The sequence below is a fragment of the Arenibacter sp. S6351L genome (assembly GCF_023016025.1).
GTDB classification, from domain to species: Bacteria; Bacteroidota; Bacteroidia; order Flavobacteriales; family Flavobacteriaceae; genus Arenibacter; species Arenibacter algicola_B.
This window is the reverse complement of sequence record NZ_JALKBB010000009.1, coordinates 1-115,343: the sequence shown is the minus strand read 5'-3', so window position 1 is coordinate 115,343 and position 115,343 is coordinate 1. Positions and strand designations below refer to the sequence as shown.

At 38.9% G+C, this 115,343-nt stretch carries 105 protein-coding genes and 1 other RNA gene (1 of these 106 running past the window's edge); 49 read left to right on the top strand and 57 right to left on the bottom strand.

The window, feature by feature from the left end; genetic code table 11:
* The 5 genes from MWU82_RS09815 to nusB form a co-directional block, all read right to left on the bottom strand.
* On the bottom strand, positions 1–219 hold the 5' portion of the coding sequence (locus tag MWU82_RS09815; RefSeq protein ID WP_215947514.1) for an FAD-dependent oxidoreductase. Its footprint begins 1,569 nt before the window's first position; the window shows 219 of its 1,788 coding nt (coding positions 1–219); the start codon lies at positions 217–219; its stop codon lies off the left edge, out of view.
* Between the two features lie 317 nt (positions 220–536).
* On the bottom strand, positions 537–1,856 hold the full coding sequence (locus MWU82_RS09810; protein WP_247096237.1) for a Gfo/Idh/MocA family oxidoreductase: 1,320 nt from the start codon (positions 1,854–1,856) through the stop codon (positions 537–539).
* A 96-nt stretch (positions 1,857–1,952) separates the two neighbouring features.
* Positions 1,953–2,240, bottom strand: a complete 288-nt coding sequence (yajC, locus tag MWU82_RS09805) for a preprotein translocase subunit YajC (RefSeq protein WP_215947516.1) — start codon at positions 2,238–2,240, stop codon at positions 1,953–1,955.
* A 12-nt stretch (positions 2,241–2,252) separates the two neighbouring features.
* Positions 2,253–2,726, bottom strand: coding sequence for a DUF1573 domain-containing protein (locus MWU82_RS09800; protein ID WP_215947517.1), 474 nt, complete (start codon positions 2,724–2,726; stop codon positions 2,253–2,255).
* A gap of 132 nt (positions 2,727–2,858) precedes the next feature.
* Positions 2,859–3,806 carry a transcription antitermination factor NusB gene (gene nusB / locus MWU82_RS09795; RefSeq protein ID WP_215947518.1) on the bottom strand — a complete coding sequence of 316 codons (948 nt, stop codon included), beginning with the start codon at positions 3,804–3,806 and terminating at the stop codon, positions 2,859–2,861.
* Between the two features lie 180 nt (positions 3,807–3,986).
* On the opposite strand from nusB, the gene MWU82_RS09790 reads away from it, so the two are divergent.
* Together MWU82_RS09790 and MWU82_RS09785 are read left to right on the top strand one after the other, a co-directional pair.
* The gene (locus tag MWU82_RS09790; RefSeq protein WP_215947519.1) at positions 3,987–5,741 is read left to right on the top strand and encodes an ABC transporter ATP-binding protein; all 1,755 of its coding nucleotides are present in this window, start codon (positions 3,987–3,989) and stop codon (positions 5,739–5,741) included.
* Between the two features lie 80 nt (positions 5,742–5,821).
* The gene (locus MWU82_RS09785; protein ID WP_215947520.1) at positions 5,822–6,193 is read left to right on the top strand and encodes a PUR family DNA/RNA-binding protein; all 372 of its coding nucleotides are present in this window, start codon (positions 5,822–5,824) and stop codon (positions 6,191–6,193) included.
* 67 nt (positions 6,194–6,260) lie between these two features.
* Here MWU82_RS09785 and MWU82_RS09780 read toward each other — a convergent pair whose 3' ends face one another.
* The 3 genes from MWU82_RS09780 to MWU82_RS09770 are packed head-to-tail and all read right to left on the bottom strand — an operon-like array spanning position 6,261 to position 8,573.
* Positions 6,261–7,313 (bottom strand): lysophospholipid acyltransferase family protein, encoded by a 1,053-nt coding sequence (locus tag MWU82_RS09780; RefSeq protein WP_247096236.1) that lies wholly within the window; start codon positions 7,311–7,313, stop codon positions 6,261–6,263.
* Positions 7,310–8,254, bottom strand: coding sequence for a bile acid:sodium symporter family protein (locus tag MWU82_RS09775; protein ID WP_247096235.1), 945 nt, complete (start codon positions 8,252–8,254; stop codon positions 7,310–7,312). The genes MWU82_RS09780 and MWU82_RS09775 overlap by 4 nt, the downstream gene beginning before the upstream one ends.
* A complete protein-coding gene (locus MWU82_RS09770) occupies positions 8,235–8,573 on the bottom strand; it encodes a tRNA-binding protein (RefSeq protein WP_215947523.1) in 339 nt (112 codons plus the stop codon). Before MWU82_RS09770 ends, MWU82_RS09775 begins: the two co-directional genes overlap by 20 nt.
* Positions 8,574–8,956: 383 nt before the next feature.
* On the opposite strand from MWU82_RS09770, the gene MWU82_RS09765 reads away from it, so the two are divergent.
* A complete protein-coding gene (locus tag MWU82_RS09765) occupies positions 8,957–9,514 on the top strand; it encodes a thioredoxin family protein (RefSeq protein ID WP_247096234.1) in 558 nt (185 codons plus the stop codon).
* A 75-nt stretch (positions 9,515–9,589) separates the two neighbouring features.
* Here the strand turns inward: MWU82_RS09765 and MWU82_RS09760 are convergent, their stop codons facing one another.
* The gene (locus tag MWU82_RS09760) at positions 9,590–10,141 is read right to left on the bottom strand and encodes a YfiT family bacillithiol transferase (protein WP_215947526.1); all 552 of its coding nucleotides are present in this window, start codon (positions 10,139–10,141) and stop codon (positions 9,590–9,592) included.
* A gap of 275 nt (positions 10,142–10,416) precedes the next feature.
* Between MWU82_RS09760 and MWU82_RS09755 the strand changes: the two genes are divergently transcribed.
* Positions 10,417–11,055, top strand: coding sequence for a peroxiredoxin (locus tag MWU82_RS09755; RefSeq protein ID WP_215947527.1), 639 nt, complete (start codon positions 10,417–10,419; stop codon positions 11,053–11,055).
* A gap of 351 nt (positions 11,056–11,406) precedes the next feature.
* The gene (locus MWU82_RS09750) at positions 11,407–11,598 is read left to right on the top strand and encodes a cold-shock protein (protein WP_026812084.1); all 192 of its coding nucleotides are present in this window, start codon (positions 11,407–11,409) and stop codon (positions 11,596–11,598) included.
* A gap of 464 nt (positions 11,599–12,062) precedes the next feature.
* Here MWU82_RS09750 and MWU82_RS09745 read toward each other — a convergent pair whose 3' ends face one another.
* From MWU82_RS09745 to MWU82_RS09735, 3 genes are all read right to left on the bottom strand, one after another.
* A complete protein-coding gene (locus MWU82_RS09745) occupies positions 12,063–12,995 on the bottom strand; it encodes a peptidylprolyl isomerase (protein WP_215948585.1) in 933 nt (310 codons plus the stop codon).
* Between the two features lie 154 nt (positions 12,996–13,149).
* On the bottom strand, positions 13,150–14,523 hold the full coding sequence (locus MWU82_RS09740) for a M20/M25/M40 family metallo-hydrolase (RefSeq protein ID WP_247096233.1): 1,374 nt from the start codon (positions 14,521–14,523) through the stop codon (positions 13,150–13,152).
* A complete protein-coding gene (locus tag MWU82_RS09735) occupies positions 14,520–15,398 on the bottom strand; it encodes a PPK2 family polyphosphate kinase (RefSeq protein WP_247096232.1) in 879 nt (292 codons plus the stop codon). Before MWU82_RS09735 ends, MWU82_RS09740 begins: the two co-directional genes overlap by 4 nt.
* A gap of 416 nt (positions 15,399–15,814) precedes the next feature.
* Between MWU82_RS09735 and MWU82_RS09730 the strand changes: the two genes are divergently transcribed.
* Entirely contained in the window at positions 15,815–16,504 is a 690-nt protein-coding gene (locus tag MWU82_RS09730) for a hypothetical protein (RefSeq protein ID WP_247096231.1), read from the top strand.
* A 109-nt stretch (positions 16,505–16,613) separates the two neighbouring features.
* On the opposite strand, the gene MWU82_RS09725 is transcribed toward MWU82_RS09730, so the two are convergent.
* The 10 genes from MWU82_RS09725 to MWU82_RS09680 all read right to left on the bottom strand — a co-directional run bounded on the left by MWU82_RS09725 (position 16,614) and on the right by MWU82_RS09680 (position 26,788).
* Positions 16,614–17,777 carry a sigma-54 dependent transcriptional regulator gene (locus MWU82_RS09725; protein ID WP_215948589.1) on the bottom strand — a complete coding sequence of 388 codons (1,164 nt, stop codon included), beginning with the start codon at positions 17,775–17,777 and terminating at the stop codon, positions 16,614–16,616.
* 11 nt (positions 17,778–17,788) lie between these two features.
* Positions 17,789–18,667 (bottom strand): DUF6268 family outer membrane beta-barrel protein, encoded by an 879-nt coding sequence (locus MWU82_RS09720; protein WP_247096230.1) that lies wholly within the window; start codon positions 18,665–18,667, stop codon positions 17,789–17,791.
* Positions 18,657–19,553, bottom strand: a complete 897-nt coding sequence (locus MWU82_RS09715; RefSeq protein ID WP_215948591.1) for a mechanosensitive ion channel domain-containing protein — start codon at positions 19,551–19,553, stop codon at positions 18,657–18,659. The genes MWU82_RS09720 and MWU82_RS09715 overlap by 11 nt, the downstream gene beginning before the upstream one ends.
* Position 19,554: 1 nt before the next feature.
* Positions 19,555–20,892, bottom strand: coding sequence for an ABC transporter permease (locus MWU82_RS09710; protein WP_247096229.1), 1,338 nt, complete (start codon positions 20,890–20,892; stop codon positions 19,555–19,557).
* 5 nt (positions 20,893–20,897) lie between these two features.
* Positions 20,898–21,821 (bottom strand): ATP-binding cassette domain-containing protein, encoded by a 924-nt coding sequence (locus MWU82_RS09705; protein WP_215948593.1) that lies wholly within the window; start codon positions 21,819–21,821, stop codon positions 20,898–20,900.
* An 850-nt stretch (positions 21,822–22,671) separates the two neighbouring features.
* The gene (gene dnaJ, locus MWU82_RS09700; protein ID WP_215948594.1) at positions 22,672–23,796 is read right to left on the bottom strand and encodes a molecular chaperone DnaJ; all 1,125 of its coding nucleotides are present in this window, start codon (positions 23,794–23,796) and stop codon (positions 22,672–22,674) included.
* 9 nt (positions 23,797–23,805) lie between these two features.
* On the bottom strand, positions 23,806–24,378 hold the full coding sequence (locus MWU82_RS09695; RefSeq protein WP_247096228.1) for a nucleotide exchange factor GrpE: 573 nt from the start codon (positions 24,376–24,378) through the stop codon (positions 23,806–23,808).
* A gap of 146 nt (positions 24,379–24,524) precedes the next feature.
* Entirely contained in the window at positions 24,525–25,487 is a 963-nt protein-coding gene (locus tag MWU82_RS09690) for a TIGR01777 family oxidoreductase (RefSeq protein ID WP_247096227.1), read from the bottom strand.
* 130 nt (positions 25,488–25,617) lie between these two features.
* Positions 25,618–26,283, bottom strand: a complete 666-nt coding sequence (mnmD, locus tag MWU82_RS09685) for a tRNA (5-methylaminomethyl-2-thiouridine)(34)-methyltransferase MnmD (RefSeq protein ID WP_247096226.1) — start codon at positions 26,281–26,283, stop codon at positions 25,618–25,620.
* 1 nt (position 26,284) lies between these two features.
* Positions 26,285–26,788 carry a DUF4920 domain-containing protein gene (locus MWU82_RS09680; RefSeq protein WP_247096225.1) on the bottom strand — a complete coding sequence of 168 codons (504 nt, stop codon included), beginning with the start codon at positions 26,786–26,788 and terminating at the stop codon, positions 26,285–26,287.
* Between the two features lie 105 nt (positions 26,789–26,893).
* Here MWU82_RS09680 and MWU82_RS09675 point away from each other — a divergent pair, with 105 nt between their 5' ends.
* A complete protein-coding gene (locus MWU82_RS09675) occupies positions 26,894–27,967 on the top strand; it encodes a branched-chain amino acid aminotransferase (protein WP_247096224.1) in 1,074 nt (357 codons plus the stop codon).
* 93 nt (positions 27,968–28,060) lie between these two features.
* Here the strand turns inward: MWU82_RS09675 and MWU82_RS09670 are convergent, their stop codons facing one another.
* Complete coding sequence (locus tag MWU82_RS09670; protein ID WP_215948599.1) at positions 28,061–28,450, bottom strand: nucleoside triphosphate pyrophosphohydrolase family protein; 390 nt, start codon at positions 28,448–28,450, stop codon at positions 28,061–28,063.
* 667 nt (positions 28,451–29,117) lie between these two features.
* Between MWU82_RS09670 and crcB the strand changes: the two genes are divergently transcribed.
* The 4 genes from crcB (at position 29,118) to MWU82_RS09645 (ending at position 32,594) form a co-directional block, all read left to right on the top strand.
* Complete coding sequence (crcB, locus tag MWU82_RS09660) at positions 29,118–29,486, top strand: fluoride efflux transporter CrcB (RefSeq protein ID WP_247096222.1); 369 nt, start codon at positions 29,118–29,120, stop codon at positions 29,484–29,486.
* Positions 29,487–29,783: 297 nt separating this feature from the next.
* Positions 29,784–30,122 carry a P-II family nitrogen regulator gene (locus MWU82_RS09655; protein WP_111625191.1) on the top strand — a complete coding sequence of 113 codons (339 nt, stop codon included), beginning with the start codon at positions 29,784–29,786 and terminating at the stop codon, positions 30,120–30,122.
* A 36-nt stretch (positions 30,123–30,158) separates the two neighbouring features.
* On the top strand, positions 30,159–31,409 hold the full coding sequence (gene amt / locus MWU82_RS09650) for an ammonium transporter (RefSeq protein ID WP_247096221.1): 1,251 nt from the start codon (positions 30,159–30,161) through the stop codon (positions 31,407–31,409).
* A 117-nt stretch (positions 31,410–31,526) separates the two neighbouring features.
* A complete protein-coding gene (locus tag MWU82_RS09645; RefSeq protein ID WP_215948602.1) occupies positions 31,527–32,594 on the top strand; it encodes an outer membrane beta-barrel protein in 1,068 nt (355 codons plus the stop codon).
* Between the two features lie 51 nt (positions 32,595–32,645).
* On the opposite strand, the gene MWU82_RS09640 is transcribed toward MWU82_RS09645, so the two are convergent.
* The 3 genes from MWU82_RS09640 to MWU82_RS09630 all read right to left on the bottom strand — a co-directional run bounded on the left by MWU82_RS09640 (position 32,646) and on the right by MWU82_RS09630 (position 35,618).
* On the bottom strand, positions 32,646–33,287 hold the full coding sequence (locus tag MWU82_RS09640; protein ID WP_215948603.1) for a DUF1684 domain-containing protein: 642 nt from the start codon (positions 33,285–33,287) through the stop codon (positions 32,646–32,648).
* Between the two features lie 257 nt (positions 33,288–33,544).
* Positions 33,545–34,957, bottom strand: coding sequence for an alpha/beta hydrolase (locus MWU82_RS09635; protein WP_247096220.1), 1,413 nt, complete (start codon positions 34,955–34,957; stop codon positions 33,545–33,547).
* 208 nt (positions 34,958–35,165) lie between these two features.
* Positions 35,166–35,618, bottom strand: coding sequence for an Lrp/AsnC family transcriptional regulator (locus MWU82_RS09630; protein WP_111625259.1), 453 nt, complete (start codon positions 35,616–35,618; stop codon positions 35,166–35,168).
* A gap of 118 nt (positions 35,619–35,736) precedes the next feature.
* On the opposite strand from MWU82_RS09630, the gene MWU82_RS09625 reads away from it, so the two are divergent.
* Positions 35,737–36,129, top strand: a complete 393-nt coding sequence (locus tag MWU82_RS09625) for a hypothetical protein (RefSeq protein ID WP_031444683.1) — start codon at positions 35,737–35,739, stop codon at positions 36,127–36,129.
* Between the two features lie 95 nt (positions 36,130–36,224).
* Here MWU82_RS09625 and MWU82_RS09620 read toward each other — a convergent pair whose 3' ends face one another.
* Entirely contained in the window at positions 36,225–39,683 is a 3,459-nt protein-coding gene (locus MWU82_RS09620; RefSeq protein ID WP_247096219.1) for a methylmalonyl-CoA mutase family protein, read from the bottom strand.
* Between the two features lie 254 nt (positions 39,684–39,937).
* Between MWU82_RS09620 and purU the strand changes: the two genes are divergently transcribed.
* Entirely contained in the window at positions 39,938–40,789 is an 852-nt protein-coding gene (purU, locus tag MWU82_RS09615) for a formyltetrahydrofolate deformylase (RefSeq protein ID WP_215948606.1), read from the top strand.
* A 56-nt stretch (positions 40,790–40,845) separates the two neighbouring features.
* Positions 40,846–41,547 carry a DUF4197 domain-containing protein gene (locus tag MWU82_RS09610; RefSeq protein WP_215948607.1) on the top strand — a complete coding sequence of 234 codons (702 nt, stop codon included), beginning with the start codon at positions 40,846–40,848 and terminating at the stop codon, positions 41,545–41,547.
* Positions 41,548–41,821: 274 nt separating this feature from the next.
* Here MWU82_RS09610 and MWU82_RS09605 read toward each other — a convergent pair whose 3' ends face one another.
* The 3 genes from MWU82_RS09605 to prfA form a co-directional block, all read right to left on the bottom strand.
* Positions 41,822–42,601: an alpha/beta hydrolase gene (locus MWU82_RS09605; RefSeq protein ID WP_215948608.1), complete on the bottom strand. Its 780-nt coding sequence runs from the start codon at positions 42,599–42,601 to the stop codon at positions 41,822–41,824.
* Positions 42,602–42,991: 390 nt separating this feature from the next.
* Positions 42,992–43,810, bottom strand: coding sequence for an orotidine-5'-phosphate decarboxylase (pyrF, locus tag MWU82_RS09600; protein WP_247096218.1), 819 nt, complete (start codon positions 43,808–43,810; stop codon positions 42,992–42,994).
* Between the two features lie 5 nt (positions 43,811–43,815).
* Entirely contained in the window at positions 43,816–44,892 is a 1,077-nt protein-coding gene (gene prfA / locus MWU82_RS09595; protein ID WP_215948610.1) for a peptide chain release factor 1, read from the bottom strand.
* 387 nt (positions 44,893–45,279) lie between these two features.
* Between prfA and MWU82_RS09590 the strand changes: the two genes are divergently transcribed.
* Positions 45,280–45,927: an ATP-binding cassette domain-containing protein gene (locus tag MWU82_RS09590; RefSeq protein WP_215948611.1), complete on the top strand. Its 648-nt coding sequence runs from the start codon at positions 45,280–45,282 to the stop codon at positions 45,925–45,927.
* 3 nt (positions 45,928–45,930) lie between these two features.
* Here MWU82_RS09590 and MWU82_RS09585 read toward each other — a convergent pair whose 3' ends face one another.
* The 4 genes from MWU82_RS09585 to MWU82_RS09570 all read right to left on the bottom strand — a co-directional run bounded on the left by MWU82_RS09585 (position 45,931) and on the right by MWU82_RS09570 (position 51,119).
* Complete coding sequence (locus MWU82_RS09585; RefSeq protein WP_247096217.1) at positions 45,931–46,884, bottom strand: FAD:protein FMN transferase; 954 nt, start codon at positions 46,882–46,884, stop codon at positions 45,931–45,933.
* 287 nt (positions 46,885–47,171) lie between these two features.
* Positions 47,172–47,615, bottom strand: coding sequence for a Rieske (2Fe-2S) protein (locus MWU82_RS09580; protein ID WP_215948612.1), 444 nt, complete (start codon positions 47,613–47,615; stop codon positions 47,172–47,174).
* A gap of 49 nt (positions 47,616–47,664) precedes the next feature.
* Complete coding sequence (locus MWU82_RS09575) at positions 47,665–48,843, bottom strand: AIR synthase related protein (RefSeq protein WP_215948613.1); 1,179 nt, start codon at positions 48,841–48,843, stop codon at positions 47,665–47,667.
* Between the two features lie 89 nt (positions 48,844–48,932).
* Positions 48,933–51,119: a glutamine synthetase III gene (locus MWU82_RS09570; RefSeq protein ID WP_215948614.1), complete on the bottom strand. Its 2,187-nt coding sequence runs from the start codon at positions 51,117–51,119 to the stop codon at positions 48,933–48,935.
* 197 nt (positions 51,120–51,316) lie between these two features.
* Between MWU82_RS09570 and MWU82_RS09565 the strand changes: the two genes are divergently transcribed.
* Positions 51,317–52,330: a glutamine synthetase beta-grasp domain-containing protein gene (locus MWU82_RS09565; RefSeq protein WP_215948615.1), complete on the top strand. Its 1,014-nt coding sequence runs from the start codon at positions 51,317–51,319 to the stop codon at positions 52,328–52,330.
* Positions 52,331–52,405: 75 nt separating this feature from the next.
* Here the strand turns inward: MWU82_RS09565 and MWU82_RS09560 are convergent, their stop codons facing one another.
* Entirely contained in the window at positions 52,406–54,025 is a 1,620-nt protein-coding gene (locus tag MWU82_RS09560; protein WP_247096216.1) for a carboxypeptidase-like regulatory domain-containing protein, read from the bottom strand.
* Between the two features lie 22 nt (positions 54,026–54,047).
* Positions 54,048–54,986, bottom strand: coding sequence for a calcium/sodium antiporter (locus MWU82_RS09555; protein WP_215948617.1), 939 nt, complete (start codon positions 54,984–54,986; stop codon positions 54,048–54,050).
* 417 nt (positions 54,987–55,403) lie between these two features.
* On the opposite strand from MWU82_RS09555, the gene MWU82_RS09550 reads away from it, so the two are divergent.
* Genes MWU82_RS09550 through MWU82_RS09540 form a run of 3 tightly spaced genes read left to right on the top strand, consistent with a single transcriptional unit; the run spans position 55,404 to position 58,080 of the window.
* Positions 55,404–56,420 carry a bifunctional oligoribonuclease/PAP phosphatase NrnA gene (locus MWU82_RS09550; protein WP_247096215.1) on the top strand — a complete coding sequence of 339 codons (1,017 nt, stop codon included), beginning with the start codon at positions 55,404–55,406 and terminating at the stop codon, positions 56,418–56,420.
* The gene (gene gldI, locus MWU82_RS09545; RefSeq protein ID WP_247096214.1) at positions 56,417–56,962 is read left to right on the top strand and encodes a gliding motility-associated peptidyl-prolyl isomerase GldI; all 546 of its coding nucleotides are present in this window, start codon (positions 56,417–56,419) and stop codon (positions 56,960–56,962) included. The genes MWU82_RS09550 and gldI overlap by 4 nt, the downstream gene beginning before the upstream one ends.
* A gap of 11 nt (positions 56,963–56,973) precedes the next feature.
* Positions 56,974–58,080: a peptidylprolyl isomerase gene (locus MWU82_RS09540; RefSeq protein ID WP_215948620.1), complete on the top strand. Its 1,107-nt coding sequence runs from the start codon at positions 56,974–56,976 to the stop codon at positions 58,078–58,080.
* 157 nt (positions 58,081–58,237) lie between these two features.
* Here the strand turns inward: MWU82_RS09540 and MWU82_RS09535 are convergent, their stop codons facing one another.
* Entirely contained in the window at positions 58,238–58,699 is a 462-nt protein-coding gene (locus tag MWU82_RS09535; protein WP_215948621.1) for a CBS domain-containing protein, read from the bottom strand.
* A 162-nt stretch (positions 58,700–58,861) separates the two neighbouring features.
* Complete coding sequence (locus MWU82_RS09530; protein ID WP_247096213.1) at positions 58,862–60,322, bottom strand: aminoacyl-histidine dipeptidase; 1,461 nt, start codon at positions 60,320–60,322, stop codon at positions 58,862–58,864.
* 72 nt (positions 60,323–60,394) lie between these two features.
* Here MWU82_RS09530 and MWU82_RS09525 point away from each other — a divergent pair, with 72 nt between their 5' ends.
* The 3 genes from MWU82_RS09525 (at position 60,395) to MWU82_RS09515 (ending at position 65,901) form a co-directional block, all read left to right on the top strand.
* Positions 60,395–61,462 carry a DUF3810 domain-containing protein gene (locus MWU82_RS09525; RefSeq protein ID WP_247096212.1) on the top strand — a complete coding sequence of 356 codons (1,068 nt, stop codon included), beginning with the start codon at positions 60,395–60,397 and terminating at the stop codon, positions 61,460–61,462.
* Positions 61,463–61,640: 178 nt separating this feature from the next.
* A complete protein-coding gene (locus MWU82_RS09520) occupies positions 61,641–64,589 on the top strand; it encodes an amidohydrolase family protein (RefSeq protein ID WP_247096211.1) in 2,949 nt (982 codons plus the stop codon).
* Positions 64,590–64,602: 13 nt separating this feature from the next.
* The gene (locus MWU82_RS09515) at positions 64,603–65,901 is read left to right on the top strand and encodes an amidohydrolase family protein (RefSeq protein WP_247096210.1); all 1,299 of its coding nucleotides are present in this window, start codon (positions 64,603–64,605) and stop codon (positions 65,899–65,901) included.
* A gap of 74 nt (positions 65,902–65,975) precedes the next feature.
* On the opposite strand, the gene MWU82_RS09510 is transcribed toward MWU82_RS09515, so the two are convergent.
* Positions 65,976–66,779, bottom strand: coding sequence for a DUF6503 family protein (locus MWU82_RS09510; RefSeq protein ID WP_247096209.1), 804 nt, complete (start codon positions 66,777–66,779; stop codon positions 65,976–65,978).
* A 72-nt stretch (positions 66,780–66,851) separates the two neighbouring features.
* Here MWU82_RS09510 and MWU82_RS09505 point away from each other — a divergent pair, with 72 nt between their 5' ends.
* The 13 genes from MWU82_RS09505 (at position 66,852) to MWU82_RS09445 (ending at position 83,769) form a co-directional block, all read left to right on the top strand.
* Positions 66,852–67,661: an RNA methyltransferase gene (locus MWU82_RS09505; RefSeq protein ID WP_111625218.1), complete on the top strand. Its 810-nt coding sequence runs from the start codon at positions 66,852–66,854 to the stop codon at positions 67,659–67,661.
* Positions 67,662–67,724: 63 nt separating this feature from the next.
* The gene (locus tag MWU82_RS09500) at positions 67,725–68,957 is read left to right on the top strand and encodes a M48 family metallopeptidase (protein WP_247096208.1); all 1,233 of its coding nucleotides are present in this window, start codon (positions 67,725–67,727) and stop codon (positions 68,955–68,957) included.
* A 44-nt stretch (positions 68,958–69,001) separates the two neighbouring features.
* On the top strand, positions 69,002–71,206 hold the full coding sequence (locus MWU82_RS09495; protein WP_215948663.1) for a RelA/SpoT family protein: 2,205 nt from the start codon (positions 69,002–69,004) through the stop codon (positions 71,204–71,206).
* A 41-nt stretch (positions 71,207–71,247) separates the two neighbouring features.
* Positions 71,248–71,703, top strand: a complete 456-nt coding sequence (locus MWU82_RS09490) for a transcriptional repressor (RefSeq protein WP_215948628.1) — start codon at positions 71,248–71,250, stop codon at positions 71,701–71,703.
* 16 nt (positions 71,704–71,719) lie between these two features.
* A complete protein-coding gene (locus tag MWU82_RS09485) occupies positions 71,720–72,991 on the top strand; it encodes an adenylosuccinate synthase (protein ID WP_215948629.1) in 1,272 nt (423 codons plus the stop codon).
* A 112-nt stretch (positions 72,992–73,103) separates the two neighbouring features.
* Complete coding sequence (locus MWU82_RS09480; protein ID WP_348646981.1) at positions 73,104–75,119, top strand: OstA-like protein; 2,016 nt, start codon at positions 73,104–73,106, stop codon at positions 75,117–75,119.
* Between the two features lie 5 nt (positions 75,120–75,124).
* Positions 75,125–76,306 (top strand): aspartate aminotransferase family protein, encoded by a 1,182-nt coding sequence (locus MWU82_RS09475; protein ID WP_247096207.1) that lies wholly within the window; start codon positions 75,125–75,127, stop codon positions 76,304–76,306.
* Between the two features lie 95 nt (positions 76,307–76,401).
* The gene (locus tag MWU82_RS09470) at positions 76,402–77,802 is read left to right on the top strand and encodes a tetratricopeptide repeat protein (protein WP_247096206.1); all 1,401 of its coding nucleotides are present in this window, start codon (positions 76,402–76,404) and stop codon (positions 77,800–77,802) included.
* Positions 77,803–77,830: 28 nt separating this feature from the next.
* A complete protein-coding gene (locus tag MWU82_RS09465) occupies positions 77,831–78,748 on the top strand; it encodes a DUF368 domain-containing protein (RefSeq protein ID WP_247096205.1) in 918 nt (305 codons plus the stop codon).
* Between the two features lie 14 nt (positions 78,749–78,762).
* Positions 78,763–79,776 (top strand): DUF368 domain-containing protein, encoded by a 1,014-nt coding sequence (locus MWU82_RS09460; protein WP_247096204.1) that lies wholly within the window; start codon positions 78,763–78,765, stop codon positions 79,774–79,776.
* Entirely contained in the window at positions 79,754–80,506 is a 753-nt protein-coding gene (locus MWU82_RS09455) for a shikimate dehydrogenase (RefSeq protein ID WP_247096203.1), read from the top strand. Before MWU82_RS09460 ends, MWU82_RS09455 begins: the two co-directional genes overlap by 23 nt.
* Positions 80,507–80,658: 152 nt before the next feature.
* Positions 80,659–82,857: a DUF349 domain-containing protein gene (locus tag MWU82_RS09450; RefSeq protein ID WP_247096202.1), complete on the top strand. Its 2,199-nt coding sequence runs from the start codon at positions 80,659–80,661 to the stop codon at positions 82,855–82,857.
* 57 nt (positions 82,858–82,914) lie between these two features.
* Complete coding sequence (locus MWU82_RS09445; protein ID WP_247096201.1) at positions 82,915–83,769, top strand: hypothetical protein; 855 nt, start codon at positions 82,915–82,917, stop codon at positions 83,767–83,769.
* Positions 83,770–83,899: 130 nt separating this feature from the next.
* Here MWU82_RS09445 and rny read toward each other — a convergent pair whose 3' ends face one another.
* From rny to MWU82_RS09425, 4 genes are all read right to left on the bottom strand, one after another.
* Positions 83,900–85,465 carry a ribonuclease Y gene (gene rny, locus MWU82_RS09440; RefSeq protein WP_215948636.1) on the bottom strand — a complete coding sequence of 522 codons (1,566 nt, stop codon included), beginning with the start codon at positions 85,463–85,465 and terminating at the stop codon, positions 83,900–83,902.
* Between the two features lie 54 nt (positions 85,466–85,519).
* Positions 85,520–85,629: non-coding RNA, 6S RNA (gene ssrS / locus MWU82_RS09435), on the bottom strand.
* A 54-nt stretch (positions 85,630–85,683) separates the two neighbouring features.
* Positions 85,684–85,980 carry a cell division protein ZapA gene (locus MWU82_RS09430; protein ID WP_031444722.1) on the bottom strand — a complete coding sequence of 99 codons (297 nt, stop codon included), beginning with the start codon at positions 85,978–85,980 and terminating at the stop codon, positions 85,684–85,686.
* A gap of 14 nt (positions 85,981–85,994) precedes the next feature.
* Positions 85,995–86,285 (bottom strand): hypothetical protein, encoded by a 291-nt coding sequence (locus MWU82_RS09425; RefSeq protein ID WP_031444723.1) that lies wholly within the window; start codon positions 86,283–86,285, stop codon positions 85,995–85,997.
* 195 nt (positions 86,286–86,480) lie between these two features.
* Between MWU82_RS09425 and MWU82_RS09420 the strand changes: the two genes are divergently transcribed.
* The 3 genes from MWU82_RS09420 to MWU82_RS09410 all read left to right on the top strand — a co-directional run bounded on the left by MWU82_RS09420 (position 86,481) and on the right by MWU82_RS09410 (position 91,411).
* A complete protein-coding gene (locus tag MWU82_RS09420) occupies positions 86,481–88,169 on the top strand; it encodes a M23 family metallopeptidase (protein ID WP_215948637.1) in 1,689 nt (562 codons plus the stop codon).
* Positions 88,123–90,642, top strand: a complete 2,520-nt coding sequence (locus MWU82_RS09415; protein WP_247096200.1) for a carboxypeptidase-like regulatory domain-containing protein — start codon at positions 88,123–88,125, stop codon at positions 90,640–90,642. The genes MWU82_RS09420 and MWU82_RS09415 overlap by 47 nt, the downstream gene beginning before the upstream one ends.
* Positions 90,643–90,757: 115 nt before the next feature.
* On the top strand, positions 90,758–91,411 hold the full coding sequence (locus tag MWU82_RS09410) for a hypothetical protein (protein ID WP_215948639.1): 654 nt from the start codon (positions 90,758–90,760) through the stop codon (positions 91,409–91,411).
* On the opposite strand, the gene MWU82_RS09405 is transcribed toward MWU82_RS09410, so the two are convergent.
* Positions 91,408–92,556 (bottom strand): cysteine desulfurase family protein, encoded by a 1,149-nt coding sequence (locus MWU82_RS09405; RefSeq protein ID WP_247096199.1) that lies wholly within the window; start codon positions 92,554–92,556, stop codon positions 91,408–91,410. The two genes, MWU82_RS09410 and MWU82_RS09405, sit on opposite strands and share 4 nt — an antisense overlap.
* A 134-nt stretch (positions 92,557–92,690) precedes the next feature.
* Here MWU82_RS09405 and MWU82_RS09400 point away from each other — a divergent pair, with 134 nt between their 5' ends.
* Positions 92,691–93,200 carry a hypothetical protein gene (locus MWU82_RS09400; protein WP_215948641.1) on the top strand — a complete coding sequence of 170 codons (510 nt, stop codon included), beginning with the start codon at positions 92,691–92,693 and terminating at the stop codon, positions 93,198–93,200.
* On the opposite strand, the gene MWU82_RS09395 is transcribed toward MWU82_RS09400, so the two are convergent.
* Complete coding sequence (locus MWU82_RS09395; RefSeq protein ID WP_247096198.1) at positions 93,201–93,749, bottom strand: Smr/MutS family protein; 549 nt, start codon at positions 93,747–93,749, stop codon at positions 93,201–93,203.
* Positions 93,749–93,946 (bottom strand): hypothetical protein, encoded by a 198-nt coding sequence (locus MWU82_RS09390; RefSeq protein WP_215948643.1) that lies wholly within the window; start codon positions 93,944–93,946, stop codon positions 93,749–93,751. Before MWU82_RS09390 ends, MWU82_RS09395 begins: the two co-directional genes overlap by 1 nt.
* A gap of 59 nt (positions 93,947–94,005) precedes the next feature.
* Here MWU82_RS09390 and MWU82_RS09385 point away from each other — a divergent pair, with 59 nt between their 5' ends.
* Genes MWU82_RS09385 through MWU82_RS09370 form a run of 4 tightly spaced genes read left to right on the top strand, consistent with a single transcriptional unit; the run spans position 94,006 to position 95,381 of the window.
* Positions 94,006–94,308 (top strand): DUF2752 domain-containing protein, encoded by a 303-nt coding sequence (locus tag MWU82_RS09385; RefSeq protein WP_247096197.1) that lies wholly within the window; start codon positions 94,006–94,008, stop codon positions 94,306–94,308.
* 9 nt (positions 94,309–94,317) lie between these two features.
* Positions 94,318–94,656 (top strand): CCC motif membrane protein, encoded by a 339-nt coding sequence (locus tag MWU82_RS09380; protein ID WP_215948644.1) that lies wholly within the window; start codon positions 94,318–94,320, stop codon positions 94,654–94,656.
* A gap of 37 nt (positions 94,657–94,693) precedes the next feature.
* Entirely contained in the window at positions 94,694–94,978 is a 285-nt protein-coding gene (locus MWU82_RS09375; RefSeq protein WP_215948645.1) for a CD225/dispanin family protein, read from the top strand.
* A complete protein-coding gene (locus MWU82_RS09370) occupies positions 94,968–95,381 on the top strand; it encodes a DUF2752 domain-containing protein (RefSeq protein WP_215948646.1) in 414 nt (137 codons plus the stop codon). Before MWU82_RS09375 ends, MWU82_RS09370 begins: the two co-directional genes overlap by 11 nt.
* Before the next feature lie 53 nt (positions 95,382–95,434).
* Here MWU82_RS09370 and rocD read toward each other — a convergent pair whose 3' ends face one another.
* From rocD to MWU82_RS09345, 5 genes are all read right to left on the bottom strand, one after another.
* A complete protein-coding gene (gene rocD, locus MWU82_RS09365) occupies positions 95,435–96,715 on the bottom strand; it encodes an ornithine--oxo-acid transaminase (protein WP_247096286.1) in 1,281 nt (426 codons plus the stop codon).
* Positions 96,716–96,859: 144 nt separating this feature from the next.
* Positions 96,860–97,765, bottom strand: a complete 906-nt coding sequence (locus tag MWU82_RS09360) for an endonuclease/exonuclease/phosphatase family protein (RefSeq protein ID WP_247096196.1) — start codon at positions 97,763–97,765, stop codon at positions 96,860–96,862.
* Positions 97,762–98,835 (bottom strand): glycoside hydrolase family protein, encoded by a 1,074-nt coding sequence (locus MWU82_RS09355; RefSeq protein WP_247096195.1) that lies wholly within the window; start codon positions 98,833–98,835, stop codon positions 97,762–97,764. The genes MWU82_RS09360 and MWU82_RS09355 overlap by 4 nt, the downstream gene beginning before the upstream one ends.
* Before the next feature lie 90 nt (positions 98,836–98,925).
* Positions 98,926–100,164: a glycoside hydrolase family protein gene (locus MWU82_RS09350; RefSeq protein WP_247096194.1), complete on the bottom strand. Its 1,239-nt coding sequence runs from the start codon at positions 100,162–100,164 to the stop codon at positions 98,926–98,928.
* 63 nt (positions 100,165–100,227) lie between these two features.
* Entirely contained in the window at positions 100,228–101,694 is a 1,467-nt protein-coding gene (locus MWU82_RS09345; RefSeq protein ID WP_247096193.1) for a sulfatase, read from the bottom strand.
* Between the two features lie 226 nt (positions 101,695–101,920).
* On the opposite strand from MWU82_RS09345, the gene rlmD reads away from it, so the two are divergent.
* Genes rlmD through MWU82_RS09330 form a run of 3 tightly spaced genes read left to right on the top strand, consistent with a single transcriptional unit; the run spans position 101,921 to position 104,680 of the window.
* The gene (gene rlmD, locus MWU82_RS09340; protein WP_247096192.1) at positions 101,921–103,336 is read left to right on the top strand and encodes a 23S rRNA (uracil(1939)-C(5))-methyltransferase RlmD; all 1,416 of its coding nucleotides are present in this window, start codon (positions 101,921–101,923) and stop codon (positions 103,334–103,336) included.
* 11 nt (positions 103,337–103,347) lie between these two features.
* Positions 103,348–103,878 (top strand): DUF6452 family protein, encoded by a 531-nt coding sequence (locus MWU82_RS09335; RefSeq protein WP_247096191.1) that lies wholly within the window; start codon positions 103,348–103,350, stop codon positions 103,876–103,878.
* Positions 103,859–104,680: a DUF6048 family protein gene (locus MWU82_RS09330; RefSeq protein WP_247096190.1), complete on the top strand. Its 822-nt coding sequence runs from the start codon at positions 103,859–103,861 to the stop codon at positions 104,678–104,680. The genes MWU82_RS09335 and MWU82_RS09330 overlap by 20 nt, the downstream gene beginning before the upstream one ends.
* Here the strand turns inward: MWU82_RS09330 and MWU82_RS09325 are convergent.
* Together MWU82_RS09325 and MWU82_RS09320 are read right to left on the bottom strand one after the other, a co-directional pair.
* Positions 104,658–104,888, bottom strand: coding sequence for a hypothetical protein (locus MWU82_RS09325; RefSeq protein ID WP_247096189.1), 231 nt, complete (start codon positions 104,886–104,888; stop codon positions 104,658–104,660). The genes MWU82_RS09330 and MWU82_RS09325 overlap by 23 nt on opposite strands.
* A 32-nt stretch (positions 104,889–104,920) precedes the next feature.
* Complete coding sequence (locus MWU82_RS09320) at positions 104,921–106,084, bottom strand: THUMP domain-containing protein (RefSeq protein WP_247096188.1); 1,164 nt, start codon at positions 106,082–106,084, stop codon at positions 104,921–104,923.
* Between the two features lie 90 nt (positions 106,085–106,174).
* On the opposite strand from MWU82_RS09320, the gene MWU82_RS09315 reads away from it, so the two are divergent.
* Both MWU82_RS09315 and MWU82_RS09310 read left to right on the top strand, forming a co-directional pair.
* Positions 106,175–106,846 (top strand): ZIP family metal transporter, encoded by a 672-nt coding sequence (locus MWU82_RS09315; protein ID WP_215948656.1) that lies wholly within the window; start codon positions 106,175–106,177, stop codon positions 106,844–106,846.
* A complete protein-coding gene (locus MWU82_RS09310; protein WP_215948657.1) occupies positions 106,847–107,275 on the top strand; it encodes a DUF4268 domain-containing protein in 429 nt (142 codons plus the stop codon). It abuts the gene before it with no gap.
* Here MWU82_RS09310 and MWU82_RS09305 read toward each other — a convergent pair.
* The 4 genes from MWU82_RS09305 to MWU82_RS09290 all read right to left on the bottom strand — a co-directional run bounded on the left by MWU82_RS09305 (position 107,272) and on the right by MWU82_RS09290 (position 114,605).
* Positions 107,272–107,889 (bottom strand): hemolysin III family protein, encoded by a 618-nt coding sequence (locus MWU82_RS09305; protein ID WP_247096187.1) that lies wholly within the window; start codon positions 107,887–107,889, stop codon positions 107,272–107,274. The two genes, MWU82_RS09310 and MWU82_RS09305, sit on opposite strands and share 4 nt — an antisense overlap.
* A 170-nt stretch (positions 107,890–108,059) precedes the next feature.
* The gene (locus MWU82_RS09300; RefSeq protein ID WP_247096186.1) at positions 108,060–110,537 is read right to left on the bottom strand and encodes a TonB-dependent receptor plug domain-containing protein; all 2,478 of its coding nucleotides are present in this window, start codon (positions 110,535–110,537) and stop codon (positions 108,060–108,062) included.
* A gap of 200 nt (positions 110,538–110,737) precedes the next feature.
* On the bottom strand, positions 110,738–112,696 hold the full coding sequence (locus tag MWU82_RS09295; protein WP_247096185.1) for a plastocyanin/azurin family copper-binding protein: 1,959 nt from the start codon (positions 112,694–112,696) through the stop codon (positions 110,738–110,740).
* A 16-nt stretch (positions 112,697–112,712) separates the two neighbouring features.
* Positions 112,713–114,605, bottom strand: coding sequence for a DUF1080 domain-containing protein (locus MWU82_RS09290; RefSeq protein WP_215948660.1), 1,893 nt, complete (start codon positions 114,603–114,605; stop codon positions 112,713–112,715).
* A gap of 428 nt (positions 114,606–115,033) precedes the next feature.
* Between MWU82_RS09290 and MWU82_RS09285 the strand changes: the two genes are divergently transcribed.
* The gene (locus MWU82_RS09285) at positions 115,034–115,300 is read left to right on the top strand and encodes a hypothetical protein (protein WP_247096184.1); all 267 of its coding nucleotides are present in this window, start codon (positions 115,034–115,036) and stop codon (positions 115,298–115,300) included.
* Positions 115,301–115,343: the final 43 nt, after the last annotated feature.

The window sequence follows — 115,343 nt, the reverse complement described above, 5'->3', positions numbered from 1 at the left end:
ATATTCTCCATTCTTTTTAAAATTTACCTGGGTTTGCGCATTTTCCACAGGTACACCCATGCCATGGGCCAGGAGATAGGAAGAACCCATTTGTTCAATGAATTGAGGATCAACGACCCACCCCCCTTTTTCGTCAAAACTTTCCGCTTCCAGTAACAAATCTTGGGATATCATAAAATTTATACCGAAGAAGCACAAAATCAGAACTAAATATTTCATAAAAATTTATTTTAATTGTTTTAAAAACACTTGTTTGTCATGGAGACAATAGGATCTCAAATTCAGTCTCTATTTCCTGGGTAAATTAGACAAAATTTTACTTATACTCCAATTGCGAAGTTACCTTACAATCTTTATCGGCAACAATCCTGATGCATAAAGACTATAAAGTATCGCGGAAATTGTAGAAAACAAAAGAGAAGAAATTGTTTCAATTCACTTATTTTACGGCATAACGTTCAAAATAAAGGCAGTTGGCAAGGCAAAACCCGATCAACATGTCCACAACCCAAAGTATCTAAATCTAGATGATTTTATTATCCCTTGGGCAACACCCAGCCGTTATGGTAATGGGCATTTATCAAAGCATTTGAACTGTCATCTGAAAATTGGCCTTCATAATTGTCCCAGTAAATTCTGTTACCGGTTTTAAAGGCAATATTACCCATGTGGCATACCAAGGCCGCATCATACCCAACTTTTAATGGGGCTTTTAATTGGGAAGCATCACGGGATTTTACCGCCTCAATAAAATTTACGGTGTGTTTGTCCAGACCGTTGCCTTTGTTTTGTTGTAACGTTATGCTTTGCATCTTATCTTTTTCGGCAATTACCTCCCAACCATTACGGTCCAAAACAAGGGTGCCATTATTACCAATAAACGAGATTCCGTGATTGCGTCCGTAATTACCATTATCTATCCCTGTAGCATGTTCCCATAAGATGGAAAAACCATCATACTCATAAACGGTCTGCAATGTATCCGGAGTTTCTGAAGCATCATTGGGATAGGCAAACTTACCTCCCAAAGCCATCACCGATTTTGGAGTGTTGGCCTTCATTCCATATAGTGCATAGTCCATGAGGTGCACTCCCCAATCTGTCATTAATCCTCCTGCATAATCCCAGTACCATCTAAAATTAAAATGGAACCTATTGGCATTAAAAGGTTTCTTGGGTGCTGGCCCCAACCACATATCATAATCCACTCCAGCAGGAGTAGCGGTATCCAGCAAAACAGGAATAGACCCCATCCAACCTTGGTAGGCCCAAGCTTTTGCCAAGCGAATTTCTCCTAATTTTCCGGAATGGACAAAGTCTATGGCATCCACGAAATGGGGCTGACTCCTTTGCCATTGCCCTATTTGCACCATTCGATCACTTGCCTGTACAGAACTTAACATAAGGTTACATTCCTCTATGGAATTGGCCAAAGGTTTTTCGCAATACACATCTTTCCCTGCCTTTACAGCATCTGAAAGTTGTAGGCAATGCCAATGATCCGGAGTGCCAATAATTACCACATCAACATCCTTATCCTCCAATAATTTTCTATAGTCCTTGTATAACTTTGGTTTTTTTATTCCTGCCTTTTCCAAATCGGCCGTTCTCTTTTTCAGTACACTATCATCCACATCACAAAGGGCTACAACCTCAATTTCGCTCATTTTAAGCATGGAACTCAAATCGCTAAATCCCATGCCATTGCAACCGATCAACCCCACCCCGATTTTGTCGTTTGGACTAATATTCCTTCTAATGGAAGCCAATAGGTCCATTGGAATTAAAAATGCAGCCCCTGTACCCATGGCCAAAAGGGAGCTCTTTTTTATGAATTTTCTTCTATTCTGTATCATGGTAATATGGAATTTATAAACCCTTAATGTACAAAATATTATAACAAAAAAGCACCAACTTTTGGTTGGTGCTTTTTAAATCATTCAGGAAAAAAATTACTTCTTTTCGGGCGCGTTTACTTTTTTGCTCATCTCCATTGATATGGCAGTACGATCAAATTTTATTTTTCCCGCCATGGTTTCTATAACACAAGAAAAATCACTGTCATTTAAATCGACTACTTTTCCGTGCATACCACTCTTGGTAACAACTTTATCTCCCTTTTTTAATTCTTCGGTAAATTTCTTCTCTTGTTTTTGACGTTTTCTCTGTGGTGCGATCATAAAAAAATACACCACTACAAACATTAATATTAGCGGAAGATATGGATATTGTTCTAACATAATTTTATCTACTTATTTAACAGGACCTACAGGACCTGCTCCTTTTGGAGTTACAAATGCCTTTATTCTAAGTGTTTCAGTTCCTTTACTGGTATTGGCCGTAACAGTTATAGTTTTGGTAACCTGGTTTTGACCGGAACCGTTAAACTTTACCAACATTTCACCTTTTTCACCTGGAGCTATAGGAGTATTTTTTGGAAATTCCGGTATAGTACAGCCACAGCTACTTTTTGCATCGGTAATAATCAATGGAGCATCACCAGTATTTGTAAATGTAAAAATAGTTTCTTGTGGTGCGTTTTGATCGATTGAACCAAAATCGTGCTCTACTTTATCGAACTCCATCACAGGAAGACTTTTGGCAGCTGCATCCCTTTCGGCAGCAACTTCTACATTGGAAGCTTCAATTTTACTGGAGGCCTTTTCCTTACAGGAAGAAAGGACAAGAACAGAAATAATACTTAAGGTTAAGAATATTCTTTTCATCTGTTTAAATTTAATTATTTATTAAGAGGTAAGATGCAAATCGCCATTAACTATCTTGGTTATTTCCAAGAATTACTAAGGCTCATTTCATCCCTATTAATTTTTATTTGCGCAAAATTAAGGAATATTTGTTTATAACAAACCCCTACCAACTTTTTTTAGTTTCCCTTCCTCCTTATATTCCCTCACCAGCTTATCCAGAATTCCATTGATGAATATGCTACTTTTAGGTGTGGAATACTCCTTTGCAATTTCTAAAAACTCGTTTATGGTAACCCGTTCCGGTATCGATGGAAAATTGAGTAGTTCGCAAATTGCCATTTTCAAAAGTATGGCATCAATATCCGCAATTCGATCTTTGTCCCAATTAGGGGTTTTACCTTCGATCTCCTGTTCCAATTTGGAATTGTTAAGCAATGTTTTTGTCAAAAGCCTATTGGCATATACCATATCGTCCTCATCCTTAAAAAGAGGTGGTAAAAAATATGAAGGAACAGTACTTTCCTTTACTTTTTTAAACTGCTTTAGGAGAAAGGTATTTACAATGGGGATATCATCTACCCATGTTAATTTATCATCTTCAAAATAATCGTAAATCTTTTCGTTGGGCGCAATTATATCCCTGAACAAATCGATGATCAGCCTTTTGTCCTCCTCATAAGTACTATCGGGATTGGACATATATTTGGCATATATATCACTTTCCATAACCTCATTGTAAATTATCCTGATGTACTCTTCGTTCAAATACCAGTTGTTCAATTTTCTTTTAGACAATTCATCCTTTAATGTCTTGTTCTCGGCAATTTGAAGCAAAAGCTTATTCCTTAGGAATTTTTCCTTATTGGGATAGGAATCCGCGCTGTTTTTCAGATATTTTTTTGAGGAAAGGCTTAACTGATTCTCCGCCCTTTCATGTAACTCTATAAAAAGACTCAGCATTAACAGGTAAAGAGTGTACATGTTCTCTATGCTTACTTTCAAAAATTTCTCTTGTTTTTCAAGGGAATCATCCTTCGATTGTGTCAATGCATAAATACATTGCATAACTTTAACCCTAATGTGCCTTCTTGTAAGCATTTTTAAAGAACTTTAGTAAAATATATAAAACTATTCGGGTACAAAAATAGGATTATATTTTTTAATCCGAACTACCTTTTTGGGTATTATCTTATGTGTTTTATAACATTTGGTTTAGATCCAAAAAACTATCTTTGCCGAATTGTAATCCAAATTCCTGCAATTTCTGTTTCATATATAATGAAAGAACTTCAACATCTAAATAAATATTTTAGGAAGTACCGATTTAAACTCCTTATTGGTATTATAATTACCATGATAGCCCGTGTTTTCCAATTGGTCATGCCCTCTTATGTGAAAAAATCCATTGAAGTTGTTGAAGGTTTTATAGGTAATGATATTCTGAAGGCAGATGCCAAGGAAATGCTTATGGAATACATCCTAATTATTGTGGGCGCGGCATTGCTGTCAGGTTTTTTTACATTTCTGATGAGGCAGACCATTATTAATGTTTCTAGGTACATTGAGTACGATTTAAAGAATGAAGTATTTGACCACTATCAACTATTGAGTCTCAATTTTTACAAAAAAAATAGAACAGGGGATTTAATGAACAGGATCAGCGAAGATGTAAACCAGGTAAGATTGTATGGCGGACCGGCCATTATGTACGGCATACAAACACTAACTCTTTTTGTTTGTCTGGTTCCGCTGATGTTTATAAAGGCACCCGTTCTTGCCTTATATGCATTGTTGCCCTTACCTATTCTTTCTGTATTGATCTACCAGATCAGTAAAGTAATTCATAAACGCAGTACAATTGTACAGGAGTTTTTGTCAACCCTTTCCACTTTTACCCAGGAATCCTTTTCAGGAATTTCGGTTATTAAAGCGTATGCCTTGGAACCCAAGGTAAATGCCGAATTAAAAAATTTGGCACTGGACGGACAAAACAAAAGTATGGATCTGGCCAAGGTCAATGCCTGGTTCTTCCCACTGATGATCCTATTGATCGGGATCAGTAATATTTTCGTGATCTATATCGGCGGCAAACAATATATAGATGGGGAAATAGCGTCGATTGGAATCATCGCCGAGTTTATTCTGTATGTAAACATGCTCACCTGGCCGGTAGCCGTTGTAGGTTGGGTTACCTCTATAGTACAACGGGCGGAAGCCTCGCAAAAGCGGATTAATCAATTTTTGCAGGAAGAACCCAACATTGTAAGTACAGTTAAGGAGGAAACCCCTATAAAAGGGAAAATTGAGTTTAAGAATGTAACCTTTACCTACGAGGACACCAACATTACGGCCCTAAACAACATATCATTTACCATAAACAAAGGCGAGACAGTTGCCATATTGGGAAAAACGGGATCCGGGAAATCTACCATATTGGATCTGATTGCCCGTTTGTACGATATTGACTCCGGACAAATTCTGATAGATGATATTCCAATTAAGGAATTAAATCTACAAAGCCTGAGACAATCCATAGGGGCAGTACCCCAGGATGCTTTCCTTTTCTCCGACACCATAAAGAACAATATTAAGTTTGGTAAAGAAAATTCAACTGATGAGGAAATTATTGCCGTGGCCAAGAAAGCGGTAGTACATGAGAATATCATGGGCTTTAACAAACAGTACGAGACTATCTTGGGAGAAAGGGGCATCACTTTAAGTGGAGGACAAAAACAACGTGTTTCAATTGCTCGCGCCCTACTTAAGGACCCTCAGATCTACCTCTTTGATGATTGCCTTTCCGCAGTGGATACCGAAACGGAAGAAGAGATTTTGAACCAACTGAAAAAAGAATCCAAAAACAAGACTACTCTCATTGTAAGCCATAGGGTTTCATCAGCTAAAAACGCAGACAAAATTATAGTTTTGGAGGACGGAAAATTAATGCAGGAAGGTACACATGAAGAATTAAATTCCGTTGAAGGATACTACAAAGAGCTTTATATGCACCAACTTTCTGAGAAAGAAAAATAGAAAAATGTTGTTATATTAGGTTTTTTTTTCCACTTTTGACAGATATATACCTATGAAAAATTAACTATACACTAGACGAAATGAGCGATAAAGATTTAATGGACCAAGAAGAAATTTATTCTAAAGTTTTAAGAGCAGGAAGAAGAACTTATTTTTTCGATGTTAGAAGCACAAAGGCAGGAGATTACTACTTAACTGTTACTGAAAGCAAAAAGTTCACCCATGATGATGGTTCTTTTCATTATAAAAAACACAAGATTTATTTGTACAAAGAAGACTTTACCGCCTTTAAGGAGAATTTGGATGAGATGATGAATTACATTATCGATGAAAAAGGTTCAGAGGTTATTTCCGAACGTCACCAAAAAGATTTCAAGAAGGAAGATTCTGAAGAAAATGGATCTATCAGTTCTACGGATAGTTTTACAGATGTAAGCTTTGACGATATATAATCGACTTATTTTTTTTAAAAACATCACGGTCCCTGTAAATAGGGGCCGTTTTTATTTTTACCCTGTTTCAGCCTTCCCTCCACAATTTAACCAGGACGACGTTTAATGTTAAATGGGCAATGCAGATAGTTAAGGTAGCTGGCCAATTGAGGAACGTTAGCACACCCAATATCATTAGAAGATAAAAGAAGGGATAAAACAATAAAGCAAACATAAATCGGGTTGTACTCAAAAATTCCGGTTCGCTTACCTTTGGTTTAATGAACTTTGACCATAAAATGATCATAGGAAAATTCAAAATAAAAAATACCCCTCTAAAAATGTACTTCTTTAGCTCAACTTTTTCTTTTCCAATTGCTTTATGCTCTGGTGAAGCTCCTTTTTCCAAAATTAGATTTACCTTCACAGGATCCAAATAATCCACCTTGGCGTTATCCAATTTACGCACTGTATCCTCATAACCTGCTTCCTCTTCAATATGGGTGGTAAGCTTTCTTATGTGATGATACACTTCCGACTTCAGTCTGCTTGCCGATCCTGATAAATCCTCTTTGTCAAAATATTCCTGGACCCTTATCTCTTTACCATAATGTAGTGCAGCCTTATCCGGAAACTTTGCGGCATTGGCATAATTTACTCCAATGGGAACAATACCTATATCCAATGACGGATTGTTTTCCAAAGCCAGAAATAAAATACGGGTAAATCCTTTACTCAATGGTCGGACCCGACGTTTTAAAGAATGGTTCCCCTCTGGAAAAACAAGTATGGCCTCGCCCCCTTGCAGCAGTTCGGAGCAACGTTTAAAAATGGCGTTATTTCCCGCCAAGGAATCCTTACCGTCCCTAATCCTATACACGGGAATCATCTGTAAAAACTCGAAAAACACTTTCAACAACACCGTCTTAAATACATCGGACCTAGTTAAAAAATAAGGCTTCCGACTGCAATGGGTTGCTATCAATAAGGCATCAAGCAAAGCATTTTGATGATTTGCCAAAAACATAATGGGTTTACCCGAAGGCACATTGTGCAACCCTTCAATTTTTATTTTGGAAAAATAGAAAGTCAATGCCAAACGCATCCAAACCCAAATAACAAGATATCCTATTCTTCTCAAACAAGTTCTTCTTTATCAATTGGAAAATACCCCCAAAACGTAGCTATCGCCAAACCAGATATCAAGTGCCATATACCCCAAAAAGCAGCCAGAAGAGCCATCCCCCCCATTCCGTCAAAAAAAGTAAATATCAACAAGAGTCCCAGGCCTGAATTCTGAATCCCGGTTTCTATGCCAATTGTTCTTTTATCCATTTGGGAAAGCCCTAAAAATTTAGCCACCGAATAGCCCGTAGCAAAAGCCAAGAGGTTATGCATAACTACTATCCAGAATACATAGAGCACATATTCCATAAAAATATCCCTATTGTCATATAATGCAATAAAAATAAGGGTTACAAAAAACACCAGGGAAAGTACCTTTAAAACTTTGGCTATTTTGAACGCAAATTTTGGCCTGATATGGTTTATCCACATGCCCAAAATTAGTGGCAACCCCAAGAGTAACGCCACCAGTTTGATCATAGCAAAAGGGTCAATGGCAACATCTTTAAGGATTGAAGCGGTAGGGCCATATAATGCCCCCCATAATTGAAGGTTCAAAGGGGTCATCACCACTGCCAATAAGGTAGCTACAGCTGTTAAGCTAACGGACAAAGCCGTATTTCCCCTGGCCAAGTGTGTAATAAAATTAGAAATATTACCCCCGGGACAAGCGGCGACCATAAACATACCCAGTGCAATACTGGGCAAGGGCTCCACTAGCAAAACCAGAACAAAGGTTACCGCCGGCAATAAAATAAACTGGCTCAAAACACCTAAAAAAAGAGCTTTTGGATTTCTTGCCAAACGCCTAAAGTCATCTATGGATATATCCAGTGCTATACCGAACATCACCAAGGCCAAAGCCACGTTAAGCACCCAAAGTGATTGTTCGTTAAAGTCTATATGTATCTTATCGAGGGGGGTAGTTACCAAAAAGTTATGAAATTTTAAGTCCATTGTCAACTTCGGCTTCCGGACGTAACAATATTACATCGGATCCATCAACAGCCCCTAATATAAGACATTCGCTCATAAAATTTGCAATTTGCTTTTTAGGAAAATTAACCACGGCAATTATCTGCTTCCCCAAAAGTTCATCTTTAGAGTACCTTTGCGTAATTTGGGCCGATGTTTTCCTAACCCCTATCTTCTTACCAAAATCTACATGTATCTGGTAGGCTGGCTTCCTAGCCTCAGGAAAATCTTTAATTTCAATAATAGTGCCCACTCTCATATCTATTTTGGAAAAATCGGGCCAAGTAATAGTTTCGTTCATCTAACAATTCTGACTTTATCAATTATATCACTGGAAAATTTAAGGCGTAGGTTCTTTTGGCGCCGGTCAAAAGTATGAACCACATAATGTACCCTAACATAATTCGGATCGCTCATTCCTTCATGTCCGTCATAGGGAATCACATTAAAATCATCTGCCCCATAAAACATCCCTAATTTTTATTTTCTATCCCATATTACCTTTAGGCCATACATGTAAGCTGCTTTTTTATGATCGGTTTTGCCCTCCTTCAATATTTCCAACGCACTTATCCTTTTCTACAATTCATGTTTTAACACAAAATAACTAATGCTTGATCTACATAAAAGTATCTACCATTTCCATTAACTTTGTATAAGACCTATTTTCAAAACATTAAAGTCATGGCCAATACACCCAGTAACATGCTACCTTTGGGCACAGAAGCTCCCAACTTTAAACTGCTCGATACCACTTCGGACAAACAAGTAAGCCTACAAGACCTGAAAGGGGCCAAGGGTACCGTAATTATGTTCATCTGCAATCACTGCCCTTTTGTTAAGCATTTAAACGCCGAAATCGCCAAAACCACAGTGGAATATCAACCTAAAGATATTTCATTTATAGCAATTTCCAGCAACGACGTGGAAAACTATCCTCAAGATGCACCGCATTTAATGAAATTGATCAGTATAGAACAGAAGTATACTTTTCCCTATCTGTATGATGAGAGCCAAGAGGTGGCCAAAGCGTATGATGCGGCATGCACTCCTGATTTCTATTTATTCGATGCCAATTTAAAGCTAGTGTACCGAGGACAGTTTGACAACTCCCGACCAGGAAATGGCATTCCCGTTACCGGCGAGGACCTAAAAACAGCCATGGATACCCTTCTTGCCGGAAAGAAAATAAATGAAAAACAAAAACCGAGTATGGGCTGCAATATTAAGTGGAAAAAATAATAGGATTGAACTACATTTTTGCTTTAATCTATTAGGTAAGCCTATTGCTGTACTAAGGAATTCCTTAGCGAAGAACTATGGACAATTCCAACCCTTACGATCAAGAATACCTTCTATGTGTGCCAAATGATGATTGCCATGCCAAGCGTATTTTCCTATATTTTCCAAAAGGCTTACGGCCACATTACCATCGGGATGAATGAATACCCTTTCCAAATCTTCCTTGGACAAACCTTTTAAGAGATATACCAATTTTGCATGTAGTGCCTTAAGATAATTTAAGGAAAGGACTACTGGTGCACTATTGGCATCAAATAGCTTACTCCATTCCTTCTCATCATAGGCTTTAATAACAGGTCTATCCTCGGTCAAAGCCCATTTGAATCTGATATAACTATTGTGATGGCTATCTGCAATATGATGCACCACCTGCCTAATGGTCCAACCACCAGGACGATAAGGTGTATTTAATTGTTGATCGCTTAGATGAACTACCAAGTCCTCCAAACGGGTAGGCAATGCCTCCAATTCGGAGATCCAATCGGACATTGTCACATCACTTACCATCTTCGGAAATACGAAATGGCCAATGGGATATTTCAATTCTTCTAAGGTTCTTTCTTCCATAGTATAAAATTAAAGAAGTATAATGAATATTAATAGCAAACCCAATAAATAATACTGCTCTATTTTAAGATTTTACCCTACTATTATTTGATTCGGGAGAATGGTTAACCATTGGATTACTTGGCCTAATGAAAATGAATTCAGTTTAAATAAATTCCAAAAATCACATGTTTTTTTTTAAATTTTAATAGATTTTTAACCTTTTAAAAAAGTTGGTTCCAATATAATCTACTAATTTTATAGGATAATAAAATTATAACTAAAGCATATAAAATATGGCAACAATACGATTGGGCGACATAGCCCCTGATTTTACAGCAGATAGTTCAATGGGAATGATCAATTTATATGATTATTTAGGTGATGGATGGGGAATTTTATTTTCACATCCGGCGGATTTTACCCCTGTATGTACAACCGAGTTGGGAACAGCTGCAAAATTTAAAAGTGAGTTCGACAAACGAAATGTAAAAATGTTGGCACTTAGCGTTGATGGGGTAGCATCTCATGGTGAATGGATCAAGGATATTAATGAGACCCAGCATACCACGGTTAATTTCCCCATTATTGCCGACGAGGACAAAAAGGTCTCTACCCTTTACGACATGATACATCCTAATGCGAACGACAGTTTAACCGTGCGTTCGGTTTACATCATAGCTCCAGACAAAACGGTAAAACTAATAATTACCTATCCTGCCTCTACAGGACGTAATTTTCATGAATTGCTTAGGGTAATAGATTCATTACAATTAACGGCTTACCACAAAGTAGCCACTCCTGCAAACTGGGAAAATGGGGATAGGGTTGTAGTAAGTCCAGCCATAAATACAGAAGATGCCAAAAAAATATTCACCAAAGGCGTTGAAGAAATTAAGCCGTATTTAAGGATGACCCCACAGCCGAACCTTTAAATAATTTATTTCATAATTATCGGTAGTAACAAATCATGGAGTCTTCCCTAATACGGAAGACTTTTTGTTTTAGTAGTAAATACATCCTAATCTCACTAAAAATAAATTACAGGGTACGCCAAGGATTAATTATCTCCTATGCCTTTTAAAAGAATAGGCAGAACAAAAAAATAATAGTGAATAGAAAAAAATTAGACCAAGACCATTAACGCACAGTTGATTAGCCACTTGTTTACTTTTTCAATAATGCATCAGGACCCTCTGAAAAAAAAATATAACTATCAAAAAATCATGTAGTTAAATAATAAAACCTTATCTTGGCAGCTAATTTAATTTTTTTAATTTTTTATAATGAATAAAGGAACAGTAAAATTCTTCAATGACTCCAAAGGTTTCGGATTTATCACTGAAGAAGGCTCAAGCGAAGATCACTTTGTACACATTTCTGGTTTAATCGACGAAATTCGCGAAGGTGATGTTGTAGAATTTGAATTACAACAAGGTAAAAAAGGATTGAACGCAGTAAATGTAAAAGTGATTTAATAATTACGGTACAATTTTTTTTAGAAAATAGAGCCCATCCTAACGGATGGGTTTTTTATTGGACTTTGGTGAAAATAAAAATATCCCTCCTTTATAACTACATCTTTAAAATCCAAGTTTGCCAGAATTTTCACAACAAAAAGTAATATTTATATTTTTTACGCAACCTTTCCACTATTTTATCATCTTCCCTATAAACACTTAATATACACCATTATAAATAACTTTGGTATGACCACTTTTTTCACCATTCTTCTGTCCTTGTTGGTAATAAACATAGCGCTTTTAGTATTAAGCCTAAATAGAACCAAAAGGTAGAAAGCAATTTCGATTTTAACTCTTCTGGCTTAGCTTCATAGTATGCACAATGGGGTTGAATACATTTGTCGGCTCTAAATTTTCCGAAGCCATAGTAAAAAAAAGGCCCTAATTTCTTAGGGCCTTTTTTTATAGGAATGGGGATCTTATCCTATCCCCATTAATTCAACGTCAAATATAAGGGTGGCATTTGGTGGAATAACCCCTCCAGCGCCTGCACTTCCATAGGCCAAATTAGAAGGAATTACAAACCTGGCCTTGTCCCCAACCTTCAATAGGCCGATGCCTTCATCCCATCCTGGAATTACCTGGCCTACACCTAATTGAAAACTAATAGGTTCCTTCCTTTTATAGGAAGAATCAAAAACTTGACCGTTCAACAAAGATCCTTCATAATGCACGGAAACATTTTTTCCACTGACAGATTTGGCTCCCTTTCCCTCTTGAACAATTTTATATCTAAGTCCGCTTTCAGTTTCGTTAAAGCCTGCGGCTACCTTATCCAATTCAGCAGCTAGTTTTTTCTTTTCCTCGGCAAGTCTTTTTTCCCTTGAACCCTCAAAAGTCCTAAAAGCTTCTACCGCATTCCATTTATCAGCTTCTTCACCTATTCTTTCTATGGTTAAACTTTCTATTTTATCACCTTGTTTAATAGCATCCACAACATCCTGACCTTCTACTACGCGCCCAAAAACGGTATGCTTGTTATCTAACCAAGGAGTAGCTACATGCGTAATAAAAAATTGGGTTCCATTTGTTCCTGGACCGGCATTGGCCATGGATAGTACACCTGGTCCGTCATGAGTAAGGTCTGGATGAAATTCATCATCAAATTTATAACCTCCGTCACCCGTCCCAGTTCCCAGTGGACAGCCACCTTGAATCATGAAATCCGGAATAACCCTATGGAATTTTAATCCATCGTAATAAGGCTTACCTTGAGCTTTGATACTATTTTCTAGATTACCTTCCGCCAAGGCTACAAAGTTACCCACAGTCCCAGGGGTTTTATCATGGGTAAGCTTTACCAGTATTTCTCCTTTCGAAGTATTGAATTTTGCGTAAATTCCGTCTTGCATATCGCTGTTTTTTAATTAGTCCGCAAAGGTAAGGATAAGTTTTCTGTTTATAAAAAGCTCTGTAGATTAGAAAACATTAATCTAGCCTCTTACAAGCATTATACACAATAAACTTCCTTCCGCCAGGTCCTATGCCTATCGTAAGAGGCAGTAACTATTTAATGCCATATTGATCAAAGAGGTAGATTAAACTGGCCATAGAGGCAGCTCCAAGTTCCAATTCCCTTTTATTTACATGGGCAAAGGTATCGTTTGCAGAATGGTGATGATCAAAATACCGCTGACTGTCAGGTCTTAATCCCGCTAAAACAATATTATCATTTTTTAACGGTCCAATATCCGCTCCACTCCCGCCTTTTACAAACAGATGTACCAAATAGGGTTCAAACAAACTTTTCCAACCCTCGACCTGCTTAAAATTGGCCTGATTGCAATCAAAAGAAAATCCACGAGGCGTAAAACCACCGGAATCACTTTCGAGGGCAAAAATATGTTTCTCATTATTTTTGGACGCCTGCTCCGCATAGGTGGTACCGCCACGAAGCCCGTTTTCCTCGTTCATAAAGAGCACCACACGTATGGTGCGTTTAGGTCTATATCCTGTAGCCTTTAACAACCTCAGTACTTCCATGCTCTGCACACATCCGGCACCATCATCATGTGAACCATCACCCAAATCCCAGGAATCCAAATGTCCTCCCACTACCAAAATTTCATTTGGATAGGTACTCCCTTTTATTTCCCCAATTACATTATAGGAATCTACATCTGGCAATATTTTACAATTTTGTCTAAAGAAAAAATTTATGCCCGGATTAAGTTTCAAGGTAGCACTTAGCAGTTCTGCCCCATTGGTACTTATGGCCGCAGCAGGAATCCTGCTTTCCATTGGTGTGTCTCCATAACTCATGGCACCTGTATGGGGAAAATCGTCCAATCTAAGGTTCAACGATCTTACAATAACCCCTACAGCCCCGTATTTGACCGCTTCTGCCGCACCTGAATATCGTTGGTCCCCGCAGCCCTTGTAGGACATAAAGGTGTTAATATTGGTTGGGTCCATGGCTTTATTAAAAAATACGATCTTACCTTGAATTTTCTCTTTCCCCAATACTTTTAAGCCTTCGATCCCCTGCACCTCTACAACCCCGGCCTTTATACCGCCAAAGGGGGTTGCTACAGATCCACCCAAAGCGCAAATAGGAACATTGTTGGTCAATCCGGGATCGCTCTCTATATAAGCAAATTCCGGTGTTCCCCTCACCCATTTTGGGACTTTAACGGGCTGAAGCCAAACGCGGTCCAACCCCATGGTATCCAGAACTTTTTTTGTGTAATCCACGGCCTTCTGTGCCTGTAAAGAACCTGAAAGCCTTCCTCCAATCTGATTGGATAAATAATTTAACCAAGCATAGCCCTTTCCATTGGTAAGGGCCGTATTATATATTTCATCAATTTGTTTTTGATCATTGTCCTGCGCTTCAATCTGAGTTGTAATTAGTAAAAATACCAGCAATAAATACCTCATTCGTTTTCCAGTTGTTTTTTATATTGTTCTAAATTAGCTTTTATTTTATCATCCAGTTCCGGTTCCCTTATATCTTTGTATTTTTTTAACTCTTCATATAAAATAGAAGCAACTATTAAGCGGGCAGCCTTTTTGTTGTCCGAAGGAATAACAAACCAAGGGGCATGCGGTTTTGAAGTATTGTTAAGTGCATCTTCATAGCATTTTTGGTACTGATCCCATATAAGTCTTTCCTTTAAATCCCCAGGGGAGAACTTCCAATTTTTCTTCCTTAATTCCAACCTGCGTAATAAGCGTTGTCGCTGCTCTTCTTTGGACAAATGCAGAAAAAATTTAAATATAATAGTTCCATTTTCTGCAATATGGCGTTCAAAATTATTTATTTGCTCAAAGCGTTTGTCCCAAAAACTTTGATCTATGTCATCTACACTATGGATCCCAGGAATATGTTCGTTCATAATGTATTCCGGATGCACCCTGGTTACCAAAACATTCTCGTAATGTGTGCGGTTAAAAACCCCAAATTTTCCCTTGGCAGGCAGGGCAATATAATGCCGCCAAATATAGTCGTGCTTTAATTCCAATTCTGTTGGCACCTTAAAACTGTGGACTACCACTCCCCTGGCATTAAAATCTTTGAATACTTCCCTGATCAAGCTATCTTTCCCTGCAGTATCGGTACCCTGTAAACAAATTAAAACGCTGTATTTACCATGGGCATACATGGTATCCTGAAACTCCCCCAGCTCTATCCTAACGCTTTCCAGCGCTTTCCTTAATTTTTTGTCCGAGGACTCCAAATCTTCCCTTGTATTTAAATCTGCTAATTTAATTTCGCTATCAACCCTATAAGTCGCTGCTTCTATGTTCTTCATGAATTAGTTTTAGTGCTCCATTATTGAGCAATTAAAAACAAAAAATATATGAAATTTTTCATATTACCTAAAAGATAAGGCTAGAATCCCTTAAGTAATAGGAATTATTGGAGATTTCTAAAATATTAACTCTTATCGTAAGCCATATGCCATATATAGGGCATTAAATCTATTTCTGACAATAGGGAATTGCCTTTACTTTTCCAAAGTAAAATAAGAGACCTTGTGGGACTTTATCGATCATTTATTAGGAAATCCGTAGAAAAAAATAACCGTATATCCATAGAAAGCTTCAATTGGTCTAAAAAAGTAGTCCATATCTGTACTTCATCGAAAAAATCATGAAAAAATAAAGTCGTAAGATTACCTTTACAAGGTTATATTTCCCAGTATAACGATAAACTAAAACCTACTTTATGAGACTTTCCGTTATAACTGTTTGTTCTTTGGCGCTGTTTATTTTTTCATCCTTTAAGAGTAACAAAGCCTGTGAATATGCCGGTTCCAATATCGGTTACATCCAATCACAAACTGAAAAGGCAATAGCCAACGAAGACATTAACATGTCCAAATATTTTGCCTATAAAGCGTTGAACGCCATAGTGAAATCCAAGTCCCAATTAGAAGATTGCGGCTGCGAGCATGCCATGGAGCTTATACACGAAAGTTCTGTTAACTTAACCAACGCTACCAGGGCTACCTCTCTACCAAGTGTCAAAATATTACTAAAAAAGGCTTTGGATAATGCTTTGGGAAGTATGGAAGCCTTGGACGAACACGACTCCCATGATAGCAGGTACAATAATGATGTTCTGGCCATGAACACCAAGACTTCCATAGCCGAAAAAGAATCACATAAACCTCTGGATAAAAATACCCTTGAAATCAAAGTGGATATTGCTTTGGAAAAGTTCAAGGAATCTTTGGACAAGGTGGTAGAGTCTGTGGACTGCAAGGAAGCCACGGCATTTGCACAAAACGTGTACAATATTTGTGAACAGCAACTTATGAAACCTAATCTTTCCGAAGGCAAAAAATATTACAACTTAAAAACCAAGGAAATTGCTGCCAATGCCCTTAAAAAGTTGAGTGGTTGCAATAACTAGGAATTAGGCTGAAAAATAGATAAATAAGGCGGGATTAATTCTTAAACGGCAATTATCACCTTTAGCGATAGATACTCATTTAGCCCTTCACCATTACAACCAATGTTGTTTATTTACTGGCAAAAGATTTTACATCTTCCTCGTTTACCTCATTGCCCCCAAGTATTATAAGGCGCTCTACAACATTTCTCAACTCCCTAATATTCCCTGTCCAATCATACCCCTTTAATAGGGAAATGGCTTTTGCCGAAAATGTTTTTGGCGCACTTCCATGCTCGGAGGCTATTTTTTCGGAGAAATGCTTTATAAGTAAAGGAATATCATCCCTTCTATCGTTTAAGGCAGGAACCTTAATAAGAATTACGGCCAGCCTATGGTATAGATCTTCACGGAACCTTCCGTTTTCTATTTCCTTTTTTAGGTCCTTATTGGTTGCGGCCACTACTCTGACATCTACTTTGATATCTTTATCCGACCCAACCCTGCTTATTTTATTCTCCTGAAGTGCCCTGAGTACCTTTGCTTGGGCAGAGAGGCTCATATCCCCTATTTCGTCCAAAAATATGGTTCCACCATTGGCGGCCTCAAACTTACCGGCCCGGTCCTTTACAGCTGACGTAAAAGCTCCCTTAACGTGCCCAAAAAGTTCGCTCTCTATCAATTCGGAAGGGATTGCCGCACAGTTGACCTCTATTAAAGGATTGGCATTTCGTTCGCTTTTTTCATGGATCCAATGGGCCACAAGTTCCTTACCGGTACCATTGGAACCCGTAATTAGGACTCTAGCATCGGTTGGGGCCACCTTCTCTATCATTTCCTTAATTACGGAGATTTCTTTGCTTTCTCCGATCATTTCATAGTTTTTACTAACTTTTTTCTTTAAGATCTTGTTCTCCACCACCAAATCCTTTCTATCCAAGGCATTGCGCACGGTAGTCAACAACCTGTTTAGATCTGGCGGTTTCGAAATATAATCGAAGGCACCGAGCCTCATGGTATTCACTGCCGTATCCAAGTCTCCGTGCCCGGAAATCATAATAAAGGGGATTTCGGGCTTTATTTTTCTAGCTGCTTCCAAAACTTCGACCCCATCCATTTTGGGCATTTTTATATCGCACAGTACAAGATCAAAATCATCTTTTTTTATTGTTTCCAACCCCATCAACCCATCTTCGGCCTCCTCTACTTTATAGTTTTCATTTTCCTCCGAAAGGATTTTTACCAAAACCCTTCTAATGGCCGATTCATCCTCTATAACTAGTATTCTAGACATAATTAAGTATTTTAAATTCCAATTCTAAAACCTGTTCTAAAATAGAAACTAGGCTGGTCGTTCAATGTAAAAATATCATTTCGGTCTTCATCCCTCAGCACACCTGCCTGAAACAAGGTATGGCCGGCATAGCCATAAAAGAAAATATTTTTGGCCACCGCATATTGGTATCCCAATGTAAACAAAGCAACCGAGGTGGAAATGGAAGAGGCAACACCAGAATCCGAGCTAATCACCGTATTCTGTAAATTTACGTAATATCCATCCAAAATAAACTCCGTTTGCAGCATATGATTATCGTTAAAAAAGTACTTCATACCACTTTTTGGAGCCCCCACCACATATGCCCAATTGGGATGAAACCTCTTTTCAAAATAGACCAAGGGCAAAGGCACTCTAATGGCTACCGTTGAGTTATAGGCTATTCCCAATACCAAGCGTGTTGGTTTCTCAATTTTTGGTCTATCCCGAAGCGCCCCTATGGTCATGTTCACGGAGACATCCCCTTGACCAATATCGTTGGTCAAAGTTGACGATAAACGAGGTGTTAAGACCCCAACAAAGCGCCAGTCCGTATTGTATTGCAATATGTAGGCCATATTTAAATCGGCCACGTGAAATGTTTCTGTGATTACATCGTCATAAGGTGTTCTACGATTTAGATCGTATTCAATGCGGTTGTATTCGCCCCCGACAATAATATTGTCGTTCTTCCCCACTTTAATTGGCACGTTGGCCACCAATTTAATTCTGGACAACTTTGCTTCAGCCGTATTTCTGGGCATTAGCATATACTCCAACCTAAAAACATCCGGTGTTTGGGCGTGACAAAAATTAATCGACAATAAGAATCCCAATATGAATTCCCTACCCTTTATTCTAATTCCCATTCCCAACATCCTTTTTTTCGACTTGCATTGTTTGAATTGGACGGGATTGAAACATATGCACATCCCTTTGAGGAAAAGGAATACTTATATTATGTTCCCTAAATTTAGCATCAATCATATACCGCATAGCACTTTTAATTTTTGGATCTCCATAACTGTCATTAATGAAAAAATTGATGGAAAACAATAATGCAGAATCCCCAAAGTCTTCAAAAAGAACAAATGGCTTGGGATTTTTTAAGACCCCTTTCTGTTCACTAGCGATATTTTCCAAAATTTTAGTCACCAAAACAACATCGCTTCCATAGGCCACTCCAACCTTAACGTTCTCCCTAGTACTTTTATGATTTTGAGTATAATTATAAATGCTATCCGTTAAAAATTGATGGTTGGGAATTATAATTACCTTGTCATCCCTTGTAAGTGCCCTCGTAGTCCTTAATCGTATTTCAAACACCTGTCCTACTTTTTGATTTACCTCCACAATATCCCCAACGCGCAAGGACTGATCCGTTATAATCAGAATACCGGAGATGATGTCCTGGAACAAATATTGAAGGGCAAATCCCAAACCAACAAACAGTGCCGCCGACGCGGTCAACAAGACGGTGAGATTAACCCCGGAGGTATGCAGAATAACCAACACCACAAATATGTAGAACAAGTATCTTAAAAATCCAAAAACACTGATAAACTTATTCTTGTCCTCTTCAGGCAACTTTGCAGTGACCAGTTTGTGAACCAGTTTTAGGAAAAAGTTTACTACAATTATTGAAATAATTATGGTTAAAAAGGTAGCTGCCGTTATATCCACCTTATCCCCATTCCAAATTTTATAGCTTAGGAATTCATTCAAGCCATTAAAAAAATTCTTTAGTTCTTCCATACTAATATTTCAGCCATTTAAGCAAATCCCTATAAGAAGGCTTTTTTCCGTACATCAATATCCCTACCCTATATATTTTGGCCGCCAGCCATACAATACCGATAAAAGTGATAATTAATAGTAGAATAGAAACCACAACCTCCCAAATTGGCACCCCTCCTTCACCGATACCGCCCGGTAGACGCATGAGCATTACAATAGGTGATGTTAAAGGAAATAATGAGAATCCTACAGCAATAGGGCCATGAGGGTTATTAAAGACAGAAAAGAAACCTACATAAATGGCCAACATTAATGGCAATATAATTGGAAAAATAAACTGTTGTGTATCTGTCTCGTTGTCTACCGCAGCCCCTATTGCCGCATATATTGAGCTATATATTAGGTAGCCGAGGACAAAATAGATCACAAAAAAACAAATAAGCATTATCCAAGGTATCCTAAAAAGTTCGTTCGCATATAATTGCATGGCAGAATCTGATGCTGCCACATAGGCAGCCCCCCCTATTAAACCAGGTGCATTACTTGCCCCGGAATTAAGGGCGGATGGATCAATGTCGAAAACAAGAATCAATACACCGAACATTACAAAAGCCGAAATAATCCAGATAGCAAATTGGGTTACTCCGGCCAAGGAGGTCCCAATAATTTTTCCCAGCATAAGCTGAAAGGGTTTCACTGAAGAGATAATAACTTCTATTATCCTAGTTGTTTTTTCCTCTATCACACTGCGCATAACAAATCCACCATAAATAATGATGAACATCATGATCAGGTACCCAAATGCCCCACCTATAAACGCCTTGATTTCGGTTATTCCCTTCAGGTTCTGTTCCCCGGTAAAGGTAGCAGTCTTGATTTCAAAATTATTGCCCACACTCTCGAAATCGGATACCGACACCCCTAGTTCCTGTAATCGCTGCAAACGTAAACGGTCTTCGAAAACATCTTCCAAATTATCCAATAAAGAAGAACCCGGAGCATCCTTGCTGTAAAAGAAAGACCTGCTTGCCACTTGTTCCAAGTCCTGTTCATTGGGAATGTAAAGCAAGCCATAAAATCCCATTTTCTGAATAGAGTCCTTCGCCGCCTCCAAGCCAATATCCTTAAACTTTACATACGAAGTGCTTTCCGTTCCCTGAAAATCTGTGGAAAAATAATTGCTTTCATTTAATATGCCAATAGTCCTTATTTCGTTATCATTGATCTTGGTCAGATACACAATAAGAACTACCATTCCCACCATGAGGATCGGACTCAAAAAAGTCATGACCACAAATGATTTATTTCGAACTTTTGCTAAATATTCGCGTTTTATGATGAGCGATAACTTACCCATAAACATTATTTGGATTGAACGGTTCTTATAAATATGTCGTTTGCTGATGGAATTGTCTCCATAAAATTGTTGACATTTGCCTTGCCCGATAAATGGGATAGAAAGGGACCTGTATCATCAGAGGGCAATTGCACCGTAAAATTTAGTTGCAATCCATCGTCTACATATTCCGAAGATAGAATTTCAAATTTATCCTTTAGATCCTCCAAGAGTCCGTTGGCGCTTTGTATACCTAGTCCTACCTTATAAATATTATTCCTATATGCTTTTTTTATATCACTAAGTTTGCCATCCAATATTTTCTCGGACTTGTGTACCAAGGCAATATACTCGCATAATTCCTCCACAGATTCCATTCGGTGCGTAGAAAAAATTATGGTGGTGCCTTTATCCCTTAATTGAAGGATTTCATCTTTAATAAGATTGGCATTTATAGGATCAAAACCGCTAAAGGGCTCATCAAAGATCAGAAGTTTTGGCTCGTGTAAAACTGTAACAATGAATTGGATCTTTTGAGCCATGCCCTTGGAGAGTTCCTGTATTTTCTTATTCCACCAATCCCCGATCTCCAGTCTATCGAACCAATATTTTAACCTGTTTTTGGCATCGGCCTTGGACAGTCCTTTTAACTGGGCAAGATATAGGGCCTGCTCCCCCACTTTCATACTTTTATAAAGTCCCCTTTCCTCGGGCAAATATCCAATCATAGAAATATGTTGGGCCTGCAAAGGCTTGCCATCAAAGAAAATTGCCCCATGATCCGGATAAATTATTTGATTAATTATCCGTATCAATGTGGTTTTCCCAGCTCCATTGGGTCCCAGCAGACCGTAGATACTATTTTTGGGAATTTCCAATGAAACTTTGTTGAGAGCTATATGGCTCCCAAACTGCTTGGAAACCTCATTAGCGACCAATATATTATTCATGTATGCAATTTCCCCAAAGATATATAATTGCTATTTAAGAGATAGGCCGGAAATTTATAAATTATACTTTTTCACATTATTTAACTATGACAATATTATGAACCGCGGACTACGTAAAATTTCGAAATAAGAAATGCCAAAATACCCTATGCTACAAATAAAAAATCTTGATAGAAATGGGGTTTCAGCAAAAATACTTACCAAGTTCAACGCTGAGATTCCGCCAAGGGGCGGGATTAGTTCAACCAACCATGTTTACTGCGCTCCTTCGGAGTTTGCGGACATTCCAACTAAGAGATCCCGCCAAAAGGCGGGATTAGTTCAACCAACCGTGTTCACTGCACCCCTTCGGGGCTTACGGACATTCCTACTAAGAGATCCCGCCAAAAGGCGGGATTAGTTCAACCAACCGTGTTTACTGCGCTCCTTCGGAGCTTACGGACATCCCTACTAAGAGATCCCGCCAAAAGGCGGGATTAGTTCAACCAACCGTGTTTATTGCACCCCTTCGGGGCTTACGGACATTCCTACTAAGAGATCCCGCCAAAAGGCGGGATTAGTTCAACCATCCAACTTTAATTCGCTTCCCTGAAGCTCTTAAAGTCGGGGTTTCACTAACAAAACCCACCCGGCATAACGTTAAGATCCCGCCAAAGGGCGGGATTAGTTCAACCAACCGTGTTTATTGCACCCCTTCGGGGCTTATAAAAACGGGGTTTCACTAAAAAAACAAAACCCACCCTTAACGAATCAAGGATGGGAAAAAAAATTGCTATGAAAAAGAAAATAATACTGGTTTCCCAATATTATCTCAAATATACGTTTTTTATTTAAAACCGTAATCGCTCTTCTAGGAGAACATATCCTTGACCTTTTCGAAGAAAGATTTATCCGATTTCTCGGGTCTAGGCTCAAAATTTTCGTTGTTCTGCATACGCTCGAAAAAATCCTTTTGCTCCTTATTTAATTCTTTTGGTGTCCAAACATTTACGTGCACCAATAAATCTCCACTGCCATAGCCGTTTAAACTGGTAATACCTTTTCCTCTTAACCTTAAGATTTTACCGGACTGAATCCCAGCTTCCAATTTAATCCTTACCTTACCTCCTACGGCATCAATCTCTTTAGAGGTACCTAAAACTGCTTCAGAAATACTAATATAAAGGTCGTAATGAAGATTATCCCCTTCGCGCTTTAGCGTATCGTGCTCTTCTGTCTCAATGGCCACCAATAAATCCCCGGGAACTCCATTTCCTGGAGCATCGTTTCCTTTGTTGGGTACTTTTAACTGCATACCATCCTCTACCCCAGCAGGAATATTGATACTCACGGTTTCCTCAGAAACCTTTAGTCCATTGGCATCCGCATCACTAGGCTTCTTATCAATAATTTGTCCACTTCCCCCACAGGCACTACAGGTAGCTGCGGTCTGCATTCTTCCGAGAATTGTATTGGTTATTTTGGTTACCTGTCCACGACCTCCACAGGTCCCGCAGGTTTGATAGGTTACCCCTTCTGCCTGAACTTTTCTCCTTACTTTTATTTTCTTTTCAACCCCATTCGCTATTTCCTCGAGGGTCAACTTAACCCTGATTCTTAAATTGCTTCCCTTTACACGTCTTTGGCCACCACCGCCACCAAATCCGGAAAAGCCACTAAAGCCTCCACCGCCAAAGGCACCGCCGAAAATATCACCGAACTGGCTAAAAATATCATCCATATTCATGCCACCGCCGCCAAATCCGCCGCCGCCCTCAAAGGCTGCATGACCATACTGGTCATAACGTGCTTTCTTATTAGGGTCGCTTAATACTTCATAGGCTTCGGCCGCTTTCTTAAACATTTCCTCTGCCTTGGCATCACCAGGATTCTTGTCAGGATGGTACTCGATTGCCTTTTTCCGGTAAGCTTTCTTTACTTCAGCCGCTGTAGCATTTTTCCCAATGCCCAAGATGTCATAATAATCCTCCTTCATAAAATATTTTTAATTTCCAACAACCACTTTTGGATGGCGTATAATTTTATCACCCAGTTTAAAACCTTTTTCTACTACATCTACTACCTTTCCTTTCAACTTTTTACTAGGAGCTGGAATTTGGGTGATAGCATCGTGAATTTCCGCATCAAAAGCGTCACCTTGCTTGACTTCAATTTCTTGCAGACCTTTATTTTTTAAGGTTTCCTTGAATTTATTGCTTATTAATTCTACGCCCTTGAACATTTCCTGATCCTCCGATTTGGAAATTTCCTTTAATGCACGGTCAAAATCATCAATAACTGGCAGTAATGACACAATAACTTCTTGGCCTGCCGTTTTAAACAAATCCATTCTTTCCTTGGATGTACGTCTTTTATAATTCTCAAATTCTGCAAAAAGACGCAAAAACTTGTCCTTCTCCTTATTCAGATCTTCCTGCAATTGCTCTTCCTGGCTAAGTTCTTCTCTTTGATCAAAGTCCCCGCCCCCGGTAGATGAACCGTCTTGTTCCGATTCTTGATTCTCTATATTGTTCAGAACATCATCTTCCATCTCTTCTGTTTTATTTTCGTTGCTCATTTAAAATACATTTATATACTTCCGAATTTCAAATGGCAAAAGTACTGCCAATTCTTTAAAAATGTCATAATGTCATTAAACTTTATAAAAAAACATCCGCCAATGGCGGATGTTCAGAACTCAAAAAACTATTATGATTATTATGCCTATGAAATAAACTCATTCCGGTAGAGCGCATCCATAGCCCTATACTCTCCTTTGTCCAAATAAATATTTTCCAATGCCCTGCAAATATTGGGATATATAAAATCAAAACCCGAATCTTCAATTTTTTTACTACTTACACGCTGACTGGCAAATAACAAATAGGACATTTCACCTAAAACCAAACGCATCAGTGTTCTTGGAATATTGGGCAGAAACAAAGGTCTTTGCAAAACTCTTGCAATTTCCTTGGTAAGCTTAACATTGGTCACCGGATTTGGGGCCACCGCATTATAAATTCCCGTTAGGTCATTTGAAATTACATGTAGAAATAACCGGCCTAGATCTTGAAGATGAATCCAAGATTGCCATTGATTGCCCGAACCCATGGCAGCCCCCATATAATATTTTACGGGCTTGGCCATTTCCGGCAATGCTCCTCCTTTATCGGACATTACCAATCCTATCCTAATCTTGGCAGTTTGGATATTCAATTTTTCAAAGGCATCTACCTCTTTCTCCCAAATAGATACCACCTCGCCCAAGAAACTATCATCTATATCTTCTACATCTTCCCTATAATATTGGGAAAGGGAATTGGGGTAAATCCCTATTGCTGAAGCAGACACTATTGTTTTAATACTATGCGCTCCTACTTTGGATATAGCCCCCAACAAAGTTCTCAGGGATTTTACCCTACTGTTAAGTATCTTTTTTTTATTGCTTCGTGTCCATCTCTTAGATATGCTGGACCCTGCGAGATTGATTATTGTAGTTACCCCATTGAAGCAATTTGCATCTATTTCATCTTTTTCCGGATTCCAGTAAAAGCCATTAAAATCCGTCTGGGAAACGATTTTATCCTTATTGGTGGTCAAGTAATTTACCGAGATATTGTTTTGTTTGCACAAATTCACAATTTCACTCCCCACCAAACCTGTTGCACCTGTTATCAAAACCTTCATACCCTTGCTTTCTTTCTATCAACTTTGATATAAATATATGGGTTTTTAGGATTTAAATGATTGAATTTAGTTTAGGTTTAACAGTCCAAGTCCTTGAGATGTGAAGTAATCCATAATAATAGTACAACAATTAAGAAACCTTTAAGGCTCTCAGCATTTCCCTTTTCCCTGGAGGCCCTGGTAAACGTTCCACAACAAACCCTACAGCCTGCATAGCTCTCCTAACACTTCCTTTGGCCGAATAGGTAACCAACACCCCATCTTTTTTCAATGCCTTGAACATAATGGCAAAAACTTCCTCGGTCCAAAGTTCTGGTTGCACCCTGGCACCAAAGGCATCGAAATAAATCAGATCAAACAGATTAACGTCTGAAATTTCCTTAAAATCGATCTGCTGTTTTATCAGTGAAAAATTGGCCGATATTGGATGTGATTGCTCCCAAGAAGTTTGGTGCATATTAAAAAAATGCTGTTCAAAATCCTTTGCATCCAGTGCCCCACTATAGTTTAACTGCTCCAGTTCTTCAGGGAGTACTGGATAAGCCTCTACACCTTTATAAGCTATATCCAAACCTAGCTTTTCAGATTCCACCAATGTTATAAGTGCATTCAAGCCCGTTCCGAAGCCTATTTCCAAAATAGACAATTGTTGGTCACGGAACAAGGACAAACCGTGCTTTATAAAAACATGATAAGCTTCCTGTACAGCACCGTGAATTGAATGGTACTGTTCGTTCCAATCTTCGATCTGAATGGTTTTGGAACCATCTGCGGTAGTTATGATTTTCCTTTTCAAATTATTCTTTTATCAGTACTCCATCTGCCTCAAAAGCATATTTTTTCTCAACCTTTATTATAGCGGCAATTTCCTCTTCAGATTTTCCCCCATCACGGGCAAAATGTCTTTGGTCCGTTATACTCATTTCTTCAACAAAGGCCAAACCATTTACAATAACCTCTTTTCCCACTAATTCCTGTGGTACAAAGAAACCATAGTCCTTAAATTTAACCATGCTTACTTCGCCATTCCCCAATTGCAATTTCATCCAACATCCTTTTGCCTTACAAACCTCCGTTACCAGAGCGAAAAACTTGGATGCAAGCCTATCTGCTTTGGACATTTTTTCATAATTCCCAAGCATTTCCCCACTACTTAAGGCGTCGGAATCGTCAAATTGAGTTCCAAAATATTCATAACTCTCGTCAATTAAGGATGTCTTGGTCGGCACCAACGTCTTATTTTGCGCCACACTAGCCGAAAACACCATAAAAATCACAATCAAAATGTTAAATTGCCTCAAAATATTCAGAATTTAAATCACTTTACAAAACTGGGTATTTTTAGACGAAAAAAGAAGTACTACTAATGATATTTGCTTAATTTTATTGCTTTAAATTAAATCTCTATGCAAACTGTTTCAAATTCAATAATAGTTGAGAAAGTTAAAGACTCGAAAATTGATAAAGTAGATTTTGATAATTTATCGTTTGGGAAGTATTTTACAGATCACATGATGGTCTGCGATTATAAGAATGGCGCTTGGGAAACACCAAAAATAGTTCCCTATCAACCCATTACGCTTGACCCATCCGCTAAAATTTTTCATTACGGACAATCTGTTTTTGAAGGAATGAAGGCCTATAAGGACAAAGATCAAAATGTCTGGCTCTTTCGTCCTTTGGAAAACCAAAAACGGATCAACATATCGTCCAAAAGACTTGCCATGCCGGAATTCCCTGAAAATTACTTTATGGACGGTTTAACGGCACTTTTGAAATTGGATCATAAATGGATTCCAACCGCCGAAGGAAGCTCCTTATATATTAGACCTTTTGTATTTGCGTCTGGATGCGGATTCCATGCTTCCCCCTCGGACGAATACAAATTTATTATTGCCTGTTCCCCATCGGCCTCCTATTTTGCTGGGAAGGTAAAAGTTTTGATAGAGGAGAAATATTCAAGATCAGCCAATGGTGGTGTGGGTTTTGCCAAGACCGGCGGTAATTACGCCGGACAGTTTTACCCTACACAGTTGGCAGTTGAAAAGGGTTATAACCAAGTAATTTGGACCGATGACAACAGCCACGAATATATTGAGGAGGCTGGTGCCATGAATATTTTTGTTCGAATAAATGATACTTTAATTACCAGTCCTACGAGCGATAGAATATTGGACGGTATAACCAGAAAGAGCATTATAGAGATTGCCAAAGACGAAAACATAGCGGTAGAGGTTAGAAAAATTACAGTAAAAGAGGTTGTTGAAGCTTCAAAAAACGGTAGTCTTAAAGAAATGTTCGGAGCAGGTACCGCTGCGGTAATCTCCCCTATCGCCACTTTTGGTTACCAAGAAAAGGATTATGACCTTCCGGAAATAAAAGATAGTTACGCCTCCATTTTAAAGAAGCGTATTACAGACATACAATATAACAAGGCGGAAGATAAATTTGGCTGGAGATATCAAGTGGATATCAAGTAATATTAAATTTACACCTATAGAAAGCCCTTCTTCTGTAATAAATAGATGAAGGGCTTTTTTTTGATTCAATTGTACATCCCAAAATTCGATGCCCTATTTTTTATCCAAAATGTCTACCAAGTTGGGCTTAAAATAATTGGGCCCTTTAAGCACTTTTCCATCCTCCCTATAAATAGGTTTGCCATCTTCTCCCAATTTACTCATATTGCTCCGTTGTATTTCCTCGAAAACTTCCTCAATTTTATATTGCATACCATGTTCCAGTATAGTTCCACACAATATATATAGCATATCGCCAAGGGCGTCCGCCACCTCAACTACATCGTTGTTGGTTGCAGCCTCCAAATATTCCTTATTTTCCTCGTCCATCAAATTAAACCGAAGTAAATTCTTATCCTTGCCCAAATCTGCCCTGATCTCTTTGGAAACACCCAACCCAAACGAATTATGAAACAATTCTACCGCACTAAGTTTACTTTTCATTATTGTAATTATTTAAGTTAGATTTGCGTAAAAATATAAATATGTTCAGTACCGGACAATTAATTTTTGCAGGTCTTTTCTTTGTCGCTTTTGTAGTAATTACTGCGATATCCTATCAAAAAGACAAAAAATTACATGAAAAAAATTACAAAGGCGTTAAATGGGTAGGACTTTTCTTCACATTATTCATAGTAATATTATTCCTTATTAAATATTTCCTTAAAAATTAACATTTATTTTTGCTTCCCCATAAAAAGAACACCCTCATATAACAAATTGGACTTTTAGAACGTTTAATGTACGAAATGACGTAATTTTGCGTTAAGTAACTAAATCACTTAGTTGTATGGTAACTTTTTTCAGTATTTTATTAGTTCTTATTGGCATAAACGCATTACTTTTTTTAGTTAGTTTTAACAGTAGCCCCAAAAAGAAAGAAAAGTCCGTCAAAAGTATTTCAGAATCTACTACAGTAATCTTCCCCCTAGATTTAATTAACTCGAAATATAAGAAGGCAGTTTAATTCTTGTCTAAAAGAAAATTAATGCATCTTTGCCTAAATACTATTTTATGGTAGTATTTACAATTACGCTATGCCCATTATTGAGACCTTTATATATATGATATATTTTATTTACCTTGACCAAGGAATAAAAGCAATATGTAAATGAAGCAGTTTCTACTCGTCTTTCTTGGAGGGGGCCTAGGTAGCGGCTTACGGTTTTTAATAAGCAAAACATTCAACAATACTTTTCATAATTTTTTTCTCGGCACTTTTATAGCCAATATATTAGGTTGCCTGCTTATTGGTTTTATCTTAGGACTTTCTATTAAAAACAATTTCCTTTCAGCCAATCAGACCTTATTATTAACTACAGGCTTCTGTGGTGGCTTCACTACTTTTTCAACTTTTGCCCTGGAACAACACTCCTTTCTAAAAACCGGGGACCTCATCAACTTTGCTGCTTATACTCTTGCCAGTCTTGTAATTGGAATCCTTGCCGTAGCTATCGGATTCTGGTTTTCCAAGTTATAAACTCCCATCAAAATCTTTTAACACATTTATTGACCTTTCTATTTATTTTGGTGGAATTGATCATTTTCCTGCATTATCAATAGTAAAATACCCAAAAAGACGCGATTTTTTCAGTTTTTGACCAAAACAAGTGTTAAAAGTTTTAACAAATCAACATAATAATCTTTATGAATCATTATACCCTTAAAATAAATGGGGCATTTTTATATAAAATGTAATTCTAACGCATATACCCCCTAAAAAATAGGGGGGTATGTATTTAATATATATTTTTGTCTCATAAATAATAAATCAATTATGAAAAAAATCGAGGCAATTATTAGGAAGTCAAAATTTGATGACGTAAAAAAAGCGTTACATCAAATTGGAGTAAACTTTTTTAGTTACTGGGACGTAACGGGAGTTGGAAATGAAAAAGAAGGTCATGTCTATAGAGGCATTTCCTATAGTACATCCGACATTCAACGCAGGTATCTTTCCATTGTAATATCGGACGATTTCTTGGAGACTACCGTAAACACTATTCTGGAAACAGCGTATTCCGGCAACGTAGGTGACGGTAAAATTTTCGTTTCCGAAGTTTTGGAAGCCTATCGCATCAGAACAAAAGAAAGCGGAAAAGCAGGAATCAACTAAAAAAATTAAGAACCAACAAACAACAACAACAACAACATGGACGTAGGATTATTTACAGCAAATAACGTTTGGATGATGATATGTACGGCTCTCGTATTCTTCATGCATTTAGGATTTTCACTTTTGGAAATCGGACTAACCAGACAAAAAAACACAATCAACATTTTATTTAAGAACGTATTCATCATTTGTACAGGGTTGCTCCTATATTATATAGGAGGATTTAACCTTATGTATCCTGGTGATTTCAACGGCTACCTTGGTTTTGCAGGATTCGGCCTTGAAGCCCCAATATTACCAGATGGTAGTTTGGACCTTACCTATAGTGAAGGATATACCTATTGGACAGACTTTCTTTTCCAAGCGATGTTTGCCGCAACAGCTGCTACCATTGTTTCTGGAGCAGTAGCAGAACGTATTAAACTAGGTGGATTCATGATATTCACCATAGTATATGTAGGTCTGGTATATCCAATTGTAGGATCTTGGCAATGGGGTGGCGGATTCCTTTCCACACTAGGTGGTGAAGATGGAGGTTTCCATGATTTCGCAGGATCTACCTTGGTACATTCCGTTGGAGGATGGGCAGCTTTAATTGCCATATATATATTAGGACCAAGAATTGGTAAATTTAACGAAGATGGCACACCAAATGCAATTCCAGGACACAACATTCCTTTGGCAGCAGCAGGGGTACTTATTCTTTGGTTAGGCTGGTTCGGCTTTAATGGAGGATCGGTATTATCTGCAGATCCAGCTGGGACTTCAATAGTATTGGTTACAACTTGTTTGGCTGCAGCTGCAGGTGGTATAGGATCTTTTATTTTATCTACAGTTCTTTACAAAAACTATGACCTTACCATGATGTTGAACGGTATCTTGGGCGGTTTGGTAGGAATTACAGCCGGAGCTGACTTAATGTCTCCTTTCGAGTCCATCCTTATAGGTCTAATTGCAGGTGCAGTTATTGTATTGGGTGTTGCCTTGGTGGACAAATTAAAACTGGACGATCCAGTTGGAGCAGTTGCAGTGCACCTTATCTGTGGTATCTGGGGTACTTTGGCAGTAGGAATCTTTGGAGTTAAAGCTGGTGTAACACAATTTTTATATCAGTTAACAGGAGTAGCTGCAGCTGGTGTTTTCTGCTGTGTTACTGCATTTATAATTCTTTTCGCAATCAAGAAAACTTCTGGTATCAGAGTTTCCAAAGAAGAAGAATTGGAAGGCTTGGATTTACATGAGCACGGAATGGATGCTTATGCCGACTTCAGAATGAACCAACACTAATAAACAAAACAAAAGGTAACGGAGCGTTTTGCAGAACGCTCCGTTAATAACCTTTTTTCATCACAATACTCAATAATTAGCTAACATCCTTAGACAAAGGATACAAACAATTGAATTATGAAAACGATTATTTATACAAAATACGTAAAAAATTTACTATTACTAGCATTTGCCCTTGCCTCAACAGTAACTTTCGCCCAAGAAGACGAAGAGGAAGCCAAGAAATTTAGCCTAAGCGGAAGTGTTGATGCCTACTACAGAACTAACTTAAATGGTGACAACGGTTTTGACGATACTTCTGGCCTACCTAATGCCGCTCCTGGATCTTCATTTGCCAACTTACCTGGTTTTGCTTTAGGAATGGCCAATGTGATTGCCGCTTACGAAGGAGAAGATGTTGGGTTTGTAGCCGACCTTGTTTTTGGACCTAGAGGAACAGATGCTATTTTTGCTTCTCCTTTATATTCAGCTACCGGAAACATTGTAAACCAATTGTATGTATACTGGAATTTAAGCGAATCGGTTAAATTGACATTCGGTAACTTTAACACCTTCTTAGGTTACGAAGTAATATCCCCTGTTGCCAATTTTAACTACAGTACATCCTACTTGTTTTCTTACGGTCCTTTCTCCCACACTGGGTTGAAAGCAGACTTTGCCCTATCTGATGATTTTAGCTTAATGTTGGCGATCATGAACCCAACCGATCAAACTGAATTGAATCCTACAGAGAAATATGCTTTCGGTGCTCAATTGGGATATAGTGGTCAATTCCTAAACTTCCTTGCTGATGACGGGGCATTTGAAATTGACTTCACAGGTGGATTCGATTTATCAGAATCATTCTTTTTAGGAGTCAATGCGGCCCTTTACGATAATGATGATATTGGTTTTGCCGGTGTAGCTCTTTATCCACAATACGCTACTTCTGATAACTTTACCTTAGGATTAAGAGGTGAATATTTCACAGAAACAGGAGACTATGGCGCCATTGGAACTGGGGTTGAAGATTCCAGTGTTTTTGCAGTAACTCTTACAGGTAGCGCCACAATAGGCAATTTAATAATCAAGCCTGAGTTGCGATTGGATAGTGCATCAGATGATTCCTTTAATTTTCTAGATTCGGATTTGGCTCCACAAAAGAGCTTATCCTCATTTGTACTAGCAGCCGTTTACTCTTTCTAAAAAAATTGAGTTTATTATTTATAGCCCCGCTTAAAGCGGGGCTTTTTATTTTCATTCCTTTTTAAACGCCTTCACCCCTGCCGTAATCTCAATATCGAGCCTATTCTGCTTGGGAACCAACGGACAGGAATATTTTGGATTGTAAGCACAGTATGGATTATAGGCCTTATTAAAATCCAAAAGAATTGTATCTCCTGTGGGAATAGTCAAGTCTAAATATCTTCCCCCACCATAAGTTTCCTCCCCATTGGTAAGGTCCGCAAAGGGCAAAAACAAATAATCCCTGTATTTCTCCTGTTGCATCAATTCCTGATTTTGATAAACTTCCAATTTATGGGTACGTCCTTTTAGACTAAAAGTTATAATCCCAAAAACAACCTCCTCCGTCTGACGTTCTGTAGTGGTCGGCATCATAAAAGGTAAGGCCTCGGGTGTCCGAGTGAATTTTGCGATAATCCTATAGGTGGTATCCGGCTCATAAAAATCCAAAGTTGTAAAATCCTTTCTAAACCTATCCGGCAAGGGCGAGGTTTCAGGATCCTTGAATTCTTCATTCATTTTTTTCTGAAATTGCACAATATCCTCCATGGCCCCGGACTCCAGTTCCACCGTATTCTTTTCCTCTTGATCATGGTACCTCTTTTCCTTACAGCTCAATGACAATAAGAATAAAACCAAAAATAATTGCTTCATTTTCCTGCTTTTGGCATAAAAATACAACATCCATTTTTCTGAATAAAAGAATTTTGGATAGCAACCCTACCTTAGGCCGGTTTATGAAGTAAATCCGAAACTATTAATGGAAGTTTTTTTGTAAAAAAGTTTAAATCTAAAAAATAGCTACCCTCGCCCTTGTCCGTTTCCCTGAAATCGGAACTAAATATGTGATGAGGAATGATACCAGGAATCAATAGCCTTCAACAAGCCATAATTACCCCTAGGACAGTTACTTATTCTTCAATGGTTTCGTAACGGGCATCTTTTAAGTATTTGGCCACAATGTCATTGAATTCGGGGGTTATACGTAGCAAAGCGGTATTTTCCAAACCATATAATTCAACTTTGTCCGTATATCCTTTCTTTAATAATTCTTCCAAATAAAACAGGGAGGTTCCGTAATCCTCCATTCTAGCACTATTCGATATTATTTTGAGGTAATAGCTATGGTCCAAGGGATCCGTTATCGTCTTTAGCATCCAAAGCAGACTCAGAACTTCCTGATCTACCTGACTTCCGGAATTTACTATATCTATATTATCTTCGATCAGTGCATTTACATAACCCAAAAGACGTTTTCCCATTTCTCTTTCCGCCTCTATTTTACTGTTATCGTATTTCTTCAACTCACCCATTTGATAAATCCACCAACCCAAATTATTATAATTATAGGTTGCTAAATCCTCCTCCAAATAATATACATAATCCTCCTTAATAAATGACTCCTTCAATAAAGTGTTGTTCTCATTGCGTGTCATGGTCTTAAAAAGCTTATCTTTTTTAAGTTCACGCTTTATTTTTTTAAGGGAATCCGTATCCTTCAAGACCCTATATACGGACATAACTTCATCCAATAAATTATCGGCCTGAATTAATCTGTTGGATCTAATCAAAAGATTGATTTCCTCCAAATTTTGGGCATACGTATCATTTATATAAACCTCATCTATCTCCGATTGCCCTTTAGCCATGGCTGACAAAGTGAAAATTTCCAAGGCCTTTCCAAGATATTTGGTATCTGGCCATTCATGCCCCCCGTTAAATACCAATAATTGATTGGGAAATTTTAAACGCCCCATAAGGGACTTCCCAACCAACATTTCCGGATAGGCATAATCCTCCTTTCCTACAATACCTATAAAATGAAATAAATTGTTCGTATCCAATATATCCATATTGGGATATACGGCGCCGCAGGAAATTACGCCAGCTATACCTCTTACAAAAATAGGTAGCACTGATGCAAATCTGGCACCACTATCAAAGCCGGCACTATAGGTTCTATTCTTATGAATGGGCAACAGTCCAATAATATCATTGAACATTCTTCCTGTAATCAGGATATTCTGGGAAGTGGTCAAAGAATCATTTACATTGTTGGGTGCCGCAAGAATATACCCATGCTTTTCCGCCGCCCCCTTGAACATACGTATGGCCCTTTTTCCTTGACCTTCCATATCAAAAACAAAAAGTATGGGCCAATTCCTATCCATTTCAAAGCTGGTAGGTAGAAATAGGGAATAACTTTCAGATATGGAATCCTTTACCACAATTGAATCGATTACGACACCTTTTTTCAAGGTCATCTGTTGTGAACTACCCAATAAACCGACTCCAAGAAACAGAAATAATATTATTTTTCTCATAGAATTATTGTCATCAAATATCTAGCCAAATTAATATAATATTTCGGCCATTCCGAAACGCCATAGATACTGTTAACCGTTATTACAGCCAAAAATACTTCCAGCTCTTTGCACCTAGGCGTTACAATACATTAAATTAAATAATAAAAATATAGCACCAAAGCTATCAACCTCTTTTAATTACAATTTACCTGTTATATAGCTACTATTACGCCTCTCTTTTTTTAATGGGCGCGTTGGACACTACATCGGATAGAATAATATGGGTACGCGTCTCCCCATATTGAATAAGCTTGTCTATAAATTTTTCCAAATGAAATTGATCTTTTAAGACCACCAACATTATAATATTTTCATTGCCCGTAATCCTATAACAATTAACTACTTCTTCATAAGTGTTTACAATATCCAAGAAAGGCCGTAACTTCCCCATAAAGGCACGCAGCGTAATTATAGCTTTTAATTGATAACCGGTATGTGAATGGGACACCACAGCTTTGTAACCTGAGATAACCCCGATGTCTTCCATTTTCTTCACTCTTTCGGCAACCGCAGGGGGTGTTAAGCCCACTTTTCGGCCAATATTGGCAAAAGATTCCCTGGCATTTTCCTGAAGTAATTTTAAAATCTTCCAATTAAGGACATCAATCTTTGTATTCAAAACTAAATGGATTAAAATTATTAACTTTCAATAGCTAAAATACAATTTTACTTTGTTATATAAACTCCAATTTGCTAATTTCGACGTAATTTTATATAATAGAAGTTGTTATAAAAAGATGCCTTACAAAAACTTAAGTACGATTCCGATTTATCGCAAATCCTTGGATCTTTTACAGATGAGCAGGGAAATTGCTTCGTACCTATCCTACAACAAGGATCTGCTTAAATTATATCAATCTAACAGCCATAGGGATATTATGGTAGATTCCCTATTAACTGATTCTATTTTAATTCCGCAACAAATTGAAGCAGCTGAACGCTCCGAATGCTATGCTGCCCGAATGAGAAGTGCCACCTTTATCAATGTTATCATAAGAAATATAAGTTCTTATTGTACCGGTTTGGAAAAAGATGGGGTAAAGGAAAAGGAATACTTAAATCTTTTGAGAAGCGAAATTAAAAGTTTCAGAAGGTTGTACAAAGTGTGGAGACGATCTATTAGGAGCTAATCCTTTCTGCTTATTTCCCTGTATTTTTAATTCATAAGAATCTTATATTTTACCCATAATCGACCTTAAAACCAATTGAGTCCATATCCGCTCAGCTACATATTCCTCCTGTACTGACCCCCTACAGCAAACAACGCATCTGTAATTTGCCCCAAGGAACAGAACTTGGTAACCTCCATCAACTTTTCAAAAATATTCTCGTTTCTAACCGCTATTTCCTGTAACTCCTTTAATTGGGTATTGGCAGTCACCCCCATCATAGCATGTAAATTTTCCAAGGTACCTATTTGGGCCTGTTTTTCGCACTCTGTAGCACGTATAACTTCTACTGGCAAAATTGTTGGCGAACCTTTGGAGCTCAGAAAGGTGTTTACTCCTATAATTGGAAATTCCCCGTTGTGCTTTAACGTCTCATAGTAAAGGCTCTCCTCCTGAATTTTGGATCTCTGATACATTGTTTCCATGGCTCCCAGTACACCCCCACGTTCTGTAATACGGTCAAACTCCAATAACACGGCCTCTTCCACAAGATCTGTCAACTCTTCAATTATAAAGGAACCCTGTAAGGGGTTTTCATTTTTTGTCAAGCCCAACTCTTTGTTTATGATCAATTGAATGGCCATAGCTCTACGAACGGACTCCTCTGTTGGAGTGGTTATTGCCTCATCATAGGCATTGGTATGCAAAGAATTACAATTGTCATAGATAGCATATAGCGCCTGTAATGTAGTACGGATATCATTAAAATCTATTTCCTGGGCGTGTAAGCTTCGCCCAGAAGTTTGGATATGGTACTTTAACATCTGCGCCCTGGGATCAGCTCCATACTTAAGGTGCATTGCCTTTGCCCATATGCGCCGCGCAACCCTTCCAATTACGGCATATTCCGGGTCTATCCCATTTGAAAAGAAAAAGGATAGGTTGGGACCAAATTTATTGATATCCATCGCCCTACTTAAATAATACTCCACATAGGTAAAACCGTTAGACAGCGTAAACGCCAATTGGGTAATGGGATTGGCCCCTGCCTCTGCAATGTGATACCCGGAAATGGAAACCGAATAAAAATTGCGTACTGAGTGCTGAATAAAATATTCCTGAACATCCCCCATTAGTCGGAGGGCAAATTCTGTTGAAAAAATGCAGGTATTTTGAGCCTGATCTTCTTTTAGGATATCTGCCTGCACCGTACCCCTTACCGTATTGAGAGTCTTCTTTTTAATTTCGGCATATACACTTTTGGACAAGACCTGGTCTCCCGTAATACCCAATAGCATTAAGCCCAAACCGTTATTTCCTTCCGGTAATTCTCCCCTGTATTTTGGCCTAGGGATACCTTTTGCCTCGTATAATGCAGCTATTTTCCTATCTACCTCATTTTCCAGCCCATTTTTCAAAATATATTTCTCACAATTCTGATCAATAGCGGCATTCATAAAATAACCCAACAACATGGGCGCAGGACCATTGATGGTCATACTAACAGAGGTAGTGGGGCTGCATAGATCAAATCCGGAATACAATTTTTTGGCATCGTCCAAACAGCAGATGGAAACCCCTGCGTTGCCAATTTTTCCGTATATATCAGGCCTATAATCCGGATCCTGACCATACAGGGTTACCGAATCGAATGCCGTGGATAAACGCTTGGCCGGCAATCCCAAACTAACGTAATGAAAACGCCTGTTTGTACGTTCAGGGCCACCTTCCCCCGCAAACATTCTTGTAGGATCTTCTTCTGTTCTCTTAAAAGGATAGAGTCCGGCTGTATAAGGAAATTCACCAGGTACATTTTCTTGGAGAATCCAACCCAAAATATCGCCCCATGCCCTGTATTTTGGAAGTGCCACTTTTGGAATATCGGTTTGGGCCAGTGATTTTGTATGAGTTTCCAATTTTAACTCTTTTCCCCTTACCTTAAAACTAAAGATTGGAGTTTTGTACTGTTGAACCTTTTTTTCCCAATTTAGGATCAGTTCCCAATTATGGGAATCCAGATCCATTTTTATCTCGTCGAACTCTTTGAACAGGAGCTTCAATAATTGTTTTTTATCCTCAGATAGGGATAACTCTAAAATTGCTTCCGTATTTAACCCTTCTTTTAGGAGAAATTTATTAAAATCTACCTTGGCATCCACCCGGCAAATAGCTTGTATAGTCTTAAAAATACCATATAACTTTTGGGCCAACTCGGCTTGATGAAGCACCTTTTTATCATAGGCCCGATTGTTGTCGGCTATTTCGGACAGATAACGTGTACGCGAAGGAGGAATTATATAAACCTTCTCTTCATCGCCATTTCCTATTTGGAATTGGGAATTTAAGGCTGTTCCGGTTTTTGAAACCAATTTATCCATTACGGACTTATACAAACGATTCATGCCCGGGTCATTAAATTGTGAGGCTATTGTCCCAAAAATAGGTAGCTCATCCTGATCACCCTCCCAAAGTCCATGATTGCGCACATATTGCTTTTTCACATCCCTTAAAGCGTCCAGAGCCCCTCTTTTATCGAACTTATTAATAGCTACGATATCCGCAAAATCCAACATATCTATTTTTTCCAGCTGGGTGGCCGCCCCAAATTCGGGTGTCATAACATATAAGGAAACATCACTGTGTTCAATAATCTCGGTATCCGATTGGCCAATTCCCGAAGTTTCTAAAATAATCAAATGGAACCCTGCCACTTTTAGAACTTGAACTGCCTCGTCCACGTGTTTGGACAATGCCAAATTGGACTGCCTAGTAGCCAACGATCTCATATAGACCCGGGAATTGTTGATGGCGTTCATGCGTATCCGATCTCCCAACAAAGCACCCCCCGTTTTCCTTTTGGATGGATCAACAGAAATTATCCCGATGGTTTTAGCTGGGAAATCCAATAGGAATCTTCTGACCAATTCATCTACCAAACTAGATTTTCCAGCACCTCCCGTCCCCGTAATTCCAAGTACCGGCACGGTACTTTTCAATTCAGCCAAATCCGAAAAATCCTTTAGAAAATCCTCATGCCTATTTTCGGCCAAGGTAATCAGCCGCGCTATGGCATTTACATTCTTTTCTTTTAATAATTGGACCATTGACCGCCCCTCTGGAATTTCCAAAGAAGGAACGGGAAAATCACTTTGCCTAACCAAATCATTTATCATTCCCTGTAGCCCCATGGTCCTGCCATCATCCGGAGAATATATTCTGCTTATCCCATAATCCATTAATTCTTTTATCTCCGCAGGAAGAATTACCCCTCCACCACCTCCAAAAATCTTAATATGGTCCGCACCCCTATCCCGTAAAAGATCGTGCATATACTTAAAATACTCCATGTGGCCTCCCTGGTATGAAGTAATGGCAATGGCATTTACATCTTCCTGTATGGCACAATCAACCACCTCGGACACACTACGATCGTGACCCAAATGAATTACCTCCACACCGGTAGACTGAATAATACGCCTCATCATATTAATCGCCGCATCGTGACCATCAAACAAGGATGCTGCCGTAACTATACGAACTTTATTTTTAGGAATATATGGTGGCTTCTGCTTCATAACTTCAATACTAATTCCCTTTTATCGATTTAATAAAATACCCGTATTCACAATCACTGCTCCATGCGATTATTCAAGGAATTGGATTAGGGAGGCGCTCTCTTTTTAATAGACAAAAAAAGGACCATTATTTGGGTGCAATTTAACGAAAACGCAAAAATTATAGCAATAAAATTAGAATTTTATAAAAATACCCCTCAACCTGAGTACTTCATTCCTAAAATCCTAATTTTGCGACCTAAAATGATTAAACTTTGAAGACAACTATCCTCATTAATTGCCCCGACCAATCCGGAATTATCAGTTCGGTAACCGGATTTATACATAGAAAAGGTGGCAATATTATTTATATTGATCAGCACGTAGATAAAGAAGCGGGTGTGTTTTTCATGAGACTGGAAAGCGATTTTGAAAAGAACATTCCAGCTGTGAAAAATTTGAAGCAAGAGTTTGAAAATGAATTGGCCCTACCCTACCAAATGGAGTGGAGTTTGTATTTGGGATCCGTAAAACCTAAAATGGCCCTTTTTGTTTCCAAATACAATCATTGTTTATACGATTTATTAAGCAGGTACAATTCAGGTGAACTGGAGGTTGATATACCCTTCATCCTAAGCAACCACAGTGATTTGGAATATGTGGCCAAACAATTCGATATTCCATTTTTTCATGTACCTGTAACAAAAAGTACAAAAAGTGAGGCCGAAAACCAGCAATTGGCACTTTTGAAAGAATATCAAATAGATTTTATAGTACTGGCTAGATATATGCAAATTGTAACCAGCAAGGTTATTGACAACTATCCCAATAAGATCATCAACATACACCATTCCTTTCTTCCGGCCTTTGCCGGTGCAAAGCCATACCATGCCGCCTTTGAGAGGGGGGTTAAAATTATAGGTGCCACCAGTCATTACGTTACCGAAGAATTGGATGCCGGTCCTATTATAGAACAGGATGTTACCACTGTAACCCATGCGCATAGCATCAAGGACTTTATAACCAAGGGAAGGGATTTGGAAAAAATTGTACTATCCAGGGCCGTAAAGCTTCACATTAGAAGGAAGACAATGGTCTACAACAACAAAACCGTAATTTTCTCGTAGCCCCAAGTACTAAATCCCTATAGCATAAGTTATAGTTGTAACTCTAAAATTTTAAAATGAAAAAAATCTTATTAGCCGTAATCCTATTTCAATTTATTGGATGTTCGGAATTACAACAGGTAGTGAATCAATTACCCCAAGGAGGTACCATTGGCAATGACGAAATTGCAAACGGATTAAAGGAAGCCCTTAATATGGGAATCGATAAACAGGTAAGTAAACTTACCGCAACCGATGGCTTTTTTGGTAACGAACTGGTAAAAATTATGCTGCCCGAGGAATTACAGAAAGTAGACAAAACCCTCAGGGACATTGGCCTGTCCAGCCTAGCCGATGAAGGCCTAAAAATACTGAATAGGGCCGCAGAGGATGCCGTTGGTGAAGCGACCCCCATATTTGTCAACGCCGTAAAGGGAATGACCTTTACCGACGCCAAAAACATTCTTTTGGGATCGGACAATGCAGCAACCATATACCTTACCAATGCTACACAAACAGAACTCTATAATAAATTTAACCCTGTGATCAAAAACTCCTTTGAAAAGGTGGGGGCAGATAAGATCTGGAACAACCTAATTACGAGATACAATAACATTCCCCTTACCAATAATGTAAATCCGGATCTTACAGATTACGTTACCCAAGAGGCCTTGAATGGGGTATTTACGATGATTGCCGTTGAAGAAAAAGAGATTAGGAACAAGGTTTCCTCAAGAACCACGGAGGTGTTGAAAAAAGTTTTTGCCCTACAGGATTAAAAATGAACAATTTATGGGCTTTTTACGCAATTAATCCTAAAAATTTACGTTACACTTAAACAAACAGACATTACAACCTTTAATTTGCCTAGAAAAGCAATACAGTTATATCTAAAGAATTTGAGTTAGTATTTTTTGAGTTAGTTAGTTTAAAACCGGTGGGAGCACCGGTTTTTTTTGTGCAGTATACTATTTACAAAGAACCCACATCCATTTGGATTTAACAACAATGTCAGATCCAATATCAACTATTCCCTTAAAGGATAAGTTTAAATTATTTTACCAAAAGATACTGTATGACCGTATCATTAAAAAACCGTGGCTGCTCCACATTTACAACATGTCCACAGTTTTGGACCACTATCAGTTCGGCACTTTTATGATCCAACACAATTTGTTTAATTGTGGGCAAGAACAAATAGTCCTCTGCCCCCATTACGTAAAGCGTAGGAATTTTTATATCTACCGTTCTAAAAAAGTGGAGCAATGGATTAATCTCCGAGGTTAACTTGAACCATCGGATAAATTCCTTTTGGTACAATTTTTTCGCCTCGCGAACAAAAAGTAATCGCGATTCCTTATGGTTCTTATTCGGCATAATTACAAAGGCAAAAAATTTGTACAGCCATAAATAAGGGACTATAGATTTTAAAATAACCCCAAGTCTCATCAATATTTGAGACCTTAGGTTTAATTTCATAATGGCCCCTCCCATAATCATGCTCTCCACCCGATGGGGGTGCTTCTCTGCTAAATTTCGGATCAAGATTGTGCCCAGGGAAATTCCAATAAAATGAGATTTTTCAATCTTTTCAAAATTGATCACCTCCAATATATCCTCAGTTATATTATCAAAAGTATACTTGTTCTTAAAGGCATCCTTTAGATGTATCTTAGAATTGCCATGCCCTCTTAGATCCAATAAAAGCACATTAAAATGCTTTTTAAATTCCCTAAGCTGCTTGTACCAAATAGTAGAGCTACCTCCTGCACCATGCACAAAAGTCACCCATTTGGTAGAGGTATCATGGCTATGTATATTATAACTTATCAATATTCATTTTTTATAAATGTAGTGTAAATTCCAATACTCTTGATAGGGCTCAAATAAATCAAAATATACTCTCCAACATTGCCACAAGGTTAAAAAATAGACAAATTACCTGATTATTAGATAAATGCACTTTCAGATAGCTCCTCTTAAACCTTGTTTCTAGTTATATTTGTAAGAAAAAAATTATATGGAAAATCAATATTGTAAAGTTGGCTCGGTATCCCCAATGATCAACAGTTCAAAAGAAATAAGCTTTTTGGAATGTCAATACCAAAGTTTCATGGACAAGGCGACCAGTAAAAAATATTCCGATTCAAAACTTGCTGAATTTTTTGAATTGAAAGCTTCTAAAATCCAAAAAATCATTCAAACCCTGACACATTAGAAAACTTAGCGTTTTTTAAGTTCCACACTCATTTCCTGTTGCAATTCTTTTGCCTTTTCGGCAGAAGCCTGCGCAAAATTTTCTTGGTCCGAGGCATAAATAATCCCCCTGGATGAGTTTACCAAAAGACCTACATTATCGCTCATCCCATATTTGCACACTTCAGCTAAGCTGCCTCCTTGCGCCCCTACTCCCGGAACAAGAAGAAAACTATTTGGAATAATATTTCTTATTTCCATCAAAAAAGTCGCCTTGGTCGCACCAACTACATACATTAGATTTTCGGAATTTTCATAAGTTTTTGAAATCTCCAGTACCTGCTTGTACAGCTCCTTTCCGTCTACCATTTTTGTTTGAAAATCGAACGCCCCCATATTGGAAGTTAGTGCCAGTAATATGGTATGTTTATCCTTAAAAGCTAAAAATGGCTCCACGGAATCCCTTCCCATATAAGGTGCAATAGTTACAGAATCGAATCCCAAATCCTCAAAAAAGGCTTTGGCATAACGGGTGGAGGTATTACCAATATCTCCACGTTTGGCATCTGCAATTGTAAATATTTCGGGGTAGTTGCTATTTAAGTAGTTGATGGTTTTCTCCAAAGCCTGCCATCCTTTTATCCCATAAGCCTCATAAAAGGCGGTATTGGGCTTATAGGCAACACATAAATGGTGTGTGGCATCAATTATAGCCTTGTTAAAAGCAAAAATGGGATCTTCCTCTTGTAATAGATGCTTTGGAACCTTATCCAAGTCCGTATCCAACCCAATACAAAGAAAGGATTCCTTTTTTCGAATCTCTCCAACTAAAAAATCAGTGGTCATAGGAATTAAAATATCTCAGAGGCCTCCTTTAATTTCTCCGTATTCTCAACCAAACTCAATTCGTCTATGATACGTTGAATATCGCCATTAATAATGTTTTGTAGGTCGTAAAGCGTTAATCCGATCCTATGGTCTGTTACCCTCCCTTGTGGGTAATTATAGGTTCTAATTTTAGCCGAACGGTCACCACTACTTACCTGTGAATTTCTCTTGGCGGCATCTTCCTCCTGTTTTTTGGCCAATTCCATATCATACAATCGCGAGCGTAGTACCCTAAAAGCCTTTTCCTTGTTTTTGTGCTGTGATTTCTGATCCTGACACTGTGCCACCAAACCTGTTGGTATATGGGTTAGACGTACTGCCGAATAAGTAGTGTTAACGGATTGACCTCCTGGTCCGGAAGAACAGAAAAAATCTATCCGCACGTCCTTGGGATCTATCTGTACATCAAAATCCTCGGCCTCTGGAAGCACCATTACCGTAGCGGCACTGGTATGGACCCTTCCTTGGGTTTCGGTCTGTGGAACACGCTGAACCCGGTGCACCCCTGCTTCAAACTTAAGGGTACCATAAACATCCTCGCCAGTAACCTCGAACTGAATTTCCTTATATCCGCCACTTGTACCTTCACTTAGGTCAATTACATTCGTTTTCCATCCTTTGGACTCGCAATATTTGGTGTACATTCTGAAAAGATCGCCCGCAAAAATACTGGCTTCATCCCCTCCTGTACCAGCTCTAACCTCCACTACTACGTTTTTGGAATCTTCTGGATCTTTAGGAATCAGCATCAATTTAATCTCTTCCTCCAATTTGGGCAATTTTTCCTTGGCCTCCTCCAACTGCATTTTGGCCATATCCACCATTTCAGGATCACTGCCATCGGACAGAATCTCCTCTGCCTCAGATATGTTATTGGTATACTCCAAATAAAGATCCCTCTTGTCTACCAGTTGTTTTAAATCCTTATATTCCTTATTTAGTGCCACATAACGCTTTTGATCAGCGATAATACCAGGCTGAATTATAAGGTCCGAAACCTCATCAAAACGTTGCTTTACTATGTTTAATTTATCTATCATATACAATCTACACTTGGACTGCGAATTTACGATAATTTTGTACATTTAAGCATATCCTATTCATTAGATGAATTCAATTTTCAATTTTAGAACCTTTCAATTGAGTTTCCACTTTGCCAAGCCTTACCTTTGGATATCCTTTCTTATTACCGTTTTTATGCTATTTAGCGGGAGTGTTATTTTTAAGATATCCCACCTAAACACCATGATCCTGAGTTCCAAGATATTGTTCTACCTAGGGGTCTTCCTGACGTATTTTGACATTGGATTGCGAAAGCGTTTAACGTTTTATCAAAATTTCGGCCTGTCCAAAACAGTCCTTATCCTAATTTCATTTCTCTTAGACACCTTCATAACCCTATTATTCATTAAACTCGTCCGTTTATTTTGACCTTGGAAATAGACAGCGTTGATTTGGAGTTTGATGGAAAAAAGGTTCTGTACGGCATTTACATAAAGTCGGAACGCGGAAAAGTTACCGGAATCCTCGGAAGAAATGGCAGTGGAAAAACTTCCTTGTTGAGAATATTATTTGGGGATCTACAGCCTAAATACAAGAACATCCGTACTAATGGAAAGTGCCTGCCCAGACCTTTGTACAGAACAGAAAAAATAGGTTACCTACCCCAATATTCACTTTTGCCAAAGCATTTAAATATTAACCGTGCATTTAAGCTATTCAATGTTTCATGGGAGCAGTTCCTTAACCTTTTCCAGAGTTTTAAGATATATAACAAGAAAAGGATAAAAGACTTATCCAGTGGGGAAATTAGGGTTATTGAAGCTTACTTAGTTCTCATGTCCAATAAGGAAATTATACTTTTGGACGAACCCTTTTCATTCATTGCACCAATATATGTGGAGAAATTCAAGGCCCTTATCCGCCAGGCAAAGAAAAGGAGTATTATAATCCTGACCGATCATTTTTACAATGATATTTTAGCTGTCAGCGATACGGTCTATCTTCTTAAAAATGGTTGTTCAAAAAAAATAGAAGACAAGGCAGAACTTAAGAGAGAAGGCTATATTAATTAAGGCTCAATTGAATAAGATACCGCTGCTTTTGTGCATTTTATTATTACTGTCCACAATAATGGCCTCGGTCCCCTTTAATTGGTTTATAAGTGCCATTCCCGAATCAACTCCAAGTACAAAAATAGCCGTGGCCAACGCATCTGACCATTCGGCGGTTTTGGAAAAGACCGATACACTATTTATTCCTGAAATAGGGTTTCCGGTCCGGGGATCAAGTATATGGGAATATTTCTTACCGTCAAATGTGATAAATTTATCATAACTCTCGGAAGTAGCTACAGAAGATTCCAGAACGGGCAGCCACGAAAATATCTTGTCTTTGCTCAGCGGATTTGCAATGCCGATCAACCACTTTTCCCCGGTAGCCTTGGTACCCCATGTAGTTAGATCACCGGAGGCATTGATAACCCCTGCGCTAACCTGCTTCCCCACCAAAAGTTCTTTGGCCTTATCGGCCGCATAACCCTTTGCTATACCGCCTAGACCGATCTTCATCCCTTTGAATTGCAGGAATACCGTACGATCTTCCTCGTTCAGGATAATTTTTTTATACCCCACCTTGCTTACGGATTGTTTAATTTCCTCCTTGCTAGGCTTATATTTCATGGAACCATCAAACTTCCAGATCTTGTCCAACCCGGCAAATGTAATATCAAATGCACCATTGGTTATTTCAGAAATCTGGTTTGCCCTTTCAATTAGCTTAAACAGCTCTACACTTACCTTAACAGGCTTTATTCCGGCATTTTTATTGATTTTTGAAGTTTCCGATTCCTCGTCCCATGAAGATATCAGTTTTTCTATTCTTTTAATTTCAGAAACAGCCTCTTCAATATTTATATAGCCTATTTCCTCATTATCGGCTACTACGGTAATATCAAATTTATCGCCCATTAAGTTCACCGATCGCTGAACGGTAACATACTTAAGCTCCTGGGCATGGCCTATTAGGACCATACAACATATTAAAAAAGAAAATAAAACCCTCACCCTAGAACAAGATTAAACATTGAACATTTTTTCTTATTGTCTAGAATAATTGTATTGTAATTGCAGGGCCCGGATATACTTAATGTAAACCCAAAAACATTAACCGCAAGGGCACTACCTGACTTGAGAATTGTGTGCGACTTCCTACTGCAAAAAGACAGCAAAGAAAATGGCCATAAGACATAAAACAAGAGTCCGAACAATGATTTTAAGGAAAATCCCATGTAAGCAAGTAGGTTAAAAATCAGTTTTGATTATTCAAAAACACGCAGGATCTGCCCGTCTAACTCCGTTTTAAATATTTTAAGGGGCTTTGATGGATCATTGCCAATTTGATTTAAAGGGGTACCGGTCTGACTAAAGGTAGAACCATGCGTGGAACACTTGAAATAGCCACCATTATCCGTTTTAAAACTTATCCCATCGGTCTGTTGATGACTACAGATTTGGCTTGCTGCCACAAAATCACCTTCCAAGTTTTTTACAACGACCACATAATTCTTTATTATAAAATCGCCATTGTTTTGCAATTTGGCACCTTCTGCCGAACTTAAATCAATGGTAAAATCGACCCCCGTTGGCACGGGTTTAGGATCTATAACTTCATCACTATCCGATGAACAACCATGTAAGCAGGGAAAAGCAAGGGCAAATGCCGCTCCGGTACCTAAAGTCCTTAAAAACTGCTTTCTTTCCATAACGTAATTTCTTTATAAAACAACGTAGGAAAAAGGGTATTCGTATACCTTAATACACAAAGGTGCCGTACTCGCTTTTAATTGTGAGCTTTTTAACAGAATTCTCTTCCACCCTACCTACAATTTGGGCTGAAACCCCAAAGCCTTCCGAAATGGCAATAAGGTCTTCCGCAATAGCAGGATTTACATACAATTCCAACCTATGTCCACAATTAAAAACTTGGTACATTTCCTTCCAGTCGGTCCCCGATTGTTCTTGAATTAATTGGAACAACGGAGGAACGGGAAATAGGTTGTCCTTAACAATATGGAGGTTATCTATAAAATGAAGAATTTTGGTCTGTGCACCCCCACTACAGTGTACCATTCCATGAATATCTTTAGCACTGTATTTACCTAGAATTTTTTTTACAATGGGGGCATAGGTACGGGTTGGGGATAAAACCAATTTCCCCGCATCCAAAGGAGCATTGGGGACCTTATCGGTCAACTTCACCTTACCTGAATACACCAAATCTTCCGGCACTGCCGCATCATAACTTTCAGGATACTTTTCTGCCAAGTATTTGGCAAAAACATCATGTCTGGCAGAGGTAAGCCCATTGCTTCCCATACCTCCGTTATATTCCTTTTCATAGCTGGCCTGTCCTGAAGAAGATAAGCCAACAATTACATCTCCAGCTTCTATTTTGGCATTATTGATTACCTCACTCCTTTTCAATCTGGCCGTTACGGTTGAATCAACGATAATGGTGCGCACCAAATCCCCAACATCTGCCGTTTCCCCTCCCGTTGATCTTATCGTAATCCCGTGTTTTTCCAAATCCTCTATCAGCTCTTCCGTACCATTGATTATGGCAGATATGACCTCTCCAGGAATTAAATTTTTATTTCTTCCTATGGTAGAGGACAACATAATATTGTCCGTAGCCCCAACGCAAATAAGATCGTCCACATTCATGATCAGGGCATCTTGTGCTATTCCCTTCCACACGGAAATATCACCTGTCTCCTTCCAATACATGTAGGCCAATGAGGATTTAGTTCCGGCACCATCGGCGTGCATCACCAAACAGTACTCATCATCATTGGTCAGGTAATCGGGTACAATTTTGCAAAAAGCCTTGGGAAACAAGCCCTTATCTATGTTTTTTATGGCATTGTGCACGTCTTCCTTGGAAGCAGAAACCCCTCTTTGATCGTATCTTTTGCTATTGGATGAGCTCATGAATAAAAGTTTGCGACAAAAATAGGAGAATCCACAAAAAAAGCCCACTAATTGTGGGCTTTTAATACAATAATTTCTAAATGACCAATTTATTTAATGAACAATAGTTCCCTATATTTGGTTAGAGGCCAATATTCGTCGCCTACCAATTGCTCCAGTTTATCGCAATGGTACCTTATTTCATCAAAATAAGGCCTCACATTATCGCAATAAGCAATGGCCTTTTTATTGATGTCGGTCATATTATTGGCTATCTTTCTTTCGTCTACCATAGCATCGGTCTTAATTTTTATGGCACGAATATGCTCGGAAATTCGCTCAACAACATCCAACTGACTTTCTGACATTTTTTTGTGGGCGGCACCATAAATTTCTTTTAGACCTATCACATTTTTTATCAATTTATTCTGATATTCCACTGCAGCAGGAATAATATATGCATAAGCCAACTCATTAAAGACCCTACCTTCTATTTGAATATGCAGGATATACTCTTCCAATTCCACCTCTTGTCTAACCCTTACCTCAATTTCGCTCATGACATTCATGGACTTGAACAGCGCCAAACTTTCTTTTGAGGTAAGTATCTGCAGGGCCTTGGGGGTATTTTTGTTATTGCTCAAGCCTCGGGATTTGGCCTCATTTTCCCATGCTTCACTGTAACCATCGCCCTCGAACCTAATTCTTTTGGAAGTTTTTATATATTCCCTAAGGACATTAAAGATAGCCTCATCCTTTTTAAGACCTTTTTTATCCACCAGTTGATCTACCTCCTTTTTAAAAGCCATAAGTTGCTTGGCAACAATGGTATTTAATATCGTCATAGGTTTGGCACAATTGGATTTGGAGCCTACGCCCCTCATCTCGAACTTGTTTCCTGTAAATGCAAAAGGGGAGGTACGATTGCGATCGGTATTGTCCAGAAGAATTTCTGGAATCTTACCTACTACGTTCAACTTTAATTCCGTCTTTTCCTCAGGCGACAACTTCCCTTTGGTCACTCCTTCCAATTCATTTAAGACCTCATTCAGCTGTTCCCCTATAAAAATGGACAAGATAGCTGGAGGTGCCTCATTGGCCCCCAATCTATGGTCATTTCCTGCAGAAGCAATGGAAGAACGCAATAATTCCTCATAATTATCCACCGCCTTTATAGTGTTCACGAAAAAAGTTAAAAACTGGAGATTTTTCATGGGAGTAGAACCAGGACTAAGCAGATTAACACCGGTATCCGTGGACAAAGACCAATTGTTGTGCTTACCAGACCCATTTATACCCCTAAAAGGCTTTTCATGAAAGAGTACTTTAAAAAAATGCTTATCAGCAATCTTTTCCATGACATCCATGAGCAATAGATTGTGATCTACGGCCAGATTGGTTTCTTCAAAGATAGGAGCCAACTCAAATTGATTGGGAGCTACTTCATTATGTCTGGTTTTTACGGGAATCCCCAGTTTAGTACATTCCCTTTCCAAATCTTTCATGAAATTCAATACGCGATTTGGAATAACTCCAAAGTAGTGATCGTCCAACTGTTGGCCTTTTGCCGCGGAATGGCCTACTAACGTACGGCCTGCCAAACTAATATCTGGTCGGGAAAAAGCCAATGACTTATCTATTAAGAAATACTCCTGTTCCCAGCCTAAGGTGGCGTATACTTTGGTTACATTTTTATCAAAGAATTTAGCTACTGCAGTCGCGGCTTCATCCATGGCATTCAATGCCCTTAAAAGTGGAGCCTTATTGTCCAAGGCCTCCCCGGTATAGGCTACAAAAACGGTTGGTATACATAGGGTGGTGCCATAAAGAAATGCCGGAGACGTTGGATCCCAGGCCGTGTAGCCCCTGGCCTCAAAAGTATTACGTATCCCCCCGTTTGGAAAACTGGAGGCGTCCGACTCTTGCTGCACCAACTGGCCACCACCGAACTTTTCCATCACTCTTCCTTCTGGCGAAAAATCAAAAAAAGCATCATGTTTCTCGGCTGTGGTTCCTGTAAGCGGTTGAAACCAATGGGTGTAATGTGTTGCACCCATGGATATTGCCCAGGTCTTCATCCCTTCCGCTACTTGATCGGCAACTTTTCTGTCTATTTTAGCACCGGACACCACGGCTGCCTTTACCCTGTCATAAGCATCCTTGGTCAAGTATTGTAACATACGTTCCTCATTGAACACATTCATCCCAAAATATTCCGAACGTCTGCCGGTTTCCTCCACATCTATTTCAGTTCTGGCATGACTGCTTGCTATGGCCTTAAATCTTTGATTTGACATAAATACATTTTTTGACAAAAATAACAATTCATTAAAATAATCTACATAAAATACATATTTAATAATATACCCCCAAAAAAATAGGGGTCTCCGAAAAAATATCAACATTATAATCATTTAACCCACTAAAAAATGGCATATGTGTTGAAAATTATTATTTTTGTCTGCGTTAATAATAAAAATCAACAATACATATTATGAGCAAGTCTAAATTAGAATACATTTGGTTGGATGGGTACGAGCCCACACAAAACATGAGGAGTAAAACTAAGGTTGAGGAAAATTTCAGCGGTAAACTGGAAGATTGCCCAATATGGTCCTTTGATGGAAGTTCAACCCGACAGGCTGAAGGAGGATCTTCTGACTGTGTGTTAAAGCCAGTAGCCATTTATCCTGATCCACATCGCATCAACGGCTATTTAGTAATGACAGAAGTTATGAATGCCGATGGTACTCCCCACGTATCCAATGGTAGAGCCACAATCGAAGATGAAGACAATGATTTCTGGTTTGGATTTGAGCAAGAATATTTCATAATGGATACAAGAACAGAACTTCCTTTAGGTTTTCCTAGAGGCGGGTATCCAAAACCACAAGGTATGTACTACTGTTCTGTTGGTGGTCTAAATACTCATGGGCGTGACTTGGTAGAAGAGCATGCAGATGCCTGTATCGCTGCCGGTTTAAACTTTGAAGGAATTAACCAAGAAGTTGCCTGTGGACAGTGGGAATTTCAATTATTCGCCAAAGGTGCCAAAAAAGCAGGTGATGAAATTTGGGTTGCAAGATATCTATTGGATAGATTAACCGAAAAACATGGTTACTATATAGAATACCACCCGAAACCTCTAGGTGATACCGATTGGAACGGTTCTGGTATGCACGCCAACTTCTCCAACACTACTTTGAGAACTTGTGGTTCAAAGGAAGTTTACGAAAAAATATGTGAAGCCTTCCGTCCAGTTGTAAAAGAGCACATTGCCGTTTACGGTGAGTTCAACGATCAACGTTTGACAGGAAAACACGAAACTGCTTCTATTAATGACTTTAGCTATGGTATTTCCGATAGAGGTGCCTCTATTAGAATCCCGATCATTACAGTACAAAAAGGCTGGAAAGGTTGGTTGGAAGATAGAAGACCAGCTTCCAATGGTGATCCATACAAAATAGCAGGAAGAATTGTTAAAACGGTTAAATCCGTTAAAATATAAAGAGTAAAAAAATAATTGTTGATTATTTTTACCGACCGTTCCTTTTGAGAAAGAGGGGCGGTTTTTTTATTTAAATTATTTTATGATGGCACCTTCGTTACGCAGCGGAGTGTTCATCCAAAAATCACTATAATTATCAGGTTTAATAATGGGTTGGTCCTGAAATATAGGCCAATTTTTGTCCATATAAAGATCTTTGCCAGGATATTGCACTACCGGTTTTCGTTGCTGAACAAAAAATTCCCTGAATTGCATTAAGGAATACGTCTCGGAGTAATCCAACTTGTTCCCATCCATATCTATAATGTTATCCATGACTATCCGAAAATCATCTTTGGCTATTTCTCCTGGTTCTTTGTAAAAAACCTCCAAGGCCTGATCTCCAAGGTTCATCTTGGGATACAACTGTACGGTTGCACTATCCTCAAGAACAACCTTCTCGATATCTATACCCTTACCCTTATAACTAATATTGTAATTTTTGTCCTTAAGCACCTTGAAATGCAAGGGCACCCTGTTGAATGCAATTTCAAATCGCTGGTTTTCAAAGTCTATAAGCACGTTCTTGGCGGTAAAAAGCGGTGGTACTTTTACCTCAAATTTATTACTAAAGGAAATGTAACTGGGAAACATTTTGTCATCCTGTTTCTTGTACTCCACTACAGTTCGGTAGAGCAATCTATCCTCTATTTTTTTACTGGTCTTCCTTATTTTTCTTGTCCCCAATAAAGCGTCATAGGTGGCGTATTCCAATTTAACGATTTCAAAGTTATCCTTTGAAATATAAATCTTGCCCCGGACCATAAACTTCCAATTGTGCTTATATATGTCTATAACATACAATGCTTTACCGTCCAAATAAGTATCATCTTCCAGAGAAAAATCATGGTTCTTTAAAAAATCGGTATCCAAATGATCAACAAAGGAATAGGAAAAGGTGTTATAATTCCTAATGGCATCCATGATACGTAAAATTACAAACTCATTGCCCCCGTAACTTTTTAAAAAAGCTTTAGGGATAGTTTTGGTCTTGTATTCGCCATAGTCATATAGCCTTTCACTTAAAGAATCAATTGGAAAGTTCATGTTTCTGGAGTACTCATAAATCCTTGTATTGGAATCCTCATAATCAGAAGTCCCGAAACCCTTATCAAAAACCTCAACAATCGCCTCATTCAAATTGGTATAACCTCCTGATTTCCATTGGTAATCCCTGTAGTAGCCAACGTAGGACTGGGGATTAAAGGGGTAATTCAATGGAATATTCTTGATAGCCTGGCCAATAATCTCCTCTGCAGAAATAGGCTTTTCATTATTTCCAGCATTTCTTCCTTTTCCTCTTTTTTTGGAAGCCTTTAATGTTACCTCATCCAATTGGATAAGCATGGGATTTAAATACAACCTATTGAGCTTATCCTTAATTAAATCGCCAATTATAATTTCTCTGGAATCATAACCCATAGAGGTAATCTCCAAAGTGTCATTAAGGTCCCTAAATTTAAGAGGAATCCTAAAACTGCCGTCATTGTTGGAAATTACCCCCACCGCCCTATTCTTGACCCTAATACTGGCAAAAGATATAGGCTCTATGGTTTCGGCATCGAGGAGCATTCCACTTACAAATTCGCTTTCTTGGCCATGACCAACCGTACAAAAGAAAATTAAGAAAGCTATAATGTTCAATCTTATCCCCATACACCAAATATGCTATCGTATTTTAGGTTATAGTTAAATATACAAATACAACGTACACAGCCAAAAGGATTACTCCGTCCTTCCACCCTAACCTAAGTCCTTTGGGCAAAAACACTAGGGGAAGGATTAAAAAGGATGTACCCAACATCCAAAAAATATCGTTGGTCAGCAAGCCTTGATCCGATACTTTAATGGGCGTTATCATTGACGTAATACCCAAAACAGCCAATAGATTAAAAATATTGGACCCTATAAGATTTCCTAAAGAAATGGCCTTTTCCTTCTTTAACACTGCGATTACAGAGGCAGCCAATTCTGGAATACTGGTCCCGATAGATACTACGGTTACCGCAATTACCCGCTCACTAACACCATAAAAAGTAGCGAGCCCTACGGCACCCTTAATCAATAGTTCAGAACCTCCCCAAAGAGCAAGTCCGCCCAAGCCCAAAAACAGCACCGTTTTATATAATGGCAACGGAACATCATCCTCAGGCAATTCATCTACAACCGCAGTTTTCTGAAAGCGCAAGAGATATACCAAGAAAATAAAGAGCACAATCACCATTACAAAACCCTCATATCTTTGTAACTCCCCATCAAAATAAATAAAACCAAAAAACAAAAGGGATGCCAGCATCATAACCGGCCAATCCGTAGTATAAAAACTCTTTCTAACCTCTATACTTCCCAGAATAACGGTTATCGCCAGTACCAGACCCAGATTGGCAATATTGGAGCCTACAACATTACCCAGCGCCAAATCCGGAAAGCCCTCCAAAGCAGCATTTATGCTAACGATCAGCTCGGGAGCAGAAGTCGCAAAGGAAACCACTGTCATACCTATAACAATCTTTGGTATATTAAGCTTTAATGACAAGGCCACTGCCGCCTTTAAAAGCCAATTTCCTCCCGCAATCAACAATACCAGTCCTAAAACAATAAAAAGTATATCCAGCATCAAAAAGTTTTCCTACAAATATAACCAAGAATCCGACTTTTTTCAGCAACATAACTGCCTTTCAAAAAAATCAAGAAATACAGCTTAACTTCCTAAAAACATCTCTGACAATAATGGAAATCCATTAAAAAAGTTCAATTTCAAATCACCTTTGGCAATTTGATAAGAATAAAAACGAGAAACCATTGACCCTTAATCGCAAATTGTCTCCTGATGAGAATTTTCGGAAACGCTATTTTACAGGGCGACCCATACAACTCTTGACTACGCCCAATAAGCATAAAGTTGCCTATTTAGCAGCCACTACACGCCTAACAAAGCACCTTTCGCTTTATGTGGGACACCTAGGTTTACGCACAATTTAAAAATAGATTTTTCAAACAATGCCATATATTATTAAATTGTATCTTTGCGCGCATGAATTTAGAGATTATAAAGGCAATAAAAGGGTTATTGGAGAAGCCCCAGAAAATTGTAATTATACCGCACAAAAATCCGGACGGAGATGCTATTGGTTCCACTTTAGGGCTTTGGCACTACCTGAAGGGCAAAGGTCAGGATGCTACCATCATTGTTCCCAATGATTTTCCCAAATTCTTAAAATGGATGCCGGGAAACGAGCAAATAGTCAATTTTGAAAGAGACTCCTCAACCGCTAAATCCCTTATAAACAGTGCTAGCGTAATATTTACTTTAGATTTCAACCACTTGGGAAGGATTGGGCAACTACAACCTTTATTAGAAAGTTCTACGGCCACATTTGTGATGATAGATCATCATCAGGAACCAGATAATTACGCCAAAATTACGTACTCCGATGTTAGCATGAGTTCTACATGTGAAATGGTTTACAATGTAATTGAAGGACTAAACGAAGTGGAAAGCATCACCCCCGACCTTGCAATTTCATTATACACCGGTATCATGACCGATACCGGATCTTTTAAATATTCTTCCACCACCAGTAGGACACATACGGTTGTTGCCAAATTAATAGAGAAAGGAGCCAAAAATACGGAAGCACACAACAAGGTTTACGACACCAACACCCCTAGTAGATTGCATCTTTTAGGTTGCGCTTTAAAAAACATGGTCATCCTAGAGGAATTTCATACCGCATTTATCACCTTATCTCAGGACGAATTGGACACCTACGATTACAAAAAGGGAGATACGGAAGGCTTTGTTAATTACGGTTTAACCTTGGAAGGAATTGTTTTTGCGGTTATTTTCATTGAAAATCGGGAGGAAGGAATTATCAAGATCTCTTTTAGATCTGAAGGTGATTTTTCTGTAAATGAATTCGCTAGAGCCCATTTTAATGGAGGCGGACACACGAATGCGGCAGGTGGACGAAGCGATGTTTCCATGGAAGAAACAATAAGCAAATTTAAGTCCCTACTACCCCAATATAAAGATGATTTAAACGCATGAAACACCTAATATTTCTTTTGCTTATTATCGCCTTTTATAGCTGTAATGGACCTGAACCACGTAAGCCGGTCAAAGTTAAAACCGGAAGTATTTTACAAAAATCGGTGGAACGGAATAAGGACCTATTGGCAAAGGAAGAAAAACAAATCATGGAAATCATTAAAAATGACTCCTTGAACACCTATTTCTCCAGTGGCATCGGTTCTTGGTACCATTATATTGACAAGAACGACCAGACCGATTATTACCCCAAAACAGATGACCTGGTTACACTGCAATACAATGTTATGACTTTTAACAATGACACCATATACTCCAAAGAGCATATTGGAACCATAATTTATAAAGTAGATAAGCAAGACCTTTTTCCAGGCTTGAGAAATAGTATAAAACTTTTAAAAGAGAAGGAAAGTGCAACGTTTTTATTTCCTTCCTCCCTATCCTACGGTTACCACGGGGACAATAACAAAATTGGGGTAAATGTCCCCATTAAATCCACCATTACCATTTTAAATATAGATAAACAAAAAGAAAACAATTAAAACTAATTACAATGAAGAAAATTTATTTATTATTGGCAGTAGTATCCATAGCATTTTCCAGCTGCAAGTCCAGTAAGCATGCTGATTTGGGAGATGGTATTTTTGCGGATATTACCACTACCAAAGGTGAAATCCTCCTTAAATTGGAGTACCAAAAGACTCCTTTGACCGTTGCCAATTTTATATCCCTGGCCGAAGGAAACAATCCTTTTGTTACCGACAGTCTAAAGGGCAAAAAATATTATGATGGTATTATCTTTCATAGAATTATAAAGGACTTTATGATTCAAGGTGGAGATCCAACCGGAACGGGTATGGGAAATCCTGGATATAAATTTAAGGATGAATTTAACGATTCCCTTACACACAATAAGGCAGGTATCCTATCCATGGCCAATTCCGGACCTACCACGAACGGAAGTCAGTTTTTCATTACCCACAAGGAAACTCCCTTTTTAAACGGCAGACATACTGTTTTTGGTGAAGTTGTTAAAGGAATGGACGTTGTTGATTCCATTGCCAATGTTAAAACGGCTGAAGGCGACAGACCGGTTACGGATGTGGTTATGAACACCGTTGAAATTATTAGAAACGGTAAAGAAGCCAAAAAATTTGATGCCGTAAAAGTAATGAGCGCTTACTTTGCCGAGGCAGAGGAAAAAGCCAAGGCAATGGAAAAAATGAAAACCGATTTCGTTGCCCAAATTACAGCAGAGGAAGGTAAAGCAGAAGAACTACCATCCGGGCTTAAAATACTTACCCTAACTGAAGGCAATGGAGAAAAACCCAAAGTGGGGCAAAAGGTTAACGTACTGTATGCCGGATATCTATCGGACGGATCACTTTTTGACAGTAACTACGAAGAGATCGCTAAAAAATATGGAGTTTATCAGGAGGCCAGAAAACAAGGTCGCGGTTACGAAGCCATTCCAATGGACTACAGCCCTGAAGCCAGGATAATTCCAGGGTTTAAGGAAGGCCTTATGCAGATGAAGGTAGGCGACAAGGTTCGTCTGTTTATTCCATCCCATTTAGGTTATGGTGAGGCTGGATATGGTCCTATTCCTCCAGATGCCAAATTAATTTTTGATTTGGAAATTACTGGAATAGCCCAATAATTATATTCCAAAAGATATAAAATCCTTGTTGGCCTCTTTATTAGGGATCAACAAGGATTTTTTTTATTACTTATTTAAATATAGAGGTACATTTCAGAGCGAAAAAGCATCAGGGCGAAAAAGAATTACCCCCTATGACCAAATCCTGGAGAAAAATCTATTTATAGTTTTGTGATTTAAACTTTAAGGTCGCCTTTAATATATCTTTCTGGGAAATTTGCCCGACCAACTTACCATTTTCCACTATCGGAAAACGTCTACGCTTTTCGTTCAAAAACTTATTGGCCGCATCAAAAATATTCATATTGCCGTCAATAGTTTCCACATTTTTTATCATGTGTCCTTCCACGGTTAAATTAGAGCTTGGTAGATTATGGTATCTGTTTTCGCTTATGTACTTAATACAATCGCCTTCAGAAATCATCCCTATCAATTCATTTCTATCATTCACTACCGGACCACCAGAAATTTTATACTTCAATAAGGCCACTACTACTTCTTCAACAGATTGTTCAGGTCTAAAAGTAATCAGTTTTCTGGTCATATAATCACATACCCTAAGTGGTGCTTCTTCACTGGGTTGTTGAACTCTAGGACCTTGAAAACTTTTGATTCCCATCTTGACTTTCTTATGATTCTCTTAAATATAAGAAATTTAATCTTCTTAACCTAAAAAAAACACCTCCATATTTTTAAAACGGAGGCATTTTCAACAAGCTAAATAATTGTTTTACAGCCTTGTACATCTTACACCTTATATGGCTCTCAGGCCATGGTCTATCTATTTTTTGGGGATTTCAGAGAGTATTTCCAAAATGAACTTCCAAAATTTTTGCAACGAAGATATACTGGCACGTTCATCGGGAGAATGGGCGCCTTTAATAGTTGGTCCAAAACTTATCATATCTACCTCAGGATAATTCTTTCCCAAAATTCCACATTCCAAACCTGCGTGACAGGCAACTACTCTGGGCTGCTCATTAAAAAGCTCCCTATATTTTGTACGTAAGACTTCCAAGATAGTCGAATCAGGATTGGGATTCCAACCAGGATAATCTCCACTTAACGTCACCTCATACCCGGCCTTTTCAAAATTAGCCTGTAAGTTCTTGGCCAATTCCATTTTACCGTCCTCTACAGATGACCTGGTTAGACATGCTATTTTTATTTCACCATCGCCTACCTCCACTCTAGCAATATTATTGGATGTCTCTACCAAGTCCTTCATGGTTTTGCTCATGGCATAGACGCCATTATGAGCGTTCTTAATAGCTCCCGTTAAAGCTTGCTGGTCATTGGGCTCCATTACCATTTTTGAAAAATGCGCAGGTTCACAAACAATTTTAAGATTAGGCTCTGTGGCTGCAAATTCCTTCTTTAAATTATTGGACCAATCTTTAAACAAGGCATCCAACTTATTGGAATCCGATGCTTTTATCGCTACCCAGGCGGTGCTTTCCCTTGGAATTGCATTTCGCAATCCTCCACCGTCAATTTTAGAAATCCTTAACCCAAGTTGCTCCTGCCCCATTATCAATAAAGTATTCATGATCTTATTGGCATTACCCAGTCCTAAATGAATATCCATTCCACTATGACCTCCGGACAGTCCTTTTACCAATATTTTGTAGGCAGCGTAGCCCTCGCCCAAAGGAATCTCCCTATATACTCCTTTCGCAGTAATATCTACACCTCCAGCACAACCAATATCAATTTCATCGTCATCCTCTGTATCAAGATTCAACAGAATATCACCTTTCAACAATCCTCCCTTTAATCCCTTGGCCCCCGTCATTCCAGTTTCTTCGTCGATCGTGAACAGGGCTTCCAAAGGAGGATGGGAAATATCCTTGCTCTCCAGCAATGCCATAATAGTAGCTACCCCAAGGCCGTTATCGGCCCCCAAAGTGGTACCTTTTGCCCTTACCCAATCTCCGTCAATATACATCTCTATGCCCTGGGTATTAAAATCGAAATCGGTATCAGCATTTTTTTGGTGTACCATATCCAAATGCGACTGAAGAATTACCGTCTTCCTATCTTCCATACCCACAGATGCAGGCTTCTTAATGATTACATTTCCCACAACATCCTTGGTAGTTTCCAGACCAAGGGTCTTTCCAAAGTCCAACATAAATTGTGTTACCCGTTCCTCATGTTTGGATGGTCTTGGAACAGCATTTAGATCTGCAAATTTATTCCAGATATTTTTGGGCTCTAGAACTCTTATTTCCTTATTCATATTTATAATTTATGAAGTCAAAAATACAGATAGAAAAACAACCATGCTAGATTATTGGCTATTTTTGGCTTGATGAAAACTAAAATTAAAAATCTTATTGCCCTTTTATTGGTTCCACAAATAATCTTGATAAAATGGCTAGGGCAATACCCTGAATTTATAGAAACCTATTACAGTAAAGGGATATACCCTGTTATATCCGGATTTTGGCGCACCTTAATGGGTTGGGTTCCCTTTTCTGTAGGTGACATACTGTACGCGCTTCTAATTATTTTGGGAGTGCGCTATATCATTGTGAACAGAATGGCCATTAAAAAAAACCTGTTGGGGTTTATCAGAGACATTGCAATGGTCTTATCCGTGGCCTATTTTACATTTCATCTCTTATGGGGATTAAATTATTACAGGCAACCCATTTCGAAATCCTTGGAACTGGGCGAAAAACACAGCCAGCAAGACCTGGAAAATTTTGTGGCCCAACTGGTGCTAAAAACCAATGAAATCCAATTCAGGATTACTGCTGATACCAGTAAAATGGTTCAAGTTCCCTATTCCAAAAAAGAAATTATGGACCGTACCATAGAGGGTTATGAATCCTTAAAAAATAAAATCCCTCTTTTTGCCTACCATCGCCCCAGTTTAAAAAAATCCATATTCAGCGTCCCTTTAAGCTATATGGGTTATGGCGGCTATTTAAATCCGTTTACCAATGAAGCCCAGGCCAATAGTGAACTCCCGAATTTTAGATTCCCCGTAATATGCGGTCATGAGATAGGCCATCAATTAGGATTTTCCGCAGAAAATGAAACCAATTTTATTGGTTATTTGGCAACGGTTAGCAATGAAGATATTTATTTTAAATATTCGGCATACGCTTATGCCCTAAGTTATTGTCTAAATGATCTTGCCAGTCGGGACCAGGAGGAGTTTAAACAACAATACAACAAACTTAATCCCGGAGTAAAGAAGAATTATAAGGAAGTGGCCGAATTTTGGGAAGCACATGAAAATCCTATGGAGCCCGTTTTTAAATCTATATTCAATACTTTTCTAAAAGCCAACAATCAAAAAGACGGAATAAAAAGCTATAATGCCGTAGTGACCCTTTTGATCAATTATTACCGAGATAACCCAATCTAGTGGACAAGCTATAACGGTTTGCCATTCCATTATGTATAAATGGCCAATGCCTAGCAGAATTTTTTATTTATCTTCAAAATCCAAGACTGATTTTTATGGCATAATAAGTTTAAAACATATTGATATTCTTATGGGATATATTATTTTTAAACCCATTTAATAAAGAACATATTGAAATATGAGAATACAATTTTATGTGCTTATTACACTTTTCTGCGGGTTATCACTTTCTGCCCAAGACTACTTTCCAAAAAATGACGGTGTTAAAGCGGAAAATAACAATTTTACAGCATTCATTAATGCCAAGATCCATATAACCCCAAACAAGGTATTGGACAGGGGTACATTGCTTATTCAAAAGGGAAAAGTAATAGAGGCAGGAAAAACAGTACAACTTCCAAAAAACACAATATTGATCGACTTAAATGGAAAATCAATTTACCCTTCATTCATTGATATCTATTCCAATTTTGGGGTAGAGAAACCCAAACCAGCAACTTCTGGGGGGCGTTCTGCACAGTATGGACCCTCAAGGGAAGGATATTACTGGAACGATCATATAATGCCGGAAAACGATGCAATTTCCAAATTTAACTATGACAACAAAAAAGCGGAAGAATTACGGGAAGCCGGTTTTGGGGTTGTAAATACCCATATACAGGATGGAATTGCCCGTGGAAACGGTGCCCTTATTTCATTGAACGATATAGGCAATGATTCGGATAGGGTTCTGGCCGATAAATCGGCACAATACTTTTCATTGACCAAAAGCGTTGCCAAACGGCAAGCCTATCCCACTTCCTTAATGGGCACCTTGGCATTATTGAGGCAAATGTACTTTGATGCAGATTGGTACGCCCAAGGGAATGTAACTACCAAGGATCTTTCCTTAGAGGCTCTGAACACCAACAAAGGACTAGTTCAGATATTTGAAGCCAAGGACAAAGACAATGTATTAAGGGCGGATAAGATTGGGGATATGTTCAATATCAATTATACCATACTTGCAGGAGGAAATGAATTTGAAAGCGTAGCGGAAATAAAAGCCACAAATGCCTCCTTGATCGTTCCAATTAATTTTCCCGATCCCTATGACGTTTCCGACCCATATTTGGCGGAATATGTAAACCTGGAGGATATGCGCTTTTGGAACCAGGCACCCACAAACCCTAAAGTCCTTGAAGAAAACAACATCACTTTTAGCCTTACACTTCACGATCAGAAATCTACCTCCTCTTTCAGAAAAAATTTATTAAAGGCTATTGAGTACGGCCTATCCAAAACTAAAGCTTTGGAAGCACTTACCACGATTCCCGCACAGATCTTGGGCAAATCCAATATAATCGGCACCTTACAAAACGGTAGTCAGGCTAATTTTTTAATCACTTCCGGGGACATTTTCGACAAGGAAAGTGTTCTCTATGAAAATTGGGTGCAGGGCCAGAAGCATATTATCAATAACAAGGAACTTAAGGATATCCGTGGTAACTACAATTTAGCGGCCGGAAAAAAAATGTATCAATTATCAATTACCGGAGAATTGGACAAACCCAAGGCCGAGATTAAGGAAGGAGAAGATAAATTGACTTCCAAAATTAATTATGAAGACCATTGGCTTACCCTTTCCTTCAATACCAAAGAAGGTGACCAGGCATTTAGATTATCTGCAATGGCAACCTCCGGTTCCGATAACCTTGAAGGCAAGCTTTTGCTGCCCGATGGTACCGAAACCACTTTTAATGCCACTAGGACCTCAGCATTTTCCGAAAAGGAAAAAGATGGAGCCAAGGAAACACCAGTAGTAGTACCTATTGCTTTTCCCAATATTGGTTACGGCTATTCGCAGCAACCCAAACAAGAATCCATGCTGTTCAAAAATGCCACGGTTTGGACCAGTGAGGATATGGGTATTCTAGAACAAACAGACGTACTTGTTAAAAACGGTAAAATTGCCAAAATAGGGAAAGACCTTAAATCCATCGGGGCTACGATAGTAGACGCCACGGGGAAACACCTTACCGCCGGCATTATCGATGAACATACGCATATTGCCGCTTTGTCCATTAATGAATCAGGTCAGAATTCCTCTGCGGAGGTAAAAATGGAGGATGTGGTAGACCCGAAACACATTGGAATTTATCGTGATTTGGCCGGTGGTGTAACCTCCGCCCAACTTCTGCACGGTTCTGCCAATCCTATTGGCGGACGATCGGCTATCCTAAAATTAAAATGGGGTGCCGGTGCGGATGGGATGATTTATAACAACTCTCCCAAATTTATAAAGTTTGCCCTTGGTGAAAATGTAAAACAATCCAATTGGAACAGTTTTAGTAGATTTCCACAGACCAGGATGGGGGTGGAACAAACATTTATCAATTATTTCCAAAGGGCAAAAGAATATGATATCAAGAAAAAAAGTGGGCAGCCCTACAGATTTGATGAAGAGATGGAAACCTTAGCTGAAATAATTAACGGGGAACGTTTTATAAGCTGTCATTCCTATGTTCAGAGCGAAATTAATATGCTCATGAAAGTTGCGGAAAAATTCGACTTTAAAGTAAATACATTTACCCACATATTGGAAGGTTACAAGGTAGCCGATAAAATGGCAGAACATGGTGTAGGGGCATCTACCTTCAGTGATTGGTGGGCCTATAAATACGAAGTAAATGATGCCATTCCGTACAATGCAGCCATCATGCAAAGTCAGGGCATTACCGTTGCCATAAACAGTGATGACGCTGAAATGTCCAGACGATTAAACCAGGAAGCTGCCAAAACTGTCAAATATGGCGGGATGACAGAATTAGAGGCATGGAAAATGGTCACTATAAACCCTGCCAAGCTTTTGCATATAGACCATAGGGTGGGAAGTATCAAAGAAGGAAAAGACGCGGACCTGGTACTTTGGAGCAATAACCCGCTATCCGTTTATGCCAAGGTGGAAAAAACAATAATCGAAGGAGCTGTATACTTCGATCTGGAAAAGGACAAACAACAAAGGGAAGCCATAAGAAAAGAAAAGGCCTTACTTATCAACCTTATGCTAAAAGAGAAGGACAATGGCAGCCCTACCCAGGAACCGAAGAAAAAAAACCAAGAGGAATTACACTGTGACAGCCTTTAAAATCAAAATTAAGATGAACAATATAAGAAACACAATAGCACTTGTCCTTTTGTCATTAACCATTAAAGGAACCGCACAACAAACCCCCGCCAGTGCACAGAAGGAAGCCATAAGCATTGAAGGCGCTGTAGCCCATTTGGGTAACGGTGAAGTTATAGAGAACTCCCTTATCATGTTCGAAGGTGGAAAAATTTTCTTTGTAGGGGATGCCAAAACAAGAATTGCCAGAAAGGGAACTATTATAAATGCCAACGGAAAACACATTTACCCTGGTTTCATTGTCACCTGCGCCTCCTTGGGCCTGATAGAGGTAGACGCTGTTAGAGCTTCCAATGACAAGGATGAAATTGGGGAATTGATACCCCATGTACGGAGCTTAATCGCCTATAATGCAGAATCCAAAGTTGTGGAAAGTATGCGCCCAAATGGGGTACTCCTGGGACAGATATCCCCTAAGGGAGGCACCATTTCAGGAACCTCATCCGTTATGCAATTTGATGCTTGGAACTGGGAAGACGCAGTGGTAAAGGCGGATGACGGTATACATCTATCGTGGCCAAATAGCTTTAAACTAGGTCCTTCCACCGAAGGCCAGGGCCGTAGACATAAACCCAATGAAAATTACACCAAGGAAAAGGAGAAAATAGTAAGCTTTTTTAAAAATGCCCTGGCCTATGGAAAAAGTAAAGCACCAGAAATTAATCCGGCATATGCTGCTACCCAAGGCTTGTTCAACGGAACACAAAAGCTTTATGTTTATGCCGACGGTGAAAAGGAAATATTGGATGCTATTACCAATACCAAAAATTTAGGAGTCCAGGAAGTTGTTTTGGTAGGTGGATATCATTCCTATAAAATCACCGATTTCTTAAAACAGCATCAAATATCCGTATTGGTAAGGGCTCCCCACAACCTACCGTCTTCTGAAGATGACGACTATGACCTTCCCTATAAACTGCCCAAAATACTATCCGATAGCGGACTATTGGTAGCTATGCAAAACACGGACGCGAAAAATTTTCAAAACAGAAACCTGCCGTTTTATGCCGGACAGCTCGTTCAACAAGGACTTTCCCGTGAAAAAGCACTCCAAATGATTACACAAAATCCGGCGAAAATTTTGGGAATAGACGAGGTCTATGGAACGCTGGAAGTAGGTAAAAGTGCCACACTATTTATTTCTGAAGGCGATGCGCTGGATATGAGGACCAACCAATTGAGTAGGGCCTTTATTGACGGAAGGGATATTTCATTGGAAACACACCAAACGGAATTGTGGAAAAGATATATGGAAAAATATAACGGAAAATAGTCCAAGATTTAAAAACTAAAAAAAAGGGGCTAGAAAACAGTTTGTTTCTAGCCCCTTTTCCTTTATAAGGAGTACTACTCTTGTACTTTCCCTTCTACAAATATTCCATTTTCAGGCTTCGCAAAGAAACTTATCGGTTTAGCCTGTCCGCTAAACGCTATCGCTTCAAAAACAACCGGTTTTCTCGGCTCTTTAATCGTGCGCCCCTCGGAACTGTACCAAGTCAATTCTTTGGGAACTTTTAGGCCATTTACGTCCGTCCAATCGTGATAACCTATCCAACTTACTTTATCGGAACGTTCACCACTTCTATAACTCACTGTATATCCAAGCCAAGCCATTTTAAAGGTCTGGGGGTCATAATGTAAGAAATACTCATCCTTATAAGAGGTGCCTATTCCCGAATTGAATCGAACTGCAATACCGGGATAATTAACCCCTTCATATACCAAATCCTCCGTTTCATCATAAACAATACCCTTATCCCCCAAAACAAAAGGCATATTAAAAAAATAAGACCTAAGGTTGTGATAAAACACTGGATCGCCCTTAAACGCATTTTCTTCGTTAAGCAACCATACCTTATCACCGTCAAAACCAAGGGAATAAGCTGGTCCGTCCACCCTATCCATTCTGGTTTGTAAATCAATGGTATGAAGCTCTTCCCCTTGCTTAAAAACCAAACTCTTCTTGTTTTTCCAATTCGCCAACCCGCCATGAGCCTCAAAAACCTTAATTAACTGCTCTGGATATCGTTCCAGATCAACCCTTGATTCTGTCCTAGGTTCGGCCATTTCCACTTCGGCTTCCTTTGTTTTGTTTTCCATTTTACAGGATAGCGTACTAACCAGTAGCACCATTACAATTACATATTTCATCTTACTTATTTTAGTTGCCCCATTGGTCGTATTACTATAATTAAGTTAACATAATATATTATTTTTGCACCAATGAGCTATATAAAAGAGATTAGCAGTATCCATAACCCCTTAGTAAGGAGCACAATATCTTTAAAGGAAAAATCCCGTGAACGAAAAAAAAATGGGCTTTTTGTTATTGAAGGCATCAAAGAGTTACAGCTCGCAATTAAGGGACAATATACTTTAAAGACTATTCTTTTCTATCCCGAGCTCGTTACCGGCGAGGCTATTATGGAATTAGTACATGGAATTTCACCTACACCAGAAATAATTGCCATATCAAAGGATATATTTCAAAAATTGGCGCATAGGGAAACCACTGAGGGCATATTGGCCGTAGCAGTGGCCCGGGAGCATTCCCTGGAGTCTTTAAAATTTAAGAACGACAGTCCACTTATTTTAGTGGCGGAAGCCCCTGAAAAACCAGGCAATATTGGCGCCCTCCTTCGTACCGCCGATGCTGCCGGCCTGGATGCCGTAATTATAGCCAATCCGAAAAGCGACCTATACAACCCAAATATAATCCGCTCGAGTGTTGGATGTGTTTTCACTACCAATATAGCTATGGGATCCACACCCGAAATTATCCAGTTCTTAATTAGTCGCAATATCAACATCAACTGTGCAGCACTAAGTGCCTCCAAGCCATATACAGAAATAGATTTTACCAAAGGCACGGCAATTGTGGTGGGAACAGAGGCTACCGGGCTATCCGAACAATGGCTGAACAAGGCAACCCAAAATATTATAATTCCCATGCATGGAGAAATAGACTCCATGAACGTCTCCGTATCCGCAGCAATACTTATCTTTGAGGCAAGGAGGCAAAGGGGATTATAAAGAAAACACCTGCATCCACAAAACTGCAACATAAAACAATATTGAAATCCATTAATTTTTTAAATGAACAGTAACATCCTATTTTATATCATCATAGCCATTTTGTTGATTCAGTTTATAATTGAAACTGTGCTGGAATATTTAAATGCCAAACGCTATACGGATGTTGTACCAAGTGAACTCAACGACGTTTTCGACCAAGAGGAATACAGAAAATCACAGGAGTATAAGAAAACCAACTATCGTTTTGGGATGGCAAGCTCTATCTTCTCCTTAAGCCTAACCTTAATTTTTCTAATTTTTGGGGGATTTGAATGGATAGATACCATTGCCAGGAGCTTTAGCGACAACCCTATTCTGATTGCACTTATTTTTTTCGGAATAATTATGATAGGCAATGATATTGTTACAACTCCCTTTTCTTACTACCACACCTTTGTAATTGAGGAAAAATTTGGCTTTAACAAGAGTAGCAAAAAATTATTCTGGACAGATAAAATTAAAGGTTGGATTATGATGATGATCATCGGGGGAGGAATACTGTCATTGATCATTTGGTTTTTTCAATGGGCGGGCACCAACTTTTGGATTTATGCCTGGGCTCTCATAGCCGTTTTTTCACTTTTCATGAACCTGTTTTATAGTAAACTGATCGTGCCCCTTTTCAACAAACAAACTCCCTTGGCAGAAGGTAGTTTAAAAAGCAAAATAGAAGCTTACGCCAAAAACGTGGGATTTGAATTAAAGAATATATTTGTGATAGATGGATCAAAAAGATCTACCAAGGCCAATGCCTATTTTTCTGGATTTGGCAAAGAAAAGAGAATAACCCTATATGATACCTTGATCAACGACCTGGAAGAAGACGAAATTGTAGCGGTGCTTGCACATGAAGTGGGACATTACAAAAGAAAACACATCATCTTCAATTTATCCGCCTCTATTTTACTAACCGGTCTCACCTTATTTATCCTTTCAATTTTTATAAATAATCCGGAGGTATCTTTGGCTATTGGCGTTTCGCAACCTAGTTTTCATGCAGCGCTTATAGGTTTTGGAATCCTATACAGTCCTATTTCGGAAATAACAGGATTGATCATGAACGCCATGTCCAGGAAATTTGAATATCAGGCAGATGACTTTGCTAAAAAAACTTTTGCCCCCAAACCTCTGATTACGTCCTTGAAAAAATTATCCAAGAACAGCCTAAGTAATCTTACACCTCATCCTGCTTATGTTTTTATGCACTATTCACACCCAACCTTGATGTCCAGAATTCAAAACTTAAAGGCATAATTTTTGTTGTCTACTATCATAGTTTGTGCTATTTTTAATTTATGATGACCGAAGCTGCAATAGAGAAAGAAAACAAGGAAATAGCGAAGCAATATAAGGAACTGCTGCGCATAAGCTATCAAAGTCTTACCGATGAGGATAAGAAATTGATACGCTCTGCCTTTGATATTGCCGTAGATGCCCACAAAAACCAAAGAAGGAAATCAGGAGAAGCATATGTTTTCCACCCCATAGCGGTAGCAAAAATTGTGGCTTCCGAAATGGGTTTGGATGCGGTTTCCATAGCATCTGCCCTACTCCATGATGTAGTTGAGGATACCGAATACACCCTAGCGGACATAGAACGCCTGTTTGGCGAGACCGTTGCTCGGATCGTAGACGGACTCACTAAGATTGCCCACCTGAAAAAGGATATGAACATTTCCCAACAGGCGGAAAATTTTAGAAAAATGCTCCTTACCCTTAATGACGATGTAAGGGTTATCATTATAAAGATAGCAGACCGATATCACAATATGCTCACTATGGATTCCATGCCAGAGCATAAGCAAGTGAAAATAGCCTCTGAAACCCTGTACATATACGCACCATTAGCGCATAGAATAGGGCTCTACAATATTAAAACAGAACTGGAAGACCTTAGTCTTAAATACACTGAACCAGATGTTTACGAAGATATTTTAGGTAAGATTGAAGAGTCCAAAGAAGAACAACAGGCCTATATCGATGCTTTTTCCGGAGTAATAAGCGACTCGCTGGATAAAGAAAATCTCAATTACTACATTAAGGGCCGAATGAAATCTATATTCTCCATTCGCCGAAAAATGAAGGTTCAGAATGTATCCTTCGATGAGATTTATGACAAATTTGCGATTCGGATCATATACAAATCGGACCGGCACAACGAAAAGTTTTTGGCTTGGAAAATATATTCCATTGTTACCGATCACTTCACCCCTAACCCTGTTCGCTTACGGGATTGGATTTCCTCTCCCAAATCTACAGGTTATGAAGCCTTACACATCACTGTAATGGGCCCAAAGGGCAAATGGGTAGAAGTTCAGATCCGCAGTGAAAGAATGCACGAAATAGCCGAAAAAGGCTATGCCGCGCATTTTAAATACAAGCACGGCAATCAAAAAGAACAGGGAATTGAGGAGTGGCTCAACAAACTACAGGAAGCTCTGGAAAATGCAAATACCAATGCGGTTGATTTTGTAGAAGAGTTTAAACTAAACCTTTATTCCAAAGAGATTTTTGTATTCACGCCCAAAGGAGAATTAAAATCCCTACCTAAAGGAGCCACCCCTTTAGATTTTGCTTTCAATATACATACCGAAGTGGGCATGCATACCCGTGGGGCCAAAGTAAATGGCAAACTGGTTCCCTTAAATACTACCTTGCAAAGTGGCGACCAAGTGGACATTCTCACCTCCGACACGGCCAAACCCAGTCAAAGTTGGTTGGATTACGCTACTACGGCAAGGGCCAGGTCTAAAATAAAATCCTCCTTAAGGGAAGAAAAGAAATCTACGGCTATGGAGGGCAAAGAAGTCCTTAGACGTAAATTAAAATCCCAGAAAATCACCCTTAACGAGGATACCATAAATAAGTTGGTCGTCTATTTTAAGCTCAAGACCAGCTTGGACCTGTTCTATAGAGTGGGCATAGGGGCCATTGACAATCAGATGCTAAAGGATTTTGCGGCCTCCTATAGTAACGCGTTCATTACTTTCTTTAAAAATAAGATAAAGAGAACCCCGGTTCCGGAGGATATCCACAAGGAAGAAATTACCTCAAAATATGACACTCTTGTCTTTGGAAAGGAAGAAGACAAGTTGGAGTATAAATTATCCCAGTGTTGCAATCCCATACCAGGTGACGAGGTATTCGGATTTGTTAGTGTAAACGATGGAATTAAGGTGCATAAGAAAAACTGTCCCAATGCGATTTCCCTGCAGTCCAACTATGCCTATAGAATCATCTCGGCCAAATGGATCGATTCTTCCCAAGAAGAATTTACCGTGGAAATAATGCTTACGGGGATAGATAATATAGGTTTGATAAGTGAAATTACCGAGGTAATCTCTGGCAACTTACATGTGAATATGAGGAATATTAATTTTAGTACGGATGGCGGAACATTCTCGGGAAGAATCACCCTTGTTGTAAAAAACAATGCTATCCTTAAAAAAGTTATAGATAATCTAAAGCGCATTAACGGCATCGATAAAGTATCCAGAATTTAAATTTTAACTGTACATTTGTACCCTAACGCTGGGTAAATGCTATGGGCGAAAATAAGAATCAAGAAATAGTTAAAAATGTCTTCACCACTTTCCTGGAGGAAAATGGTCACAGAAAAACACCTGAGCGCTACGCAATCTTACAGGAAATCTACGACAGCGAAGAACATTTTGATATAGAATCGCTCTATATCACCATGAAAAACAAGAATTATCGCGTAAGCAGGGCCACACTGTATAACACTATTGAGCTTCTCTTGGAGTGCAAATTGGTAAGAAAACATCAATTTGGAAAAAATCAGGCCCAATACGAAAAATCTTATTTTGACAGGCAGCACGATCATGTAATCCTTACGGACACCGGTGAGGTCATGGAATTTTGCGATCCACGTATTCAAAGTATAAAAAAGACCATTGAGGAAGTTTTCAATATTAAGATCAACACTCACTCGCTCTATTTTTACGGAACAAAAAATAAAGAAGAGAACACGAATAATTAATCCAATTACATAAATAATGGCAGTAGATTTACTACTAGGACTCCAATGGGGAGATGAAGGAAAAGGGAAAATAGTTGATGTTTTAACAAAAAACTATGACATAATTGCACGTTTCCAAGGTGGACCAAATGCTGGCCACACATTAGAATTTGATGGTATAAAACATGTTTTACATACCATTCCTTCAGGAATTTTCCATAAAACCGCGGTGAACATTGTTGGCAACGGGGTGGTAATAGACCCAGTTATCTTTAAAAAGGAGCTGGATAATCTTAAAAAGTTCAATCTAGATATTAAATCAAAATTATTTATCTCTAGAAAGGCCCACTTAATTCTGCCCACCCACCGGTTACTGGATGCCGCTTCGGAAACCGCCAAAGGCAAGGCCAAAATTGGATCCACTCTAAAAGGTATTGGCCCGACCTATATGGACAAAACCGGAAGGAACGGAATGAGGGTAGGCGATTTGGAATTCTCGGACTGGAAAGAAAAATACAGGATACTGGCCAACAAACACGAGGCCATGATCAGCTTTTACAATGTAGAGATTCAATATGACCTAAAGGAATTGGAGGCCGACTTCTTTATGGCGGTAGAAGAACTAAAAAAATTAACCTTCATAGATAGCGAAGAGTATATTTTCAATGCTCAGAGGGAAGGTAAAAAAATATTGGCGGAAGGCGCACAGGGATCCCTATTGGATATCGATTTTGGAACCTATCCTTTTGTAACCTCATCCAATACTACGGCAGCGGGAGCATGTACAGGATTGGGAGTGGCACCAAATAAAATAGGTAGCGTATTGGGTATTTTCAAAGCATATACCACCCGTGTGGGCAGTGGTCCTTTCCCTACAGAACTTTTTGATGAGGACGGTGCAACCATGGGCAAGGTCGGCAACGAGTTTGGCGCAACCACAGGTAGACCAAGACGATGCGGATGGTTAGACCTGGTAGCACTTAAATACGCCGTTGAAATTAATGGGGTTACGGAATTGATGATGATGAAGGCGGACGTGCTTAGTGGTTTTAAAACTCTAAAAGTTTGTACGGCATACAACTATAAAGGAAAACAAATTAAACATTTACCCTATAGCATAGAACCGGAATATGTGACCCCGGTATACACGGAAATGAAGGGTTGGGCAAAGGATTTGACCAAAATGAGCAAGTCCGATGAACTTCCGGACACCTTAATGGATTACATAAAGTTCTTGGAAAAAGAACTGGAAGTCCCCATTAAGATTGTTTCGGTAGGACCAGATAGGACCCAGACCATATATCGATAACAAAAAGGCCATCTTAAAAGATGGCTTTTTTGTTATTGGGGTTTTACTAAAACTATCCCAAACTATATTATCCTCCCTCAAAATATACTATTTTTGACCAAAATTTTAAACATTGCTTAAGTCCATATTATTCTTATTTATTGTATTCATTTGTTGGAATGGCCGGGGCCAGGAGCCCAAGACGGAGGTTAAACAAATAAACATTGTTTATGGGGCCAACTTCACCAAAGATGAAAAACAATATCCCGGAGCAGCCATCTTTAGCAAGGATGATCGGCAAGTGCAATTTGAACACGAAGGAGCGGATCTATGGTGCGATATTGCCATCTATTATCAAAAAGAAAATAAACTCAAGGCCATTGGGAACATTAAATTGCAACAGGGAGATTCCGTACAATTGACCAGCGGCAAAATTGATTATGATGGCAACCTAAACCTTGCCAAGGCCTGGGAAAATGTGGTATTGAACCATACCAGTATGACGCTTACCACGGACACCTTGCGGTTTGACCGGGAAAAACAAGAGGCTTTCTATGAACATAACGGAACAGTAGTTGATTCCTCCAATACGCTTACCAGTAAAATAGGGCGCTACTTTACACAACTTAAAAAATCCCAGTTCTTGCAAAGTGTGAACCTTGTGAACCCAGAATTCAATTTGGTCTCAAAGCAGTTGGATTATTATACCGAGTCCAAAAATGCCTATTTGTACGGTCCATCCACCATTACCGGAGAAACCTATAAAATGTACTGTGAACGTGGGTTCTATGACACTAAAATCGAAAACGGATACGGAATCAAGAATACCCGTATAGACTATAATAACCGTATTATTACAGGGGATAGCTTATATTTTGACAAAAAAACGGAATTTGCCTCCGCAACGAACAATATTACCATAAGGGACACCATAAACAATGGATTGATCAGGGCGCACTATGCAGAAGTATATAAGGCCAAGGATTCCGTTTTTGCCACCAAAAGGGCAGTATCTATCAATCTGGTAGAGCAGGATTCCCTATATATGCACGGTGATACCCTAATGATTACGGGCAAGCCGGAACAACGTATCCTAAGGGCATTCAGGAATGCCAAATTCTACAAGACCGATTTAAGCGGTAAGTGCGATTCCATCCATTTCAACCAAAAAACTGGTATTACCGAATTAATTACCAATCCGATTATTTGGAACGGCGAAAATCAGATGACCGGGGACAGTATCCACTTACTTTCCAACCTGGAAACGGAAAAATTGGATTCCTTAAAAGTTATCAATAATGCCTTTATTGTTTCTTTGGATACGGTGGGCAAAGTAGGCTACAATCAGGCGAAGGGCAAGGATCTATTCGGAAAATTTATAGACAATAAACTAAGTCTTATCGACCTTGTAAAAAACACCGAGGTGATCTACTACATGTACAATGATGATCAGGAACTTATTGGAATAGACAAGACCATATGCAGTGCCATTAGAATGACCCTCGCCAATAATGAGATTGAGGATATTACCTTTATTACCAATCCTGATGGCGATATTTTCCCGGAAAAGGAACTCCCTGAAAACAGTAGGCTATTGAAAGGTTTTATTTGGCGTGGAAAGGAAAGGATTCTTAGCAAGGACGATATCTTTGATGAGGACGACAACAACATTAAACTAGTTACCATTCGAGGAGTGGAAAACCCTATAGATTTGGACGTGGAGCCAGAGGAGGCCCAAGAGGATCAAAGGAAACGGGATTCCATAAATTCTTCAAAGTTATTGCCTCCCAATCCCTTGAAGAAAATGGAACCAACCAAAAAAGATCAACAGAAAAAGGAGCCCAAACCCAGCGTTTCTGAATCAAAAACAGAGGTACGTTACGAGGAGGGCGACAAAGAGGACGGTCTGGATCCCGGTTATTATTTAATAGCGAACGTTTTTGAGGTGAAGGAAAATTATGAGAAATTCATGAAAAGCCTAACTAAAAAAGGTTTGAAACCCCAACACTTTTTACGAAATTTCAACCAATACCACTATGTCTATTTAGAGCGCTATAACACCTGGGAAGAAGCGCTCCAATCGCGCAACGACAATTTTAATGGTAATTACATGGATGAAACCTGGATTTTAAGGATCCTTGACAAATAGAACAAATGAAAGAGGATTATTTTAAGTACCAGGCACAAACTTCTTCACACCCTTTGGCTTTGGAAATTTCACACGCCAAGGGAAGTTATATTTACGACACCAAAGGAAGGGCACATCTCGATTTTGTTGCCGGAGTATCCGCGCTCAGCCTGGGACATTGCCATCCAAGAGTGGTAAATGCCATTCAGGATCAAGTACAGAAATATATGCACGTAATGGTCTATGGCGAATACATTCAGGAACCCGCCGTTGCTTATACCAAGTTGCTGGCAAGCCTTCTCCCTGCACCGTTGGAAACCACCTATTTGGTGAATTCCGGGACGGAAGCCATTGAAGGGGCATTAAAATTGGCCAGAAGGTTTACAGGGAGAAGTCAAATTTTATCAGCCAAGAATGCTTACCACGGAAATACCATGGGAAGTTTAAGCATTATGGGCTATGAAGAGCGTAAAAGTGCTTTTAGACCACTTATCCCAGATGTTGGTTTCATTCGTTTTAATTCCGAAGAGGATTTATTAAAAATAACGGAAAGAACTGCGGGAGTAGTTTTGGAGACCATTCAAGGTGGAGCCGGTTTTATTTTACCGGAGAACGGGTACTTAAAAAAGGTAAGGGAACGATGTACCGCTATGGGAGCCATGCTAATCCTTGATGAAATACAACCTGGATTTGGGCGCACCGGAAAGTTGTTCGCTTTTGAGCACTATGATTGTGTTCCGGATATTCTGGTTATTGGAAAGGGAATGGCCGGTGGTATGCCGGTAGGCGCATTTGTAGCTTCCCACCACATGATGCAATCACTAATAGAGAACCCTAAACTAGGTCATATTACCACCTTTGGAGGCAATCCTGTAATTGCTGCGGCCTGTCTAGCAACCCTGCAGGAAATAACCGAAAGCAAGCTTATTCAGGAATCCTTGGAAAAGGAAGCACTTTTTAGAAAACTTTTGCAGCACCCATTAATAAAGGAAATTCGAGGTAAAGGATTGATGTTGGCTTTAATAATGGAAAAACCTGAAGTGGCCAATGAGGTAATCCTTAAATGTGCCGAGAAAGGCCTAATATTATTTTGGCTACTTTTTGAACCAAATGCAATTCGTATATCACCGCCATTGACCATTAACAATCAGGAAATTAGCCTTGGCTGTGCGCTAATTCTAGAGGTATTGAACGGCCTTAAACAATAAATTGTTAACTAATTTGTTAATATAATAGACCAAATCTGTCGGAATTAAGGGTTTCAAAAGACTACTTTAGTTCCAATGAATAATTAGAAGTTCCTATGGCGTTAGAACCAAACGAGAGACCAGGGCAACCAATTGCTAAGTTTGAATCCATGCTTAAGACAGATGATGTCTACTTCTTTGACGCGGAAGATTTTCAAGATATTATTCACCACTACCTCAATAACGGTAAAATTGCATTGGCCAAAAAAGCCATTAAAATTGGACTACAACAGCATCCCGGCAGTATAGAACTTAAGTTATTGTCCATAGAAGTCCTTGTGTTTGAAAATAATCTGGAGCTGGCAGAGAAGATGCTGGATGAGCTACAGGTATTAGACAGCAATAATGAGGAAATATACATTCAAAGGGCCAATATTTATTCCAAAAAAGACAATCACGAAGCGGCAGTCTCTCTTTTGACCCATGCATTGAATTTAACCGACGACAGTTTTGACATCCATTCCTTACTAGGGATGGAATATTTGTTCATGGATAATTTTGAGGACGCCAAACAAAATTTCATGATGTGCGTATCCTATGACGAAGAGGATTATTCATCACTTTACAATGTTATCTATTGTTTTGAATTTCTTGAAGATTACGACGGAGCCATTGTATATTTAAATGATTATCTTGAACGTAACCCTTATAGCGAAGTAGCCTGGCATCAATTGGGCAAAATGTATTTTACCAAAAAAATGCACAAGGAAGCGCTGACCGCATTTGACTTTGCCATTATTTCCGATGACACTTTTATTGGCGCTTATTTTGAAAAAGGCAAGGTATTGGAAAAAATGGGCAAGTACAATGAGGCCATTGAAAATTATGAGACCACCATTGCTATTGAAGACCCTACCTCGCACGCCTATTTAAGGATCGGCAGATGTCACGAAAAATTAAAGAATGATGAATTGGCCAAATCCTATTATTACAGAACGGTTCATGAGGATCCGTTGTTGGATAAGGGATGGTTGGCAATTACGGAATACTACATTAGACAGGAGGATTATAAAAAGGCACTGTACTACATCAATAAAGCCATAAATATTGATGGGGAAAATTCCAAGTACTGGAAAAAATGTGGAAAGATCCACGCCACTTTAAAAAATAATGACGAGGCCTATTATGCTTATCAGCAGGCAGTAGACCTAGGAAATTATGAATTTGACACTTGGTTTCATTGGGCCGATGTGGCAGTACAAAACCTGGACGTTCATGCGGCCATAGAAATATTGCTACAAGGTCATGAATTTTATCCACAGCGATGTGAAATGCAGTATAAAATGGCAGGATTTTATCTGCTAATAAGCGATTTCCCCAGAGCTCAATACAGATTGCTCAACGCCCTTAAAATAGACCTTGACCAACTACATTTATTTGAGGATGAATTTCCCCAATTCTTCAACACGGAGTGGGCCCAAAACTTAATTGAGGATGTGAAAAAAGCTTCCAGATAAATAAACTATTTTTGTTTTTTTATCATTTATGGAAAATCGCAATCTTTTATCTTACATCATTATTTTATTAAAGGGAATGGCCATGGGCGCAGCAGATGTTGTGCCGGGTGTGTCGGGAGGTACCATTGCTTTTATCTCCGGAATTTACGAAGAACTTATCACTAGTATTAACAACGTTAACGTAGCCCTTTTAAATACATTAAGAAAGGAAGGCATAAAGGCTTTTTGGACCAAACTTAACGGTAATTTTCTACTTGCCCTGCTTCTTGGCATCGGTATAAGTGTCCTTTCCTTGGCCAAACTCATTAGCTGGTTAATGGAGAACGAACCCATTCCCCTATGGTCCTTTTTCTTTGGCCTGGTTGTAGCCAGTATTATATTGGTGGGCAAGGAAATAAAAAAATGGAATTTGGCTGCAATACTAATATTGATCATTGGAGCTGCCATAGCTTTTTACGTTACAAAGTTGCCCCCTTCCGAAAATTCGGGATCTCTCCCCTATTTGTTCCTGTCAGGGGCACTGGCCATATGTGCTATGATTCTACCCGGGATATCCGGAGCTTTTATCCTAGTGCTACTGGGATCCTATAAAACGGTATTGGATGCAGTGCACGAGCGCGATCTTAAAATTGTAATCACTGTTGGCCTAGGAGCCATTTTTGGACTGCTGAGCTTTGCAAAACTTCTAAAATGGATGTTTACACATTACAAGAACCTGACCTTGGCGTTATTGACCGGATTTATTTTAGGCTCATTAAACAAAATATGGCCATGGAAGGAAGTCTTGGAAACTAAAATGTTCGGAGAGAAAATAATTACCATCAAAGATCAGAATATCTCCCCATTTAATTTCGAAGGAGACCCTCAATTAATAAGTGCGATTATGCTAGCTTTACTTGGTTTTTCCCTTATTTTTATACTGGAAAAATTGGCCGCTAAAAAATAAACGCACAGTCCCAAATGAGAAACCCCAGAACATTCACGGATAAATTTTTCCTTGTCATTAAGGGCTTATTTATGGGTGCGGCCAACAAAGTTCCGGGCGTATCAGGAGGTATAGTCGCTTTTGTGGGCGGGTTTTATGAAGAGTTTATCTATTCCCTTCAAAAGGTAAACGGAAAAGCCTTTAGACTTTTGATCAGTGGAAGGTTAAAAAGTTTTTATCGCTACACCAACGGGCAGTTTTTAACGCTGCTAATTTTTGGCATGCTGGTAAGTTATTTCAGTGTCTCCAAAATTTTGGATTATTTTTTGGAAAGAAATGAACTCTATGTGTGGTCTGCCTTTTTTGGGATGATTTTGGGCTCCATTTACTATATAGGAAAGGACTTTGGGCATTGGGGAAAAAAGACCGTTCCGGCAGGAATAATTGGATTAATCATAGGTATATCCATAAGCTTCCTTAATCCTGCTACTCAAAACGACAATTTGATATTTATCTTTTTCTGTGGCATAATCAGTGTCTCCGGCATGACCTTACCTGGACTATCCGGTTCCTTTATATTGATCCTTCTGGGTAATTATGTGCTTCTTTTGGTAGATTCCGTAAACGCCCTTTATGATACCTTTTCGGAAGTCTTAACGGGCGACTATAGTTTTATTAAAAATCCAACACGGCTCAATACCTTAAAAATACTGGCAGTATTTACTGCGGGATCGGCTGCCGGCTTGGTAACCCTCTCCCATCTATTGACTTTCGTACTAAAACATTATAGACATATAACAACAGCCGTAATTATAGGTTTTATTACGGGCTCATTGGGAGTGGTATGGCCCTGGAAACGCACTTTATTTAAAACGGATATCAATGGCAATTTGCTCTTGGATACGAACCACAACCCGATAATAAAGAATTATGAAAGATTCCTGCCAAATTTGGGATCTTCCGAGACTTGGTGGGCCATATTTTTTATTTTTTTTGGGATATTAATTTTATTAGGATTAGACTGGTATGGAAAAAACAGAAAGAGATAAAATTAGATTTGGGTTAATTGGAAAAAATATTTCCTATTCATTTTCAAGGGGATATTTTACCAAAAAATTCTCTGAAATGGGACTGGAAAGGCATTCATACGAGAATTTTGATTTGGAGAATATTGACCAGTTTAAGGGCCTATGGGAACAAAACAGCAATATCCAAGGCTTTAACGTAACTATTCCCTACAAAGAACAAATTATGCCCTTTTTATCGAAAATAGATGCGGAAGCCGAAGCCATTGGAGCTGTGAATACCATTAAGATAAACGGAAAACAAACAGTAGGCTTCAATACAGACGCCTATGGCTTTCAAAAATCCATACAACCCCATCTTAAGGAACACCATAAAAAAGCGCTTATCCTAGGTACCGGTGGTGCTTCCAAGGCAGTGGCGTATGTACTTAATAAATTAGGGATATCCTATATTTTTGTCTCTAGAAACCCCAAGGACAAACAACTCAATTACACAGATCTGAACAAGGACGTGATGATGGACCATACGGTCATTGTTAATTGCACTCCTTTAGGCACTTACCCCAACATAAACGACAAACCAGACCTGCCTTACAACTTCATTACCAACCAACATTTACTTTTCGATCTTATCTACAATCCGGAAAAAACAGCATTTTTGCTGGCAGGTGAGCAGCAAGGCGGTAAAATAAGCAATGGTTCCAATATGCTTCAATTTCAGGCAGAAAAATCTTGGGAGATATGGAATTCCTAGTAAAAAAACAAGTAAGCCCCTTAAAACCATAAAAAACACAGGAGTCCCCTCTCCAAAAAAACCTTAAAAAGAAGTTTCATTACCTTTGATATATAGACGGATGTAATTATATTTCCGTACATTACATTTAGAAAGCTATAAACATTCATAAAATGTTAGAAGATAAAGAAGACAACCTACAGAATAATGTAGGCACAGAGGAAACCTCAGGAAATACTGAAGCCATAAATAATTCGGAAGCCGAGACTGAAACAAAATCCGCTCCCAGTCCTGAGACCAATGAAACAGATTCCGAAATTAACACCAAGGAAATGGTGGATGATAAAGGTACATCTATCGATTCAGAAACCAAGGAGGAGGAAAAGCTGGAAGAGAATTCAACTCAAAAAGCTCCGGAAAAAGTAGCTTCCATTGAAGAAAACGAGACCACTGAAGATATCGTGGAAGATTCTGCCAACAATGAAAAGGCAACCGGGACAACTGAGGAAAAAGAGGAAGATGTTCTGGAGGAAATAGATGAATCCAATGCAGAGGATGCCGAAGATTCTGACAACCATCAGCGACACCATATTCCCATGCCGGATTACCACGCTATGTCCATGGAGAATTTGGTAGGTGAACTACAGCGATTGGTAAGGAACGAAAAAGTACAGGCTATTAAAAAGCATGTTGATGGAATTAAATATGAGTTCGATCAAAAGTTTCAGGAATTTATAGACGAAAAGAAGGAAGACTTCATAAATAGCGGTGGTAACGAAATAGATTTCCGATACAATTCCGTTGCCAAAAGACAGTTTAACGAGGTATATTCAGATTATCGGGAAAAGAGAAATAGCTATTACAAAAACCTGGAACAGGGACTTAAATCCAATCTTGCCCAAAGACTGGAAATCATCAACGAACTCAAGGCTTTGGTTAACGTTGAAGAGGATATCAATACCACTTATAAGAATTTCAAAGATCTACAGGAACGGTGGAAAAATGCCGGCCCAATACCACGCGCCAATTACAATGATGTTTGGCGAACATACCACCATCACATTGAAATATTTTACGACTTCCTACACTTAAACAGGGAATTAAGGGATCTGGATTTTAAGCACAATTATGAGGAAAAACTAAAGATCGTGGTGCGGGCTGAAGAGTTGGTCCAAATGGAGGATTTAAACAAGGCATTTCAAGAACTTCAGACCCTGCATAAAATCTGGAAAGAAGATATTGGTCCCGTTGGCAAAGAGCACAGGGAAGAGATTTGGGACCGGTTTAGCAATGCTACCAAATTGCTGCACCAAAGACGACAGGATTACTATAAAGACCTAGAAAAAGTCTACGAGCAAAACCTGGAAAAGAAAAACGAAATTATAGGTTCCATAAGCTCGATAGCCGCCCATATTGCCTCAAGTCACAAAGAGTTGCAACAACAAATAAGGGAAGTTGAAAAATTGCGAGATTCTTTCTTTAAAGCTGGGAAAGTACCTCAGAAAGTAAATGAGAAGACTTGGGCAAGTTTTAAGGATGCTGTGCGTGAGTTCAATAGAAACAAAAACAATTACTACAAAAATTTAAAGAAAGACCAGCAGGTCAATCTCGATAAAAAAAGGGCATTGTTGGAGCTTGCAGTCTCCTTAAAGGATAGTGATGAATGGGATACTACCACCCAGGAGATGAAAAGAATTCAGAACGAATGGAAAAAAATAGGACATGTGCCCAGAAAATACTCCGATAAAATATGGAAGGAGTTCAAAACTGCATGCAACCATTATTTTGATCGTTTACACGCCTTAAAAAATGAAGCCCACAAGGAAGAGATAGAGAATTTTGACAAGAAAAATGCATGTCTGGAAAATTTAAAGAGTTTCCAACTAAGTGGGGATAAGAGTAAAGATTTAGCAGCTATCAAAGAGTTTATTGCCGAATGGAAAGAAGCTGGCAGGGTGCCCTTCAACAAGAAGAGCATAAATGCCAAGTTTAACAAAATTCTTGATGCCCTATTCAAAAAATTGGATATCAACAGACAGGAAGCAGAGCTACTGAAATACGGTAACAAGATTCAGCAGCTGGCCAACAACGACAACGACTACGCCATCTCTAACGAACGTACCTTTATCAGAAGAAAAATAGACGAAAGCAAGAGTGAAATTAGGCAATTGGAAAACAATCTTCAATTCTTTTCCAATGCTTCCGAGGATAATCCTTTGGTAAAAGAAGTAATTAAAAACATAAACAACCACAAGGAATCATTGGCCACATGGAAGGCCAAATTAAAAAAGTTGAACATTCTGGAAAATAATTTGATAAAAGAGGCCGAAGAAGCGGAAATTGAAGAAGAGTCCTCTGAGGACGAGGAATAGACTTCAATCAAAACAATTTTAAAATAAAAGCACATTAGTAAAAATAGGGTTAGTGTAATGATGGTTTTATGGTTTGTTACTTCCCTAACAAGCTGTGGTACGCCTAGAATAATTGTAAAAGAAACCGCTAGCCCCCCTACCGACCAATTACCGGAACCAAATTTAGTATTTGTTATTACCAAAAAGGATCCAAACCTCAGCGATTCCCTACTTATTGGCACTATAGCTACCAAACACAATGGCTTTAACGGGGACTGCAACCTTCGACAAGTTAAACGGGCGGCAGAAAAGGAAGCGAAAGAAATTGGCGGTAATTTAATATTTATCACAAGACACAAGCTACCTAACACCCTTTTAAATCCTTGCCATAGAATTAGGGGAAATATCTATTCCGTTCCCAATCCAGAAGCCTTTGAAAAGGAAATTATTTGGAATACCAATAGAAAACTTAAAGTGACAGATTTTAAGGGGTCGTCCAAGGGCAAACCCTTTGTTGCAGCCACAAATACCTATTTTGGCTATACAACCAGCGTAAAATCAGAGAAAAACATGGTTATTGTGGAAGTAGATACCTATTTCAATTGCGAGCTATCCTACTTTAAAGATAATAAAAACCAAGCCCTAGTGTTAAATCACGAACAATTGCATTTTGACATTACGGAACTCTACGCCAGGAAGTTTATCCAAAGACTACATCATGAGGTTAAGAGTTTTAAGGATCTGGTAAAGAAAGTGGAGCTCATAGGGAATGAAGTAAATAAAGAGCTTCAATTAAAACAGGACACTTATGATACGGCAGTGTATAGTGATCTATCAAAACAATCCTATTGGGATGAATGGACCGAAACAGGTCTGAGGGAATTGGACATGTACAAAAACAAGACCATCAGCAGACCTTATAAAGAGGATTAGGGAAGCAAAGCTAAAGCTACCAAACAACATAATACCATTATTTAAATCCGAACTAGTACAACAAAAAAAAAGCCTGCCCAATAAATGTAAAGTCCATTTATTGGGCAGGCTTTTATAAAATTAGTATATATTACTTGGCCACGTTTACCGCTCTAGTCTCCCTGATGACAGTAACTTTCACCTGACCAGGATAGGTCATGTCCGTTTGAATTTTTTGGGAAATTTCAAAAGAAAGTTCGGCAGCTTTGTCATCGCTCACTTTTTCACTTTCTACAATAACCCTTAATTCCCTTCCTGCCTGAATAGCGTATGCCTTTTGCACTCCACCAAATCCGAAGGCGATATCTTCCAAATCCTTTAAACGCTGAATGTAAGAATCCAACACCTGTCTTCTTGCTCCTGGTCTTGCCCCACTAATGGCATCACACACTTGGACTATTGGCGCAATAAGTGTTTTCATTTCAATTTCATCATGGTGGGCACCAATGGCATTGCACACATCAGGTTTCTCACCAAATTTTTCGGCCCATTGCATACCAAGAATGGCATGTGGCGTTTCAACCTCTGCCTCGGTATTAGGAACCTTCCCAATATCATGTAATAGACCGGCACGTTTTGCCAGTTTTGGATTTATTCCCAACTCGGCCGCCATAACACCACATAATTTGGCAACTTCTCTGGAGTGCTGTAAAAGGTTCTGTCCATAGGAAGAACGATATTTCATTCTACCCACCGCCTTGATCAGTTCTGGATGCAGGCCGTGGATTCCTAAATCGATCACCGTGCGCTTACCAATTTCAACAATTTCCTCCTCTATCTGTTTCTCTGTCTTTTTAACAATTTCCTCAATTCGGGCAGGGTGAATCCTACCATCTGTCACCAGTTTGTGCAATGACAAACGTGCAACCTCTCGCCGAACAGAATCGAAACAGGAAAGAATAATGGCCTCTGGAGTATCGTCCACTATTATTTCAACCCCTGTAGCCGCTTCCAATGCCCTAATATTTCGTCCTTCACGTCCTATAATCCTTCCTTTTACATCATCGGATTCCAAATTAAAGACGGAAACACAATTTTCCACTGCCTCTTCGGTGCCGATTCGCTGAATGGTATTGATAATGATTTTCTTGGCTTCTTGTTGTGCGGTAAGCTTTGCTTCTTCCACAGTAGTTTGAATGTAGGCCATAGCATCCGATTTAGCCGTATCCTTAAGGGACTCCAACAATTGTGATTTGGCTTCCTCGGCAGACAGACCGGAAATTACCTCCAACTGTTGTACCTGGCTTTTGTGAAGTTTTTCGAGCTCGGATTGTTTCTTTTCCAAGAATTCACTCTTATAATCTACCTCCTTCAGCTTATTTTCTAACTGCTCCCCTAATTTCTTACCTTTTGCAAGTTCACTACTGACCTGGGATTCCTTATCCCTTGTTCGCTTTTCTGCTTCTGAAATTTTCTTGTCCTTATTGATAATAACCTTCTCGTGCTCCGCCTTTAGTTCCAAGAACTTTTCCTTAGCCTGAAATATTTTATCCTTCTTAATATTTTCGCCTTCAATGTTGGCTTCCTTAATTATATTGGCCGCCTCTTTTTTTGCGCTGGCTATGGTTTTGGAAGCCTTGCCCTTTTCCATAAACTTCGCAATGGCAAATCCAATTCCCAATCCAACCAATCCTATTATTATTGCTATACTATCCATATTTATTTTGAAAATTATTTATAAAAAAAGCCCACATTGATGGAAGTTTTGTACAAACCCCGATAAACAGGTTTAGGGCTACCAGACTGCTCAAGGATCCTTATACAAGTAAGGCCTGCTTTTACAATCTAAACTCACCCTTTTCAAACAAATTAGTGTTGAGTTTGTCAAAAATTAATTACCAATGTGGGCAGTAACTATATTTATTTTAAAGAACGTTATTTCATCCCTAGCTTGGAACTAACCAACATATTCAGTGCTTTTAGTCGCTCTGCGGCTTCTTTTACACCTTCTGAATGGTCTATTCCTTTTTGCTCAATCTTAGAGGCAAACTGAAGTGCGCACATGGCCAGCACATCTTGTTTATCCCTTACGGCATAGTTTTGCTCAAATTTCTTTGCCAGCTGTTCTATATTCTTAGCGGCCTTTCTTAAGCCCTCCTCCTGTAAAGGATCAATCGTTAAGGGATATACCCTATCTGCTATAGAAAGCTTAATTTTGAGCTTCTCTGCCATATTGTTTATTTACACTATTCTGAAAGTTGGGCAATGCAATGGTCCAACTCCCTAATCAATGTGTTTATTTTAAGCTTAGCTTCGGTCTTATTCGTATCACTGCCCAGCATAGAACTTGCCAATTTTAGTGAATTGTATTTTTCCTGCCATTCATTCACCGAAACTCTTGTAGCTTCATGATCATTTTTTACAGCAACCAATTCTTCTTCCAATTTTATATTGGTATGATGCAACAGCTCCAGCTTATGCAACAACTTACTAATTTTATTTTCTAAAGAATCAACAATATCTACCAATTCACTCATTTGCAAATATCAATGCATTTTACACAAAGTTAACACACCTCTTTATACTTAGCAATTCTTTTTTCATTTATTCTCAAAGTAAAATTTCCAACCTCAATTTAAGAAAAATAATTGATCCTTTTTATAAATTATATAACACAGACTTTTTTTTGAATTAGAACGGTATTAATTACTTTCGTACCAATTATCACATATATGAAAGGCTTTTTCTTAGGATTTTTTCTTTTTACCTCAATGTTTTATGGGCAAGCTCCATATCCAAAGGATTTTTTCCGCTCTCCCTTGGATATTCCAATAGTTCTATCTGGAACATTTGGGGAATTGCGCTCCAACCATTTTCACGCAGGGATCGATATTAAAACGCAACAGAGACAGGGATTACCGGTCTACGCTATAGGTGAGGGTACGGTTACACGAATAAAAGTTTCGGAATGGGGCTATGGAAAAGGACTTTATATTGCCCATCCCAATGGCTACACTTCTGTCTACGGACATCTTCAAAAGTTTTCTCCTGAAATAGAAGCCTACGTAAAGAAGATCCAATACCAAAAAAAATCTTTTGAAGTGGAGATTTTTCCTGAATTTTCAGAGCTTAAGGTTCAGAAAGGTGATCTTATCGCCTTCACAGGAAATACAGGTGGATCTGCCGGACCCCACCTACATTTCGAAATTAGAAACAGTGCCTCCGAAATGCCGACGAATCCACTTTTACATGGAATTGAGGTACGGGATGCTACAGACCCTACTTTGTTGAATGTTTATGCCTATCCACTTTCGGAGAACGCTCAGGTAAATCAAAGTCAGGAAAAAATAAAACTAAAATATCATAGACAAAGTGATGGCACCTATCTTGCCGACAAGGTAACTGCGCTTGGCACCATTGGGTTCGGAATAAATGCATTTGACCGCCAAGACCTTGCTGCCAACCAAAACGGGGTTTATTCCGTGAAACAAATAGTGAACGGAAAATTATACACCGAATTTAATTTTGAAACATTTTCATTTACAGAAAGCAGATACATAAACACCTTGATAGATTACAACCATTACAGTACTTACAGGGAAAGGATTCAAAAGTGTTTTAAGGACGAAAGCAATCTTTTGGGTATATACAAGACCATTTATAATAATGGAAAAATAGAGGTTAGTGAAGGTTTATCCTATAATGTGGAAATTCATATTTATGATCTTGCCGGAAATCTTACCAAATTGGTTATACCTGTGGAAGGAAAACTTGAAGAAATTAAAATTCCTAAAATAGAAGAGAAAACGGACAACTATATTATTGCCAAAAAACCTAACAATTTTGATTTGGGCGCAGCAAAAGTATACTTCCCGGCCAATACGTTTTACGACAACTTTTATATAGATCTAAAAAAAGGAAAGGATACCGTTACAATTCACAATAGTAAGGTACCCGCTCATAGAAACTTTACAATAACCTTTGATGTTTCAAAATATTCGGAAGAGGAAAGGAAACAAATGTACATTGGACGATTGGACAATAATAGAACTGCAAATTACGCCTCTACCTATAAACGGGGCACTACCTTTACAACAAGAACCAGGGACCTTGGCACCTATACCTTGGCAAAAGACACTGTGGCTCCGCAAATTAGACCTAAAAATTTCAAAGACAAACAGTGGCTTACCAACTACAGTTATTTAAGCTTAAAAATTACGGACGACCTGAGTGGAATAGACACCTACAATGCAACCCTCAATGGTGAATGGATACTTCTGGAATATGAGCCAAAGACAAATACCATCACCTATAATTTTGATGACCTTATATTGGATAAAAAACAATGTGATTTGAAAGTAGTGGTTACCGATAATGTTGGTAATAGCAGTACTTTCACAAGTACTTTTTACAGAAAATGAAACATTGAGACTTTTTAAACTATTTTTCCTTGTCGTTTTAACATCCTCGGCAACCGTTCTAAAGGCACAAACGGCTACCATAACCGGTGTGGTTTTTGACGAAAACCAAACCCCTTTGCCCAATGTTAATATTGCATCCAAAAACCAAGGAACTTTTTCCGATGTGAACGGGTTTTATATTTTGGAAATAATAGCGGACCAGGAAACAACAATAACTTTTTCCCATTTGGGGAACGAAAGGCTAATTCTCAAAGACCTAATTCTGAATACCAATGAGAATTATGAATTCAACCCTGTTCTAAAAAATGAGGCAATACTTATTGCCGAGGTTGTTGTAACCCCTGTAGGCAGTAGGTACGCCGAGGGTATTACAACTATTTCATCAGATATTGTGCGAAATATTCCAGGACCTAATTCGGGGGTGGAGAACATCTTAAAGCTTTTGCCAGGGGTATCCTCCAACAATGAGCTCAGTACCCAGTACATGGTAAGGGGGGGCAATTTTGACGAAAACTTGGTGTATGTCAATGACATAGAGATTTATAGGCCCTTTCTAATACGCTCCGGACAACAGGAAGGCCTAAGTTTTATAAATAGTGACATGGTGGGAAACTTGCAATTTTCCGCAGGAGGTTTTCAAGCCAAATATGGGGACAAACTTTCCTCTGTTTTGGATATCACTTATAAAACACCTGTTTCCTTTGGACTTAAAATAAATGCGACCCGTCTTGGGACTTCGACAACTTTGGAAAGCGTATCCAAAAACAAGAAATTATCTTCCTTAACCAGCATCAGGTCTCGGGACAACAGCCTCCTTGTAAATAGCCAGAACACCAATGGCAACTACGACCCCTCTTTTTTTGATATTCAACAATTTACTACCTACATATTTTCCAACAAATTTAGAATCAGCTATCTAGGAAATATTTCTATCAACAATTATAGAAACCAACCCTTTACCAGGCAGACCAATTTTGGGACCCTGAATGATATAAAGACTTTAACGGTCTATTACTCCGGAAGCGAAAAAAACCAGTACAGGACCAACCTAAACGCGCTGAAAGCGGAATACCAATTAAATGACAAAACCACTTTAAAACTTATTTCCTCCCTGTATTTTAATAGGGAGCAAGAATATTCCGATGTAATATCCCAATACCGGCTTAGTGAGTTAAATGCAGGTCTTGAAGACGATATTTTAGGGGAGCCTACCCCTATAAACGGATTGGCCACACAATACAATCGGGCCAGAAATGATCTGGATGCTAAAATCTTCAATTTGGAACATAAAGGCATCCACTCCAAAGTTGGGAAGGCTATTTCATGGGGGCTTAAATACGAGCATACCGATATTAGGGACCAAATTAGGGAATCCGAATTCTTAGACTCTCTGGGATATATGGTACGGCCTCCAAATTCTGGTTATAATCGCAATGAACCCGAAACACCCTTTGAAGCGCCCTTGGTGCCTTACGAGGGTATTTTTGCCAGGAATTCGGTAAACACCAATAGACTCTCCGGATTTGCGCAATACAGCCATAGAACACAATGGAACGACCATAACATTTATTATAATATAGGAGCCAGAGCCAGCCATTGGGTCGTGAATGGCAAAAATCTTAAAAGTAGCGGACATACCATATTTAGTCCCAGGGCCCAATTTTCCATTAAGCCAAATTGGAAAAAAGATATGCTGTTCAGACTCTCCGGGGGAGTCTACCAACAGCCGCCATTATACCGGGAATTAAGGGATAACAATGGTATTGTTCATCCTGAGGTGGAGGCCCAAAAATCCTATCATATTGTATATGGAAACCAATACAGTTTTAAATTATGGCAAAGACCGTTTACGCTGATCGGTGAGGCCTATTGGAAAAAAATGACCCATGTAAATCCATATACCTTGGAAGATGTCCGTATAAGATATGCAGCCCTAAACAATGCAAAAGCTTACGCTTACGGGGCAGAATTAAGATTAAACGGCGCCTTTGTTCCCGGTACGGAGTCATGGTTTAGTTTAGGCTACCTTAAAACAGAGGAGAACATTAATGACCGGGGATATATTTCGAGGCCCACAGATCAGCGTTTAAAAGTAGGCATTCTCTTTCAGGACTACATGCCAGAGGTACCGGACCTTAAAATGTACTTAAACCTAGTTTATAATACAGGACTGCCCGGAGGCTCACCTAGCTATACCGACCCCTACCTTTATCAAAATAGATTAAGGGATTATAAGCGTGCAGATTTAGGAATTTCCTATATTTTTGTGGGAGCCAATAAATCCAATGACAAAAATGCGTTTTTACGTGTTTTTAAGGATCTGAGTGGCGGCTTTGAAATATTTAATTTATTTAACAATCAAAATTCCATAACCAACACATGGGTAAGGGATTTGTTAAACGAACAACAATTTGCCGTACCCAATTTTATGACCGGCCGTATCTTAAATATTAAAATTGAGATGCGTTTTTAGTACTGAAAATAAGTTTTAACCGTAAAATGGACAAGCACATGGGGCAATAACATTTTTAAGCCCCCTGGAAGTATCAACAGAGACTGTGCTGTGTAAAAAGAACAAATAGCATTAGATGAAAAATATTCTTATAATTATTTTTACCCTTAGTTGCCTAGGTGTATCCGCTCAAAAGAACATTTATGAAAGTGAAAAGTTCGATGAATTGAGCCAAGACCATACTAATTTGGCCATAATCCCATTCTTGACCAATTTGGAGTTGAAAGATGAAATATCCAGTGCTGAATTAAAAGATTTGGAGGAGAAGGAAGGCTACGCCGTACAGGATGCACTAGAAACTTATTTCTCTAAAAGAAAAAAGAAAAAGAAATTTTCCGTAGAATTCCAGAATATAAAAAATACCAATGCCATCTTAAAACAAAATGGTATTTCGTACGACAATATTGATGTTTACAGCGTAAAAGAACTAGCTCAAATTTTAGAAGTTGATGGCATTATAAGTGGTACTTTGGACTTAAACGTACTTCTATCCAAAGGAGTCCCTACAGAATTTAGCCTTCTAGATTATATTAACGGCGATGCCAATTACGGCCGAATTGGGGTAAAAATAAGTGACGGCATAACTGGCAAATTGCTCTGGAAATACGAAAAACAAATCAATAAGAAATCGGGAAAGAACACTACAGACCTCATAGACCTGATGATGAAACTGGCTTCCAGAAAATTCCCTTACGACAGGGAACGCCCACGAGATAGAAAAAAGAACTAATTGGAACCAAATTCCTTTAGTACCTCAACCACATAATCCAATTCTTCTTTCGTATTATATTTTGAGAACGAAAATCTCAAAGAAGGCTTTTCCATGTCTTCAGGGGAAAGTATTTCCGTAAGAACGTGCGAACCGATATCGCTACCGGACTGACAGGCACTGCCTTTGGAACAGGCTATACCCTTTAGATCCAAATGAAACAACAACATCAACGCCTTTTCAGAATCAAAAGGGAGACGCGTATTCACAAGGGTATAGGTACCTCCCTCCATGTCCCCGGAAAGACCATTAAAGGCTACATCGGGAATTGCATTGGATAATTTTTCTATAAAATATCTTTTTAGCTCCGTCACATAATTCCTTTCCTCTTCCAAGTGGTCATAAGCCGCTTTAAAGGCCTCTTCCAAACCCACAATATTGTGAAACGGTTCAGTTCCTGCTCTAAAGCCACGCTCCTGCGATCCCCCAAAAATCAAGGGTTTTAGACCAGCATTTCTTTTAATATAAGCAAATCCTACCCCCTTGGGACCATGAAATTTATGTGCCGCGGCGGTCAGGAAATGAGCATTGGTTTTCTGCACATCCCATGGGAAATGTCCAATAGACTGTACCGTATCGGAATGAAATAAGGCATCGTTTTCTATACAAAGTTTACCAACAGCGGCTATATCCGTAATATTTCCTATTTCATTGTTCACATGCATCAAACTCACCAGTTTCTTACTGGCATCCCTCTTCAGCAGTGACTCCAAATGGGCAAGATCCGGATTTCCATAGCTATCCAAATCTACATACTGGAGATCTATACCATATTCCTGGGCCAGCGCCTCAGCCGTATGCAATACGGCATGATGTTCTATTTTGGAGGTAATCAAGGTTTTTATCCCAAGATCCCTGACACTGCACCTTAGAATCATATTGTCCGCCTCGGTACCTCCAGAAGTAAAGATTATCTCCGCTGGATGGGCATTTAAGTACTTGGCTATGGTTTTTCTTGTTTTTTCAATAGCCGTTTTAGCTGTCCTTCCAAAACCATGGGAAGAAGATGGATTACCATAGCAGCTTGCCAAGGCATCTTGCATTTTTGAGATGACTTCGGGTCTAACCTGAGTGGTTGCGGCACTATCCAAATAAACCTTTTTCATTAAAAAATAAATCAAATTAAAAACTTTCCCAACTCCAGGAGAGTTCGCCAAAATTACTTGAAATAAAGTTAATTTCCTGTAAAATGCTTATAAACCTCTAGGATTATAACCTATATTTCGATTAAATTTGAGGCATGAAAAATCTCTTGACTTTCCTTTTGTGCTTAATCCTTTTCTCATGCGATGATGGGGATTTAACCATAGAAACTATAGACTTTGACGATATTGACATAGATTACTGTGACACTACAGTTACGACCAGCACCACTTTATTCTTTAAAATTAACGGCAACGAGGCTCTAATTCTCACCTTAGCAAGTGGAACACTTAAGAATGAAGCATCGGACGGAGAGGTTGAATACCCTATCTCCACCAGTACCACCCTCACCTATCGTGATTTTTCCGATGATGTATCCAGTGATTATTTTTGCGATGTTATCCCAGTAACGGAACCCACGGTAATTGAAGAAATAGAGGCTCAAAGTGGTTCTGTACTAATAACCACTACGGCAATAGTTGATGGAGAAAGCACTTCTTACGAACACACAATAAGGCTTAGCGAGATTACTTTTATCAATGCTTCCAACAATCAGCGGATAACCGATTTAAGTATCAATGATTTTGGAACGGTGACAACCAATTGATTATTGGGTGTTCTGAAAAAAATATACTTCTGTGGCCCCTAGGCCATATTTCTGGTAGTCGGCATCATAATACTTTGCATTTTCGTACCGTTTAAAAAGAAAATATAGCTCTTCCTTTAATATACCTTCCCCAACACCGTGAATAAATACAACCTTTTGTATCTTTTTACGAATAGCGAAATCCAGTTGACGTTTGGCCGTATCGAGTTGAAGGTTCAACATTTCAAAATTGGTCATTCCTTTTGTAGAGGGTGTTAACTTATCTATATGCAGATCAACTTCCATTTGTGGAGCATACCGCTCCTTGCTTCTTAATTTCTTGCTATGCCTATTCTTTGGCACTTCTTTCTCCGCCTTTATTTTAGCTACCTCATAATTGGATACTTTAATAGCATTGGAGCCGCTAACTTTCAATAATTCAGCTGCCGTATATTTCAATAAGAACCCGTCATTACTTTCCACTGTAATTTGCCCATCATTTACTTTTATAACAACCCCTTGAACAATATCATCGATGGCTTCAACTTTATCTCCTACCTTAAAACCCATTAGTTCTTTTCTTTGTCTTTGTCCTCATCCGCATACTGATCTATACTCCACAATTGTGTGGTCTTGTACAAACCGAACATTAAAAGCACAATTCCAATACTCAAAGCATATTCCTCATGCATAATACGGTCTCCCAACCCCGCAATTGCAGCCCCTACAATAATCAATACCAAATAAAAAGTCCGTTTTGTTTTCATTGCCCAAAAATAATAGTAATTTTCGGTAAAGAATTATATTAGTACTTTAAATAATCCTGATGGCAATTCTCTTGGAACTGGAAAATTATATGCTCCCATGCATGAACAAGCAGATTTTCGGCATTGAGTGTCCCGGTTGCGGAATTCAACGATCTATTTCCTATCTATTGGAAGGCAATTTTATAGATGCCTTAAAGATATACCCGGCCATTTATACCATTATATTTCTAGTTGGTTTTATTGGTGCCTCACTATTGTTCGATATCAAAAATTCCTTCAAGATCAAAATCTATCTTTTATACCTAAACGCTGGAATCATCATTGTAAGTTACATTTACAAAATGGTTCACCTAATACATTAAAAAAGAATTATGGAACAACAAAAATTACCCAACGCAACACTAATATTAGTTTTCGGGATTATTTCAATAGTTACCTGCTGCTGCTATGGAATTATTGGATTGATATTCGGTATCGTCGGCCTTATTCTAGCAAAAAAGGCCACTATCCTCTATGCAGTAAACCCCAGTATGTATGAAGGATACAACAATGTTAAGTTAGGGAAAACCTTATCGATTATAGGTATTGTCTTGAATATTCTAGTAATCTTCTTCTTTATTTGGATCATCTCTATTATTGGTTGGGATGCATTACAGAACGAAGAACTTATGAGGGAGAGAATGGAAGATTATTTTCAAAACCTTCAATAGATTTAATTATAACCCATCAATTTAATTAAGCATTTTTATGGAAAACAACCAAACCCATCCCAAACCGAACAACTATTTGGTTTTAGCTATTATCAGCACTGTATTTTGTTGCCTAATACCCGGTATAGTAAGTATAGTAAATGCGGCCAAGGTAAATGAGGCCTATGCCCTTGGCAATTACGAACAGGCAGAGAGAGCTTCCAAAAATGCAAAAACATGGGCTATTGTTGGTATTGCTATAGCCGGCTTGTTCTGGCTTTTATATATCGCATTTTTTGGCCTGGCCATTTTTGGAGGATTAATGAGCAGTAGTGATTTCTAATAGAAAAAAAATAGTAGTAGCGATCATATTGGGAGTGGTATTCCTTGGAATACTACTCCTTTATTTTTTCTACAACCCCAGTAATTCCAACCATTTTCCACAATGTCCATTTTTGACCGCCACAGGCTATTACTGTACAGGTTGTGGAAGTCAGAGGGCATTGCACGATTTACTCCACTTGGATATAATGGGTGTTGCCAAACACAACCTACTCTTTATTCCTGCATTTTTATTGATTGCCTACCATTGGGTGCGTAGTTACGCCCCCTTAAAGGGCAAAGAAAGCTTACCAGATTTAATATATCACCCCAAAACTCCCATAGTGTTGTTTATAATAATTACCCTGTTTACCATTTTAAGGAATATTCATCTTTATCCTTTTACCCTTTTGGCTCCAGAATAAAAAAAGCCCGCTATAAAATCAATAACGGGCAATCTCTTTCAAGGTGAAGAACACTATTTTTCAAACTTCTTAAGCGTTTTAATTATAATTCCAACACATTCCAATAGCTGTTCTTTATTCATCACCAATGGAGGTGCGAACCTAATAATATTTCCATGGGTTGGTTTTGCCAAAAGCCCGTTATCCCTTAATGCCAAGCAAATATCCCAAGCGGTTGAGCTATCTTCGGTGTCATTTATCAAGATGGCATTTAACAATCCTTTACCCCTTACGGAATTTACAATATTACAGGTGGGTATAAACTTATTGAGCTCTTCCCTGAACAGCACGCCCAATTGATAGGCGTTTTCTGCAAGACCTTCTTCTTTGACTACTTCAAGAGCCGCTATGCCCACTGCTGCTGCCACGGGGTTACCCCCAAAAGTACTACCATGGCTACCAGGTTTTATAACCTCCATGATTTCGTCATTGGCCAATACCCCGGAGATAGGATAAGCCCCTCCTGAAAGCGCCTTTCCCAAAATTAAAATATCCGGTTTCACCTCAGGCGTCCCTCTGCAATGCCTGTCAGGACAGCTGCAATTGCCGCATGTAGCCAATAATTTGCCTGTACGGGCTATTCCTGTCTGTACCTCGTCGGCAATAAAAAGGACATTATGCTTTTTACAAAGCTCCCGCGCCTTGGCAAGATAGTCTTCAGAAGGCACATATACCCCAGCCTCTCCTTGTATAGGCTCTACAAGGAATCCCGCAATATTCTTATCGCTTTCCAAAACCTCTTCCAAGGCGTTTAGATTATCGTATTCAATCTTTATAAAGCCTTCTGTAAAGGGACCATAGTTTTTGCGGGCAATAGGATCATTGGAAAATGAGATGATAGTGGTGGTTCGTCCGTGAAAATTATTCTCACAAACAATAATCTGCGCCTGGTTTTCAGGAACTCCTTTTTTCTCGTATGCCCATTTTCTACAAATTTTAAGAGCAGTTTCCACTGCTTCCGCCCCTGTATTCATGGGCAGTAACTTATTGTAACCAAATGTTTGCGCAGCCAACTTCTCAAATTTCCCGAGCATATCATTGTAAAACGCCCTGGAAGTCAAAGTCAACGTTTGTGCCTGTTGTATCATGGCACTGACAATTTTAGGGTGACAATGCCCTTGGTTTACCGCAGAATAGGCGGACAAAAAGTCGTAGTATCTTTTTCCTTCAACATCCCAAACAAAAACTCCCTCTCCCCTACTTAAAACAACAGGTAGCGGATGATAGTTGTGCGCTCCGAATTTTTCCTCCAATGCAATTGCATCTTTAGAAGATAATTTTTCCAAAACCGACATGATTAAATAACTTTTAAATAAAACTTTAGCAATTCCTTCTTGGGGAGAGAAATCATCCATCTTTTGTAGAGACTGCAAATTACGAATTGAAACTTGCATCCTAAAATTTTTGGACATTGATTTTTGCCCGGAAAAACCTACCAATCAATCTTTTAGATGAAAAGTGGCACTTACAGGATAATGATCGGACAAAAACCAATTTTCCGGTCCGTTGTGGACTTGTGCATCCTTACATTTTTTGGAGAGCTCAGGTGAAACCATAATATAATCTATCCGTTCCATACACGAAACTAATAGTTCCATGCTTTCTTGGTTTACCTCACCCAAAACCCGACCGGGAAAACTGCCTCTTTCCATCAATCCTGCTGTATATTTTTGAACCGGATCATACAAGGGCACCGCAAGAAATTTAGACATTACGGCGTAATCCAGACTTTCGTTCACCAAATTCCCATTTATGCCTTTTTCTTTATTGGATTCCCGTAATCTGGTCAACAAGGAACCCTTGGGATCGTACAAATCAGCATCAAAGGGGGAATGGGCATTGAAATCTCCCAAAACTACATATTTGGAACTGGTTTTAATGATTTCTTCCAATTTCCTTGATAGTATATTGGCCTCCTCCCGCCTTCTTTCGAAGCTCCCCGGATGTAGATGAATTACCAAAAATTCAATTCCGCTTGTTGTACAGTGCAAGGCACCATGGTGCATACCTTCTAGAATTTTTTCTTTTAGCTCTATGGGGTATTTAGAGGTAAAGCCAACCGAGTAACCCGTTGTTTTCAATAAAACAGAATAATCATGGCCCCACGTCAGCGCATCCTCCCGCAATTTTTCCGGGGTATAGGCACATAATTCCTGAAGTGCCACTACATCTGGAGTTTGGGTATTTATCCAATTTTGTACTTTTTCCCTTCTTTCATTATCCTTGCCCCAATCATAACCGTTCCAAATGTTGTAGGTGATGATTTTAAAATCAGTTTTTTTGTCTTGGGACGCTAATAATAACGGGAGCAATACAAGAATCCAAAAAATATTTCGAAAATTCATTCTTTTAGATTTATTTTAAAAACATGGCCAACTGTTCTGTCCCCACCAAAAATATTCCAACCAGATGGGCCGTACAAATATGCCGGTTTGTTATTTATCATTAAAACTTTGGGGCGTTCCAGCTTAGGGGCGACACCATATATCTTCACCGCTTTTTTAGGGTCATAATCCTTATAATAGGTGGGCAATAAATCATAACCAACCGTGGCTTCCTCCAAATTAAAAGTAAGTCCGTCCTTTGACTTCCATAGTGTTCCACCACCAACTATGCCCGTATTTTGACCATGATTATCCGTGGTCAATAAAAAAATATGATCTTGATAAGCAAAAACGGTTCCATCTTCCAATGTACCCTTATTGGAGGTAACCGGTTTATCCTGAATAATATATGGGCCCTTTAACTCAGTAGCCTTCGCCAGACCATACTTTAGAATCCCATCCGTGGTTTTGGTTTTAAAATACAGAAAGTAATTTCCATTTACTTCCAAAAAGGCAGGATTGGCCACTCCCATATTGGATTTATAATTCCATTTTTGAGGATTATCGGCATGTAAGACCATCCCGTCCTTGCCCACTTTTTTCCATGGGCCATAAGGAGATTTTGCAATTGCCATTCCAATACGTTGATTACCCGGATGTGGTGGTTGATGATAATTATTGTTGGCAATATACAACAGCACAAAGTACTTGCCCAGCTTCTTGATTTCCGGATTGTGCGGTGCATATTTATCCCAGGTATCCTTTCCTGTGCCCTTTATGGCCACATCTGAAAATAAAAAAGGTCCTTCAGGTGAATCCGCAACATAATGGGCAATTTCGGAAGACCTTCTCCATGCGGGATTAACATTCTTTTCCGGCCAACGCGCTACGAATAAGTGCGTTTTTCCATCCTCATCCATAATGGGTGCGCAACCCCAAAAGGTATAATTATCATCTTGAACCGCAACCCCTTTGTATTCCAAATTTTGGGCTATAAAAGATAAGGGCATCTGAAGGGACTTTTCTTGGGCATATCCAAAATCAACGACCAAGAGTATGATAAAAATAAAAAAACTTAAAATGTGCTTCACTTTATTCACAATAATCAATATACTTTTAAATCGGCACTAATGCCCAGCTGATACGGTATTTTATATCTGAATGGATTAGTAATTTTTATTTTATTCCAATTCAACTTCCAAGGGAATCTGTACATTAAAAGAACTGCCATCGTTTTTAACGTTTACATTGCCTAGGGCAGATGCGGCATATAGATATTGGGGCATACCATCTTCACTCAACAATAGTTGCGGGCGTTCCAATCTGTCTACCTCTATAACCGACCCATCCATTAAATGTAACTTCCGCTCCATAAATAGTGGTTTTGCCGTCAAATCCCAAACAATCCCATCCGTCGATGATAATAAGGCCAGTGTCTTTTTATGGCCTGTTAGTCTTCCTGTAAAATCCTTAACAATGGCCATATATTGTTGAAGTTTTGGGGAGTACCAGACAAAAGGGTCTTCAGTACTTGCCAAAGTGCCATCGGGCATTCTTACATCAAAAACAAAATTTTCCAAAGGTTTAAATGGGCCTTTTGGGGTATCGGCAATGGCCACTCCATGGACTCCTTTCCAGTGTGGTTCATAGACGTTGCCTTTAAAGTACAGCATATATTTTTGAATCTTTGGGTTATAAACCACTGAGGGGTTCACCACTATTATGTTGTCAGGTTTTGCCACTGTCCCAAAGGGAGATCCATTAACAATATTATTGGCCTTTACCCTAGTTCGCGGTGTTAACAATGGCTGTTTGGAACGTATAAAGTTTCCCAAAAGTAAATTTTCAAAACTATCAAATTCCAACACCCCTATACAGAGGGATTGTTGAACCCTAGCGCGTTTGTCCAAATTTTCACCTGTAGAACCTTGAGGCTGTTCCCCTGGATCTTTAGATCCTATATAATATAGATAATACTTTCCGTTAAATTTTTTGATATGTGGATTGTGCACCATTTGCGCATCCCAGGACACATTGTCCCCGTGATAGCGTGTACCTTTCAATACTATTTTTTGAAACCTAAAGCCCTTGTCCGGATAATCTGAAACGGCATATCCAATTTTGGACTGCAGCACCCAGTCCTTGACAAAACTACCTCCTTCCGCCCCACTTTCCCAAAGTGAAAACAGCATATGATACTTGCCATCGTCACCTCTTATTACGCTAGCTCCCCAAACAAAATAATTTGGAATTTGAAATATGGATGCCCCCATGATTTCGTTTGGACATTCCTTTAGCCCTACTACTCTGGCGTCTATTCTCCCTGGCGCAATCGTGATATTTTGGGCCCAGCTTAAAAAGCTGTTAGTAAAGCATATCAACAAAATGCCCCCTTTAAAACAAGTAAGTATTCCTTTCATTTTTAGCTTGTAATCTTACCCATTACAAATACTTATTTTTTCTACAAAGACTTATCAATTTTGTTAATTGGAACCATATGATATAGCCAAGTCATTTGTTCTAATTTCTGTTAATTTTTCCATTAAAATCATTTGCATTTGCTTGACCACATCACTATAAGCCGGGTTATGCGCCAAATTATTGTATTGTTTGGCGTCGTGCTCCATATCGAAAAGTTCCATTCCAGATCCGGCATCCTCATCATACTGAATATATGCCCATTTATGGCTTCGCACTAAAAACGACTTACCTCCTTGGCTTACAGAAAATGCATACTCCCTGATTTCATACTTTGGATTATCCAATGTTTTAACAAGGCTTTTTCCCTGTATATGCTTGGAAGCTTTTAGCCCTGCCAACTCGGCCAAGGTAGGATATAGGTCCAAAAGTTCAGAAAAGGAATTACAGACCGCCGGTGCTTTTCCTGGCACTTTGATAATCATAGGCACCCTAACCGATTCCTCATGTAGGCTTACTTTCATCCAAAAACGGTGCTCCCCCAAATGAAACCCATGGTCAGAAGTAAAAACAACAATGGTATTATCCTCCAAACCTTCTTCCTTTAAAGTCTTTAGTATCTTTCCTACCTGTGCATCCATATAGGCTACAGAAGCGTAATACCCAGCTACTGCCTTTTTTTCCTGTTCTTCGGACATTTCCCCATTTACACTGGTCACGTAGTTGATGCCACGGGCGGGAATATCGTCCCAATCATTTTCAACTTTAGGGGGCAATAACATTTGCTCATGTGGATAAGGTTCAAAATACTTTCTTGGGGCAACAAATGGCACATGGGGCCTTACCAACCCCACTGCCAAAAAGAAGGGATTATTTTTGTGTTGCTTAATAAGTTCGATAGCCTTTACAGCGGTTTTACCATCGGAATGTACCAAATCGTCCCCGTCTGCCTTTACAATGGTCATAACATTACCCCCTTTTCTTGGTTTAAGTCCGTAAGGATTATTTTGCACCAATTCGGCCTCCCCTTCTGCAGTCCATTCCGGTCCCTGACTATTAAACCTTTGGGACCAAGAGGCCTCATCGTCCTGTCCGTTGGAACCTGTTTCAATATCTATGGGAACTCCCATATGGTAAATCTTGCTTACCCGTGCTGTATAATAACCGTTATCCTTAAACAATTGTGAAAGTGATTTGCGTGAAGGTCCAACATTCTCCCTCCCGCTTACGTATCCGTAGGTGGTAGTAGCATTGGGGTAATAGCCAAACATTAAAGAGGCCCTTGAGGGACCACAGACCGGATATTGGGTATAAGCTCTGGTATATTTAACACCTTGTGCCGCCAATTGATCAATATTTGGGGTGAGTGACGCCCGATTTTCATAGGACGAAATAGCGGTGGCCGTTAAATCATCCGCAATTATGAACAAGACATTTGGCTGGTTATTCTTTATTTTTTTTACAGTTTTGCCTTGCTGTGCATGTCCAGTAAAAAAGCCGATCATAAACAGACATAAAAGCAATTTTCCCATTTTAACCAATTTATTAAAATTTAAAGATTGATAATTGTTCCTACTTTCCAAAAATAAGACTTAGTTCCCCAATATTTAATACGGGCCTACACTTCATTTATTACGAATCAATTCTTCCAACCCAATCGTATTTAATTTTCCTATTGCCAAAACGAATCTAACAAATACAAATAAGACTCTGTTAAAAAGCTACATAAATCCTAAAAAATTCTTCTATTTTTGCGCCATGGGCAGAAAGAATACAAGACAAGTTTTTGAAAACGTAGAAGTAGTAGATGCAGGAGCCAAAGGTAAGACCATTGGCAAAGCACCCGACGGACGGGTAATTTTCCTGACCAACACTGTCCCAGGGGATGTAGTGGACGTAATGACTACCAAAAAAAGGAAAGCTTATTTTGAGGGTGTTGCCACTAAATTCCATACTTTTTCGAACAAACGAACTACTCCTGTTTGTGAGCATTTTGGAGTTTGTGGCGGCTGTAAATGGCAGGATATGGGCTATGAGCACCAGCTATTTTACAAACAAAAAGAGGTAGAGAACAACCTTCGAAGAATTGGTCATTTGGAATTGCCGGAAACGAGTAGCATTTTAGGATCCAAAAAACAATACTTCTACAGGAACAAGATGGAATTTTCCTTTTCTGACAGTAGATGGTTGACCTTGGAGGAAATAAACTCAGGCAAGGAAATTGATGATAAAAACGCATTGGGATTTCATATTCCCGGAATGTGGGACAAAATCTTGGACATTAAAAAATGTCATTTGCAAGAAGATCCTTCCAACGCGATTAGGTTGGAAATAAAGGATTACGCCATTAAGAACAATCTATCTTTCTTTAATCCCAGAAATCAATGGGGCATGTTGCGCACGGTGATGATACGCACCTCCTCTACTGGTGAAATTATGGTGATGGTCCAATTCTATGAGGACGATTTGGAGAAGAGGGAATTATTGATGAACCATTTGGCAGTAACCTTTCCAGAAATAACTTCCTTGTTATATGTCATCAATCAAAAACAAAATGATACCATATATGACCAAGAAATCATATGCTATTCTGGACGGGATCATATATTTGAGGAAATGGAAGGGCTACAGTTTAAAATAAATGCCAAATCCTTCTATCAAACCAACTCGGACCAAGCCTATGAACTATACAAGGTAACCCGCGATTTTGCGGAACTTAGCGGAAACGAATTGGTTTACGATCTTTACACCGGTACAGGGACCATTGCCCAATTTGTAGCCAAAAAAGCTAAAAAGGTAATAGGTATTGAAGCTGTTCCCGAGGCTATAGAAGATGCCAAGGCCAATGCAAAAAGAAATAAAATAGACAATGTAGATTTCTTTGTAGGGGACATGAAGAATGTCTTTAATCCCAGCTTTATTAAGGAACACGGTAGGCCCGATCTAATTATTACCGATCCTCCCAGGGATGGTATGCATGCGGCCGTTGTACAGCAAATACTATCCATTGCTCCAGAAAAGGTCGTATATGTTAGCTGTAATAGCGCTACGCAAGCCAGGGATTTGGAAATGATGAAGGAGGATTATGAAATATTGAAAGTGCAGCCTGTGGATATGTTTCCACAAACCCATCATGTTGAAAATGTTGTACTTTTGAAAAAACGGACCAAATAGTCCACCCGAACATGAAAAAAATCTACATTCCAATACTAGTTTTAATTACATTCATCAGCTTTGGAGCCTGCGAAAAAGATGATATCTGTATAGATGGGGACACCCCACTACTAGTGATAAGATTTTATGATGTGGACAACCCCACTGAATTAAAAAAGGTACCCAAATTTAGAATTGTGGGTATTGGTCAGAATACTACAGTCACAACGGTATCCGACAGAACCGATTCGGATTCCATTGCCATTCCCTTAAAGGTTACAGAAAACACCACAGGGTTTTATTTTATTAGCAACTCTTCAGATGTTGAAACTACAGATTCCAGCGATGAAACCATTACCGTTGAAGGGGGGGATTTAGATACCTTGTACTTCAATTACTCTAGAATAGATAAGTTTGTTTCCAGGGCATGTGGATATATTGCCAATTATGAAGATTTAACTAGCGATCTAAAAACTGAAACTGATAACTGGATAAAGGATATAGAAATTGTAACCCCATTGGTAGAAAATTCAACAGCGGCCCATGTTAAGATATTTCATTAGTAGTTTTTTATTTTTCACCTTTCTTTTGGGGCATACCCAAAGCAAGCCCATTGACCTTCAGCCAAAAGACACCGTGGCCCACACCGACCCGTATGGTATTAGGGTGGGAATAGATCTTAGCCGCCTGTTAATTTCATTTTTAAATGATGATTACCAAGGATTTGAAATAGTTGGGAATTATAGGATTACGAACAAACTATATGTGGCTGCGGAACTTGGTAATGAAAAGAATACCAAACAAGAAGACCTATACAATTTTACCACTTCGGGAAGCTACTTAAAATTGGGGGTGGATTATAACACCTATGCGAATTGGTATGGCATGAACAATTCCATACACGTAGGGGGGCGCTATGCCTACAGCACCTTTAGTCAGACCTTAAATAATTATCAAATTTTTGACACCAACCGGTATTGGACCGATCCGGATTATCAGATCAACCCTGATCCGGATGCCGTAAACGACTTCGCTGTTGGTTCGGATGTCGCCCAAGAATTTAGCGGACTAAATGCCAGTTGGCTGGAGGCTGTGCTTGGTGTAAAAGCCGAACTCTTCGCTAACATTTTTTTGGGAGCAAGCGTTCGCATTGGATTCTTGGTCAGCAACAAGGAAACGGACAATTTCAGCAATCTATGGATTCCTGGATTCAATAAAGTTACCGACGGGAGTAAATTTGGCGTGGGATACAATTATTCCATTACCTATTTTATACCGCTCTATAAAAAAGCAAAAAAAATTAAGGAAAAGGAAGAAAAGCAACCGCCGATACCAGAAAAACCTAGAGCTCCCGAAAACCCTTAATAAAAATCCATTTCATCATCAGTTTCTCTCCTGATTTTGTTTTTACAGCACTGAATTTGGGCGCCAAGAAGCTTGCGGCCACCGCGGCTATAAAAGCCAGGATCAGAGTGTTGATCGACAATAACATACCAAGTAATAATCTGCCCACCACAAATAAAATGGCAAAGCCTAGAAAATTAAAGATGAGGGCCTTATGTTTCGGTTTCAAAATTTCTATACCTTTAAATGACTATATACGGCCTATTCCGCTTTGTTAAACTTGGCCTTCTTGCTCCCCTCGTACATTACGTATTTAACCAGGCGCGACTCCAAATGACTATTAAAGACCTTGATCTTCCTGGAAGGACGAAGCCCTACAAACTTTAAGGCCTCCAAGTTGGATGTTATGAACCATGCATCGGTCCCTGGATAATTACGTTTTAAAGTGTTTCCTATATCGGTATAAAAATCCTCCATTTCTATATCCAATCGCTCGCCATAAGGTGGATTGAACACCATATGCAAATGTTTGTCCGTAAATTTTTCCGTATCAAAAAAGTTTTTCCTTTCCACGGTTATATAATCGGATAAATTGGCATTGACTATGTTATCCTGAGCTTTTCTTACTGCAGATGGCGCCTTGTCATATCCAATGATCTTATGGTTAAACTCCCGTGTTCTTTTAAGACTGCTGTCTACAATTTTTTCAAAAAGATCGGGATCAAAATCGTGCCATTTCTCAAAGGCAAATTCCTTCCTATTAATGTTGGCTGGAATATTACAGGCAATCATGGCTGCTTCTGTCAATAAAGTGCCACTACCGCACATAGGATCCAAAAAGTCGCATTGTCCATCCCATCCACTCAACAACAAAATACCGGCGGCCAATACCTCATTAATAGGGGCAATATTGGTTGCTGTCCTGTACCCTCGTTGATGTAACGACCTCCCTGATGAATCCAAGGCCACATTGCATTGATCGTTTTGAATATGGATATTGATCCTAACATCCGGGAATTTTATATCTACATCCGGCCTACTACCATCCGTATCCCTAAACTTATCCACTATGGCATCTTTAGTTTTTTGGGATACATATAAGGAGTGGGTGAAATTTTCACTATTTACTGTGGCGTCTATAGCAAAAGTTGTGGAGGTCGAAAGATAATCGAACCAATCCATGGCATAGATTTTTTTATAAAGATCGTTTTCATCCCGAACGCGAAATGAATGAATAGGTTTAACGATTTTAATTGCAGTCCGCAAACAAAGGTTTGCCTTGTACATAAAACCCGTATCTCCTTCAAAAAAAACACTCCTAACCCCTTCTTCTACATTTCCAGCACCAAGGTTACGCAGTTCCTTTGCCAAAATTTCTTCAAAACCAAACATGGTCTTGGCCACCATTTTAAAATTATTGTTCATATCTACCTTTAAGATTACCGCAAAAATACGTTAATTTTAGCCCTTATTAGCCAATATGGTAATTTTGTAGAATACCAGAACCAATCATAAATGAAATATTTATTGCCCATTCTTGGCGTATTGCTGAGTTTTATATTTGTATACTTCACAAAACCAAAAAACAAGGAAGTCTTTAAACTACTCCTAGCTTTTAGCGGGGCTTTTTTACTGGCGCTTACGGTATTTGAATTGTTCCCTGAAGTTTACGGTAGTGCAGAACCAAAAACGGTCGGGGTATTTATTATGTTGGGGATCCTTCTCCAGATTTTTCTTGAATTTTTTTCCAAGGGGGCGGAACACGGGCATGTTCATTTAGATCCTGAAAAATCGGATTTTCCGTGGATGCTTTTCATAAGCCTATGTATCCATTCTCTGCTAGAAGGATTACCTATAGAAAATCACAATACTATACTATATGGAATTTTAATACATAAAATTCCTATTGCCATTATCCTTAGCATATTTTTATTGAGCTCGAAGATAAAGTTGCAGTCGGCAATATTTTTTATAGTGCTTTTTTCCTTAATGACCCCCATTGGCACCTACATTGCTGCCAATTACGAGTTTGTCCACACCTATGCCGTCTTGCTGAACGCTTTGGTAATTGGTGTTTTCCTTCATATCTCAACGGTAATTCTGTTTGAAAGTTCGGAAGCACATAAATTCAACCTACGTAAATTGGTAGTTATTATACTGGGTATCGTAATTGCTTATTCCCTATAGATGTTTAGTAAGGAAGAAGCAAAAAAGTTAAGGCAGGATTTCTGGATTTCCTTTGGAAAGTCATTCCCAAGAAAATGGATTCTTTACAACACCGGAATAAAGGATTTCTCATTTAAGTTCCACTTTGATTTGTCCACTGCCATGGTTTCAATGGATATTGAAAATCAAGATCTGGAGAAACGGATGGAATTATGGGAAAAATTAATTTCACTTCAGTCGCTTTTCAAAGAGGAATATCTACCAAATGCCCTGTTCCAGGATACGGTTTTCCTAGATAGCGGTAAGGAAATATCGAGGGTCTCCGTTAGTTTGAACAATGTTTCCATTCATAACAAAAACACCTGGCAGGAGACCATGGTATTTTTGAAGGAAAACATGGCCAAATTTGAAGATTTCTTCAACGAATATGAAGATATTATTCGTCCCTAAACCACATTGATCAAAATAAAAAACCAATGACTTATGGCACCTCCCAGCACGAACAAATGCCAGATAAAGTGATTATAAGGGATCCTTTCCATAGCGTAAAACAGTATCCCTAAAGTATAAAATGCACCCCCTAAAAAAAGGGTTCCCAGTCCAATGGTCGTGGTATTGCTTAGTAAATTATCCAAATCCAATACGATCAACCAACCCATTACCAAATAAAGTAAAAGCGATATAAATTCGTATTTGCCAGTGTAAAATAACTTCATTAACGTACCAACAGCAGCTATACCCCAGACAATATAAAATAGTAGCCACCCATTACCTTTTTCCAACAATATCAAGGCCACTGGTGTATAGGTCCCCGCAATTAAAAAATAAATACTAATGTGATCCAATATTCGTAATCTATTTTTCAAATTTGGATCCTTTACAAGATGGTATAAGGTTGATGCCGTAAATAAAAGCACAAAGGTAAAGCTGTAAACAACAATGGAAAAAATTCCATAGGCATTGTGCCGATCGTTTATCTGATAAAGCACAATAAAGCCTATCAGCCCAAGAAGGATGCCTAGGGCATGTGAAAGGGTGTTCAATTTTTCCTCTTTTTCCAGCATTTGTTGGTTGTTGATAATGTAAAATTAACCAAAGTAAATTTTACATGAATGCCATATCATAGGAAATAAATAATATTGCCCCGTCTGCACAAACAACACTTATAACCAGACAAATAGTTCCATTACGCCATTAAATCTACGTATTACCGCAAAAGCCTATTGGGCAACGATCAATCTACTTCAAAAACAGCTTCGGAAGCCAGTGGTAAACCATCGTTGGTAATTCCTTGTAAAACAACTCTATAGATGGAAGATTTCGTTCCTGCAGGAAAAATCACTTTGCTCTTTCCATTATTATCCATTTTCACTGTGGGCTCCCAATGGAGGGTGGAACTGAATTTTTTCCTATTCGCTCCCAGATCGTCATTTCCATACGCCGGTTCGTAAAACTTTCTGGGCTTATAAAATCCCTGGTAGTTAAACACATTGCCAGCAACTTTATTTTTCTGATCCTTAAGCTCCTTACCTGTTAGGGTGTACACTGCAATAACACCGTTTCCTCCTTCGGAACCAAAAATTGAAGCTCTAGCCCCCTTTAAAACATCTATAAAATCGACCTCCCAAACAGGGACGTTTTCAATTGCTTCTTGGTTTACAGGTACACCATTTAAAAGGAAAAGGGGGGTGGTTCCTCTTTCCGAACTCATGGAATTAACACCTCTAATAGCCACAAATCCACCATACACATCAACCCCAGGGACACGGGCACGTAAAGCCGCCAAAATATTCGGATAGGGCTGATTTCTTATTTCTGAAAAATCCACTGTATTGGATACACTGCTGTAAATAGAACTTGTACTTCTTTTTGTATCCATCTCCTTCTTCTTGGACCTTCCTTCAGTTATGATCAATACTTCATCCAATTGGATCAATTTCATCATTTCGTTTTCAAAATTTGTATCAAAACCTTTTCTTGCAACAGGATTTTCCAAAAATTGTTCAAAGCTGGCAGTCTCCCCTAGCCTATGCTCTTTCTTAAGGGAACTAATCGGTGCAGGTCTTACGGAATCCAATTGAATAGCAAATTCTTTCATTGGACGATCATAATCCACCATTTCAAAAGCCAGCTTATTATCTTCCATGATATCCAGCCCCAAAAACTTAAAACGTCCGTCTTCATTTGATTTTACGCTAAGGCGACCCATCAAATTACTGTCTTGAAAGGTCAATTTCACAGTAGCTACATCCGGCTTATCGGGATTATGAAATTTACGTACCTCTCCTTCCACAGAGATTCCCATTTCTTTAACAAAAGCAAAGGAATCACCCCTAGTATTTGGCAAATCGTTTACAATAAATTGTCGCCACCCTTGGGTCATCATCAACAGGTCCAAAAACTGTCTTCTTTTAGGATCTTCAGAATAAAAATAATAACCAGGATTTTCTATTTTCCCTTTTACTTCTGAATTCAATAACAAATACGTTCGTATGTCAGCCTGATGCTCCCTAGGTGATGAAGCCGCTAAATCCGTAACGGAAATAGACATATTTGCTCCAAAATTCGATATATCCTGTCCTTTGGAATCCAGCTCAATACTAAGTTGCACCGTGCCATTTTTGGTATTTGTTTGGGATAAAGGAATAATTTTAATTTCGGGAGACGAACTACCATCATCATAAAACACTAATCGCTCACATATGGCCGTGCTCTTTTCATCCACAAGTGTAAATTGGGCAATTCCGGTCACAAGTAGCTCTTTATCGACTTTAAAAACAGCTAGAGATTTATCCTGGTCAATTTTGGCATTATATATTGTTCCTGTTCGCTGGCTTCCAAATAAGCTAAAACCGTTAAGCCCGTTGTCACTTGATGTTTGAATATTTATCTGATAATAATCCCTTAATTCCTGTACCCGCATTACAATTCCGTCTTTGACCCCTTGTGGCAGATCATAGGAATATTTTTTGCCATTGTGCACAATATTGGCAGTGTATTTTCTTCCCTCCACGGGTTTAATATCAAAGAGTCCCATCCCTAAATGGGCAGATGCGAATTCAGTAATTTGTGTACCTGTCTCATCCAAAATTACACCTTCAATATCTATTGATCTGCCATCTACCCCCAATATCTTGAAACCAACACGGTTAAAATAATCATTGACCAAGTTCCCTCCCTCTGGAAAAAATTGCAAATCTGGCATTTGTCCTTGCAACACCAGTTCCGATTCCACCTGTTCATTCCCATCCAAAGCCGTTCCAACGTTTTTCGTTATAAAATTCAATGGGCTAATGTATAACTGTTGCCTAAAAAAATAGGTCTCGTCAAAATTTCGCATATAGTTTGTATAGGCCCTTACCGTATACTCGCCTCCATATAAATCTGAAGGCAAGGCGAAGTCCCCATTTCCAATACCATCTTCTATCCTAATTATTTTGAAGTCTACAATTTTATTGTCAGGGCCAACAATATCTACATACACTACATTCCTTATAGCATCCCATAGGTGTGAAGCCGCATTTAAAAGGTATACTTTAAACCAAATATCTTCCCCCGCATTGTAATATGATTTATCCAAGTGCAAGAATACCTTTTCCCGATAGTTTGTGGAATCGTTAGCTATAAAATATTTTGAATTGTCCTGTCCTTGGGAATAAGTGCAATCAGTGAACGCTATCCAAAGAAATAATACTAATGCTGTTATTTTCAAAATGTTCAATACTTAGTTCAACTGTACAATTAAATCTACAATTTTTTTCTTTACGAAAAATCATAATTTAACTGTGGTAAAGAGAAATATTCCCAAACCATTTGCACATTAAAACATAAGAGTGAACATTTTCACCAAGAACCAACTAGTGTCGGTTGAAAAATAATAAACCAATAAGTTGCAGATAATCTCTTTCAGTATTATTGGACGATAAGCTTGGCCCTCATCACCGATGAATGACCTGGAAAAGTACATACTATCCAATATTCACCTGGTTCCTTTGGCATTTTAACATAAATCTTTTCAGCTGTTTCCGGTTGCATAATAGCGGTGTGATAAAGCACTAAATCGGTATCCGGCACATAGTTATAGTCAGGACCGTCCAATCCCAGCATTAAGGCCAACTGACCGACCTTATCAACCGATTCCTTACCCTTTTCCGTAATAACCAGATTGTGCATCATATCGTCGTTATTATTAAAAGTGAGCTCTACCTTGGCCCCCCTTTGAACCTTAACTTCCTCTACATCATACTTTAATCCCGGCTTGGTTCCTATCATCAATTTCTGATCGGATTTATTATTCCAATCAGCTGGCATTTTTGTTATTCTTTTTGGCTGAACAATTGTTTTCCCGGACTTGGCCAACCCGGTCATTTGAGGTGACTTCAATTCTCCACCTGGGACTTCGTTCAGGGTATAATAACCCGTGTCATGCAGTAGTTTCTTTCCCGAATTGGAAGTAAGGTTTGGAATTTTTATCTCGTGGATAAAGCCCAATCGCATACCGTGCAAAGTTAATTTCACAGATAATCCATCTGCGGAAACCTCTGCATTGTGGACCATTACTGGTTGTTCCTCCGTAATTGGGCTACCATAGTCACTGTGATATTTATAGGTGAAGCTTTTCATTTGATAGCTAGCAACATCACTGGCCAATTTTTTATTGACGGGTTGGGTGAATTCCAATTGAAATCCATCATCCAACGCTTTCATCGTTTTTACTTCAAAAGGTACTTTCCCTGTCCACTCCAATCTTTGCAGACCATATGGAGCTTTTCCTGTGGAGGCCCATCCCCTACTTGTCATACCCACAAACATGCTGGAATCACTACCCCAGATCATACGCAATATTCCTGAGGAAAAACCCTCTCGAAATAAAAAGGAAGCCCCTTGGTACACCCCATTGACCTTTTCCATATATACTCGCATTATTTTACTATGTCCCTGATCACCGATAAACATCTGACCTTCAAAGGGTCCAAATTTTCCATGGGTGGTATCATAAAGGATATCCGAAGTTGAAATCCCCTGAATGGTGTGCGGGAACCAGATGGCTGGAGCCTTAAGAGCAGGTACCTTTTTTGCATATTCATAAAGACTTAAGCCCGATTGCTTTTCAATTTCTTCCTGTTTCAATTTTAGGGGCGATTGCGGATCGACTGTCCACCGCAACCCTTCCGGATTACCAGCAAAATCGCCTACTTCCAAATGGGTCATCCTTCCGGAACCTACCCAATCCCCTTGATTTTCGGTATAGAAATAGTCACCTTCAGAATTTACATTAAATCCTGCAGGAGACCTTAAGCCGGTTGCAATAGGGGTCATTTCCCCTTCTGGTGTTATTTTTAACATCCATCCCCTCCATTTTACCAAACTAGAGCCGTGGCCAATCCAGGATAAATTTAAAGTGACCAACATATCCCCATTGGGCAAAATTAACGGACCATAGGAATAATCGTGGTAATTCCCGGACAAAGGCCATGTATATATAGTCTTATAACTGTCTGCCTTTCCATCCCCGTTCCTGTCATCCAATCTCGTAAGTTCTCCTCGTTGGGAAAGATAGAAACCATTTTCCTTATAGGCCAAGCCCAAGGTCTCGTGCATCCCGTGAGCATATCTCTTATAAACTGGGCTTAGACTATATGGCTTATCTATTAACCATACCTCGCCCCTTCTGGTAGACACCCCCAATTTATCGTCATCCGTAAACGCCAATCCTCCTACTTCCAATACAATATCATTTGGAATTGGCACATCTACTATTTTATAATATTCTGCTTCCTTTTTGGCCATTTCCGAACTTTCCTGTCCAAATGTACCTTGTACTGTTCCTAATAGGAATACAAAGAAAACTGCCTGTCTTAAAATCTGCATAATTGGTTGTTTTGGGTTACCAAATAATATTGTATGTAATGTTCCCACTGTCCGCGGGTATTTTTAGAAGTAATTCATCCTTTCCATTGGATTGACGGATTATAGGATCTAAGTCACTATTTCCGGAGAAATCGATAAAATAACTTTCATCATTGACAATGAATGTGCCATCCTCCAATTGTTTAATGGATTCCCCTTCGGCAATTTTATGCCAGATGTCCCCATTGCCCTTAATGCTGATGGTACGCTCAAGGCCACGTCCGTCCTTTGAGGTTTTAAATGAATTGCTAATAGTAGTACCTTCTTCTTGATGTAAAAAAACCGGTAATCCATTGTCATGCATTTCATAACCCAATGGCTTAAACCTTATGTTGGAGGGAATGCTGTCTGGCCAAACCATATCCTTATCCTCCAAAGTCATAAAATCCGGATCTCCATGAAAGGATACTGAAAATCCCTTTGGTTCCGCCAACTGATTGGTACCTCTAAGATGCCACATCTGGGTAACATCAAGAAAATCGCCTTGCCATACCTGTAGTATAGCTCCTCTACTTAAATCGTATGAATAATTTATACGGTCAGGACTCCCAACCGCAATACAGTGTGTCCTTTTTTCATCACCATGCATCATATATCCACGTTGGGTTACAGTCTCCTCTCCTACTGTAATAAGTATATCATTATCTGACCCCTTTTTAGCTGAACTTAAAGAGTTCTTTGCATGTAGGGGCATTTTTTGCATTTCAGGGCCCTCTGCCGTAATACTAAAACCTGTAAACCACGGATAATTCTTATTATAAATGAAGGTAAAAGGTACTTTCCCCTTTTCTAACATAATTTCACCTATACCAGGTGTATCCAAATCGAACTTTCCATTTAGATTAACCACGGTATCATTGCCGATCAACAGCAAGGCACCACCGTGATTTAAACCAATATTGAAGAGGTAGTTGCCAGAGTTTGGAATATCCATTTGTCCCTTATAACTTAGAATTCTTGTAACCCTATTTCCAGTTACCATATTGGCAGAAATACTATCTACATTTTTCTCTCCAATAACCGTAAGCGTATCCAAACCGGCAATTGTATCAGAATTACTTTCGTATTCTGTCATATACATATCGGACAAGGCCAGCTTTTTATTTTCGTACTTTTTATACTTGATGTTTTTTAAAGCAACTGGACCGTGATCTCCTTGAATCATTAATGGTCCTCTAGCTTTTTCATCATTAAAGGCAGAAGCCCTTGTAGGGCCAGTTACCTCCACATTTTCCTGAATCAATACCCCATTAAGCCATACTTCCTGAAAAATAGCATTTTGTATTTTCTCGCCCGCATTATTAAACCTAGGTGCATGGAACAGTATTTTAAAATGTTGCCAAAGCCCAGGGGATTTTGAAGCGTTGGTTCTTGGGGGGTTCCCCTGGTAACCACCATCCTCATTAAAATTTGAACTTTGATAAATACCACCCATATCCGCATAAGTAGTCTCCTTTACTCCCCAACTATCCAATAATTGCACTTCATACCTACCTTGAAAATAAAGTCCCGAATTTGAGTTCACCGGCATCATCACATCCAGTTCAATTTCGAGATCCCCATGTTCAAAATTTGTAAAGATGTGACCATTTTTGGTTTCCACTTCTGGAATGTTGGCCAAAATTCCTTTTCCTGTGGAGGATGTCAAAATTTTGTCTTTTGATCTATCCACATATACATCCCCAACAATTTTCCAATTGGGAGTCTCCACTTTAAACATGGATAGGTCATCCAATGCCAACTCAGAGAATGGTAAATAATCCTTTATTTTAGGAGATTCTTCGGTGGTAGTTGCAGATTCCTTGGATGGACGATCACCGCATGAAATAAAAATCAGCAATAATCCACTTAAAAACAATGGAATTTTCATAAAATTGAAGCTTAGGTTACTTGGAACAGTTGTTCCAAACCCTAAAGATATAAATATAAGTTCTAAAACTCCAATATTAGCCCGGTCCAGCAACAATACACCTTAGTTCTATCCCCATAGCAATGGCCATTTCAACTACGAAAAGGTTTTCGTAACTTTATGAAGTCATTTACAAAAGTAAGATATAAGCAGAAACCTATAATGGAAAATAATCATATTTACCCGTGTTTTCAAAGACTGTTTAGCCAATGAGTTGATTTGAAAATGAGGCAATTTGAAAATGAGGCAATTTGCTGATTTGAAAATGTACCAATTCATCAATGTACCAATGAATTGATGCAACAATTGGTTAATTTGAAAATATAACAATTTGGTGATTTGAAAATGTAGCAATTGTTCAATGTACCGATTGCTTAGCAAACCTAATAATGACCGTCCCTAGGTACAAATGCAGTGCAGTACAAAGGGATAAGGTAACGGATCACGCCAGCGGCGCGCCCTGTGTTGGATATAGTACAAAAAAAAAGTCCCCTCATCTTGCGATGATGGGACTTCAAAAAAAGGCGGCGGCCTATTCAATGACAGCCCGTTACTGCAAGCGTAGCGAAGCAGGAACGGATGCTGGAACCGATCACGCCAGCGGCGTGCCCTGTGTTGGATATAGTACAAAAAAAAGTCCCCTCATCTTGCGATGAAGGGACTTCAAAAAAAGGCGGCGGCCTACTCTCCCACTTGGTG

Coding starts and splice junctions, on each gene's coding strand:
- MWU82_RS09585 (WP_247096217.1), bottom strand. CDS start 46,884: ATGGTCCTAATAGGCCATGCCCAGGAGCTTAAGTATGTTACCGTTCAG.
- MWU82_RS09750 (WP_026812084.1), top strand. CDS start 11,407: ATGAATAAAGGAACAGTAAAATTCTTCAATGACTCCAAAGGTTTCGGA.
- MWU82_RS09400 (WP_215948641.1), top strand. CDS start 92,691: ATGAAAAATCTCTTGACTTTCCTTTTGTGCTTAATCCTTTTCTCATGC.
- MWU82_RS09715 (WP_215948591.1), bottom strand. CDS start 19,553: ATGGAAGAACTAAAGAATTTTTTTAATGGCTTGAATGAATTCCTAAGC.
- MWU82_RS09695 (WP_247096228.1), bottom strand. CDS start 24,378: ATGAGCAACGAAAATAAAACAGAAGAGATGGAAGATGATGTTCTGAAC.
- MWU82_RS09790 (WP_215947519.1), top strand. CDS start 3,987: ATGAAAGAACTTCAACATCTAAATAAATATTTTAGGAAGTACCGATTT.
- MWU82_RS09510 (WP_247096209.1), bottom strand. CDS start 66,779: ATGAAATATGTAATTGTAATGGTGCTACTGGTTAGTACGCTATCCTGT.
- MWU82_RS09725 (WP_215948589.1), bottom strand. CDS start 17,777: ATGTCTAGAATACTAGTTATAGAGGATGAATCGGCCATTAGAAGGGTT.
- MWU82_RS09465 (WP_247096205.1), top strand. CDS start 77,831: ATGGAAAATCGCAATCTTTTATCTTACATCATTATTTTATTAAAGGGA.
- MWU82_RS09720 (WP_247096230.1), bottom strand. CDS start 18,667: ATGGGAATTAGAATAAAGGGTAGGGAATTCATATTGGGATTCTTATTG.
- MWU82_RS09710 (WP_247096229.1), bottom strand. CDS start 20,892: ATGGGTAAGTTATCGCTCATCATAAAACGCGAATATTTAGCAAAAGTT.
- MWU82_RS09490 (WP_215948628.1), top strand. CDS start 71,248: ATGGGCGAAAATAAGAATCAAGAAATAGTTAAAAATGTCTTCACCACT.
- MWU82_RS09670 (WP_215948599.1), bottom strand. CDS start 28,450: ATGAAAAGTAAACTTAGTGCGGTAGAATTGTTTCATAATTCGTTTGGG.
- MWU82_RS09640 (WP_215948603.1), bottom strand. CDS start 33,287: ATGAAGCAATTATTTTTGGTTTTATTCTTATTGTCATTGAGCTGTAAG.
- MWU82_RS09350 (WP_247096194.1), bottom strand. CDS start 100,164: ATGAAAGGAATACTTACTTGTTTTAAAGGGGGCATTTTGTTGATATGC.
- MWU82_RS09395 (WP_247096198.1), bottom strand. CDS start 93,749: ATGGGTTTTAAGGTAGGAGATAAAGTTGAAGCCATCGATGATATTGTT.
- MWU82_RS09285 (WP_247096184.1), top strand. CDS start 115,034: ATGACCGTCCCTAGGTACAAATGCAGTGCAGTACAAAGGGATAAGGTA.
- MWU82_RS09450 (WP_247096202.1), top strand. CDS start 80,659: ATGTTAGAAGATAAAGAAGACAACCTACAGAATAATGTAGGCACAGAG.
- MWU82_RS09645 (WP_215948602.1), top strand. CDS start 31,527: ATGAAAACGATTATTTATACAAAATACGTAAAAAATTTACTATTACTA.
- MWU82_RS09385 (WP_247096197.1), top strand. CDS start 94,006: ATGGCAATTCTCTTGGAACTGGAAAATTATATGCTCCCATGCATGAAC.
- MWU82_RS09420 (WP_215948637.1), top strand. CDS start 86,481: ATGAAAGGCTTTTTCTTAGGATTTTTTCTTTTTACCTCAATGTTTTAT.
- MWU82_RS09655 (WP_111625191.1), top strand. CDS start 29,784: ATGAAAAAAATCGAGGCAATTATTAGGAAGTCAAAATTTGATGACGTA.
- MWU82_RS09675 (WP_247096224.1), top strand. CDS start 26,894: ATGCAAACTGTTTCAAATTCAATAATAGTTGAGAAAGTTAAAGACTCG.
- MWU82_RS09515 (WP_247096210.1), top strand. CDS start 64,603: ATGAACAATATAAGAAACACAATAGCACTTGTCCTTTTGTCATTAACC.
- MWU82_RS09735 (WP_247096232.1), bottom strand. CDS start 15,398: ATGAAGAACATAGAAGCAGCGACTTATAGGGTTGATAGCGAAATTAAA.
- MWU82_RS09755 (WP_215947527.1), top strand. CDS start 10,417: ATGGCAACAATACGATTGGGCGACATAGCCCCTGATTTTACAGCAGAT.
- MWU82_RS09455 (WP_247096203.1), top strand. CDS start 79,754: ATGGAAAAAACAGAAAGAGATAAAATTAGATTTGGGTTAATTGGAAAA.
- pyrF (WP_247096218.1), bottom strand. CDS start 43,810: ATGACCACTGATTTTTTAGTTGGAGAGATTCGAAAAAAGGAATCCTTT.
- MWU82_RS09375 (WP_215948645.1), top strand. CDS start 94,694: ATGGAAAACAACCAAACCCATCCCAAACCGAACAACTATTTGGTTTTA.
- MWU82_RS09785 (WP_215947520.1), top strand. CDS start 5,822: ATGAGCGATAAAGATTTAATGGACCAAGAAGAAATTTATTCTAAAGTT.
- MWU82_RS09765 (WP_247096234.1), top strand. CDS start 8,957: ATGGCCAATACACCCAGTAACATGCTACCTTTGGGCACAGAAGCTCCC.
- MWU82_RS09565 (WP_215948615.1), top strand. CDS start 51,317: ATGAGCAAGTCTAAATTAGAATACATTTGGTTGGATGGGTACGAGCCC.
- MWU82_RS09770 (WP_215947523.1), bottom strand. CDS start 8,573: ATGAACGAAACTATTACTTGGCCCGATTTTTCCAAAATAGATATGAGA.
- prfA (WP_215948610.1), bottom strand. CDS start 44,892: ATGATAGATAAATTAAACATAGTAAAGCAACGTTTTGATGAGGTTTCG.
- MWU82_RS09760 (WP_215947526.1), bottom strand. CDS start 10,141: ATGGAAGAAAGAACCTTAGAAGAATTGAAATATCCCATTGGCCATTTC.
- MWU82_RS09460 (WP_247096204.1), top strand. CDS start 78,763: ATGAGAAACCCCAGAACATTCACGGATAAATTTTTCCTTGTCATTAAG.
- amt (WP_247096221.1), top strand. CDS start 30,159: ATGGACGTAGGATTATTTACAGCAAATAACGTTTGGATGATGATATGT.
- MWU82_RS09635 (WP_247096220.1), bottom strand. CDS start 34,957: ATGAGAAAAATAATATTATTTCTGTTTCTTGGAGTCGGTTTATTGGGT.
- MWU82_RS09470 (WP_247096206.1), top strand. CDS start 76,402: ATGGCGTTAGAACCAAACGAGAGACCAGGGCAACCAATTGCTAAGTTT.
- rlmD (WP_247096192.1), top strand. CDS start 101,921: ATGGGCAGAAAGAATACAAGACAAGTTTTTGAAAACGTAGAAGTAGTA.
- MWU82_RS09775 (WP_247096235.1), bottom strand. CDS start 8,254: ATGGACTTAAAATTTCATAACTTTTTGGTAACTACCCCCCTCGATAAG.
- MWU82_RS09575 (WP_215948613.1), bottom strand. CDS start 48,843: ATGAGCTCATCCAATAGCAAAAGATACGATCAAAGAGGGGTTTCTGCT.
- MWU82_RS09530 (WP_247096213.1), bottom strand. CDS start 60,322: ATGAATAAGGAAATAAGAGTTCTAGAGCCCAAAAATATCTGGAATAAA.
- MWU82_RS09550 (WP_247096215.1), top strand. CDS start 55,404: ATGAATTTAGAGATTATAAAGGCAATAAAAGGGTTATTGGAGAAGCCC.
- MWU82_RS09620 (WP_247096219.1), bottom strand. CDS start 39,683: ATGAAGCAGAAGCCACCATATATTCCTAAAAATAAAGTTCGTATAGTT.
- MWU82_RS09410 (WP_215948639.1), top strand. CDS start 90,758: ATGAAAAATATTCTTATAATTATTTTTACCCTTAGTTGCCTAGGTGTA.
- rny (WP_215948636.1), bottom strand. CDS start 85,465: ATGGATAGTATAGCAATAATAATAGGATTGGTTGGATTGGGAATTGGA.
- MWU82_RS09295 (WP_247096185.1), bottom strand. CDS start 112,696: ATGCAGATTTTAAGACAGGCAGTTTTCTTTGTATTCCTATTAGGAACA.
- MWU82_RS09315 (WP_215948656.1), top strand. CDS start 106,175: ATGAAATATTTATTGCCCATTCTTGGCGTATTGCTGAGTTTTATATTT.
- MWU82_RS09560 (WP_247096216.1), bottom strand. CDS start 54,025: ATGGGGATAAGATTGAACATTATAGCTTTCTTAATTTTCTTTTGTACG.
- MWU82_RS09290 (WP_215948660.1), bottom strand. CDS start 114,605: ATGAAAATTCCATTGTTTTTAAGTGGATTATTGCTGATTTTTATTTCA.
- MWU82_RS09800 (WP_215947517.1), bottom strand. CDS start 2,726: ATGAAAAGAATATTCTTAACCTTAAGTATTATTTCTGTTCTTGTCCTT.
- MWU82_RS09580 (WP_215948612.1), bottom strand. CDS start 47,615: ATGGAAAGAAAGCAGTTTTTAAGGACTTTAGGTACCGGAGCGGCATTT.
- MWU82_RS09705 (WP_215948593.1), bottom strand. CDS start 21,821: ATGAATAATATATTGGTCGCTAATGAGGTTTCCAAGCAGTTTGGGAGC.
- MWU82_RS09540 (WP_215948620.1), top strand. CDS start 56,974: ATGAAGAAAATTTATTTATTATTGGCAGTAGTATCCATAGCATTTTCC.
- MWU82_RS09360 (WP_247096196.1), bottom strand. CDS start 97,765: ATGAATTTTCGAAATATTTTTTGGATTCTTGTATTGCTCCCGTTATTA.
- MWU82_RS09810 (WP_247096237.1), bottom strand. CDS start 1,856: ATGATACAGAATAGAAGAAAATTCATAAAAAAGAGCTCCCTTTTGGCC.
- MWU82_RS09690 (WP_247096227.1), bottom strand. CDS start 25,487: ATGAAGGTTTTGATAACAGGTGCAACAGGTTTGGTGGGGAGTGAAATT.
- MWU82_RS09570 (WP_215948614.1), bottom strand. CDS start 51,119: ATGTCAAATCAAAGATTTAAGGCCATAGCAAGCAGTCATGCCAGAACT.
- MWU82_RS09405 (WP_247096199.1), bottom strand. CDS start 92,556: ATGAAAAAGGTTTATTTGGATAGTGCCGCAACCACTCAGGTTAGACCC.
- MWU82_RS09610 (WP_215948607.1), top strand. CDS start 40,846: ATGAAAAAAATCTTATTAGCCGTAATCCTATTTCAATTTATTGGATGT.
- MWU82_RS09345 (WP_247096193.1), bottom strand. CDS start 101,694: ATGGGAAAATTGCTTTTATGTCTGTTTATGATCGGCTTTTTTACTGGA.
- MWU82_RS09305 (WP_247096187.1), bottom strand. CDS start 107,889: ATGCTGGAAAAAGAGGAAAAATTGAACACCCTTTCACATGCCCTAGGC.
- MWU82_RS09555 (WP_215948617.1), bottom strand. CDS start 54,986: ATGCTGGATATACTTTTTATTGTTTTAGGACTGGTATTGTTGATTGCG.
- MWU82_RS09425 (WP_031444723.1), bottom strand. CDS start 86,285: ATGAGTGAATTGGTAGATATTGTTGATTCTTTAGAAAATAAAATTAGT.
- MWU82_RS09730 (WP_247096231.1), top strand. CDS start 15,815: ATGAGACTTTCCGTTATAACTGTTTGTTCTTTGGCGCTGTTTATTTTT.
- MWU82_RS09740 (WP_247096233.1), bottom strand. CDS start 14,523: ATGAGGTATTTATTGCTGGTATTTTTACTAATTACAACTCAGATTGAA.
- MWU82_RS09310 (WP_215948657.1), top strand. CDS start 106,847: ATGTTTAGTAAGGAAGAAGCAAAAAAGTTAAGGCAGGATTTCTGGATT.
- MWU82_RS09390 (WP_215948643.1), bottom strand. CDS start 93,946: ATGAAAACAAAACGGACTTTTTATTTGGTATTGATTATTGTAGGGGCT.
- crcB (WP_247096222.1), top strand. CDS start 29,118: ATGAAGCAGTTTCTACTCGTCTTTCTTGGAGGGGGCCTAGGTAGCGGC.
- MWU82_RS09535 (WP_215948621.1), bottom strand. CDS start 58,699: ATGGGAATCAAAAGTTTTCAAGGTCCTAGAGTTCAACAACCCAGTGAA.
- MWU82_RS09415 (WP_247096200.1), top strand. CDS start 88,123: ATGTTGGTAATAGCAGTACTTTCACAAGTACTTTTTACAGAAAATGAA.
- MWU82_RS09380 (WP_215948644.1), top strand. CDS start 94,318: ATGGAACAACAAAAATTACCCAACGCAACACTAATATTAGTTTTCGGG.
- dnaJ (WP_215948594.1), bottom strand. CDS start 23,796: ATGAAGGAGGATTATTATGACATCTTGGGCATTGGGAAAAATGCTACA.
- MWU82_RS09505 (WP_111625218.1), top strand. CDS start 66,852: ATGAGCTATATAAAAGAGATTAGCAGTATCCATAACCCCTTAGTAAGG.
- MWU82_RS09495 (WP_215948663.1), top strand. CDS start 69,002: ATGACCGAAGCTGCAATAGAGAAAGAAAACAAGGAAATAGCGAAGCAA.
- MWU82_RS09445 (WP_247096201.1), top strand. CDS start 82,915: ATGATGGTTTTATGGTTTGTTACTTCCCTAACAAGCTGTGGTACGCCT.
- MWU82_RS09335 (WP_247096191.1), top strand. CDS start 103,348: ATGAAAAAAATCTACATTCCAATACTAGTTTTAATTACATTCATCAGC.
- MWU82_RS09330 (WP_247096190.1), top strand. CDS start 103,859: ATGTTAAGATATTTCATTAGTAGTTTTTTATTTTTCACCTTTCTTTTG.
- MWU82_RS09485 (WP_215948629.1), top strand. CDS start 71,720: ATGGCAGTAGATTTACTACTAGGACTCCAATGGGGAGATGAAGGAAAA.
- MWU82_RS09625 (WP_031444683.1), top strand. CDS start 35,737: ATGCCTTACAAAAACTTAAGTACGATTCCGATTTATCGCAAATCCTTG.
- yajC (WP_215947516.1), bottom strand. CDS start 2,240: ATGTTAGAACAATATCCATATCTTCCGCTAATATTAATGTTTGTAGTG.
- gldI (WP_247096214.1), top strand. CDS start 56,417: ATGAAACACCTAATATTTCTTTTGCTTATTATCGCCTTTTATAGCTGT.
- MWU82_RS09525 (WP_247096212.1), top strand. CDS start 60,395: ATGAAAACTAAAATTAAAAATCTTATTGCCCTTTTATTGGTTCCACAA.
- MWU82_RS09520 (WP_247096211.1), top strand. CDS start 61,641: ATGAGAATACAATTTTATGTGCTTATTACACTTTTCTGCGGGTTATCA.
- MWU82_RS09430 (WP_031444722.1), bottom strand. CDS start 85,980: ATGGCAGAGAAGCTCAAAATTAAGCTTTCTATAGCAGATAGGGTATAT.
- rocD (WP_247096286.1), bottom strand. CDS start 96,715: ATGTCGGTTTTGGAAAAATTATCTTCTAAAGATGCAATTGCATTGGAG.
- MWU82_RS09500 (WP_247096208.1), top strand. CDS start 67,725: ATGAACAGTAACATCCTATTTTATATCATCATAGCCATTTTGTTGATT.
- MWU82_RS09320 (WP_247096188.1), bottom strand. CDS start 106,084: ATGAACAATAATTTTAAAATGGTGGCCAAGACCATGTTTGGTTTTGAA.
- nusB (WP_215947518.1), bottom strand. CDS start 3,806: ATGCTTACAAGAAGGCACATTAGGGTTAAAGTTATGCAATGTATTTAT.
- MWU82_RS09475 (WP_247096207.1), top strand. CDS start 75,125: ATGAAAGAGGATTATTTTAAGTACCAGGCACAAACTTCTTCACACCCT.
- MWU82_RS09745 (WP_215948585.1), bottom strand. CDS start 12,995: ATGCAAGACGGAATTTACGCAAAATTCAATACTTCGAAAGGAGAAATA.